A 109,782-nucleotide genomic window follows, 5' to 3' on the forward strand; every position below is an offset into this window, starting at 1 on the left:
ACTGATCGTCGCCGAGGATGCCGGCTCGCGTCTGGAAAAGCTGGTGCCGGACATCAAAAAGACGGCGGAGCTGGTCTCCGAGATTTCAGCGGCCTGCCGCGAACAGTCGATCGGCATCGAGCAGATCAATCAGGCGATCGGGCAGCTGGATCAGGTGACGCAGGCCAATGCCGGCGCGGCCAACGAGATGACCGCGACCGCCGAGCAACTGGCGTCCGAAGCGGGCCGCCTCGAAGAGCGCGCGGGCTACTTCCGCATGACGGATGCCGAGCGCGACGCGCTGATCCAGGCCGAAGCGCTGGAGATCGAAGCGACCAACCGCGAGACCGAAGCGCGCAAGACCGCGCGCAAGCCGGCATCCCCGGTCAAAACGGTGACCAAGGCGACGGCCGCGCCTGCCGCAAAGCCCGCCGCATCGGCCTCCGCCGCCGCGCCCAAGTCTGCGCGCCCCGCCAAGGCACCGGTGAAACTGGCATCCGTCGATGACGATCTGTTCGAAAGCGGCCCGGCCTCCAATCCCGTCCATTCGCTTCAAGCGCAGGCGGCGGGCTTTGCGGCGGCCAAGCCGGCGAGCAGCAGCGGCTTCTCGCTGGATCTCGACGGCGGAGACGGGTTCGAGCGCATGAGTCGCTGAGGCGCGCAAATCCCTATCAGGACAGGCCGGGCGCGCAGCAGTCCGGCCTGTGTCGTTTCAGATGGATCTGTCTGCGTTGAGGGTCTCTCTGGAGACTCGTTGGCTGGAGAGGGGTTTGGGGCGGGCCGGCGGCTTTTCGCCGTCGATTCGTTGCCAATCCTAGGCCTTGCCGCTGGCACCCACTGCATCGGAAGCCTCGCGACATCGGAAAGGCACTTGTTGGCTCTACCCGTCGTGTTGCCAGCAGACCTATACGCGCGGTGAATGATCGCAGGCCAGACGCGCCAGCGCTCATCAAGCGTCCTGGCGCGTGGGGAAGGCGCCGAGCAAACCGGGGAAGCGGAGCCTGAAGGCCAATTCCCGCGCCCGCCGCGCGACAGCAACCCGGCCACGCTCGACACACGGAGCGGCTTCGCTTGCTTGACTTCGATTCTGTCTGGAAGGCCGGTGAAATGGTGGAGCTGAGCGGGATCGAACCGCTGACCTCGTCATTGCGAACGACGCGCTCTCCCAACTGAGCTACAGCCCCGTCCACCGGTGAGAGCGGATTTAGATCGGGGAGGGGGCAACTGTCAAGCGGCCACATCTGATTCGGCCCACGGCCTTCAAATTGGCGGCATGGCGATGCGCTGCGTTAGGAAAATCCCCATCTCCCTGACCGATTGTGCGATAGCACATAAGGTTCATCAGCCAGAGGCTCCCCATGCTTGCCGTCGTTCAGGTCGTTCTTTTGATCCTCAACATCCTCTGGTGGATCATTATCGTCTCGGCCATCCTGTCTTGGCTGCTGGCCTTCAACATTCTCGACTATCGCAACAATTTCGTGCGCACGGTCACCGATACGCTCAATCGCATGACGGAGCCGCTCTATCGGCCGATCCGCAATATGCTCCCCAATCTCGGCGGACTCGACCTGTCGCCGCTCGTGGTGCTGATTGCGATCTTCTTCCTGCAGCAGCTGATCTATCTCTACATCGTGCCGGCGATCTACCGCGCGGGCATCTGATGCTTCTGTCCGTGCGCCTGACGCCGCGCGCGTCGAGCGATCGGATCGACCGGATCGAGGCGTCGCCCGAAGGGTGGCGCATCGAGGCGCGGGTCCGGGCCGTGCCGGAAAAGGGGCTCGCCAACGAGGCCCTGATCCGTGTGATCGCGGACGGTCTCGGTGTTCCGAGATCCAGCCTCTCGATCGCCTCGGGCTCCAAGGGGCGGGAAAAGCGGTTGCGCTTCGAGGGCGACGAGGCGAGGCTGAACGAGGCGCTGCGCGCCCATCCGCTCACCCACTCCTCCCCGAGCGCCTGAGGTCCGCCGTTCGGGCGTACGAGACCGGCTTCGGTGCTTCCACAATGTCGGAACGTAAAAGGCGCGAGGCTCGATCGGAGCCCCGCGCCTTTTCAATTTGTCAGGCTCAATGGGAGCAGGCGATCAGGCGTTTTCCTGGCCGACCGGCGTCTTGTTCTTTTCCTTTTCGGACGCTTCGTCATAGCGCGTCACAGCTTCGGAAATCAGCTTGCGCGCTTCGGCCGCATCGCCCCAGCCGCCGATCTTCACCCACTTGCCGGGCTCCAGATCCTTGTAGTGCTCGAAGAAGTGCTCGATCTGCTTGAGCGTGATTTCCGGCAGGTCGGTATATTCCTCGACCTTCACGTAGCGCTGCGTCAGGGCCGGTGAGGGAACGGCGATGACCTTCTCGTCCAGACCCTTGTTGTCCTCCATCTTGAGGACGCCGATCGGGCGGCAGTTGATCACGCAGCTCGGGAAGAGCGGGCGCGTCGAGCAAACGAGAACGTCGATCGGATCGCCATCGTCCGACAGCGTGTGGGGAACGAAGCCGTAGTTCCCGGGATAGGTCATCGGCGTGTACAGGAAGCGATCGACGAAGAGAGCGCCGGACTCCTTGTCCATCTCGTACTTGATCGGATGGCCGCCGACCGGCACCTCGATGATGACGTTGATGTCCTCGGGTGGGTTCGTGCCCCGGGCGATGGCGTCGATGCGCATGGGAAAACTCCTCGAAAGCGTCGCGCGTGTCTAACCGCTCGCCGGCCCCGAGGCAATTGGAGGCCCTGATTTCCTTGCTGGAAGGTTAAGATCGGCGCGGGCCAGTCTCAAACGAAGGCGACGCCGACCTCGCCCTCTCGAACCCCGATCGGAAACCCGCCTCAGGCGAAGGTAAAGGCCAGTTTGCGCAGGGTCACGTCCTCGAAGGTTTCAGTGCCCGAGGCGACGTCGAGACCCCCTTCCGCCTCGTAGAAGCGAACCGCGCCGTCATTGTCCTCGAGCGCCCAGACGGCCGTCCCGGTCAGGCCGCGCGAGCGGAGCAACATGCGCGCGGCCGAGAAGAGCCGCCGCCCGTATCCGATGCCCTGGAACTCGGGCCGGAGATAAAGCTCGTAGACTTCGCCCTCCACGCCCAGCGCGCGCGTGCGGTTTCGCCCGAGCGTCGCATAGCCGCCCATTTCGCCCCCATATTGCAAGACGAGAATGGTCGCCTGGTTGTGGATCGCGCTCTCCCACCAAGCCGGATTGCGGCGCTCGATCATGCGCGACAAAGCCTTGTGGGGGATCAGCCCGGCATAGGTGCCGCGCCAAGACGCTTCGTGTGTACGGGAAAGACCCGCCGCGTCGCGGGCCTCGGCCAATCGGATCTCTGCGGCGATCGTCTTCATCTGGCATTAACCATGATGGGCGATTTCCGATCCTGCGCGGGATAAAAAATCACGCGGCGATTCGGCAAGAGCATGGTTCATCGGGAAGGGTCGTACCCCCTCGACGCCGGCTCGGCAACGGCTTGACGCGCGCGAAAATGCCTCGTCTGCTTCGCGCTTCGCCAGACCCTCAGCCGCGCCCGAGCACGCCGCCCGCCAGCGCCTTCTGAATGCCGGCAATGTTGGCCCCGCGCGACAGGTTCTGCGTGAAGGGCTGGGTCTGGCCCGACACCCAGATGCGCAATTCGGCATCCGTGTCGAACGAGCCGGCGGTTTCCACTGAGAACATGGTGACGGCGCGATAGGGGATCGAATGATACTGACGCTTGCGCCCGGTCATGCCCTGCTTGTCGATCAGGATGACGCGCCGGTCGGTGAAGACGAGCTGGTCCCGCATCAGCTGAAAGGCGATCTCGATCCCTTCGTTGGGCAGGAGAACCGGCTCCAGTTCCCTCGACAGGCTGCCGACATCGAGATCGCTGGCAAGGCCGAGAAGCCCGTTGAGAAAGCCCATGGTTCTGGTCTCCGTTGGAAATTCCATCCGCTCCGCCGGGCGGTCGCGAAGGAGATGGGAGCACCGGACTTCAAGCGCGAGCCGATCCGCGACATTCCCCGGTCACGAAACCGTGCGGGTGGCGAGGTCGGCGCGCCCGGCGATCAAGCGCTGCTGGCGCCCTTGTCCTCCCGCTCCGGCCAGCCGGCGACGACGACCTTGCCGAGCATCGTGCCGGTTTCGCTGAGCGCGTGGCCCTCGCGGATCGTCGCGGCCGAGATCGGGGAAAGCGTGCGCGTGCGGGTCGAGCGAAGCCGCCCGGCATCCACCAATCGCGAAATCTCCGACAGGAGCCGATGCTGCTCGATCATGTCGGCGGTCTGGAAGAGAGGCCGCGTGAACATGTACTCGAAATGCAGCGAAACGGATTTGAAGCGGATCGGCGCGAGGTCCAGCGCGGCGCTGTCGATCACGCAGAGTTCGCCGAACGGGCGGATCAGCGCTCCGATGTCATTCATATGTGCAGGGGTCTGGGTCAGGGCGAAAACATAGTCCACCGGCCCGAGGCCGAGTTCGGCGATCTGCGGGGCCATGGGCCGCGAATGATCGATCACATGGTGGCAGCCATGCTCCAGGGCGAAGGCGCGGGTCTCCTCGCGCGAGGCCGTGCCGATCACGGTGAGCGCCGTCAACTGGCGCGCCAGCTGCGTGGCGATGGAGCCGACCCCGCCGGCGGCTCCGATCACCAGAAGCGTGCCGCGTTCGGTCTCGTCGGGTTGAATGCGGAACCGGTCGAACAGGGTTTCCCAAGCCGTGATGGCGGTCAGCGGCAGCGCCGCGGCGTCCGCGAAATCCAGGCGATCCGGCTTGCGCGCCACGATGCGCTCGTCCACCAGCTGGAACTCGGCATTGGAGCCCTGCCGATCCACCGCGCCGGCATAGAAGACAGCGTCGCCCGGCCGAAACAGGGTCGCGTCGTCACCCGCCGCTTCCACCACGCCGCTGGCGTCGAAGCCCAGAACGCGCGGGAAGCGACCGGGATCGTCCAGCGGTCCGCGCTGCTTTGTGTCCACCGGATTGATCGAGACCGCTTCCACGCGCACCAGAAGATCGCGGCCCGTGGGAAGCGGGCGCGGCAGATCGAGATCGCTCAGATGCTCGACGGCCTTGTCGGGAGGCGAGGTTTCATATCCGACTGCCCGCATGGTGTCCTGTCCTTCAGCCTCGACGCGTCCTGTCTCTCGTTCCACTTCGAGCTATCGCGGGGCGAGGTGGGATCAAGCGGGATGGCGTCAAAAACCGTTGGGCGGCGTCAGCCGGAGGGCGGGGCATCCTGTGTCATGTTCGTTGCGATCTGCCGGCCCGTTTCCAGAAGCACGACCTGAAGCAGGCGCGAGACGATATCGAGGCCCAGGCCTTCCGCCAGATCATGGGCTCGAATCAGCGTATCCACGAGTTCGTCTTCCGGGGCTTCGGAGACGGCCAGCGAGGGACGCGCGGAGAGGATGAGGCCGACGTAGGACCGGCAGCTCCCATCCGCCTCGCGTACCGGCAGGCCGAAGCTTCGCACCCAGATCACGCTCTGGGCCGGACCGAGCACGCGATAAATCTCGAAAAACGGATCCTGCCGTCGGCGAACGGCCGCCACGCGCGCCGTCAGGGACACCCGGTCCTGGTGATGAAGCTGTTCGAGAAAGCGCTCGGATGAAACGCCCAGTCGGCCCCAGGCGGCGGGGAGGTCGAACAACCGGCAAACGCGCTCATCGGCAAAGAACAGACCGGCGTCGAAATCCCAGCGCCATGTACCCGTTATGCCGGTCGGAAGAGAGATCGACGGTAGGACTGAGGAATGAGGCATGATGTTCCAAGTCCCGCAGACACGACAAGTCCTACTTGAAACGCATTCCGCGCGGGGTGAAGCCAACTGCACGAAAAAGTTCGATAGGCGAATAATTTTCCCGCCGGAAAGTAAAGCGCGTTAGGGTTTATAAACATTCAGCCAACAAAAAAGGGACGCGGCCGAACGCCGCGTCCCCTCGAGTTTTACAGATCGACCAGAAGCCTCAGGCGACCTTACGGCTCTTTTCGAAACGCTTGCGCTCGTTCGGGTCGAGATAGAGCTTGCGCAGGCGGATGTTCTTGGGCGTCACCTCGACCAGCTCGTCGTCCTGAATCCAGGAGAGAGCGCGGTCCAGCGTCATGCGGATCGGCGTGGTGAGGCGCACGGCCTCGTCCTTGCCGGCGGCGCGGATATTGGTGAGCTGCTTGCCCTTGAGGACGTTCACTTCCAGATCGTTGTCGCGCGAGTGAATGCCGATGATCATGCCGGCATAAACCTTGACGCCGGGATCGATCACCATCGGACCGCGATCTTCGAGGTTGAACATGGCGTAAGCCACGGCCTCGCCCGCCGCGTTGGCGATGAGGACGCCGTTGTTGCGGCCCGGCAGCTCGCCCTTGTAGGGGGCGTAGGAGTGGAACAGGCGGTTCATGATCGCCGTGCCGCGCGTGTCGGTCAGGAGTTCCGACTGGTAGCCGATCAGGCCGCGCGTCGGCGCGAGGAAGACCAGACGCTGGCGACCGCCGCCCGAAGGACGCAGCTCCTTCATCTCGCCCTTGCGCTCGCTCATCTTCTGAACGACGACGCCCGAATGCTCCTCGTCGACGTCGATAACGACCTCTTCGATCGGCTCCAGCGTCTCGCCCGTCGCTTCGTCCTTCTGCATGACGACGCGGGGACGCGACACGCCGAGCTCGAAGCCCTCGCGGCGCATGGTCTCGATCAGAACGGCAAGCTGAAGTTCGCCGCGACCCGAGACGAAGAACGAGTCCTTGTCCTCGGATTCTTCGATCTTGAGCGCGACATTGCCCTCGGCTTCCTTGAAGAGACGGTCGCGGATCACGCGGCTCGTCACCTTGTCGCCTTCGGTGCCCGCAAGCGGGCTATCGTTGACGATGAAGCTCATGGTCACGGTCGGCGGGTCGATCGGCTGCGCGACGAGCGGCTCGTTCACCTGCGGATCGCAGAACGTGTCGGCGACCGTGCCCTTCTGGAGGCCGGCGATGGCGACGATGTCGCCCGCCTCGGCGTAGTCGATCGGCGTGCGCTCCAGACCCCGGAAGGCGAGGATCTTGGAAATGCGGCCCGATTCCAGCAGCTGGCCTTCGCCGTTCAGAACCTTGACGGCCTGGTTCGGCTTGATCGAGCCGGACTGGATGCGGCCCGTGATGAGGCGGCCCAGGAAGGGGTTGGCTTCCAGGATCGTGCCGATCATCTTGAACGGCTCGTCCTTGCTGGCCGTGTCCGGCTCGGGAACGTGCTTCAGGATGAGGTCGAACAGCGGCTCCAGGCCCTTGTCCTGCGGACCATCGGGCGCATCGGCCATCCAGCCGCCGCGGCCCGAGCCGTAGACGACGGGGAAGTCGAGCTGATCTTCGGTCGCGTCGAGATTGACGAAGAGATCGAAGATTTCGTTCAGAACCTCTTCGTGGCGCTCGTCCGGGCGGTCGATCTTGTTGATGGCGACGATCGGCTTGAGGCCGACCTTGAGCGCCTTGCCGAGCACGAACTTGGTCTGCGGCATCGGGCCTTCGGAGGCATCCACCAGGATGACCGCGCCGTCCACCATGTTCAGGATACGCTCGACCTCGCCGCCGAAATCGGCGTGTCCCGGCGTGTCCACGATGTTGATGCGGACATCCTTCCACACCACCGAGGTCGCCTTGGCGAGAATGGTGATGCCACGCTCTTTTTCGAGGTCGTTGGAATCCATCGCCCGCTCTTCGGTGCGCTGGTTCTCGCGGAACGCGCCGGACTGGGCAAGGAGCTTGTCGACCAGTGTCGTCTTGCCATGGTCGACGTGCGCGATGATCGCGATGTTGCGAAGCTTCATGAAGGCTCACCGAAAGGAGTTGGAACGCGGCAAAGGGCGCGTCTCAAGGAAACGGCCCACCATTTCGCGGTCATTGGGTCGCTTCATAACGGATTTTTCGCAAAAGCGAAAGGGAGGGTCGGCAAAGACCCTCCCTTGCAGATTCGCCGGGGCTCCCGATCATGCCCCTCAGGCGGCGAAGCCGCGCTTGCGCATCATGGCGTCCGGGTCCGGCGCGCGCCCCCGGAACCGTTCGTAAAGAAGGGCCGGGTCGTCGCTATTGCCAGCCGAGTAGATGAAGTCGCGAAGCTTGCGGGCCGTTTCGGGGTCGAATGCATCGCCGGTTTTCTCGAAGGCCTCGAAGGCGTCCGCATCTAGGACTTCCGACCACATGTAGGAGTAATAGCCCGACGAATAGCCATCGCCCGAGAAGACATGAGCAAAATGCGGCGAGCGATGGCGCATCACCATTTCCGCCGGCATCCCGAGCCCCTCCAGAATCTCGCGCTCGCGCGCCATCGGGTCGGCGGGGGCCGTTCCCTCCTGGTGGAACAGGAGATCCACGAGAGCGGAGGACGTGTATTCCACCGTGTTGAACCCGGCATCATAGGTGCGCGCGGCCTTGAGCTTGTCGGCCTCCGTTTGCGGGAGCGGCTCGCCCGTCACCGCATGGCGCGCATGACGCTCCAGAATCTCGGGCACATCCAGCCAGTGCTCGAAAAGCTGCGAGGGCAGTTCCACGAAATCGCGCGAGACGGCGGTGCCGGCGAGCGAGGGATAGGTCACATCCGACAGGAGCCCGTGCAGGGCGTGGCCGAACTCGTGGAACAGCGTGCGCGCGTCGTCCACCGAGAGCAGCGCCGGCTCGCCCTTGGCCGGCTTGGCGAAGTTGCAGATATTGTAGATCACCGGCGTCTGGCCGCCGTCGATCCCGTGCTGCGAGCGCAGAGCGCTCATCCAGGCGCCGGAGCGTTTGGAGGCGCGGGCGAAATAATCGCCGATGAAGAGGCCGCGCGCCGTCCCGTCCCGATCGAGAACGCGCCAGCCGCGCGCGTCCGGGTGCCAGGCCTTGAGACCGGGCAGGGGCTCGAAGCGCAGGCCGAACAGGCGGTTCGCCACGTCGAAGGCCGCCTCGATCATCCGGTCCAGCGTGAAATACGTCTTGAGGGCGCTTTCATCGATGGCGAATTCGGCGTGCCGACGTTTCTCCGACCAGTAGCGCCAGTCCGCCGCCGTGAAGGGCGCGTTCGCGCCGCTGTCGGCCGCCAAGGCGCGCAGCGTCTCGGCATCGCGTAGCGCGGCGTCCCGCGCCTTCTCCCAGACGCGCGTCAGCAGCGCTTCCACGTTGGCCGGGGTCTTGGCCATCGTGTCGTCGAGCTTGTAATGCGCGAAACTCTCGAATCCGAGGAGCTTGGCCTTTTCGGCGCGCAGGCTCAGCATCTCGGTGATGAGCGGGCGGTTGTCATGCGCCGCGTCCATCTCGCCGCGCCGCGTCCAGGCCGCGAAGAGTTCGGTGCGCAGCGCAGGATTCGGGCAGAAGATCAGGAAGGGGACAATCACGGAGCGTGACAGGGTGACGACGTGGCCCGTCAAGCCGCGCTCCTCGGCGGCATCCCGCATCGAGGAGAGGAGAAATCCGGGCAGGCCGACCAGGTCCGCCTCCTCCACGGGACGCGCGAAGGCGCGCTCGTCATGCAGCACGTTCTGCGAGAACTGGGTTCCCAGTTCCGCCAACCGGGCGTTGATGTCGGACAGGCGCTCGCGCGCCTCGCCCTGAAGCTTGGCGCCCGAGCGCACGAAGCTGGAATGCGTGCGCTCCAGAAGCCTTAGAGCCTCGGGCGAAAGGCCGAAATCGGCGCGCCGCGCGAAGACATGATCGATCCGTGCGAACAAGGCGGCGTTCAGCGTGATGCGAGAGGAATGGCGCGAAAGCTGAGGCGAAACAGTGCGTTCCACTGTCTGCAGATCGTCATTTGTATGAGCGCCGGCCAGAGCGTAGAACAGCGACGCGATGCGGCTGAGTGCGCGTCCCGACCGCTCCATAGCCAGAATCGTATTGTCGAAATCAGGCTCTGCCGGGTCCGCGGCAATGGCATCGATTTCCTCGGCGTGCAGCCCGATCCCCCGATCGAATCCTTGGGTGAAGTCCTGGGGCAACAGCGCGTCGAAATGCGGAAGGGTTTCCGGTGATTCGAAGGCCACACGAACGTCGAATTCGGCAATCTTTTGTTCGAGGGGAGCAGGTTCGATCATTTGCAGGCTTTTCATTAGGTTGGAACACGGTTAGGTCGATAAGTGCTTTCCCTTAGAAAGGACTTCTGGTTAGGACATTAGGCAAGTCTTCGGAAGATTACAAAAAATTTAGTAATTTGGGTCTATTATAAGTGACCCTGAGGAGCGTGGTCGCGACGTGTCTGAGCTTACAACAGGGAATATGTTCGGGTTCTTGCTGACAGATACATCTAGATTGTTTCGTCAGTATTTCGAACGAATGGTCAGCGACAGTGGATTCGGTCTGACGCCGGGCGAGATCCGCGCTTTGACGCATGTGTTGCGCTTTCGCGGCTCCCGTCAGGCGCTTCTGGCCGAGCGAATGGGCGTCGAGCCGATGACGCTTTCGGCCTATCTCGATCGTCTCGAAGCGCGCGGTCTCATCAAGCGCATGATGGATTCCAGCGACCGGCGCGCCAAGCTGATCGAGCCGACCGACGCAGCCTTCGTCATGATGAGCGAGCTGGAGCCGCTGTTCGGGCGTATCCTGCATCAGCTGATGCAGGGCATGAGCGAAGACGAGACCCTGGCCGTGACCAAGGGCCTGGAAAAGCTGCGCGCCAATCTCGTGTCCGACCCACAACTCGTCTGCGCCTCCGCGTCCGCCATCGGCAACACGCCGCTCGCGGTGCTCTGACCCTACCGTATACCCGGCGGTTCCGGCCGCTGGCGTCTCTCAGGCGGCAAGGATGCCGCCCTCTCCTTGTAGCGGCAACAATGCCGCTTATTCGGCCGCCATGGCCGACGCGCCCAGAGACAACATCGCTTCGGCCGCGATGGCGAAGGAGCGCACTCTGGCCCGGTGGTCGTGGATCTGCCCGGTCAGGATGAGTTCGTCCGGCTTGTAGCGCTCGATCAATGTGGCGAGCCCCGTCTGAACCGTCTCGCGCGAACCCGACACCGACACACGCAACGCCTCATCCACACCCGGCCGGAAGGCGGGGTCGATCACCGCGTCGATATCGTCCACGGGGCGGGGAAGCGGGCCGGGATGGCCCGAGCGCAGATTGGCGAAGGCCTGCTGCATGGAACTCTTGAGGCGCAGCGCCTCCCGGTCCGTTTCGGCCGCGAAGACATTGGCCGCCAGCATGAAATAGGGCTTGTCCAGCGTCGGCGAAGGCCGGAACGTCTGGCGATAGACCTCGATCGCATCCTCCAGCGCGCCCGGCGCGAAATGGGAGGCGAAGGCATAGGGCAGGCCGAGATGGGCGGCGAGTTGTGCGCCGTAGAGGCTGGAGCCGAGAATCCAGACGGGCACATGGGTGCCGACGCCCGGCACCGCGCGCAGTCGCTGGTGCGGCGCGGCCTCGTCGAAATAGCTCATCAATTCCACCACATCCTGCGGAAAATTGTCGGAGCTTTCCAGGTTTCGGCGTAGCGCACGGGCCGTCAGCATATCCGTGCCCGGCGCACGGCCGAGACCCAGATCGATGCGGCCGGGATGGAGCGTGGCCAGCGTCCCGAACTGTTCGGCGATCACCAGCGGCGCATGGTTCGGCAGCATGATGCCGCCCGCACCAACGCGGATGCGGCTGGTGCCGGCCGCGACATGGCCGATCACCACCGCCGTCGCCGCGCTGGCAATGCCCGTCATGTTGTGGTGTTCGGCCAGCCAGAAACGGTTGTAGCCGAGCCGCTCGGTCTCGCGTGCGAGGTCCAAGGTGTTGCTCAGCGCATCGGCGGCTGTGCTGCCGTCCGGAATTGGCGAAAGGTCGAGAACGGAATAGGGAATCATCGTTCGGTCACCATATGGTTTTCTCCCAAGTGGGGAGGATGGTGGACGATGTGAAGACCGGGGAGCGAAAGCGGGCGGCCGCGAAGGCCGATGCGGCGCTGGCTGCGCCGGGCGCTTGCGCCTCCAGCAGAGCGGCATCGAACGCGTTCGATGCCATGCAAAAGGCCGACGGATCGCTCCGCCGGCCTCGTCTCTCAGGGGATGGGATCAGAGACCGTTGCGCTTGGCGAGCGTGCGCAGGCGGAGCGCATTCAGCTTGATGAAGCCGGCCGCGTCCTTCTGGTCGTAGGCGCCCTGGTCGTCCTCGAAGGTGACGAGCTTGTCGGAGTAGAGCGACTTGGGGCTTGTGCGGCCGGTGACCATGACATTGCCCTTGTAGAGCTTCAGCGTCACCTCGCCCTCGACATGCTCCTGGCTCTTGTCGATCAAGGCCTGGAGCATCTCGCGCTCGGGGCTGAACCAGAAGCCGTAATAGATCAGCTCGGCATAGCGCGGCATCAGATCGTCTTTCAGATGCGCCGCGCCGCGATCCAGCGTGATGCTCTCGATGGCGCGGTGCGCGGCCAGCAGGATCGTGCCGCCGGGGGTCTCGTAGACGCCGCGCGACTTCATGCCGACGAAGCGGTTCTCGACCAGATCGAGACGGCCGATGCCGTTGTCGCGGCCCAAATCGTTGAGCTTGGCGAGCAGCGTGGCAGGTGACAGGCGCTCGCCATTGATCGACACGGCGTCGCCGCGCTCGAAGCCGACCGTGATGATGGTCGCCTTGTCGGGCGCGGCCTCGGGCGAGATCGTGCGCATATGGACATATTCCGGCGCCTCGACGCTCGGGTCTTCCAGCACCTTCCCCTCTGAGGAGGAATGGAGGAGGTTCGCGTCCACCGAGAAGGGGGCCTCGCCCTTCTTGTCCTTGGCGACCGGAATCTGGTGCTGCTCGGCGAACTCCAGAAGGTCGGTGCGCGACTTGAAGCTCCAGTCGCGCCAGGGGGCGATGATCTTGATGTCGGGGTTCAGCGCATAGGCCGAAAGCTCGAAGCGGACCTGATCGTTGCCCTTGCCGGTCGCCCCATGGGCGATGGCGTCCGCGCCGGTGCGCTTGGCGATCTCGATCAGGTGCTTGGAGATGAGCGGGCGGGCGATCGAGGTGCCGAGCAGATAGACGCCCTCATAGACGGCGTTGGCACGGAACATCGGGAACACGAAGTCGCGCACGAATTCCTCGCGCACGTCTTCGATGAAGATCTCCTTGATGCCGAGCATCTCGGCCTTGCGGCGCGCGGGCTCCAGCTCTTCGCCCTGGCCGAGATCGGCGGTGAAGGTGACGACCTCGGCGCCCAGCTCCGTCTGGAGCCATTTCAGGATGATCGAGGTGTCGAGGCCGCCGGAATAGGCGAGAACCACCTTCTTGACGTCGCGCGGAAGAGCCATGTTTCGGAAAGTCCCCGGAAAGATGAAACTGCCCTGGGGCTTATCTCAGGCGGCGGCGCGAAGAAAGAGCCAGCGCGTCCGCACCCATGCCATTCGGCCGGTCGAGGCGACATGCCGGGCCGCGCCGAGCAGCGGCTCGCGCCATTGCCCGTCCACACCGGCGTCGATCCGCGCGCCATAGGCATGGGTGATCGAGCGCAGCGCCAAAATCGTGGTGGCGACGATCAGCCAGGAGATCACGACGTCGGACAGGAAATGGCTGCCGAAGGCAATGCGATTGAGCGAAAAGACGAGGCCGGGCAGCGCGAGGGCGAGAGCGACCGGCGCCCGCCAGCCGCGCGGCGCGAGATAGGCCAGCGCCAGCATGGCCATGGCCGAGGCCGCCTCGCCGGACGAAAAGGAGCAATTGCTGTGGCAGGCGTTCGAGATCTGCCAGGGCAAAGTAAAGGTCTTGTTGCCGCCGAAGAGAAGAATATGCTCCGGCCGCGCGCGGCCCATCGTGTTCTTCAGAATATGGACGATGCCAAGGCAAGCAACGAGATAGACGCCGAGCACATGAAGCAAGGCGTGGGGCGGGGGAAGGCGAGAGCGAGCACCCCAGACGCCGCGCCCGAGAAGCGCCACCAGAAGGGCGACCGCGATCCAGATCGGCAAGGCGCGGTTGAGATCGCGAATGGCGAGCAGCGTCTCGTTGCGCGCCAGCGGAAAGCCTTCGCCCGGAACGGCGAAAAGGCCGGATACGGCGAGGTCCAGCCCCGGAAAGAGGGCGAAGGTGAGGCTGGCGAGGGCCAGAAGCACGAGGAGCGTGGCGACCGGCGCGCCTTGCGCGAGCGCCAGAGCGGCGCGGAGAGGGTGTCGCCGCGCGGGCGTACGGATGCGGGGTCTGCACCGATCGAAAGCCGACCCATCCGCCCAGATCATCCGCCCGCTCCCGTTGTCGATTTCCTATGAGGCGCGGGAGAATCCGCGCGAAGCAGGGTCCCAATACCAGAGGCGGCTTAAGGCTTTTTATTAAATCGATGTCATGTTTATGAAGAATACTTAGAGATACTGAATATCATCTAGGAGGAAAAGTAGAATCGGTCCGAAGGGGGCGTCGCTGCTCTGCCCCACGCAACCGCCGGAGTGGAAGGCGGTGCCGTGTCGAGGGGCCGCAAAACAGAGGTCGTCACCATCCTTCCGGCGCCTTGGGTTCGGTCAGGGCGCTGCTCGGCCTTCAGCCTGCAGGCGCTTGCCCCCGCCAGCGGAGCGCATGGTCGCAGGCTGTCCCCTGACGGGAATCTCGAGCGAAGGGCAGGCGAGGAAACGGTCCCTCACGTTGGCGTGGAACCGAACCTGTGCCGCGCCTCCGCTGATAGGGAGGGCGGTGTCAACCAACCCGAGACCGCACAGGCCGATATGATGGAGGTCGTCCGCTGCCCTCGAGCCGTTGGGCAGAGTTCATCCTGATGATGCCGCGCCGTGCCCCGTCGCCAAGCTTCAGCCAGCCGCCGCCACACGGAATTGCCGCCCGCAAGATTCCGGTTGCCAGCCGGTCGGTTTCGCGCGAATCCAAAGGGCCTCGCGCTCGAAAGACACGCTCTTGACCTTTCTGCCCGAATCCTCCGCCCTGCTCGCCTTCACGCTGGCCGCGATCGTTCTCACGGTCACGCCCGGCCCGGACATGACCCTGTTCCTCGGGCGCACCCTCGCGCAGGGGCGGCGGGCCGGAATCGCCGCCATGCTAGGGGCCTGCTCGGGCGTTCTCGTCCATACGACGGCGGCCGCGATCGGCCTGTCGGCGCTGGTGGCGGCCTCGCCGGAAGCCTTTCTGGCGCTGAAGGTCGCGGGCGCGGCTTATCTCGCCTGGCTCGCCTTCGGGGCGATCCGCAACGGTTCGTCCTTCTCGCTGGACAAGGAAGCCGTGCCGCCGCAATCCTTCTTCCGCAACTGGCTCACGGGCGTCGGGATCAATCTTCTGAACCCGAAGATCATCCTGTTCTTCGTCACCTTCCTGCCGCCCTTCGTGGCGGCGGGCGATCCCTATGCCGGGCAGAAGCTCTTCTTCCTAGGCGTGTATTTCATCGTGATCGCCGTGCCCATGTCGACCGGCATGATCTTCGCGGCCGATAGCATCGCCGCCACGCTCAAGCAGAAGCCGAGCGTCATGCGCGCGATCGACTGGGTGTTCGCCTCGGTCTTCTCCGCCTTCGCGGTCCACATCCTCCTGGCGCGCGCCTGAGGGGCGCCGGGCGAACAGCGTTCGTCATGAGCTGGTTCGGTTGGGCGCTGGCCTCCGCCGCCTTCGCGGCGCTGACGGCGATCTTCGGCAAGATCGGCGTGTCCGGCATCCAGTCCGACTACGCCACCTTCCTGCGTACGCTGGTGATCCTCATGCTGATCGCGGGCATCGTGAGCGCCGGTGGCCATTGGCGCAGCCCGGCCGAACTGCCCGGCCGCTCGCTCGCCTTTCTCGCTCTGTCCGGCCTCGCGACGGGCGCATCCTGGCTCTGCTATTACCGCGCGCTCCAGATGGGCCAAGCGGCTCAGGTCGCGCCGATCGACAAGCTGTCCGTCGTGCTCGTGGCCGTTTTCGGCGTCCTGTTCCTGTCGGAGCGCTTGAGCCTCACCGGCTGGGCCGGTGTCGCACTAATTGCGCTCGGCGCGGTTCTGGTGGCCTGGCGCTAGCGGACCTCACGCATAGGCATAAGGCCCGCCGCGCGCGAGGGCTGCTCCGTAGGCCGGGCGGGCGTGGATGCGCTCCAGAAAGGCGGGCAGGTTCCGCCGGCCTTCGAAGCCGACGCGCGAGCCCGCCGCCTCTAGCGGAAAGCTCATCATGATGTCGGCGAGCGTCAGGTCCCGCCCGGCGAACCAGCCCGTGTCCGCCAGCGCCGCATTCCAATAATCGAAGAGATCGGCGAGGCGTGGCGCGAGCAAATGCCGGTCCACCCCGCGCATCAGCGCCTTGGCGACCGGGCGCACGACGAACGGGGCTTGGGCTGGGATGCGGGCGAAGACGAGCTTCATGAAAAGCGGCGGCATGGCCGAGCCCTCGGCATGATGCAGGAAATGCTGCATCCGCCACCATTCGGGCGAGCCGCGATCGGGCTGGAGACGGCCCGCGCCATAGGTCTCGGTAAGATAGGTGACGATCGCACCCGTTTCGGCGAGCGTCAGGCCGCCATCGGTGAGAACGGGCGACTTGCCGAGCGGGTGGACCTGTTTCAGTTCCCGCGGCGCGGCGAGCGAGGGAAGGCGCTTGTAGGACTTCACCTCGTAGCGCAGGCCCAACTCCTCCAGCAGCCAGAGGATGCGCTGCGAGCGGGAGTTTTCGAGATGGTGGATCGTGATCATCTGCGCCTCGGCTTCCCTGCCGTCCGATGCGCCTGAACCTGCGCCGCGCGCTCGCGCCGCGGGTAGCGCATGGGCGACCCCTGTGAAGCCGTAGAGCTAGGGCGGTGCTAGCAAAAGAGGATGGAGGGGCAAGAGCTAGGACGGCTTGCGCGTCGGCCCGTTCTGGCCGAACGTCGCGTCATGAATGACGCTCCCACTTTTCACCTTCGTCTCGCGACGGATGCCGATCGCGAGGCGGTCAACGCCGTCTGGCACGCCAGCGCCAGCCTTCCCTCGGTCGGCCTTCCGGCCATGCCGAGTCGGGCGGCTCTGCGAGCGCGGCTGGATGTCGAATGGGTGTCGGGCTGGCGCGTGACACTGGCGGAACGGAGGGATGAGATTCTTGGCTTTGCCGCGCTGAAACCCGCCGAGGCGATGCTGGATCAGCTCTTCGTGCATCCGGAGGCGCTGGGGCAGGGCGTCGGGGCGGCACTTCTGGACCATGCCAAGGCGGCGATGCCGGAGGGTTTCACGCTCTACACGATCTCGGCCAACACGCGGGCGCGCGCCTTCTACGAGGCGTCGGGCCTGACGCTCCTGCGCCATGCCCCGCATCCGCAGCGCTTCTATTCCATCACCTATTACGGCTGGGGAAACGCGATCTGATCTCGCGGCAGGCACCTCGCTCTTGCGGGAGCGAAGAGGTGGCGTTCCTCTTAGTCCAGCCCGGCCGCCTGACGCAGGGCGGCGTTGATGCGGTCCTGCCAGCCGGGGCCGTCTTCCTGAAACTTCTCCAGAACGTCGGCGTCGAGGCGCAGTGTCACGCTTTCCTTCACACCCGGCACGCGCGGTGCTTCCGCCACGCGGGCGACGGGCTTGGTGGTCGCGGATTTGAACGCCGCCTCGGCGGCATCGCGCGGGTTGATCGGGCGTCGGGCCATCGGGTCAGTCCTTCGAAGGGGCGGCGGGGGGAAGGCGGGCAACGGCTGGGCGGCGGCGGCCCGCGCCGTGGCCGGCCACGATCCAGTAGGTGAGGGCGAAGGCAAGCCCGGCGACGATCGTCGCGGTCTGCACTCGCATGTCGGTGGCGGCCGTGCCGGCATGGGCGGCGATGGCCCCGCCGACGAGACCCGCGATGAGATGGATCAGAATGGAGCGCAGGCGCAGCGCCTCGCTCAACACCAGAAAGACCAGAAAGGGCACCAGCGCCGTCCATCCGACCTGCGCGGCCTGCAAGGTGAACAGGAACACGAGATCGGCGATTTGCGCGGGGTTGCTCAGCGCGGCACCGGGCAGTTCCACGAAGGGCAGGATCAGCGCCGCCGCCCCCGCGCAGCAGGCGAGAACGAAGCCCATCGGGATCAGGAACAGAATGCGCAGGACGGCGCTCACACCGCGACAGCCGCCTCCAGCGCCAGACGGTCGCCGCGCTTCATGCGCTCGGACTCGGACTTCAGCTGCCCGCAGGCGGCGAAGATATCCCGACCGCGCGGCGTGCGGATCGGCGAAGCGTAGCCGGCCTGATTGACGAGTTCGGCGAAGCGCTCGATCTGCTCCCAGTCCGAGCATTCATAGGGCGAGCCCGGCCAGGGATTGAACGGGATCAGGTTGATCTTGGCCGGAATGCCCTTCAGCAGGCGCACAAGCTCGCGCGCGTCGGCCAGGCTGTCGTTGACGCCCTTCAGCATCACATATTCGAAGGTGATGCGCCGCGCGTTGGAGAGGCCCGGATAGGCGCGGCAAGCGTCCATCAGTTCCTTGATCGGATATTTCTTGTTGATGGGCACGAGCACGTCGCGCAACTCGTCCGTCACCGCATGGAGCGAGATGGCGAGCATGACGCCCATCTCCTCACCCGTCTTCGGGATCATCGGCACGACGCCGGAGGTGGAGAGCGTGATGCGGCGCTTGGAGAGCGCCAGCCCGTCCCCGTCCGAGACGACCGACAGAGCCGACTTGACGTTGTCGTAGTTATAGAGCGGCTCGCCCATGCCCATCATCACGACGTTCGACACGAGCCGGCCGTCGGACGGCACGATCGCGCCCTGCGGGGTGGACGCATCGGGAAAGTCGCCCAGGCGCTCGCGCGCCGTCAGAACCTGCCCGACGATCTCGGACGGCTCCAGATTGCGCACGAGGCGCTGCGTGCCCGTGTGGCAGAAGGTGCAGGTCAGCGTGCAGCCGACCTGGGACGAGACGCAGAGCGTGCCGCGCCCTTCCTCGGGGATATAGACGGTCTCGATCTCGACCGGCCGGCCGGCCCCGCGCGAGGGGAAGCGGAACAGCCACTTGCGCGTGCCATCGACCGAAATCTGCTCTTCCACGATCTCGGGCCGGCGGATCTCGAACTGCTCATCCAGCGCCGCGCGCAGATCCTTGGAGACATTGGCCATCTGGCCGAAGTCCGAGACGCCGCGCACATAGAGCCAGTGCCAAAGCTGCTGGACGCGCATCTTCGCCTGCTTGGCGGGAATGCCAGCCTCGATCAGCGCCGCGCCCATGTCCTCGCGCGACAGGCCAAGCAGCGAACGCTTGGCCGCGGAGGGCTCGGCCGGCGCGGCCGGGCGGGGGCGATGGGTGGCGTCGGTAAGGTCGATCGTCGCGCTCATGGGGCAAATCCCGTCGCGCGGCATCGTGCGGGGCCACGCTGGTCTCAAAAAGGTCGGTCAGGCTCGGATCGAGATCAAATGAGCCCAATTGGCCGAAATCGCAAGTCCCCCCGAGCTTCAAGCTTGATTTCGAACGCGAAAAGGCCGGCTCGGAACTGTCCGAGGCCGGCTTGGGAGATGCCTGGGTCAGGCTGCGAAAAATTCGCAGCCTGTGCTTACTTGCACTTGGTGATGGAGTTCAGCGCCGCCGTCACGCCGGCGAGCGAATAGGTGTAGTTGGTCTTGGTGCCGCGCTGGGACACCGCGTCCACCTTCAGCGACTTGCCGTTCTTGAGGGCCGCCACGAGCTTGGGTTCTTCGGCGGCGTTCTCCATCCAGGCGCTTTCGCCGCGCACGAACATGTTGAACTTCTTGCCGTCCACATCCACCACGACCTTGGAGCCTTCGCGCAGCGGATAGCCCATCACGACCTGCGGCTCGTAGGAGGTCTTGGCGCCCGGCTTCTGCGAGACGAGGAAGAAGATGTCGCCATGATCGACGCTGGCGGGCTGCATCGTCTTGGGCGTCGAGAGGACGTAGCAGACCTTGCCGCCGCTCGCATCGTAGGAATAGCTGCCCCAGTCGTTGAACTGGCTCATGCGCGTCGGCGTCTGCGCAGCCTGTGCCGCACCCGAGAGCAGGAGCAGAGCCGCTGCAGCCGTCAGTAGATGTTTCATGGAGATCCTCTCCTGTCGCAAACCCGATCGCCGCGCGCTTCGATCCGTTCGAATCCGCACGAATTCATCGTGCGTATGGTGAACGAAACCCCTTTCCACAGGGTAAACGATCTGGAAACCGGAGGGCGGGAATGGTCGCAAACCCGTGTCCGGCCCCGATCGCCCAGCCGGTTCGGCCGGTCCTTCGAAGGCGGTGAAGCCTCGTGGAAGCGGGTAAATGGGGCATCAGTGTGTTGAGACCGGGGAGAAAACCGGCCCGCCGCGCTAGGGAGCGCCGAGCCGACAGGTTCACACCTGTTTCGCTTGCCCCTCGCCCGGCGCTTCGTCCGGCGTCAGCACCTCACGCGCCTTATCGTAATGCTCGGGGCGGATGTTGTTGCGCACGGCCGTGAAGGCGGCGAGCAGAATGGCCATGTCGTCGGTATAGCCAAGGCCGACGATGAAATCGGGAATCGCGTCGAAGGGCAGCACGAAATAGGCGAGCGCGGCCAGAAGGATGCCGCGCGAGGCCGCCGGCGTCTTGGAATCCAGCGCGCAGTAGTAGGACGCGACGACATCCTCGGCAAAGGGGATATGGCGCATGGCGCGCTTCATGGTCTTGAAGAAGCCACGCCGCACGCTGGCCTCCTGCTGGCGCTGCTCGGCCTCGGAGCCCGGCGGCAGGATTTCGCCGACCAGCCCCTCCGGCAGGGGCGCGAGCGTGCCGGCCGGTGCCGTGCCTGCGGGGATCTCGGACATCTCGTCGCCTTTGTCGCTCATACCGCGCTTTCTCCTGAAGACCCGACCGATATGGGGCGGGCTTTCGCGTTTCGAAAGCGGGCCCGAGCGGCCCGCCCCCGAAAGACGCGATCAGCGGAAGGCGGGTTCCAGAAACGCGCCGCCGAGCGACGCTTCGCGCGCGGTCGAGCCGCCTTTCAGCGGGAAGGCTTCTTCCAGGACATAAGGCCCGCCGCCCACCGAATCGCGCGAGGACAGGAGAACGAAGCGCCCGACCGTGAAGGGCGCGGTGCGAAAATCGCCCCGACCGGCGAGATAGCGGGCGACATCCTCGTCCTTGGCGTTGCGCAGTCGGGCGAGCGTCACATGCGGCGTGAAGCGGCGCGGATCGGGGGCGAGCCCGACGCGCCGGGCCAGCTTGTCCATCTCGTCATGCAGATGGTCGAGCGCGCGCGAGGGCTCGACGCCCGCATAGACCGAATGCGGCTTTTTGGAGCCGAAGGCTCCCATGCCGCGCAGAGCGAGAGGAAAGGACGCCCGATGCACCCGGTCCAGCCCGGCGACCAACTCGTCGGCCGTGCGCGCATCGACATCGCCGAAGAAGCGCAGGGTGATGTGGTAGTTCTCGGCGTCGATCCAGCGCGCGGCCGGCAGGCCGCCGCGCAGGAAAGACAGGCTCAGCGCGGCGTCGCGCGGGATCTCGAGGGCGGTGAAAAGTCGCGGCATGCGTGAGATCCTTCCCGCTGTGAGGGGCCATCTCATGCCGGGCGTCCCTTCGGGCGTCCCCGCGAGCCGATGGCCGTCTATGCCATTTCATCTCCATGATGTTCATCACGCGCGCCTGACTTCAAGGTGACGCATGGGAGCCATGCATGTTGCCGGATTGCTGTTGCTGCGTTGCACTCTTAACCAATGGGTAACCCGAGCCCGGTCTCGGCTCCTGTCACGCAGTCTCTCGCCATGTCCTTGATCCAGCCTCCCCACCGCTCCGGTCCGTCCGACGCGGCGGTGCATATCCGGCGTCTGCGCCGGTCCGACCGGGCGGAATTCCTGGCCCATCTTCTGCGCCTCGACGGTGAATCGCGGCGTATGCGCTTCGGATCGGCGGCCAATGACGGGTTTCTGACGCGCTACGCCCAATCGACGTTGGGGCCGGGCGGCATGGCCAAGGGCCTGTTCATCGACCGCATGCTGCGCGGCGTGGCGGAGCTGCGCGAGATCGACTCGCCCATGCCCGAGGCCGCGTTTAGCCTAGAGCCTCTCTGGCAGGGGCAGGGCTATGGAACGCGCCTGTTCTCCAGCCTGGTGGACGGCGCGCGCAATGCGGCGCTGCCGCATTTCAAAATTCAGTGCCTGCGCGATAATGTCGCCATGCAAAGGATCGCGCGCCGGCACGAGGCCGAGTTGCAGTTTGCCGAGGGCGAGGTGGTTGCCGAACTGCGCCATCCCGGCGGCGACTTCGCCTCGCTCCTGCGGGAAGCGAGCGAGGAGCATTTCGCCCGCAGCCTCGCGGCCGCCGACCGCGCGCTGTATCGCATCGCCGCCGAGGCCGGCGTCGATCTGCGCCTGCGCCGGGCCTGACGCGAGCGGTCTAACCTTTCGCCAAGACCTGTTGGACGAGCGGCAGCATCCGCTCCACCACCACGGCCACCCCGTCCTTGTTGGGGTGCATATAGTCGGCTTGGTTCAGCGCCGCGACGGACGCCACCCCGTCCAGAAAGAACGGGTAATAGGCGACGCCATAGGTCTGGGCGAGTTCGGCATAGATCGGGTTGAAGCGCCGGGCGTAGTCCTCGCCCATGTTCGGCGGGCTGATCATGCCGGCCAGGATGACCTTCGTGTTTGGGCGCGCGGTCAGGCGTTTCAGGATTTCGTCGAGATTGCGCTTGGTGACATCGGGCGAGATGCCGCGCAGCGCGTCGTTGGCACCGAGTTCCACGATCACGAGATCGGCACTTGTCGGCACCGACCAGTCGAGCCGGGCAAGACCCCCGGTGGTCGTGTCGCCGGACACGCCGGCATTCACCACCTTCACGTTCAGCCCCGCCTTGGCGAGCGCGGCCTGAAGCTGTTCGGGAAAGGATTCGCCGGGTCCGACGCCGTAGCCGGCCGACAGGCTGTCGCCAAAGGCGATGATCTCGGCGGGTTCGGTCGGCGCGGCCGATTGCGCCCGCGCGGGGGCGAGCGCGCCCCAACTGGCGAGGCCGATCGTCACGAAGGCGAGAAGCTGTTGGAACCGACCCATGTGCCATCCATATCTCAAGGACTGCGAAATTCTGGCGACCGCGTTCGACCGGACCCACGTCCGGCCCCGTCCCATCGCCATATAGGAAGGCAAGGCGCGTGGCAGAACCGGCGATCCGATTACGAAAGGTTCATCTGACGCTCGGCCAGGGCCGGGGCGCGGTGCATGTTCTCAAGGGAATCGACCTCGACGTGGTGCGCGGCGAAAGCGTCGGCATCGTCGGCCCGTCCGGTTCGGGCAAATCGACGCTGCTGATGGTGCTGGCCGGTCTGGAGCGGGCCGACACGGGCGAGGTGGAGATCGCGGGCCAGCCGCTTCAGGGCCTCAGCGAGGACAAGCTCGCCGCGTTCCGGGGTCGCCATATCGGCATCGTCTTCCAGTCCTTCCACCTGATTCCCAACATGACGGCGCTCGAAAACGTCGCCGTGCCGCTGGAACTCGCGGGCCATCGGAACGCCTTCGAGCGGGCGGAGGCCGAGTTGCGCTCCGTCGGCCTCGGCGCGCGCGTGTCGCATTATCCCGGCGAATTGTCGGGCGGCGAGCAGCAGCGCGTGGCGCTGGCTCGCGCGCTGGCGCCCGAACCCGCGCTCCTGATCGCGGACGAGCCGACCGGCAATCTCGACGCCGACACGGGCGCGCAGATCGCCGATCTTCTCTTTGCCGAGCAGAAGCGGCGCGCCATGACCATGGTGCTCGTCACGCATGACAAGACGCTCGCCGCACGCTGCGGGCGCGAGGTCGCCGTGCGTTCGGGCGAAATCGAGCGCGACGGTTTCGCGCCCGCTCGCGCCTCGGCGATGCCGGAACCGATGGTGGCGGAGGCCGCGCGGTGAGCCGCGCCGCCAGCGTTCCGGCCGCCGGCGCTGCCATCTCGCCGCCCGCTCGCCCCTCCGGCACGTTGAAGCTCGCCTGGCGTTTCGCGCTGCGCGAGATGCGCGGCGGCGTGCGCGGCTTCGTGATCTTCCTTCTCTGCCTGACGCTCGGCGTCGCCTCCATCGCCGCCGTCAACTCCGTGTCGGAGATGATGACATCTGGCATCGAGCGGGAAGGGCGCACGATTCTGGGCGGCGACATGCGCTTCGGCCTCAACGGGCGCGAGGCGAGCGAGGCCGAGAAGAGCTTCCTCGCCCGCTTCGGCACGCTGGCCGAGACCGCCAATCTGCGCTCCATGGCCCGCCTGCCCGATGGAACCAACCAGACGCTCTCCGAGGTCAAGGCGGTGGACGGGCAGTACCCGCTCTATGGGGCGGTCGAAACCGACCCGGCCGCGCCGCTCGGCGACCTCCTGGCAGAGCGGAACGGCCGCTTCGGGGCCGTCGCCGCGCCGGAATTCTTCGACCGTCTCGGCATCGAGCCCGGTGCGACCGTGCTTCTCGGCGGCATCGAGGTGGAACTGCGCGGCCGGCTCACCCGCGAGCCCGATGTCCTGTCGGACGGTTTTATCTTCGCGCCGCGCCTTCTCATCTCGGGCGAGGCGCTGCGCGCGAGCGGGCTGATCCAGCCGGGCTCGCTCGTGGAATATGATTACAAGCTGCGCTTCGCCGACCCCGCGCTCGACCCCGCCGGCATCGAGGCGCAGGCCAAGGCCGAGTTTCCGCAGGCCGGCTGGAGCATTCGCGATGCGCGCGAGGCCGCGCCCTCGCTTCAGCGCAGCATCGACCGCTTTTCGCAGTTCCTGACCCTGGTCGGCCTCACCGCCCTGATCGTCGGGGGCGTGGGCATCGCCAATGCCGTGTCGGCCTATCTCGACGGCAAGCGCACGGTGATCGCCACGTTCAAGAGTCTCGGCGCGGGCGGCGGCTTCGTGGTCTGGATCTATATCATCCAGATCGGGCTTCTGGCGAGTCTCGGCATCGCGGCTGGCTTGGTGCTTGGCGCGCTCGCGCCCTTTGCGGCGGCCGGCTTTCTGGAAGCCTATATCCCGGTTTCGACGCATCCGTCGGTTTATCCCGGCGCGCTCCTGCTCGCGACCGCCTTCGGCTATCTCACGGCCTTCGCCTTCGCCATCCTGCCGCTCGGGCGCACGCGCGACATTGCGGCCACCGCCCTGTTTCGCTCCAACGAGGGGCCGGGCGCGCTGCGCACGCGGCTGAGCTATGCGCTGACAGCCGGCGCTCTGGCGCTCGGCATTGCGGGTCTCGCCTTCGTGATGGCGGGCGACAAGCGCATCGCTTCGGTGTTTCTGGTCGCGACCGCCGTCGCCTTCGTCGTCCTGAGACTGGTCTCGGTCGCTATTCGCACGCTCGCCGCGCGCCTGCCGCGCGTGCGCTCCACGCCGCTGCGTTTGGCCATCGGCAACATTCACCGGCCGGGCGCGCTGACCCATTCGGTGGTCCTGTCGCTCGGACTCGGCCTGACGCTGCTGGTCACGCTGGCGACGATCGACAATGCGCTCCGGCGCGAGATCGGAACCAGCATCGCGGCGCGCGCGCCGAACTTCTTCTTCGTGGACATCCAGTCCGCCGAGATCGACCCGTTCCGTGGGCGCATCGCGGAGCTTGCGCCCGGCTCCTCGCTGGATGCCGTGCCCATGCTGCGCGGGCGCATCGTGAAGCTGAACGGCACCGATGTCTCGCAGCTTCAGGTGCCGCCCGAAGGGGCCTGGGTGCTGCGCGGCGACCGGGGCGTGACCTATGCCGCCGCGCCGCCCGAAAACACCACGGTCACGCAAGGGCAGTGGTGGGCAGCGGACTATGCCGGCGAGCCGCTCGTGTCCTTCTCGGCCAAGGAGGGCGGCGAACTCGGGCTGAAGCTCGGCGACACAATCTCCGTCAACGTGCTCGGCCGCGAGATCACGGCGCGCATCGCCAATTTCCGGGCGGTGGAATGGGAGTCCATGTCGATCAACTTCGTCATGGTCTTCTCGCCCAACACGTTTGCAGGCGCGCCCCATGCCTGGCTCGCCACGCTTCAGATGCCGAACGCGACGAGCGAGGGCGAGCGCGCCGTCTTGCGCGGCATTTCCAACAGCTTCCCGGCCGTAACCACGGTTCGGGTCAAGGACGCGCTGGATGCCGTGAACGCGCTCGTCGCTCAGCTCGCGCTCGCCATTCGCGCGGCGGCTGCCGTGGCGCTGGTCTCCTCCGTCCTCGTTCTCTCGGGAGCGTTGGCCGCCGGCAACCGTACGCGCGTTCATGATGCCGTGGTGCTCAAAACCTTGGGCGCGACCCGCGGGACGCTGATCCGGGCTTATGTCACGGAATATATGACGCTCGGCGCGGCGACGGCTCTCTTCGCCATCGGCGCGGGCGCGCTGGCGGCCTGGTACGTGCTCGCCCGCGTCATGCGCCTGCCCTTCGCTTTTGATGGCGGCGTGGCGCTCGGTGTCCTCGCGGTCGCCCTCGTGCTGACGGTCGGTTTCGGCCTTGCCGGCACATGGCGGGTGCTTGGCCAGAAGGCCGCGCCCGTCCTGCGCGAACTCTGACCCGGCCCCCAATTTGGCCTGATGGAGGAAATTTAATGGCCGCAGCGTCCCGAAACGGCACGCTGCGGCCCTTTCCGCCCTTGTTCGTTCCGGCTCCTCTTCGCATATTCAGGGCAAGAGGGCTTGGCTGGACGTCCCGCCAGCTAGGCCCGGCCGGCAACGGCCGAGAGGGCGGGATGCAAGAAAGGAAACTGTCCATGGCTGACAAGTGGAACAGCGGCACACGCAGCGTCCCCCTGTCGCGGGGCCGCGCGGACGTCGCCATCGATCAGGGCCTGCGGAGCTACATGCTCCGGGTCTACAACCTCATGGCCATCGGCCTCGCCATCACCGGCGTCGCCGCCTACGGCCTCTTCTCCATGGCGACGACCAGCGATCCCTCGCTGGCCGTTGGAACGTATAATGGCATCCTGCTGACGCAGTTGGGCGCTACCATATTCACCACGCCGCTGCGCTGGGTGCTGATATTCGCGCCGCTCGCGCTCGTGATGTTCCTCTCCTTCCGAGTCAACCGGATGAGCACGCAGGCCGCGCAGGCGACCTTCTGGGCGTATGCCGCGCTGGTCGGATTCATGTTCTCCACGTTCTTCCTCGTCTACACGCAGGAATCGATCGTGCAGGTCTTCTTCGTGACGGCGGCTTCCTTCGGCGCCCTGTCGCTCTTCGGCTACACGACGAAGCGTGACCTGTCGGCCATGGGCTCGTTCCTGATCATGGGCCTCTTCGGCCTGATCATCGCCTCGCTCGTGAACATCTTCCTGGCGTCCTCGGCGCTCAGCTTCGCCATCTCGGCCATCGGCGTCCTGCTCTTCGCGGGCCTCACCGCCTGGGACACGCAGCGCATCAAGGAACTTTACTGGGAAGGCGACGACACGCTGGTCGCCGGTCGCAAGGCCATCATGGGCGCGTTGACCCTTTATCTCGACTTCATCAACCTGTTCATGTTCCTCCTTCGCTTCCTCGGCACCAGCCGCAACTAAAGCCAAGGGGAGCCGGACGGTTCTGAGACAGGGGCGGCCTTCGGGTCGCCCTTTTTCGTATGCGCCGTGCGGATCGGGATGGGGCATTTGACGGATTGAGACGGACGCCGCGCCCGCTTATGGTCCGCCCGGTTCACTCCGTAAGGCATCCCATTCATGAGCGCGTTCACCCTCCGCGAGGCCACTCTCGCCGACATTCCCGCCCTGTGCCGCATCTATGAACACGCGGTTCTCCATGGCACGGCGACCTACGAGCTGACCCCGCCCGACGAGACCGAGATGACGGCGCGCTTTCTCAATCTGACGCGGCAGGACTATCCCTATCTCGTCGCCTGCAATGGGGAGGGGCGCGTCGTCGCCTATGCCTATGCCGGCCCGTTCCGGGCCCGCCCGGCCTATCGCTGGTCGGTGGAGGATTCGATCTATCTGGAGCCGGAGGCGCAGGGCCAAGGCATCGGCACGGCGCTGCTCGGCCGCCTTCTGGAGCTGTGCGAGGAGAAAGGGTTCCGGCAGATGATCGCGGTGATCGGCGGGGCCGACAATCACGGCTCCGTCAAGCTGCATCAGAAGCTCGGCTTCAAGCCGATCGGCCTGTTCGAAGGCTCGGGCTTCAAGTTCGGACGCTGGATCGACACGGTGCTGATGCAATACTCCCTGAACGGCGGCAAGGAGACGCTGCCGGATGAAAGCCGCTATCCCGGCACGCTGGTCTGAGCTCATTCGTTAGGTGGGGCTAATAGCTCCATGAGATGCACGGTCGCCGCCTCGGGCGGCCGTTCGTGGGTATGTAGGACTAATCTGAGTGCCGGAATGTCCCGCTCAGGTGTCGGCCAGCTTCAGCGACTTGTCGAACACGCGCAGCACCTGCGGCAGATCCTGCCCGCGCTTCATCACCAGCCCGCCGGCGGCGTGGACGCTATAGGCCCCCTGGCGGCGCGCCAGTCGTGGCTCCTTCTCGATGCGAAACAGCGGCATTTCGGAACTGCGCCGGAAGATGGAGAACACGGCCCGGTCCTTGAGCGTGTCGATGGCGTAATCGCGCCATTCGCCCGCCGCCACCATGCGCCCGTAGATTCGAAGGATTTCGCCGAGTTCGTGCCGGTCGAAACTGACGACGGGCAGGGCGTTGGCAGCGCGCACCTCCGAGAGGTGGATCAGCGAGGCGGAGCGTTCGGTCGTGGGTTCGGTCAATCGCAATCCCTCCGGGGAACGCCGCAGGGCGCGGCGAGCCCTTCATCATCCTGTCATGGAAATGGGGCCGCGCGAAGGGCGTTGCAACCGGACAGGCCGGTGGCTCAAGCCTCGGGGCAGCGTATCGGCTGAGCCGCTGCGCTCGGGAGTGGGTCGGGATACAGGGTCGGGCCAATCGTCCGAGGCTGCTGCGCCTTCTTTGTCAGCCGCTGTCGCCGTCCCCCTGGGGCGTCCCGCGACAGCGGAACATCCCACGCCCACCTGTCGCGGCTCGATCGCTCGGCAGACGCTCAGAAGGGCAGGGCCGCCGCTGCCAGAATCGGCCCCGGCCGGTCGTCCCGGTCCATCGCCTGGAGCAGCGCGACGCAGCCGCCCGGCTGCGTGTCAGGGTCGGCGATGAGGCCGAGCGGCATATCCACCGCGAGCCGGCCGTCGGCTCCGAGCAGGCCGACCGCGCGCCAGTCGCGCACCGCATGCGTGTTCAGGAGTTGGCGTCCCTCGTTCTCACCGCGCGCGACCTCGGTGCGCGTGGTCTTGGCATAGGTCGCCAGAATCAGCGCCGGGGGCCTCGCGCCCTCCGGCAGCGCGCCGGCCTCGACGCGTAGGTGCAGGGTCTCGCCCCGAAGGCGCATCTCGATGCGGGGCGAGCCGTCCGCGCCGGCCAGCGGAGCCTTGGCCGTCGCAGCCTCGATCGCCGCCGCATCGAAGCCGGCCATCACCGCCTTGCCGTTGACGATGGCCTGGGGCGTCGTCAGCCCGCCGAGCCGCAGCGCCTTGGAATAGCTCTTCTGTCGCTCGGCATTGCGGCGCGAGCCGAGCGGGTCTTCCCAGCCGATATAGTCCCAGTAGTCCACGTGATAGGCGAGGGCGACGACATCGGGCCGCGCGGCGAGTTCCGCCAGAACCGCGTCGGCCTTCACGCATTCGCTGCATCCCTGGCTCGTGAAAAGCTCCACGATGCCGCGCACATTCTGGCTCGACGCTTCGTCGCCGCTCTCGTCGGCATGGGCGAGGCCGAGCGGCAGGACAGCGGCAAGGAGCAGGACGAACAGGGTCGGCGGGCTCATGGATCGGCATCTCCTTGGCTCCGGGATGGCCCGAAGAGAGATGGGACCATGGCGGGATAACCCCACGGAAGGCGAGCCTTGCGCCGTTCAATTGAGGGTGAGCCGGGCGCGAGGCGAGGCACATGAAAACGCCGCCGCCCTTGCGAGGAGGGCGGCGGCGCGAAAGACAAGCGAAACAGCCCGAGGGTTGGCTCGCGAGATCGTGTGAACGGCTCGAGCCTTCAGGGCGAACTGGCGTTGGCCCTCGAGACTCATGCCTAGCCCTCGAGAGAGGGCGCCGCCGAAGCGCGGAGGCTTCGGCGAAGCAGCTGGGACGCTTCGGCGGGGATGGTTCCTGGAGCGCTTCCGTCGAACAAAGGTTCGCCAGAAAGGCTCCAGGTTTTTGTTTCCGCATTGTCCGGGCGCGAAAGCCGACTCGGCTTTCGCTGGAAATGCTTTAGGCCGCCAGCTGGCGCAGCACGTAGTGCAGGATGCCGCCGTTCTTGAAGTATTCCAGCTCGTCCAGCGTATCGATGCGGCAGAGCAGGGGAACCTTGACCACTTCGCCATTGGCGCGGGTGATCGTGGCTTCCATGGTCTGGCGCGGCTTGACCTCGGTCAGGCCTTCGATCGTCACCGTTTCCTCGCCCGTGAGGCCGAGCGACTGCCAGCTCGTGCCTTCCTGGAAGACGAAGGGCACGACGCCCATGCCCACCAGGTTGGAGCGGTGGATGCGCTCGAAGCTCTGCGCGATCACGGCGCGAACGCCTAAGAGCACGGTGCCCTTGGCCGCCCAGTCGCGCGAGGAGCCGGTGCCGTATTCCTTGCCGGCGAAGATCACCAGCGGAACCTCTTCCTGCTGATACTTCATCGCCGCGTCGTAGATCGCCAGCTGCTCACCAGAGGGGAAGTGCTTGGTGATGCCGCCTTCCACGCCCGGAACCATCTGGTTCTTGATGCGGATATTGGCGAAGGTGCCGCGCATCATGACTTCGTGGTTGCCGCGACGCGCGCCGTAGGAGTTGAAGTCCACCGGGCGCACCTGATGCGAGACGAGATACTCGCCCGCCGGGCCGTTCTTCTTGATCGAACCGGCCGGGGAGATGTGGTCGGTCGTGATCGAGTCGAGGAAGAGCGACAGGATGCGCGCGCCCTTGATGTCGGTGACGGGCTTGGGCGTCATCGACATGCCCTCGAAATAGGGCGGGTTCTGCACATAGGTCGAACGGTCGTCCCACTCGTAGGTGAGGCCGCCCGAGACGTCGATCTTCTGCCAGTTCGGGTCGCCCTTGAAGACGTCCGAATAGCGGCTCTCGAACAGGTCGCGCGTGACCGTCTTGCGGACGATCTCGGAGACTTCCTGCGTGGTCGGCCAGATGTCCTTGAGGAAGACGTCCTTGCCGTTCTGGTCCTGGCCGAGCGGGTCCTTGGTGATGTCCACGAACATCGAACCGGCAATGGCGTAGGCGACGACGAGCGGGGGCGAGGCGAGATAGTTCGCGCGCACGTCCGGGTTCACGCGGCCTTCGAAGTTGCGGTTGCCCGAGAGCACCGAGCAGGCGACGAGGTCGTTCTTGTTGATGGCTTCCGAGATCGCTTCGGGAAGCGGGCCGGAATTGCCGATGCAGGTCGTGCAGCCATAGCCGACGAGGTTGAAGCCCATCGCGTCGAGATCGGTCTGGAGACCGGCCTTTTCGAGATATTCGGTGACCACCTGAGAGCCGGGGGCCAGCGAGGTCTTCACCCAGGGCTTCACCTTGAGGCCGAGCGCGTGCGCCTTGCGGGCGACGAGGCCGGCGGCGACCAGCACGTTCGGGTTGGACGTGTTGGTGCAGGAGGTGATGGCCGCGATCACGACGTCGCCGTCGGCGATGCCATGGTCCGCGCCCTCGACGGCGTGGCGAGCGGTCTCGGGCGTCTGGCCGGGGGCCGTCGCGCCTTCGTCCATGAAGCGCGAGTCACCGGTGGAGGCCGGCAGCTCGTTCTTCTTGCGGCCGCCCTGAAGTTCGGCGAGCGCGGTGCGGAACTTCGGCGCGGCCTCGGTGAGCGCGACGCGGTCCTGCGGGCGCTTGGGGCCGGCGAGCGAGGGAACGACGGTGGAAAGGTCGAGCGCCAGCGTGTCGGTGAAGACGGGCTCTTCCGACGAGGCGTCGAAATACATGCCCTGCGCCTTGGCATAGGCTTCCACCAGCGCGATGCGGTGCTTGTCGCGGCCGGTCGCTTCCAGATAGGCGATCGTGTCCTTGTCGACCGGGAAGAAGCCACAGGTCGCGCCGTATTCCGGGGCCATGTTGGCGATGGTCGCCTGGTCTTCCAGCGTGAGGTTGGCAAGGCCGGGTCCGTAGAATTCCACGAACTTGCCGACGACGCCCTTCTTGCGCAGCATCTCGGTGACGGTGAGCACGAGATCGGTCGCGGTCGTGCCCTCGGGCAGCTTGCCGTCGATGCGGAAGCCGATGACCTCGGGGATCAGCATGGAGATCGGCTGGCCGAGCATGGCCGCTTCCGCCTCGATGCCGCCGACGCCCCAGCCCAGAACCGCAAGGCCGTTGACCATCGTGGTGTGCGAGTCGGTGCCGACCAGCGTGTCGGGATAGGCGATCGTCTCGCCGTTCTCGTCCTTGGTCCAGACGGTCTGGGCCAGATATTCGAGGTTCACCTGATGGCAGATGCCGGTGCCGGGAGGCACGACGCGGAAATTCTGGAAGGCGCCCGAGCCCCAACGCAGGAAGGTGTAGCGCTCACCATTGCGGTCGTACTCGACCTCGACGTTCTTCTCGAACGAATCGGGCTGGCCGAAATAGTCCACCATCACCGAGTGGTCGATCACGAGATCGACGGGGACGAGCGGATTGATCTTCTGGGGGTCGGCGCCGAGATTGGCGGTCGCGTCGCGCATGGCGGCGAGATCGACGACGGCCGGAACGCCCGTGAAGTCCTGCATCAGGACGCGGGCCGGGCGATAGGCGATCTCATGGCCGGCCGAGCCCTTGTCGTTCAGCCAGTTGACCACGGCGCGGATGTCGTCGGCCAGAACCGTGCGGCCGTCTTCGTTGCGCAGGAGGTTCTCGAGAATGACCTTCATCGAGTAGGGCAGGCGCGACGCGCCCGACAGGCCGTTCTTTTCGGCCTCTTTCAGGTCGAAATAGACGTAAGGCTTCCCGTCGACCGTCAGGGTCTTGCGGCTTTTGAAGCTATCGGGGTGGGACATAGGGTTCTCGTTCCTTCTCGAACCAAAAAATGTCCGAAAGGCGAACGACCGCGGCACGCGGCGAAGCGCGCCTTGGAAAATGCGGGTGCGACCATTTCCGCCCGTCCGCCTCAGTCCTCGCCGGGGAGGCGGGGCACGTGAGATCGGCGCTATGTGATCCACGCCGGTCGCTGGAGTGGGTGAGCGCCTTATAGGCAAGTTTGTAATCGCTATAAAGGGCCTTCTCGCATTCGCGCGCACCCATTCGGGGGAGCGCTCCTGCCTCACGCCATCTTCATTCGCCTTGCCTGGACAGCCTGACGGAGCCTCAATGGGGCGGTGTACCGGGCCTCTCTCACCGCGCCGTCTCGCCGATGCTCGTCCCATGCCGGTGGCATGGGTGACATTCGGCGCGTCGCTGCGGTGAAAGATTCGCCAGTGTTCCACCCTGAGGTTCTGTCAGACCTTCGGGACGTCGCTCGCTCCGCCTTGCCGCTTGCCTTTCGGGTCCCGCCTCTCCACAACGAAGCCTTGGGATTGGAGCCCTTATAGCGTTCCAAAGTTGAGGAGTGGTTCCGGCGTGGCGGGCAGGCTCGTGATCAGAGGGCTGGCTTGCGGCCGGGGCGGGCGGCTGATCGTGCCGCCGCTCGATCTGACTCTATCGACCGGCGAGGCGGTGCTGGTGACGGGCGAAAACGGCGCGGGCAAGTCGACCCTGCTGCGCACGCTGGCCGGCCTTCTGCCGCCGCTCGCCGGAGGCGTTCGCGTCGAGGACTTGCCCGCTGCCGACGGCGAGCCGGCCCGAAGCCTTGCCGACATCGCCCATTATATCGGTCATCGCAACGCGCTGAAGGGCGGGCGCCACGTCGGGGCGGAACTCGCCTTCTGGGCGCGCTTTCTGGGGCGCGCGCGGGGCGTCTCGCCCGAAGCCGCGCTGGCCGAACTCGGTCTGCCGGAGGGCGTGGCCCGGCTGCGCTGCTCCGATCTTTCGGCGGGGCAGGCGCGGCGCGCGGCGCTCGCCCGGCTTCTGGTCGCCCATCGCCCGCTCTGGCTTCTGGACGAGCCGACCAATGCGCTGGACGCGGCGACGCAGGCGCGCTTTGCCGCGCTTTGCCGGCACCATCTCTCAAGCGGGGGCATGATTCTCGCCGCCACGCACCAGCCTGTCGATCTCGGGTCGTCGGCCCGCACGCTTGTTCTGGAGCCGCAGCCGGCGGGCCTCGCGCTCTCCGATTCGGGTGAGGACGAGGGCTGGGAGGCGATCGGCTGATGCTGGCTTTGTTTCGGCGCGATCTCGCGCTGCTCCTGTCCGGCTCGGGCGGCGGCGCGCCGGGCGTCGTGTTCTTTCTGGCTGTCGTCGCCGTCATCCCCTTCGGCGTCGGCCCCGACCTTCAGCTTCTCTCGCGCATCGGCCCGGCCTTTCTCTGGATCGGCGCGCTGCTCTCCACGCTCCTGTCGCTCGACCGGCTGTTTCAGGCCGATCGGGACGACGGCACGCTCGACCTGCTCCTCACCGGCCCCTTGCCGCTGCCGCTCGTGGTGCTCGCCAAATGTGCCGCGCTTTGGGTCGCAAGCTGCCTGCCGCTGGTGGTCGCCGCGCCGCTGCTGGGCCTCCTCTTGGCGCTGGAGCCGCTGGCGCTGGGCGCGAGCGCGCTGACGCTGCTGGTCGGCACGCCGGCGCTCGTGCTGATCGGCGCGGTCGGCGCGGCGGTAGCCGCTAGCCTGCCGCGCGGGGGCGTTCTCGTCTCGGTGCTGACCTTGCCGCTCGCGATCCCGATTCTCATCTTCGGCGTCGCTGCCACCAGCGGCGCCGTGAACGATCTCGCCCCTTTTCGCGCGCCCTTCCTGATTCTTCTGGCGCTGACGCTGCTGTACGGCGTGCTCGGCCCCTTCGCCGCCGCGCTCGCGCTTCGCCAATCCAGCGACTGAGACGTCCCATGCCCCGCTTCGACCCCGCGCTTTATTCCTTTTACGCCGAGACGCCTGACGCCGAGACCTATCGCCGCCTGCGCGCCGTCTCGGGCCTAAGCCCCAAAAGCGAGGAGGCCGCGCGGCGCGGCTTGCCGAACACGCTCCATGCCGTCATCGCGCGCTTCGAGGGGCGGACCATCGCCATGGGCCGCGTCGTGGGCGATGGCGGGGCCTTCTTTCAGATCGTGGACATGGCGGTGGAGCCCGCCCATCAGGGGCAGGGGATCGGCAAGGCGATCTTCGCCGCGCTGGTGGATTGGCTGCGCGAGACCGCACCCGACAGCGCCTATGTCAGTCTCGTCGCGGATGGCGAGGCCCGGCATCTCTATGCGCAGTTCGGGTTCGAGCCCGTCATGCCCGCTTCGATTGGCATGGCGATGCGGATTCAAAAAGTCTGAACCAGACGCCCACGCTGGCGTGGATGCTCGTCTGCGAACCTTTGCGGTGAATTCGCAGACCTATTGTCCGTCGCCCAGCCAATTCCGCTTCGGCTGGAAATGCTCTAGAACGGCGGCATGAGCGATCTCGCCGCCCGTCCCTCGCGCTTTGCGCTTCTGGCCAACCCGACGCGGTTTCTGGACCTGTCGGGCCGTCTCCAGCCCTGGCTCTATGCGCTGGCGCTGGCGCTTCTGGCTGTTGGCCTCGGCCTCGGCCTCGCTGCCCCGGAGGATTACCAGCAGGGCGCGACGGTTCGCATCCTCTTCATCCATGTGCCCTTCGCCTGGATCGCGATGATGGGCTGGACGGTCATGTCGGCCTCCGCGCTTGGCCTTCTCGTTTGGCGCCATCCGATCGCGGAAGTCTCGATCCGCGCTGCCGCGCCCATCGGCGCGGTCTTCACCTTTCTGTGTCTCTTCACGGGCTCGGTCTGGGGTCGGCCCATGTGGGGCACGTGGTGGGTCTGGGACGCGCGGCTCACCTCGGTCTTCGTGCTCTTCCTCATGTATCTCGGCCTGATCGCGCTGACGCGCGCCTTCGAGGAGCCGCAGCGGGCCGGGCGCATGGCCTCGGTCTTCGTACTGGTCGGCTTTCTCCTGATCCCGGTGATCAAGTTCTCGGTGGACTGGTGGTCGACGCTGCACCAGCCGGCCAGTGTGCTGCGCCTGGGCGGCTCGACGCTGGACGATGCCTATCTCTATCCGCTCTTGATCTCGGCCGCCGGCTTCACCACGCTCTTCTTCGCGCTGCATCTCACCGCCATGCGCACGGAAATTCGCCGTCGTCGCCTGCGCAACATGGAGCGACGTCGGATGGGTCTGGCGGAGGGCTGACATCATGCAATCCAGCTATTTCGGCTTCATCGCCGCCGCCTATGGCATGGCGGCTTTCGCGCTCGGTGTGCTGGCGCTCTGGACCTTTCTCGACGCGCGTTCCGTGTCGCGCCGCCTGAAGGCGCTGGAGGGCGAGCGCGGCGCGCGTCGGCCATTACGATGAGCGAAATGTCCGCCACCCCGCCGCGCCGCCGCCGGCCGCTTCTGGTCGCCCTGCCGCTTCTCGTCTTCGGCGGGCTCGCCGCGCTGTTTCTGACGCAGCTCGTGTCGGGTCACGATCCGAGCCAGCTTCCCTCCGCCCTGATCGGGCAGAAGGCACCCGCCACCAGCCTGCCGCCGCTCGCGGGCCTGCAAGGGGCGGATGGCGCGCCAGTGTCTGGTCTCACCGTTTCGCCGGATGGCGACGGCGCGCCGCGCCTCGTCAATGTCTTCGCCTCCTGGTGCGGCCCCTGCCGGCAGGAGCATCCGCTGCTCATGGCGCTGGCGAACGACCCGGCCGTGCGCGCGGCCGGCCTGCGGATCGAGGGGCTGAACTACAAGGACAAGCCGGATCAGGCGCTCGGCTTCCTCACCTCGCTCGGCAATCCTTATGCACGCGTCGGCGCGGACGAGCGCGGCACGGCGGCGATCGACTGGGGCGTTTACGGCGTGCCCGAGACATTCCTTGTGGCGGGCGACGGACGCATTCTCTGGAAGCAGACCGGCCCGCTCGACGTCAAAGCCATCCGTGAGGGGCTGTTACCCGCGCTCGCGAAGCCAGGCTCACCCGCGCCCTGAACGGGCACTAAAGGCAGAAGCCGAACAGCATCAGCCCCGCCAGGCGCGGCCCCTCGCTGAGCCAAAGCAGAGCGCCGACGCCGGACAGGAGCGCCAGTCCGGCGGGAAACAGAAGCTCGGCCCGCGCCTTCATGCCGGCGCGCCCGCCGGGGTGAGCTTCGCGTCGCGAATCGGCAGATTGGCCGCGCCCGCCAGTAGCGCCAGCGCGATCGAGATCGTCCAGGCCGCGTCGTAGCTTCCCGTCCAGGCGAAGACGAGGCCCGCGCCCCAGGCCCCGAAGAACGCGCCGATCTGGTGGCTCATGAAGACGATGCCGAACAGTGTCGAAAGGTAGCGCACGCCGAAGATCTGGCCGACGAGCCCGCTCGTCAGCGGCACGGTGCCGAGCCAGAGAAAGCCCATGGCGCAGGCGAAGATCGTGACCGAAAGCGGCGTGAAGGGCACCGCGAGAAACAGCGCGATCACCAAGGCGCGGCCGAAATAGAGCGCCGCCAGCACATATTTCTTGCGCAGCCGGTCGGCCGAGAGGCCGAAGACATAGGAGCCGAGAATATTGAACAGGCCGATCAGCGCCAACGCCCGCGCGCCGACCGAGGGGTCGATCGCCTGATCGGCCAGAAAAGCCGGCAGATGCGTCGCGACGAAGGCGACGTGAAAGCCGCAGACGAAGAAGCCGACATTCAGGAGCCAATAGCCGGGATGGCGCGCGGCAAGCCGCAGGGCCGCGCCGAGGCTTTCGCTCTGGGCCGCGCCCGCGCTGGGAGCCGCCTGAGGCCGCCCGGCAATGCCGATCGCCAGAAACACCATGAGCGAGGCGAGGGCCGCGCCGAACAGAAGCGCGCCGCGCCAGCCGAGAGCCTCGACGGCCATCTGCGTGACCGGCACCAGAAGGAACTGCCCGACCGAGCCGCCCGCCGTCACGATGCCGAAGGCCATGCCGCGCCGCTCGGCCGGCACGAAGCGCCCGACCGCGCCGAGCACGACGACGAAGGTGACGCCCGTCATGGCAAAGCCGACGAGAACGCCGAGCGACAGGTCGAGCGCCAGGGCGCTCGCCGCCGTGGAAGCCAGAACGAGACCCAGCGCATAGAGAAGCCCGCCGACGGCCGCGACCCGCCCCGCGCCATGGCGATCGGCCAGCACGCCGACAAAGGGCTGGGCGAGACCCAGAACGAGATTCTGCAGCGCGATGGCGAGGCCGAACGCCTCGCGCCCGACGCCGATCTCCAGCTCGACGGGCCGGAGCAGAAGGCCGAAGCCCTGCCGCAGACCCATGGCGATGGTGACGATCGTCGCCCCGCAGAGAAGCGCGATCCAGGGATTGCGAAGGGAGGCGGGGGATGGGGTCATCTGCGGCTCGCGAACAGGTGTCTGACAGGCGTAGCGCAAATGCCGTGCGCTGCCGAGCCCTGATTCGTCAGTCGAGCTTTCGAATTCGGTGCGGCTGGTTATCTGTCTGATCGGTACGCGCCCCGAACGGCCCCGCTCAGGCGATCAGGGGTGCAGCCTTGGCGCCGAGCACATCGCAGATCGCCTGCGGGGCGAGATGGATCTGCAAGCCGCGCTGGCCGCCATTGACGAAGACCTGTGCGTGCCGCAGCGCCTGCTCTTCAATCACCACCGGCACCCGCTTCTTCTGGCCGAAGGGGCTGATGCCGCCGACCACATAGCCCGTTGTCCGCTCGGCCTCGGCAGGCGGCATCATCTGCGCCGACTTGCCGCCCACGGCGCTGGCGAGGCGCTTCATCGAAACCTCCCGGTCGGAGGGCACGACCACGCAGACCGGCTTGCCGTCCACCAGCGTCATCAGGGTTTTCAGGACGAGATCGGGCGAAACGCCGATCGCTTCGGCGGCCTGCAACCCGATATGCTGGGCGTGCGGGTCGTAGGCGTATTCTTGCGTGGTGAAGGCGACGCCCGCTTGCGTCAGGGCCAGCGTGGCGCGTGTCGACTTGGACAAAGCTCGGCCTCATTCGTGGAGATGGTTCGGCGTGTCGCCCGTTCGGCCTATGCCTTCCGGGCGGAAAACGAAACGGGGTTCGCCATGAAAATCTGGGGTCGCAACAATTCCACCAATGTCCGCAAGGTTCTCTGGTGCGCGGCGGAACTCGGGCTCGCTTACGAGCACATTCCAGCGGGCGGCGCGTTCGGGCAGGTCCAGTCTCCGGCCTATCTCGCCTTGAACCCCAACGGCCTCGTGCCCTGCTTGGAGGATGAGGGGCTGGTTCTCTGGGAATCCAACGCGATCGTGCGCTATCTCGCCCGCCAATACGGGGCCGCGCCCTTCGCGCCCGGCGACCCGCGCGCCTTTGCCGTCGCCGACAAATGGATGGACTGGACCTCGCTCTCCTTCTCCGGCCCCTTCCGCGATCTTTTCTGGAATCTCGTGCGCGTCGCGCCCGATCAGCGGGATGACGCCGCGATGGAGCGAGGGGCGCATCAGTGCGCCGAGCTGATGCGCCGAGCCGACGCGGCCCTGCAAGACTCGCCCTACCTGTCCGGCCGCGATTTCGGCATCGGCGACATCCCGCTCGGCTGCATCGCCTATGCCTGGTTTTCGCTCCCGATCGAGCGTCCAAGCCTTCCAGCGCTCGAAGCCTGGTACGAGCGGATTGCAGCTCGGCCGGCTTTTCGGACGGGCGTCATGACCGGGATTTCCTGAGAGCGAACCGCTTCGGTCGAGAGATTTTCCGCTCCTTCGCCCAGCCGGGGCTTGCGGCAAAGGGGCAAGCCGTCGCAAGAGGCTGGCATCCATAAGGCGGGCGAACGATCTTGCGAATCGAGACTATCCGCCATTTTTCCTCGCGCTTCCAAGCGCCGACCTATGAACCGGAGCCTTGCGCCATGTCTCACGCCCTGACCCGCCGCCGCTTTGCCGCTCTCGCCGGCGCAGGGCTGGCTCTTGGGCTCACCGGCCTGACCTCCAAGCCCGCCCGCGCCGAAGCGGATTTGGACGCGCTCTGGGCCGAGATCGAAAACCGCTTCTCGGCCCGGCTCGGCGCCTTCGTCTGGGACATGGAAACGGATCGGCGCTGGGCGCGGCGCGCGGACGAGCGCTTTCCGCTGTGCTCGACCTTCAAGCTCGTGGCCGCCGCCGGCCTCCTCGCCCGTGTCGATGCCGGAGAGGAAAACCTCTCGCGACGTGTGGTGATCGCAAAATCCGATCTCGTGACCTATTCGCCCGAGACCGAAAAGCATGTCGGCGGCGAAGGCATGACGCTCAGCTCCATCGCCGAGGCCGCGCTGACGCAGAGCGACAACACCGCCGGCAATGTGCTGATTGATCTCCTCGGCGGGCCGGAGGGCGTGACCCGGACGGCACGCGGCTTCGGCGACGAGACCTTCCGGCTCGACCGGCGCGAGACCGCGCTGAACGAGGCGAAGCCCGGCGATCCCAGGGACACGACCAGCCCGGCGGCCATGACGAAGATGCTCCACGCGCTTCTCTTCGGCGAGGTGCAGAAACCGGACTCGCGCCGCCAGCTAGCGGACTGGATGGTCGCGAACCGGACAGGCGATGCCAAGCTGCGCGCCGGCCTGCGGAAAGACTGGCGCGTCGGAGACAAGACGGGCGGCGGCGATTTCGGCACGATGAACGATGTCGCCGTGATCTGGCCGCCGGCGGGAAAGCCGATCCTGATCAGCCTGTATCTGACGGAAACGAAGGCCAGTTTCGACGAGCGCAACGCGGCCTTCGCCGAGGTCGGCCGCGCGCTCGCCATGCTTCGCTGAAGACGATGGGCGGCTTCGGGGCAGCCCCAAGGCCGCCCCATAGGCCGGCCTTAGAGCCGGGGACAGAACCCTGCGGCGGAAAGCCGGCGAGGGACTTGCGTTCCCGGCGAGGCGCCGAGCGCAGACGATGCAGCGCATCGGTGAGCATCGGCAACGATGATCGGGGGCGCAAGGACCCGGCGGATCGACCCGCAGGGTTTTGGCCCCGGCTCTTAGCCGTTGAAGACCACGGCGATCTTGTTGCCGCAGGGATCGCGCAGATAGGCGGCGTACCAGTCCGGCCCATATTGCGGGCGCAGGCCCGGCGCGCCTTCGTCCGTGCCGCCCTGCGCCATTCCAGCGGCGTAGAAGGCGTCCACTTCGGCTTGCGAGGCGGCGGGAAAGCCGACCATCGCGCCGTTTCCGGCGCTGGCCGGCGCGCCGTCGAAAGGTTTCACGACCCAGACCGAGAAGCCTTCGCCCGTGCCGCCTTGAGAGTAGCCGCGCCCGCCCGCGAAGCTCGCATGGCTGCTCCAGCCGATCGCCGCCAGAACCGCATCGTAAAAGGCAAAGGACGGCACGACCGGCGACGCGCCGATCGTGACATAGGGATGCATCGCCATGGTTGGGGCTCCGTTGGATCAGAGCCGAAGCGTAAAAGGGCGAACTGGTGCCGAGCCTGACCTAAGGGAAGCCCATGGCCAAATGCGCGGTGGCCTCCATCTTGCCTCGCATGAGTGATCTTACCCCTGCCTTCTCCCTTCGCATTCCCGAGGACGATGCTCTTGCGCGGCGGGTCTGCGATCACTGCGGCTTCGTCGCCTATGAAAACCCGAAGATCGTCGTCGGCTCGGTCGTGCGGTTCGAAGAGCGCATCCTCCTGTGCCGCCGCGGCATAGAACCGGGGCGAGGGCGCTGGACGATTCCGGCCGGCTATCTCGAACTGAACGAGACGCCCGATGCCGGCGCGGCGCGCGAGGCTTTCGAGGAGGCCGGGGCGCGGATCGACATTTCGCGGCTTCTGGCGGTCTATTCCGTGCCCCGCATCAGCCAGGTGCAACTGATCTACCGCGCACGCCTCCTCGACCCTGCCATCCTGGCCGGCCCGGAAAGTCTGGAGGTCAAGCTGGTGCAGCCGGACGACATCCCCTGGGACGACCTTGCCTTTCCCACCGTCCATTGGGCGCTGCGCCATGATGCGGAGGCGGAAGCGGGCGCGCCGCCGGTGCCTTTCGGCAATCCGGCCGGCGAAGCCGGAGACCGCCTGCCGGATGGAACGCCGGTGGGCGAGGACGCGCTGTAGCGGGGGGCAAACTTTCGGGCCGATCCGCCCGGTTTTTCAATGGAGGCGGCGCCGAGTCGCCGGAGACGGCTCGGCGCTGTTTCACGTGAAACGTTAAGGAAGACCGAATCCGATCAGTCCCGCGCCTCGTCCGTCGTGCGACGAATTTCCAAGACGAGTTCGGGCGGCAGCTGAAGACGGGCGGCGAGAAGGTCGAGATAGGCGCGCTCGGCTGGCTGGTCCGGGTCGATGGCGAGGAGCGAAGCCGTGTAGAGTTCGACCGCCACCTCCTGCGTCGTCGCATGGCGCACCAGCTCGTCCACCGAGAGCGGACGGCGGATTTCGTCCATCAGCAGGCCCTTTTCCTCGGCGTCGAGATCGAGATCCTCGATCCGCCCGAAGATGCGGCGCTCCTCGTTGGCGTCGAGCGTGCCGTCCGCTTTGGCCGCTGCGATCATCGCCGACAGGAGAAGCTTGGCGCGATGCTCGGCATCCGAGCCGGCGGGGTGGAAGTTCGGGTCGCTCACCTCGGGAATGTCGCTGGCGGCAATGGGACGGATCGGGCCGGGCTGCGAGGGCGCGAGACTTGGCTGGTTCTGTGCCTGCCAATTGGTCCAGGCCTTGTAGCCGAGACCGGCGATCAGGGCGAGGCCGCCGAGCTTCACGGCCTGTCCGCCGAAGCCCTTTATGCCTTTTCCGCCGCCCCGGCGCAGAAGCTGCGAGACGAGACCGCCCGCCAGTGCGCCGCCGATGGCCTTGCCGGCGAGCGAGCCGCCGCCCGAGCGCCCGCCCGACAGGACGCTGGCGGCGAGATCGCCGATGCCGCCGCCCGAGCGCGCGCCGGTGCCGCCGAGCGCGCCGCCGAGCAACTTGCCGAGCCCGTCCTGAAGCGTTTCGCCCGTGGAGGCGCGGCCAATGCCCGATGGGAAAGGACTGCGATGTCCAGCGCCGCGTCCCGTGCCAAGGAACTGGTCGAGAAGTTTCTGCGCGTCGATCATTCCAAGGGCCTCCGGATCAGGGATCAGAAGGCCCATTTGGGGAGCGCGAGGCGCGCGGCCAAGCGGCCGGCCCTCGCGATGCGATCACGGTTTCTTGTCGAAGAGCGGCTCCAGCGCATGGCGCTTGAGCAGCGGAAACTGCATCAGCATGAAGATCATGGTGATGGGCATGGTGCCCCAAACCTTGAACGCCACCCAAAAATCGGTCGAGAAGCAGCGCCAGACGACCTCGTTGAGGATGGCGAGGAAGACGAAGAACAGGCCCCAGCGCAGCGTCAGCTTGCGCCAGCCCTCATCGTCGAGCTTGAAGGCCTGATCGAAGACATAGCCGAGCAGCGGCTTGCCGAAAGCGAGGCCCCCGAGCAGCACGGCGGCGAACAGCGCGTTGACGATGGTCGGCTTCATCTTGATGAAGACGTCGTCCTGCAGCCAGAGCGTCAGCGAGCCGAAGATCAGCACCACCGCGCCGGACACGATCGGCATGATCGGCAGGGTTCTCACCAGCACCCAGGAGGCAATGAGCGCCGCAACGGTCGCGGCCATGAACAGGGCGGTGGCCACGAAGAGCGGCCCGCCGAGTTCGCCCAAGGCCGGAAAGGCGCGGACGATCGCCTCGCCCCGATTGTTGGCGAAGAAGAAGACGACGAGCGGCCCGAGTTCGAGCGCGAACTTGACGAGCGGGTTCATCTCGCGCCGGCCCGGCGTGTTCGGGGCCTTTTCGATGATCGGATCGGAGGACATGGACGGGTTTCCCTTTCGGGGATGGTGTCGGGCGGCGAGGCGGCGAAATTCAGGCGGTGAAGTCTTCAGACGGTTTCAGCGCGGACGAGTTTCAAACCGTGCCGGCGCGGCCTGCGATGGCATCGGCGAAGTCGCGGGCCTTGAAGGGCTCGAGATCGTCCACGCCTTCGCCAACGCCCACGAAGAAGACCGGCAGCTTATGCTTGGCGGCGATGGCGACCAGAATGCCGCCGCGCGCCGTGCCGTCGAGCTTGGTCATGACGAGGCCGTTGACGCCCGCCACATTGCGGAAAATCTCGACCTGATTGAGCGCGTTCTGGCCGGTGGTCGCGTCCAGCGTCTGGAGCACGGTGTGGGGCGAGTCGGGGTCGCGCTTCTGGAGGACGCGCACGATCTTGGCGAGCTCGTCCATCAGCTCGGCGCGGTTCTGGAGGCGGCCCGCCGTATCGATGATCAGAACGTCCGACCCGTTGGCGACCGCCTCGTCATAGGCCTCGAAGGCGAGGCCCGCCGCATCGGCGCCGATCTGCCGGGCGACGACGGTGGACCCCGTGCGCTCGCCCCAGATCTTCAACTGCTCGACGGCGGCCGCGCGGAACGTGTCGCCCGCGCCGAGCGTCACCTTCAAGCCGCCGCGTGTCAGCTTGGCGGCGAGCTTGCCGATGGTCGTGGTCTTGCCCGTGCCGTTGACGCCGACCACGAGAATAACGTGCGGCTTCACTTCGAGGTCGAGTTCGAGGGGCTTGGCAACAGGCGCCAGCGCGCGCTCCACCTCGTCGGCCAGGATCTGGCGCACGGCCTCGCCCGAGATTTCCTTGCCGAAGCGACCATCGGATAGGCGATCCGTAATGCGCATCGCCGTCTCGACGCCGAGATCGGCCTGGATCAGCACGTCCTCGAATTCCTGAAGCGTTTCTTCGTCCAGCTTGCGCTTGGTAAAGAGCGCGGTGATCTGGCCGGACAGTTGGTTGGAGGAGCGGGCGAGTCCCTCGCGCAGACGCTGGAAAAAGGGCTTTCGCACCTCCGGCGCGGTCTGTTCGGCCCGTTCGCGCTCGCGCAGCGCCCAGCCTTCGCCATCGGTCGGCTGGCGCAGAGGGGAAAGCGGTGGCGAGACGAGGCCGGGCAGGGCGCCCGCCGCCGCCGGCAGGGCGACATCGGCGCGGTCCGGCGCGTCGGAGCCGAGCGCGGAGGAAGTCGCCGTCTCGCTGGGCTCCTCGGGCGGCAGCGGCGCGTCGAGCCAGGCGAACTCGTCGCGCTCGCTCGTGTCTTCGGCGGCTATGGCCGAGATGGGCGCGGCCTCTGGGATCGGCGCGGCCGGATCGACGGGCAGGCGCGCCTCGGCAAGGCTGCCGCCATCGCCCGCGACGATCGCGGCTTCCGCCGGGGCGAGGGGCGTGTCGGAGACGGGCGCATCGTCCGCTTCGTCCTCCGCCGGCTCGGGCGCGTCCAGCCAGGAGAAGTCGGCCTCCGGCTCGGCCTCGGGCGGGCGGGCCTCGTCCAGGAAGGCGAGGTCGTCGCTCTTGTCCTCAGCGCGGGGCTCAGGTTCGACAGGGGCGGCAAAGGTGGTTTCCACCGGCGTCGGCGTGGGAGCCAATGCGACGGGCGCGTCGGTCGGCGGTGTGGCGGGTGCGACGGAATCCTGCGTCAGGGGCGCGCGCGATTCGGGCGCGCGCTCTTGTTCGACGGGCCAGACAGTTTGAGCGGGCTCGACGTGCACGGCTTCTGCGGAGGAAGCGTCCACCGGCGCGGGGCTCGGAGCCCGCGAGACGGGCTCGTCGACGGGCGCAAAGGGGCGCTCGAAACTCTCATCCGCCTGCGGGCCGCGCGTCTCGGGCGCGATCCCCGCGTCAGGGGCGAGGAGAACCGGCGCGGGTTGCGCCGGCTCCGGCTCAATTACGGAGTTTTTTTTTCAGCCGCGACGCCATCCGCGTCTTCGCCGCTCTTCAGGGGGATGATGCCGCCTTCGTCCGGCGTCTGGACGGAGGCTCCGGCCTCGGTGTCGGTGTCGGTCGATGCGGCGGCGGGCTGGTGAATCTCGGGCGCGCTGGAATCGGGCCGAGCGGCCGTCGTGTCCTGCGTGCGCGCAAGGCCGCCTTCGTGCTGCGTGCGGTCTTCTTCCTTCGCTCCGAAGGAAAAGAGGCGGCGGAAAAAGCCCTTGTTCTCGGCCATGGCGGTCTGATCCGATCGAATGTCAGGCCGCCGCGCGGGCAGCCGAGGAGGGGACGGCGAGCAGGCGCTCGCCTGTCTCGCCCGTAATGGTAGCGTCCACGATCTCGCCGGGGAGGCCGCTGTGCAGTTCGGTCACGGTAAAGTCTTCCGTGCGGCCCAGCCCCTCGCGCTCGATCAGCACCTTGGCCGTGCGCCCGACGGAGCGCTGGAGGTGCTGGCGATAGGCCGCGTCACCGGCCGCGCGAAGCCGTGCGGCCCGCTCCTTGCCCACCGCTTTGGGAAGCTGTGGCATGCGCGCGGCAGGCGTTCCCTCGCGCGGTGAAAACGGGAAGACGTGAAGATGCGTGAGGCCGCAATCGTCCACGAGACGGAGCGTGTTCTCGAACATCTCGTCCGTCTCGGTCGGGAAACCGGCGATCAGATCGGCCCCGAACACGATGTCGGGGCGAGCCTGGCGCAACTCGGCGCAGAAGCGGATCGAATCCTCGCGCGCATGGCGGCGCTTCATGCGCTTCAGGATCATGTTGTCGCCGGCCTGGAGCGACAGGTGGAGATGGGGCATGACGCGCGGCTCGGAGCCGATGGCCTCCACCAGCGCCTCGTCCGCTTCCACCGAATCGATCGAGGACAGGCGTAGGCGCTGGAGATCGGGCACATGGCGCAGGAGGCTTTGCACCAGCGCGCCGAGGCGGGGGCTGCCCGGCAGGTCCGCGCCCCAACTCGTCATGTCGACGCCCGACAGCACCACTTCGCCATAGCCGTTGCCGACGAGGCGCTTCACCTGTTCCACCGCCGCGCCCATGGGAACGGAGCGCGAATTGCCCCGTCCATAGGGGATGATGCAGAAGGTGCAGCGATGGTCGCAGCCGTTCTGCACCTGCACGATGGCGCGCGCGCGGCCCTCGATGGCGTCCACCATATGGCCCGCCGTCTCGCGCACGCTCATGATGTCGTTGACGCGGATTTTCTCGGACGCCGCGACGCCGAAATCGGGCAGGGCGCGATAGCTCTCGGCCCGAAGCTTTTCCTCGTTGCCGATCACGGCGTCCACTTCCGCCATAGCGGCGAATGTGTCGCCTTGCGTCTGCGCGGCGCAGCCGGTGACGACGATGCGAGCATTGGGATTGTCGCGCCGGGCGCGGCGCACGCTCTGGCGCGCCTGCCGCACGGCCTCGGCCGTGACGGCGCAGGTGTTGATGATGATGGCGGTCTGGCCGTCCGCGCCGAGCCCGGCCGCGCCGGCCTCGCGCTTCATGACTTCCGCCTCGAACGTGTTGAGGCGGCAGCCGAAGGAAATGACCTCGATCCCGCCGCTCATGACGCAATCTCCCGCGCGGCTTCGTCGCGCGAAAAGGCGCCCGTCTCGGGGTCCAGCGTGCCGGACCATTCCCACTCGGCCGGGCCGGTCATCAGCACGTGGTCATCGTCCCGCCATTCGATCAGAAGCTCTCCGCCGGCGGGGACGGTGATGGTGACGCTGCGCCCTGTGCGCCCGGTGCGCGCGGCGCAGACGGCGGCGGCGCAGGCGGCCGAACCGCAGGCCTTGGTGAGGCCGACGCCGCGCTCCCAAGTGCGCAGGTCCAGGCTCGCCTTCGACGTTACGCGGGCGAGCGAGATATTGGCGCGCTCGGGAAACAGCGGATGATGTTCGAGGATCGGCCCGAAGCGATCGAGCTGATAGGACCAGACATCCTCGGACACCCAGAAGATCGCGTGGGGATTGCCCATGGAGGCGACCGAGGGCGAATGGAGAATCGGGGCGTCGATCGGGCCGATCTGGAGTTCGATGGCGCGTGTGTCGGCGAATTCTTCCGAGAGGGGAATGGCCTGCCAGTCGAAGCGCGGCTTGCCCATGTCCACCGTGAGCATCCCGTCCTCGCGCTCACGCGCTTCCAGAAGCCCCGCGTGCGTTTCGAACACGAAGTCGCGCTCGCCCGTTTCGGCGCTGAGCGCCTGCACCACGCAGCGCGTGCCGTTGCCGCAGGCGCCCGATTCCGAACCATCGGAATTGATGATGCGGATATAGGCCGATGTTCCGGGCGTGACGGGATCGTGGATCGCCATGATCTGGTCGAAATGCGTCTCGTCCCGCGCCGCCAGGGCGCGGGCGGCGTCCGGCGTGATCCGCTTTGTCTGGCCACGCAGATCCGCCACGAGAATCTCGTTGCCGAGCCCGTTCATGCGGGCAAAGGGAATCGCGTGGGCCATGGCGTTTGAAACCGAAACGGGGGCGGAATTCCCGCCTATATGGCAAGAACGCCCCCGCAATGCTACCCGCCCCGCCGTTTCGGGGCGTTCGGCGCTTACATCTCCTCGTGCAGCGCATAGACGCGCAGGCGGTGGCCGTCCGGGTCGAGCGCGACGAAGGAGCGGCCGAACTCGAGATCGACGGGGGCCAGCGCGATCCGCGCGCCCTTGGCCTGCCATTCGGCATGGGCGGCATCCACCGCCGCATCGTCCGCCAGCTTGAAGCCGATCTCGCAGCCGCCGGGCGCCACATTGGGAGCGGGTTGGACGCCTTCACGCTTCCAGAGCCCGATCATCATCCCCTCGCTGAGTGGCAGAAGGGCGAAGCCGGGGCTTTGCTCCACCGGCGCGCGGCCGAGGATCGACTGGTAGAAAGCGGCGCTCCGGGTGGGGTCGGTGACATAGAGAAGGATATTGGATGCGGTGAGCATGGGCTCGTCCTCGTTGGGGTGACGAGGCGAGCTTTAGGGGGCGTGAGTGTCAGCTTCTGTCAGCAGTCTTCAGCCGGCATTGCGGTGAAAGTAATAGGCCGCGAGCGCAAGGCCGACCGCGATCACGACGCCGCGCACCACGCCCTGCGGCAGACGCCGCGCCGCCCAGACACCGCTCCAGCCGCCCAGCGCCACGCCCGGCGCCATGAGCGCGGCGTGAAGCCATGCCACGACGCCGCCCGACACGAAGACGGCGATGGCGACGATCGCGATCACGGTCGCCAGCATGTTCTTCAAAGCGTTTAGCCGGTGGTAGTCGCCGCTTTCCGTCAGGCCGAGCGTCGCCAGCATCATGATGCCCATGCCCGCGCCGAAGAAGCCGCCATAGATCGCGGTGAAGAACTGGAGAAAGGGGCTGGCGAGGCTGCGCCCTCGGCTGGCCTCGTCCTGATGGGCGCGCTTGGGGGTCAGCCAGGGGCCGGCGGCAAACAGCGCGGTGGCGGCGACGAGCAGCCAGGGCACCATGCTCTGGAACTGCGGATTGTCGAGCGAGAGAAGAATCAGTGCCCCGCCGAGCGAGCCGAGCACCGAGACCAGCGCGAGCACCAGCGCGCCGCGCCACATGCGCTTGATGTCGCTCCAATAGGCGAGCGTCGAGGTGACATAGCCCGGAAACTGGACGATCGAGGAGGTCGCGTTGGCCGAGATGGGCGAGATGCCACCGAGCGTCATGGCGCCGAAGGTCAGGAACGTGCCGCCCCCCGCCACCGCGTTGATCGCGCCCGCGAAGAAGCCGGACAGAAAGAGAAGCACGGCTTCGAGAAGGGACATGGCAACCGGATCGAACAGGCGGGACGTGGCGCGAACTTAGGCAAGGCGATGTGGCGCGGAAAGAGGCGAAGAAACGCAAAGCGAGACCAGGCGCGCCGCGCGACAAAATGGTGACGCCCGTCTCGACAAGCGAGAGCATCGCGTGTATAGGCCGCCTCGTTTTCCTCAGAAAAACTTGACCGTTCCGACGGCCATGACCGGGCAACCGGCATGTAACGAAGATGAGGCTATCGCCATGAATATCATCGCTGAACTGGACGCCCAAGAGGCCGCCCGCATCGCCGCCATCCGCACGCTTCCGGCCTTCTCGCCGGGCGACACGCTGCGCGTCAACGTGCGCGTCACGGAAGGCACCCGTACCCGCGTGCAGGCCTATGAAGGCGTGTGCATCGCGCGTTCGGGCGCAGGCTTCCAGGAGAGCTTCACCGTCCGCAAGATCTCCTATGGCGAAGGCGTCGAGCGCGTGTTCCCGGTCTACTCCCCGCAGCTGGAGTCGGTCGAAGTCGTGCGCCGTGGCCGCGTTCGTCGCGCCAAGCTCTACTACCTGCGTGATCGTCGCGGTAAGTCGGCCCGTATCGTCGAGGCTACCAACGTTCGCGCTCGCAAGCTGAACGACGACGCCCGCGCGGTGGCCGCCGAAGAGCGCGCCGCGAAGGAAGCCGCGAAGACGGCCGCCAAGAACGCTGCCGAGTAATCGGGTCCGCTCCCGAATCGAGTTTTGAGAAAGGGCGGCCGTCGAGCCGCCCTTTCGCGTTTCGAGCCTATCTTGCCGCTTCGAACCTCGGAGGCTGTTATGGACGAGCATTTCGCGGCCAATCTGGCCAATTGGAACGAGCGCGCGCGGCTCCACGCCAGCGACACGACCGGCTCCTACCGGATCGCGCAGGTTCTCTCCGGCGGCTCCTCGCTTCACGCGATCGAAGCCGGCGAGATCGGCGATCTGGCTGGGCTCGATGTCGTGCATCTGCAATGCCATATCGGGCTCGACACCCTGTCGCTGAAGCATCTGGGCGCTCGCTCCGTCACCGGGCTCGACTTCTCGCCCGACGCGCTGGCCGCCGCGCGGGACTTCGCGGCGCGCGCGGGAACGGACGCCCGCTTCGTCGAAGCCTCCCTCTATGACGCGCCAGAAGCGCTCGGCGCGCAGTATGATCTGGCCTTCGTCACCTGGGGCGCGATCAACTGGCTGCCGGACATCGCGGCCTGGGCCAAGGTCGTGGCGGATGTCCTGCGCCCCGGCGGGCGGCTTTATCTCCTGGAAGGGCACCCCGTTCTCAACCAGTGCGAATGGCGCAACGGGCAACCGGTCCTCACCTACGACCACCGCACGCCCACCGCCCAGCCGCTCGTTTTCGACGAGACGCAGACCTATACGGGCGATGCCCGGCCACTGACGCAGACGCGCAATTACGAGTGGATTCATGCGCTGAGCGACATCGTGAACGCGCTGATCGGCGCGGGCTTGCGGCTCGACTTCCTGCGCGAGCACGATCAGATCGCCTGGCGCGCCTTTCCCGACATGATCGAGACCGGCGTCGATCTGTTCTCCCTGCCCCCTGGCGTGCCGCGCCTTCCCATGAGCTTTTCGATCGGAGCGACCAAGCCGCTCTGATCTTCCCCCAAGCGCCGGCTGACCTCCATCGGGCCGGCGCACTCACCGCAGACCGACGAGGATGCGCGTCTCATGAGTTTCACCAGCCGCCTTCGGGCCATTCCGGTCGATCGCTTCCTTCTGATGCTGATCGCGACCGTCGGTATCGCCGCCATCTTGCCGGCGCGAGGCGAGGTGGCGGAAGCCTTCGACTGGATCACCTACGGCGCCATCGCGCTTCTGTTCTTTCTGTATGGCGCGCGCCTGTCGCCGCAGGCCGTCTGGGCGGGCCTCCTGCATTGGCGTCTGCAAGGCCTCGTGTTTCTTTCGACCTTCGCACTGTTTCCCCTCGTCGGGCTGCTCGTCGCGCCGCTGGCGGACCGCGTCATCCCGGGCGAACTGGCGCTCGGTCTTCTCTACCTCACACTTCTGCCCTCCACGGTGCAGTCCTCCATCGCCTTTACCTCGATCGCAGGCGGCAACGTGCCGGCGGCGCTGACCAGCGCTTCGGTCTCCAACATGCTGGGCGTCATCGTCACGCCCGTTCTCGTGCTTCTGCTGGCGAGCGGCAGCGGCGACGGGGCCTTTTCCTTCGACGCCATCGAAAAGATCGCGCTTCAGATCCTCGCGCCCTTCGTCGCCGGCCAGATCGTCCGGCCGCTGATCGGCGGCTGGCTGGCGCGTCACAAGCCGGTGACGGTCGTGGTGGATCGCGGCTCGATTCTTCTCGTCGTCTATGCCGCCTTCTCGGAGGGCGTCGTGGCCGGTGTCTGGTCGAGCCTCGACTGGCAGGATCTCGCGATCGTCGTGCTGTTCGATATCGCGATCCTTGCCGTCTCGCTGTCGGTCACGACGCTCGCGGCCCGCAAGCTCGGCTTCAATCGCGAAGACGAGATCGCCATCGTCTTCTGCGGCTCCAAGAAGAGCATGGCGACGGGCATTCCGATGGCCGGCATTCTGTTTGCCGGCCATGCCATGGCGCTCGTCGTCCTGCCGCTGATGCTGTTCCACCAGATCCAGCTCTTCGCCTGCGCCGCGCTGGCGCAGCGCTACGCGCGCCAAACCAAGGCCGTGCCGACGCCCAGCGTCACGGAGGCTGCCGCCGAGGAGCGAGACAGCGTGGACAAAGCGGCCGCCACGACCAATCCTTGAGAGACGGCTTTCTCTCTCAAAGCCCTGCCGCGAACGCTTCGTTCTTGGCAGGGCCGCCTCTGCCATGACACTTTCCCCGAGCCCGACCATCGCGGAACCTCAGCCCATGATCCACCGCCGCCTTTTCCTCGCCGCCGCTGCTCTCGCCCTCGCGCTGCCGGGCACGGCCTACGCGCAAGGGGCCGCGCTGCCGGACCTCAAGGGCCGCGAGATCGTGGTGGTGACGGAGAATGCCTATCCGCCGCTGCAATATCTCGACCCCGCCAGCGGGCAGGCGGTGGGCTGGGAATATGACGCGATGAACGAGATCGCGCGCCGCCTCAACGCCAAGGTGCGCTACGAGAACGCCTCCTGGGACGCGATGATCACGGCCGTCTCCGCCGGCCAGTACGATATCGGCATGACCGGCATCACCATTCGCGAGGATCGCAAGGAGAAGGTCGACTTCTCCGATCCCTACATGCTCTCGCAAATGGTCATGATCGTGCGCGCCGACGAAAACCGATTCTCGGACGCGGCCTCCTTCAAGGCGATGGACAAAGGGCTGGTGGGTGCGCAGGCCGGCACGACACCGTTCTACACCGCCGTTTACGAGGTACTGGACGGCAACGAACAGAACCCGCGCGTCAAGCTGTTCGAGACCTTCGGCGCGCAGATCCAGGCGCTGCGCGCGGGGGATGTCGATCTCGTGCTCAGCGATCTCGCCGGCGGTCAGGCCTCCGTCGCCGCATCCAACGGCGCGCTCAAGATCGTCGGGGAGCCGCTGGGCAAAGACGAATTCGGCTTCATCTTCCCCAAGGGCTCCGATCTCGTCGCGCCCGTCAACGCCGCCATTGCCGCGCTCAAAAGCGATGGCACGCTCGATGCCCTCACGCAAAAATGGTTCGTGGACGCCAAGCTCGGTCAGCCGTGAGCCGCTTCCCCTTGGGGTTCAGGCTTCGTGCCCGGCTCGCCGAGCCGGATTTTCCCTGGTGGCTCGTCGCCCTGGCCGTGCTCGCTCTCGCCGCAGCCCTCGTCATCGCGGCCGAGGCCGGGCTGCGGCAGACCCTCGCGATTCTCGCCACGGGTCTCCTGACCACCGTCGAAGTCACCGCGCTGGCCTTTGCCGGTGCGCTCGGGCTCGGCTTTCTCGTGGCGCTCGCCGGGCGCTCGCGCCGCCGCGTTCCTCGCAATCTCGCGCGCCTCTATGTCGAGATCGTGCGCGGCGTACCCGTGCTCGTACTCCTGTTCTGGATCGCCTTTGCCGGCGTTCCCGGCACGGTCGCCGCCTGGAACTGGCTGGCAACCCCGCTGCGCGAGGCCGGCCTTCTCTCCGAACTCCTCGTGCGCGACGTCTCGCTGCTGATGCGCGGCGTTCTCGCCCTCGTCATCGCCTATTCCGCCTTTATCGCCGAAATCATCCGCGCCGGTCTCGAATCCGTGCCCAAGGGCCAGACCGAAGCCGCCGAAGCCTTGGGTCTCTCGCCCTTCCAGCGCCTGCGCCTCGTCGTCCTGCCGCAGGCGATCCGCACCGTTCTGCCCCCGCTCGGCAACGATCTCGTCGCCATGGTCAAGGACTCCTCGCTCGTCTCCGTGCTCGGCGTCGCCGACATCACCCAGATGGGCAAGGTCTATGCCTCCGGCTCCTTTCGCTTCTTCGAGACCTATTCCGTCGTCGCCTATCTCTATCTCCTCATGACCGTCTCCCTCTCGCTCGCCGCCCGCGCGTTGGAGCGCCGCTTGCGGCGGTGAGGCAAGGGCAGGGGCGCTGCCCCCGCACCCCCGGCAGGGGAAATGATTTCCCCTGCACCCCTCATTCTCTTGGCGCATGTGTCCGAAACCCGGCGGAGCCGATGGCCCTGCCGGGTTTCGGAAAGACGTTCCAAAAGAAAGGAAGGGTTCGGGAAGTCCTTCCCGAGCGGGGATCGGGGCGGCAGCCCCGCCTTTCCCTCACCCGCGCAACAGGGCATTGCGCAGCCGGGCGGGTGGGCGTATTTTGGAACGATGCGAAAGAGCGCGAAGTCCGAGGGCCGTTTGCCGACCACGCTAGGGTTTTCCCCGGTGGAGGATCGCGCACGGATGCCCGGCCGCTTTTTCTACCGGCAGATTTCGGCCGTACTGCTGACGCGCTGACGCCGCGCGGCCTCGGGGCCGCCGCCTTCTTCCTGTTCGATACTGTCAGGCGCGGTGGCCCTTGGGCCGACCGGCCGTTTTGAAGACGATAAGCCCATGAGCCAGACTGTGAAACCTCGCACGCTCTACGACAAGATCTGGGACGATCACCTGATCTCGACCGACGAGAACGGCGGCAGCCTTCTCTATATCGACCGTCATCTCGTGCATGAGGTGACGAGCCCGCAGGCCTTCGAGGGGCTGCGCGCGGCGGGGCGCAAGGTGCGCCATCCCTCCCGCACGCTGGCGGTGGTGGATCACAACGTGCCGACCTATGACCGGCGCGGCGGCATCCACAACGAGGAAAGCCGCATCCAGGTCGAGACGCTGGCCAAGAACGCGGCCGAGTTCGGCGTCGAGTATTTCAACGAGGTCGACAACCGCCAGGGCATCGTCCACATCATCGGGCCGGAGCAGGGCTTCACGCTGCCGGGCATGACGATCGTCTGCGGCGACTCGCACACTTCGACGCATGGCGCGTTCGGCGCGTTGGCGCATGGGATCGGCACGTCGGAGGTCGAGCACGTGCTCGCCACGCAGACGCTGATCCAGCAGAAGGCCAAGAACATGCTCGTCCAGGTGGACGGGGCGCTGCCCGAGAGCGTGACGGCCAAGGACATCATCCTCGCCATCATCGGTCAGATCGGCACGGCGGGCGGCACGGGCTATGTCATCGAGTTCGCCGGCGAGGCGATCCGCGCGCTTTCGATGGAAGGGCGGATGACGATCTGCAACATGACGATCGAAGGCGGCGCGCGCGCCGGCCTGATCGCGCCCGATCAGACGACCTTCGACTATATCGAGGGCCGCCCGCGCGCGCCGAAGGGGGCGGCGTTCGAGCAGGCCCTGTCCTACTGGAAGACGCTGCACACGGACGAGGGCGCGCATTTCGACAAGGTGGTGCGCCTCGACGCGGCGAACCTGCCACCCATCGTTTCCTGGGGCTCCTCGCCGGAGGATGTCGTGTCGATCGACGGGGTGGTGCCGAACCCGGACGAGATCGCCGACGAGGCCAAGCGCGACACCAAGCGCCGCGCGCTCGACTATATGGGCCTCCAGGCCGGCACGAAGATGACGGACATCACGATCGACCGCGTCTTCATCGGTTCCTGCACCAATGGGCGCATCGAGGATCTGCGCGCGGTGGCCAAGGTCGTGGAAGGGCGCAAGGTGGCCGACAGCGTGTCGGCCATGATCGTGCCGGGTTCCGGCCTCGTGAAGCTTCAGGCGGAGGCCGAGGGTCTGGACAGGATCTTCCGCGAGGCCGGGTTCGACTGGCGCGAGCCGGGCTGCTCCATGTGCCTCGGCATGAACGAGGACCGGTTGAAGCCGAACGAGCGCTGCGCCTCGACCTCGAACCGCAATTTCGAGGGCCGTCAGGGCTTCAAGGGCCGCACCCATCTCGTCTCGCCCGCCATGGCGGCGGCGGCGGCGGTGGCGGGCCGCTTCGTCGATATCCGCGAGTGGAAGTGATCTGACGCGTGAGCCCTTCCGGTGCGCCGGATGGGCTCACGCAGGGTCTTGAGAGCGTTGGACCGGCGAAGCGCAGTCGCTTCGCCGGTTGTCAGGCGGCCCGCCGGACCGGCCCTGCCGCCACTGCGAGCGTTGGAGCGATCTTGTCGGCCTCGACGCGGTTTCTCCCATGCGACTTGGCGATGTAGAGCAACTTGTCGGCGCGGCTCACCGCGTCCCAAAGGGACTCGTCCCGCTCGAGCGCGACGACGCCGAAGCTGGCGGTGATTTGCCGATCCTGAAGGTCGAACGGCCATTGGACCTGGCAGAGCGTCTTTCGAATCCGGTTGGCGAGGTCGCGCGCTTCGCCCAGGCTCATGTTCCTTTGGAACAACGCGAATTCTTCGCCGCCGAAGCGACACACGCAACCCTGCGGCTTCGCCATTTCGCCCATGAGCGCAGCAAAGCCGCAGATAACGGCATCGCCCGCCTCATGGCCGTAGCGGTCGTTGATCTGCTTGAAGAAGTCGAGATCGGCGACGATCAGGGCCGACGTCGCGTCCGAAGAGGCGCCGCGCCGCGATTCCGTTACCCGCCGTTCGAAGCCGCGCCGGTTCAGGGCCAAGGTCAACGCGTCGAGATCGGACGAGCGGCGGTGGTGCTCGATCAGATCGAGCCCGATGGCCAACAGCACCGCAAAGGCCATGGCGACGCCCGAGATCGCGCCGCTCAACTGGAACACGAAGGCCCATTGGGAGTCGCGCCAGTTGAGGCTGGTCAGGGGAACATCCTGAGGCAGGGCCATCAGAAGGACGTTCTGGAGCCCGAGGCTCGCGGCCACCATGACGCAAAGCCAAAAGAGCACGCGGTCGATACGGCGTTCCTCGCGCGGACCCATGCAGGTCGCGGCCAAAAGCATGAGCAGAGCGCAACCGGTCTGCACCACGAGAATATCGAGCGTCACGCTACCGATCGGGCCCATCGCCAAACCGGACAGGATGCCTGTCACGACGATGATACCGGCAATGGCACCCAGCCGCGGCCGGCGTCCCATGCGGGCAGCGAGTGCGAGATTGGCGCCGCCCAGAGCCAGGAGAAATACCATCGACTCGAACACCGGCTTCAGGAAGGCGTGTTCCGCCGCAGGAAGGATGGTCGAGGCGAAGCCGATGGCGACGAGGGAGAAGCAAAGGCTCCACCCGTGCAGGCTGCGGTCGAAGCGTCCCAGCACGGCGAATCCAATTCCGAATGCCAGAAAGACAGCGGGAACCGCCCAAGCCAAGATGCTCGCCTGCATGGAACCTCGATATTTCGTCATGATCAATGCGGGGTCGGATGATCAACGGTTCAGAAAGGATGTTTGCTGATCTCGTCCGGCCCCTGCACCTTTGACCGATGTAAGTTATGGCGGTCTTAACAGGCCTCTGATGGCACGATGCATCCGTATCGGCGCGCTGTCTTCCTGGGCGTGTCAGCCGTGCCCCGGGCCGGCGGACTCTACGAAAGCGCCTTGACCGGAGCCGCGTTCCGCCGCACATCGGGAGCATGAGCGCGAGCGAGCCCCTTCCTGATATCGAGATCGGCCTTCTCCGGCTGAAGGACGCGCGCGATCTGGCACCCCTGCTTTCGGCTTATAACCAGGCGATGTTCCGGGGCGCACCCGGCGCGCCCGATACATTCTATGCCGAGCAATTGCTGCAGGATCGCACCGGCGAGATCCTGGGCGCGCGGGTGGATGGCGCGCTGGTCGGCTTTCTTGTCTTCTACGATCTGCCCGATCCCTGGACCGGAATGCGCGCCGGCATGGCCGATCATGTGTTCGTGGATCAGGCGCATCGGCGCAAGGGTATCGCCAAGGCCATGGTCGATCTTCTGGCCGAGGAGGCCGACGGGCGGGGCTGGTCCCGGCTCGTGCTCCACGCGCCGCGCCATGGCGGCTCGGGTCGCCATCTCTACGAGAAGGTGGCCGAGCCGGCCGACTGGTCGAGCTACGTCATCCGCTTTCTGGATCGCTAGCGCGCAGCGGCCGCGCGTCGCAGACGCGGCGATATAATCGGTTTGGATCGTGCGCGGGCCTGAAACCTCGATTCTGCGGCTTGATTTCGCGCTGCGAAGGGGCTTTTAGAAATTCTCCAGATGCTGGGGACGGTCTTTGGCCGGCCGCGGCCGAACCGATTCACGACCGCAACCCATCAGCGACTGCTTCAGGAGCCGTTCTTGTCCAAGATCCAATCCCAACGGCCATTGTCGCCGCACCTGTCGGTGTATCGTTTCCGCCCGACCATGGCGATGTCGATCCTCCACCGCATCACCGGCGGCGCGCTCTATTTCGGCACCGTGCTCGTGGTCTGGTGGCTGATGGCGGCGGCGAGCGGTGAAGCCTCGTTCCACCATGCCTCGGGCTTCTTCGGCTCGATCTTCGGTCGCATCATCCTGTTCGGCTATACCTGGGCGCTGCTGCACCATGCCGCCGGCGGCATCCGCCACCTGATCTGGGACACCGGCACCGGCCTCGGCCGCGAGGAGTCCACCCGTTTCGCCATCGCCACGCTGGTCGCCTCGCTCGTCGGGACGGTTCTTCTGTGGCTCGTCGTCGCCATCTTCTAAGGATCAGCGCCATGGATATGAGAACGCCCCTGAAGCGCGTGCGCGGCTCCGGCGCGACCGGCGAAGGCACCGGCCATTTCTGGCTTCAACGCCTCACCGCCGTCGCCAACCTCTTTCTGATCGCCTTCTTCATCGTGCTCCTGATCTCGCTGCACGACGAGGGCTACGACACGGTGCGCGCGGCGCTCGCCAACCCGATCGTCGGCCTCGTGATGGCGCTTGTGGTCGTGGTGCCCTGCATCCATATGCGCCTTGGCATGCAGACGATCATCGAGGATTATTTCCACGGCGCGCTGAAGCTGCCGCTGATCATCCTCAACACCTTCTTCGCGTTCCTGGTCGGCGCCGCCGCCGTGTTCGCGATCATCAAGATGAGCTTCGGAGCCTGATATGGCCACAGCACAGCCGCATCGCACCGCCGCGCCGGGCCAGAACGGCAAGGCCTATGAGTTCGTCGATCACGTCTTCGACGTCGTGGTCGTGGGCGCCGGCGGCGCGGGCCTTCGCGCCACGCTCGGCGCCGCCCAGGCCGGCCTGAAGACCGCCTGCATCACCAAGGTCTTCCCGACCCGCTCGCACACGGTCGCAGCCCAAGGTGGTGTCGCCGCCTCGCTCGGCAATATGGGCGAGGACAACTGGCGCTGGCACATGTACGACACCGTCAAGGGGTCGGACTGGCTGGGCGATCAGGATGCCATCGAATATCTGGTGCGCAACGCGCCCGCCGCCGTCTACGAGCTGGAGCATTTCGGCGTGCCCTTCTCGCGCACGCAGGACGGCAAGATTTATCAGCGCCCCTTCGGCGGCATGACCACCGATTTCGGCAACGGCCCGCCGGCTCAGCGCACCTGCGCCGCCGCCGACCGCACCGGCCACGCCATCCTGCACACGCTCTATGGCCAGTCGCTGCGCTACTCGTCGGAATTCTTCATCGAGTATTTCGCGATCGACCTGATCATGGACGAGGACGGCGCCTGCCGCGGCGTCGTCGCGCTCAACATGGATGACGGCTCGATCCATCGCTTCACCGCCAAGAAGACGATTCTGGCGACCGGTGGTTATGGCCGCGCCTATTTCTCGGCGACCTCGGCCCATACCTGCACGGGCGACGGCAACGCCATGGTGCTGCGCGCCGGCCTGCCGCTGCAGGACATGGAGTTCGTGCAGTTCCACCCAACCGGCATCTACGGCGCGGGCTGCCTCATCACGGAAGGGGCGCGCGGCGAGGGCGGCTATCTGACGAACTCGGAAGGCGAGCGCTTCATGGAGCGCTATGCCCCCTCGGCCAAGGATCTGGCGTCACGTGACGTCGTGTCCCGTTCGATGACGATGGAAATCCGCGAAGGGCGCGGCGTCGGCAAGAACAAGGACCACATCTTCCTGCATCTCGACCATCTCGACCCGAAGATCCTGCACGAGCGCCTGCCGGGCATTTCGGAGTCGGCGCGCATCTTCGCGGGCGTGGACGTGACCAAGGAGCCGATCCCGGTTCTGCCGACCGTCCATTACAACATGGGCGGCATCCCGACGAACTATCACGGCGAAGTGCTGACCAAGAAGGACGGCAATGCCGATACCGTCGTGCCCGGCCTGATGGCCGTCGGCGAGGCGGCCTGCGTGTCGGTGCACGGCGCCAATCGCCTGGGCTCCAACTCGCTGATCGACCTCGTCGTGTTCGGCCGCGCCGCCGCGCTGCGCTGCGCCGAGACGGTGACGCCAGGCGAGGGCCATGCGCCGCTGCCCAAGGATGCCGGCGAGAACTCCCTCGCGCGCCTCGACCGCTTCCGCTACGCCCAGGGTTCGACCTCGACGGCCGAGCTTCGCGACAACATGCAGCGCACGATGCAGTCCAACTGCGCCGTGTTCCGCACGGGCGAGGTTCTGGAAGAGGGCCACGAGAAGATCCATCAGGTCTGGCAGTCGTCCGATGACGTGCGCGTCACCGACCGTTCGCTGATCTGGAACACGGACCTGATCGAGACGCTGGAATACGACAACCTGATCTCGCAGGCGGTCGTGACAATGGACTCGGCTCTCGCCCGCCAGGAATCGCGCGGCGCCCACGCCCGCGAGGACTTCCCCGATCGCGACGACGCCAACTGGATGAAGCACACGCTCTCCTTCTGCGATACGCAGAACAAGACGGTGCGCCTCGACGATCGTCCGGTGCACACCTACACCATGTCCAACCAGATCGAGTATATCGCGCCCAAGAAGCGCGTTTACTGATCGGCGGATCATCACCGCATCATCAAAGGCCGCCTTTCGGGGCGGCCTTTTTGCTAAGCCGGGCGGCACGCCACCTTTCCGATGCGGGGTGACTTCGCTATTTCGGCTGGAATGAGTGTCAGGGCGCTGCGCGCGATCGGTGAACATCTGCTGCGGCGAAGCCGGATCGTACGCTTTGCGGTGAAGCAGCGCCTGCGGCTGACCGACCAGCCGACACTCGTGGTCTATCCCGGTCATTTCACCGGCGGGCGTCTGACGCTGCTTGGGCGTGTCTTGGAAGACGAGGGCGTCTTCGGCGCGGCGCATTCGAACTCGACCTTCCGCAATCTCTATCTCACCTTCAAGCGCTACGAGACCGACGAGATTGGCGGCGCGCGCCTCCAGTGGGAGGGGCTCGGCCAATCGGGCGAAGTGGTGAGCCAGCGCGACGGTTATTTCCGCATTGAGGCGGAAGGGCTCACCATGCCCGAGGGCGACGCGCCCTGGGCGCGGATCCGCGTGACGCTGCAAAAAGCGCGCGGCTATGATTTCGCGCCGATGAGCGTGGAAGCGCGGGCGCGGGTTGTCTCGCCCAAGGCGCGCTTTGCCATCATCTCCGATATCGACGACACGATCATCCATACCGGTGCCTTCAAGATGCTGCGGCATTGGCGCATCGTCACGGCCAATTCGCCGGAAGCGCGTCTGCCCTTTCCCGGCGTGTCGCGCTTCTACCGCGCGCTTTGCGAGGGCGCGGCGGGAGCGGAGACCAATCCGGTCTTCTATGTTTCGTCCAGCCCCTGGAACCTCGCCGACATTTTCGAGCGCTTCATGGCGCTGCGCAGCATTCCGGTCGGGCCCATGCTCCTGCGCTCGCTTTCGTCCGACGCGCTCGGCTGGCTCCTGCGCCGCCACCATGGCCATAAGGACCGGATGATCGACGCGGTGATGGCGGCCAACCCGACGCTGCCCTTCATCCTGATCGGCGACAGCGGGCAGAAGGACGCCTCGGTCTATGCCAGCGCGGTGGAGCGCCATCCCGGCCGGGTTCTGGCGGTTCATATTCACGATGTCCTGCCCGCTGGCTCACCCATGGAAACCGTAAAGGCGGCGCTGCGGCGTATCGAGGCGGCGGGCGTTCCGACGACGCTGGGGCGCACGCTGGCCGACGCCGCGCGGCAGGCGGAAGGAGCGGGGCTGATCGCGCCCGGAACCGAGAACGCGGTTCTCGCCGAGATCGCGGCCGAGGAGGGCAAGCCCAGCCGTTTCGGCCGTTTTCCTCTGATCGTGCAGCCCTGATGGCAGGCTTTGGCCAGCCTCGAAAAGATTCCGAAAGCTGCGCGCGGCTACAATCGTTTAAAGCGGCGCTGCGTGCATCGGCCTTGTTGCACCGCCGCGCTATTCGTGTTTAGCCCCATTCTAAAGAACTGACGTCGCAGCGGAACACGCCCCATGGTGGAACTCAGCCTTCCCAAGAACTCCGTCGTCGGCAAGGGCAAGACCTGGCCGAAGCCGGCTGGCGCCTCGAATGTGCGCGAGTTCGGCATCTATCGCTGGTCGCCCGATGACGGCCAGAACCCGCGCGTCGACACGTTCTATGTCGATACCGACGATTGCGGCCCGATGGTTCTCGACGCGCTGCTCTGGATCAAGAACAATGTCGACTCGACCCTGACGCTGCGCCGCTCCTGCCGCGAAGGCATCTGCGGCTCCTGCGCCATGAATATCGACGGCTCCAACACGCTCGCCTGCACCAAGGGCATGGACGAAGTGTCGGGCGCGGTGAAGGTCTATCCGCTGCCGCACATGCCGGTCATCAAGGATCTGGTGCCCGATCTCACCGTGCCTTACGCGCAGCTCCGCTCGATCGAGCCCTGGCTCAAGACCGAGACGCCCGAGCCCGAGAAGGAATGGCGCCAGAGCCATGAGGACCGTGAGAAGCTCGACGGGCTCTACGAGTGCATTCTCTGCTTCTGCTGCCAGACCTCGTGCCCGAGCTACTGGTGGAACGGCGAGCGCTATCTCGGCCCCGCCGTGCTGCTCCAGGCCTATCGCTGGCTGATCGATAGTCGCGACGAGGCAACGGGCGACCGGCTGGACGAACTCGAAGACCCGTTCAAGCTCTATCGCTGCCACACGATCATGAATTGCACGCAGGCCTGCCCCAAGGGCCTGAACCCGGCCAAGGCCATTGCCGAAATCAAGAAGATGATGGTCGAGCGCCGCGTCTGACGCGTCTCGCGCGATCCATTTTCGCACCCGCCTTGCATCCGCCGTCTTGCACGCGCCGTATCTGGAGCGAACGAGACGGCGGAGCTTTTTCATGATGCGTTCGAACTTCGTGCGGCCGGGCGTGGTCGCCCTCGCCCTTCTGGCGAGCCTTGCGCCCGTGGCCGCGCAGGCCGAAGAGGCGATCTTTGCCGGCGGCTGCTTCTGGTCGATGGAAACCGATCTCGACCGGGTGGAGGGAGTCACCTCCACGACCTCGGGCTATATCGGCGGCACGCTGCCCAACCCGACCTATCAGGACGTCATCACCGAGCGCACCGGCCATTACGAGGCGGTAAAGGTGACCTACGACCCGGCCAAAATTTCCTATGAGAAGCTTCTTTCGGCCTATTTCCATTCGATCGACCCGACGGATGCGGGCGGCCAGTTCTGCGACCGTGGCCCGTCCTATCGCACCGCGATCTTCCCGCTCGATGACGCCCAGCGAAAGGCGGCCGAGGCGAGCGAGAGGCAGGTGGCGGCCGATCTGAAGCAGGACATCGCCACGAAGATTCTGCCGACGGCGACCTTCTATCCGGCCGAAGAGTACCATCAGGACTTCGCTCGCAAGAATCCCGGCCATTACAACGCCTATCGCATGGGCTGCGGGCGGGACCGGGCGGTGCGCGCCGTCTGGGGCGACAAGGCGCAGATGGGCCTGAAGCCGGCGCACGGTTGAGGCTGCGACATCTCGCGCGCGAAAAATCTATGCTGAGGTGGAACCGAAACGACGCTGCGCTCTTTTCCTGCACAAGACGCCGGCGCCATGACGCGCGCCGGCTTGCGTGTGAATGATCGCAGGAGCGTTCGATGTCCAAGGCGGGCAAGACCCCCATCCATCCCACCAAGAACTCGATGAACGAGAACCTGCGGGCCTCGATGATCGAGCTTCTGCAGAAGCACCTGGCCTCCTCGATCGACCTCAGCTACCAGGCCAAGCAGGCCCACTGGAACGTCAAGGGCTCCAACTTCATCGGCGTCCACCTCATGTTCGACCGCCTTCATGAAGAAGCGGAAGGCTATGTGGACACGATCGCCGAGCGTCTGACGGCGCTGGGTGGGCAGGCGCGCGGCACGGTTCATGCCTCGGCCGAAGCGACGCTGCTCGATCCTTATCCGCTCGACCTCGTCGACTCGATGGACCATCTCAAGCGTCTGGCCGACTCCTATGCTAAATGGGGCGGCGCGCTGCGCGAGGCCGTGGAAGAGGCCGACGAGGCAGGCGACGACCTCACCGCCGACCTTTTCACCGAAGTCGGCCGCGCGATCGACAAGTCGCTGTATTTCCTCGAAAGCCATTTCCAGCGCGCCTGAGAGAGCTTTCCTCTGGCCCATCGAGAAGGCGTCCGCGAGGGCGCCTTTTTCGCGTTTCGAGCATGGGTCGAGGCCATCGCGTCCTTGCTCGGGCGAACACGCCGCCGCACAATAGGCTCCCGACAGGAGGCCGTTTGAGAGATGAGACATCCCGACCTTCCGCTCGAAGGCGGCTGCCGCTGCGGCCGCATTCGTTTGCGCCTCTCCGGCCCGCCGCTCGCCACCTTCGTCTGCCATTGCACGGGCTGCCAGCGGATGAGTTCCAGCGCCTATTCGCTGAGCGCCATGGTGCCGTCTGACGGATTCGAGATCCTCTCGGGTGAGCCGGTGCGCGGTGCCTGAAACAGGGTGGCATCCATCATGTCTTCTGCCCGGACTGCATGAGCTGGCTTTTCACGCGCTGGGAGGGGATGGACGGGCTCGTGAACATCCGCCCGACCATGCTCGACGAGACCACGTGGTTCGCGCCCTTCATCGAGACCTATACGAGCGAGAAACTGCCCTTCGCTGAGACCGGCGCGCATCGGAGTTTTCCGAAATTCCCCGACGAGGCGGAGTTTCCGATGCTGCTTCAGGCCTACGCCGAGGCCGTCTCGCACGGATGAAGGCTGGGGGCGGCCTTGCTCCGGCCGCGAAGCGTCGCCATCTGAGCCCCATGCCCCTGGTGCAGCGCTTGCCTCCCTGACACCAGCCTGCCATTCCGGGGCCATCCGCCGTTCCGCAGCTGAGCCGATCCGCCTTGTCCCTTCTCGGAGACCTTTTCCCGGCCCGAACCGTTCCGGTGCTGGTGCCCATGCCCGCCGAGCGGCCCTATAGCTATGTCGTGCCGGATGGGATGATGGTGCAGCCGGGCTCCATCGTGCAGGTGCCGCTGGGGCCGCGTCAGGTGGCTGGCGTCGTCTGGGACGGCGAAACGGACGCGGTGGACCCCAAGAAGCTGAAGGCGATCACCCACGCTTTCGACTGCCCGCCGTTGCCCGACGCCATGCGCCGCTTCATCGACTGGGTGGCCGAGTACACGCTCTCCCCGCCCGGCCTCGTCGCGCGCATGGTGTTGCGCGTGCCCGTCGCCTTCGACCCCGAACCCTTCGTGGACGGGCTGCGGCTCACCGACCAGCGCCCCGAACGCCTGACGCCCGCGCGTCAGAAGCTTCTGGAAACCGCAACGGCCGGGCTCGAATGGACGCGGCCGGGTCTCCTCCACGCAAGCGGCGTGTCCGCCTCCGTCCTGGACGGTCTGGTGAAGGCCGGCTCGTTCGAGACGGTGAAACTGCCGCCGCACCCGATCGTCTTCCCGCCTGACACGAGCTATGGTCGCGCGGACTTGAGCGACACGCAGCGCGAGGCGGCCGACCGGCTGTGCGAAGCGGTGGGGGAGGGGGGCTTTTCCGTCTCGCTCCTGGAGGGCGTCACCGGATCGGGCAAGACCGAAGTCTATTTCGAAGCGGTCGCCAAGGCGCTGGAGGCGGGGCGGCAGGTCCTGATCCTGCTGCCCGAGATCGCGCTGACGCAGAGCTTCATCGACCGGTTTCACGCGCGCTTCGGCACCGAGCCGGCGCAGTGGCATTCCGACGTGCCGCCGCGCAACCGCGAGCGTGTTTGGCGGCAGGTGGCGGAGGGGCGCGTGCGGGTCGTGGCCGGCGCGCGCTCGGCCCTGTTCCTTCCGTTCAAGGATCTCGGCCTCATCATCGTCGACGAGGAGCACGACCCCGCCTACAAGCAGGAGGATCGCACCTTCTACCATGCGCGCGACATGGCCGTGGTGCGCGGCCATATCGGCGAATGCGCGGTTATTCTGGCGTCGGCGACGCCCTCGCTCGAAACGCGCGTCAACGCCCGCGCCGGGCGCTATCGCCACGTGCCGCTGACCGGGCGCTTTCAGGCCGCCGCGCTGCCGAGCCTGCAACTGGTGGACCTGCGCCGCCACCCGCCCGCCAAGGGGCGCTTCATATCGCCCGTTCTTCATACGGCGATCGAGGAGACCATCGCGCGCGGCGAGCAGGCGCTGCTCTTCCTCAACCGACGCGGCTATGCGCCGCTGACGCTCTGCCGCGCTTGCGGCCATCGCTTCCAGTGCCGGCAATGCTCCTCCTGGCTGGTGGACCACCGCCTGCGCGGCGTGCTCCAGTGCCACCATTGCGGCCATTCCGAACGCCGGCCCGAGGCCTGCCCGAGCTGCGGCACGCTCGATCATCTCGTCGCCTGCGGGCCGGGGGTGGAGCGTGTGGCCGAGGAAATGCTCCACGCCTTTCCGGAAGCGCGCACCATCCTTCTCTCCTCCGACCTGCCCGGCGGCGCGCGGCGGCTGCGGCGCGAGCTGGACGCCGTGGCCGAGGGCGAGGCCGATATCGTGATCGGCACGCAGCTCGTGGCCAAAGGCCACCACTTCCCGCTGATGACGCTGGTCGGCGCGGTGGATGCCGATCTCGGCCTCAACAATGGCGACCCGCGCGCGGCCGAGCGCACGTTCCAGCTTCTGCACCAGGTGACGGGCCGCGCCGGGCGCTCCGGCCTGCCGAGCCGGGGTCTGATCCAGACCTTCGCGCCCGAACATGCCGTGATGCAGGCGATCGCGGCCGGTGATCCGGAGCGCTTCTACGAGCGCGAGACGGCCGAGCGCGAGCGCGCCGGTCTGCCCCCGTTCGGACGATTGGCGGCGATCATCGTCTCAGCCGATTCGCGGCGCGAGGCGGAAGAATATGGTCGCCTCCTGCGCAAGGCCGCGCCGGAGGACGGCGATCTCGAAGTGCTCGGCCCCGCCGAAGCGCCGCTCGGCCTCGTGCGCGGGCGCCATCGCTTTCGGCTCCTGATTCAAGGAGGGCGGCGCGCGCCGATCCAGAGCTTCGTCCGAGCCATGGTGGCGAGCGCTCCGCGCCCGCGCGGCTCGGTGCAGATCCAGATCGACATCGATCCGCAAAGCTTCCTATGAGAGCGCAGAGAGTTCGACGCGAAAAGGGAGGCGGATGATGCGGGCACGGATGGGGCATGTGCGGCGCGCGGGCTGGGCGATCGCGTTGGGCTGGGCCTGTCTCGGCCCCGTGCAGGCCGCCGGGCTCGATACCCCGCCTTCCGATACGATCCTCTGGCCTCAGCCGCCCGCGCGCTGCCTCTTCTTCACGCCGGACGAGCAGACCGCCTTCCGGGCGGACGATCCCGCCACCTGGCGCTTTCGTCTCATGACCATGGCAGCGGCAAAGCGCGGCGAATCAGCCGAGCCGCCCGAGCGCGGCTATGTCATGAAGGACGGCTTGCTTCGCGAGCTGGAAAAGCTGCGCAGCGGGCCGGATGGCGAGGGCGCGAGCGTCACGGTCTGGCGTTCGGCCGGCGAGCCTCGCCTCAACATCACCATGACCCTGCGCCCCGCCGGCTCCGAGAAGGGCCGCAACCGTTTCACCGGCACGCTGGCGACCACGCGCGGCGAGGGGCGCGAGACGATCGACATCATCGGCTCCTGCGCCCAGTAACAGCGGCAGACGCGAGGCAGGGGAAAGCCATAGGGCACCTTGACCTTTCGTACCGTCTCGCCTCCTTGCGTCTGAAGACGCTCCTCCCCTTGATCACCTTTTCGCGAGCCTTTGCCCATGTCCCTCGAGCTTCCGACCAATTTGCCGGACCTTCTGCCCTTCATCGCGGCCTGCGTTTCCGTGCTTTACGGCCTCTTCGCCATGTTCGCGCCCCGCCTCTTTCTGCGTGCGCATGGGCTGGAAACCAGCGAGGCGAGGCGCACGGGGCTGGCCGAGGTGCGGGGCACGATTGCCGGCTTTCCGCTGGGCCTGGGCGTGGCGCTCCTGACGCTCGGCTCCTACCAGACGTTGATCCAGATGGCTCTGGGCGCGGCCTGGCTCTTCGTCGCCTTCGGGCGGCTGGTGTCGATTCTCTCCGATCAGGGCGCGACGCTCCTGAACTGGACGCTGTTCCTGTCCAACCTCGCGCTGGCCTTCCTGTGTCTGGCACCCGCGCTCGGCCTCGTCTCGGCCTGAGCACCCGGAGGCAAGCCGCTTAACAACATCGGAAAATGGGCGCGAAAGCTCCATTGTCGTCCCCGGATCGCTGTGTTAGACGACCTTCATTCCGGCGCGGCGGGGTCTTTGTTCCCATCCGTCGCCATTTTTTTGACCCGTTTCCAGGTGTCGCGCTCGGCTCTTCCCGCGAGGCGCCTCGAACCAGACGTGAAGAGAAGCGCTCGTCCGTGGCCACATCATCCTCCCCGGTTTCCGGGGTCGCAGAACGCTACGCCCAGTCCCTCTTCGAGCTCGCGCGCGACGAGGGTTCGCTCGAGACGACCGAACAGGAACTGGTTCAGTTCCAGTCTTTGATCGATGAGAGTGCGGACTTCCGCCGTTTGGTCGAAAGCCCGGCTTTCACCTCGGATGAGCAGCTGCGCGCGATCGGCGCGATCGTCGCCGCTGTCGGACCCAGCGTACTGGTTGGAAATTTCCTGAAGGTTGTGGCGAGCAATCGTCGCCTCTTCGCTCTCCCGTCCATCGTCCGGGGCTTCCGGCAGATGGCCGCCGCCCATCGCGGCGAGGTCGAGGCCGAAGTGGTCAGCGCCCACGCCCTGAACGACGAGCAGCGCCGCGAACTGGCGAGCGCGCTCGGTGCCTATACCCAAAAGACGGTGACGATGCGCGAAAGCGTCGATCCCGCGTTGCTTGGCGGCCTTGTGGTCCGCATCGGTTCGCGTCAGATCGACACCTCGCTTCGCACCAAACTCTCATCCCTTAAGCTTGCGCTGAAAGAGGTCGGCTGATGGACATCCGGGCCGCGGAAATTTCCGCAATCCTCAAGAACCAGATCAAGAACTTCGGCAGCGAGGCGGAAGTCTCCGAGGTCGGTACGGTTCTGTCCGTCGGTGACGGTATCGCTCGTGTCTACGGCCTCGACAAGTGCCAGGCCGGCGAGATGGTCGAGTTCCCCGGCGGCGTGCGTGGCATGGCGCTGAACCTCGAGTCCGACAATGTCGGCGTCGTGATCTTCGGCTCCGACCGCGACATCAAGGAAGGCGACACCGTTCGCCGCACCGGCGCGATCGTGGACGTTCCCGTCGGTAAGGGCCTGCTCGGCCGCGTCGTGGATGGTCTCGGCAATCCGATCGACGGCAAGGGTCCGATCGATGGTTTCGAGCGTCGTCGCGTCGACGTGAAGGCCCCTGGCATCATCCCGCGCAAGTCGGTGCACGAGCCCATGTCGACCGGCCTCAAGGCCATCGACGCTCTGATCCCGATCGGCCGTGGCCAGCGCGAGCTCGTCATCGGCGATCGTCAGACCGGCAAGACCGCCATTCTCCTCGACACGTTCCTGAATCAGAAGCCGGCGCATGACGCGGGCAACGAGAAGGACCGCCTCTACTGCATCTACGTTGCGATCGGCCAGAAGCGCTCGACCGTGGCGCAGTTCGTCCGCACGCTCGAAGAGCGCGGCGCCATGCAGTATTCGATCGTCGTCGCTGCGACCGCTTCGGACCCGGCTCCGATGCAGTACATCGCGCCCTTCGCGGGCTGCGCCATGGGCGAGTATTTCCGCGACAACGGCATGCATGCCGTGATCGCCTATGACGATCTGTCCAAGCAGGCCGTGTCCTACCGTCAGATGTCGCTGCTTCTGCGCCGTCCGCCGGGCCGCGAAGCCTATCCGGGCGACGTCTTCTACCTGCACTCGCGCCTCCTGGAGCGTGCGGCCAAGCTGAACGACGACATGGGCGCAGGCTCGCTGACCGCTCTCCCGGTCATCGAAACGCAGGCCAACGACGTGTCGGCCTATATTCCGACCAACGTGATCTCGATCACCGACGGCCAGATCTTCCTTGAGACCAACCTGTTCTACCAGGGCATCCGCCCCGCGGTGAACGTCGGTCTGTCCGTGTCGCGCGTCGGCTCTGCCGCGCAGATCAAGGCGATGAAGCAGGTGGCCGGCTCGATCAAGGGCGAACTCGCCCAGTATCGCGAAATGGCGGCCTTCGCGCAGTTCGGCTCCGATCTCGATGCCGCGACGCAGCGCCTTCTGAACCGTGGCGCGCGCCTGACCGAACTCCTGAAGCAGCCGCAATTCTCGCCGCTGAAGACGGAAGAGCAGGTCGCGGTGATCTTTGCCGGCACGCAGGGCTTCCTCGACAAGCTCAAGGTGACGGATGTCGGTCGCTTCGAAGAGGGCCTCCTCTCGATGCTGCGCACCGAGCACAAGTCGATCCTCGACACGATCGCGACCGAGAAGCAGCTGTCCGACGACACGCGCGGCAAGCTCAAGGCCGCTCTGGAACAGTACGCGAAGTCCTTCGCCTGAGGCGAGGGATTCTCGCCTGAGATCGGCCAAAGCCGGATAGGAGACGCACCAGACCCATGGCTTCGCTCAAGGATCTGAGAAACCGCATCGCCTCGGTGAAGGCGACGCAGAAGATCACCAAGGCCATGCAGATGGTCGCGGCGGCCAAGCTCCGCCGCGCCCAGGATGCGGCCGAGGCGGCGCGTCCCTATTCCGAGCGGATCGCGTCGGTGATGCGCAACATCGCGGGCGCGATGGAAGGCGGCGAGAACGTCTCGCCGCTGATGGCCGGCACCGGCAAGGACGACACGCATCTGCTGGTCGTCTTCACGAGCGATCGCGGCCTGTGCGGCGGCTTCAACGCCCAGATCGTGCGTCTGGTGCGCGAGCATGTTCGCCGTCTCGAGGCGGCCGGCAAGGTGGTGAAGATCATCTCCGTCGGCAAGAAGGGCACGGACATCATGCGCCGTGACTTCGGCTCGAAGATCGTGGCGCGTCTCGACCATAGCGGCCATCGCACGGCGAATTTCGCCGAGGCCGAGGCCGTGGCCGACATGGTCTCGGACATGTTCGCCAAGGGCGAGTTCGACGTCGCGACGATCTTCTTCTCGGCCTTCGAGAACGTCATCACGCAGCGCCCGACCGCCCAGCGCATCATTCCCGCCGATGTCGAGACGGCCGAGGATGCGGCCCCGGCTGCCAAGGGCGGCGCGCTCTATGAGTACGAGCCGGAGCCCGAGGCGATCCTCGCCGATCTCATTCCGCGCAACATCAAGGTTCAGATCTTCCGCGCTCTTCTGGAGAACGCGGCATCCGAACAGGGTGCGCGTATGAGCGCGATGGACAACGCCACGCGCAATGCCGGCGACATGATCAACAAGCTCTCGATCTCGTACAACCGTCAGCGCCAGGCGCAGATCACGACGGAACTCATCGAGATCATCGCGGGCGCCGAGGCGCTTTAATCGATTTCGGTCGGTTCCGCTGGCGGAGCCGACCAATCTCATCAGACGACGGACGCGGGAGGCGAAGACGCCGGACGCGCCGACACCCAAATTCGAGAGGAGGCCGTGATGGCTGACACATTGGATCGGAACGGCTCGATGGGCCGGGTTGCCCAGGTCATCGGCGCCGTCGTCGACGTCGAGTTCGACGGCAATCTGCCGGAAATCCTGAACGCGCTCGAGACGGACAATAACGGCAACCGCCTCGTCCTCGAAGTCGCGCAGCATCTGGGCGAGAACACCGTCCGCACCATCGCCATGGACCTGACCGAAGGTCTGGTGCGCGGCCAGCCTGTAACCGACACCGGCGGCCCGATCCAGGTTCCGGTCGGCGACGGCACGCTCGGCCGCATCATGAACGTCATCGGAGAGCCGATCGACGAAGTCGGCCCGATCGAATACACGCAGAAGCGCGGCATCCACCAGCCGGCTCCTCCCTATGTCGAGCAGAATCCCGAGTCGCAGATCCTCGTGACGGGCATCAAGGTCATCGACCTGCTCGCCCCCTACGCGCGCGGTGGTAAGATCGGCCTGTTCGGCGGCGCCGGCGTCGGCAAGACGGTTCTCATTCAGGAACTGATCAACAACGTCGCGAAGGCGCATGGCGGTTACTCCGTGTTCGCCGGCGTCGGCGAGCGCACCCGCGAGGGCAACGATCTCTATCACGAGATGATCGAGTCCGGCGTGAACAAGGACCCGCATGAGAACGGCGGCTCTACCGCCGGCTCCAAGGCGGCCCTCGTTTACGGCCAGATGAACGAGCCTCCTGGCGCGCGCGCCCGCGTCGCACTGACCGGCCTCACCATCGCGGAAAACTTCCGCGACCAGGGCCAGGACGTGCTCTTCTTCGTCGACAACATTTTCCGCTTCACCCAGGCGGGTTCGGAAGTGTCGGCGCTTCTCGGCCGTATTCCTTCGGCGGTGGGCTATCAGCCGACCCTGGCGACCGACATGGGCGCCATGCAGGAGCGCATCACCACGACCACCAAGGGTTCGATCACCTCGGTGCAGGCCATCTACGTGCCGGCCGACGACTTGACCGACCCGGCACCGGCCACCTCCTTCGCCCACTTGGACGCGACGACGGTTCTCAACCGCGCCATCTCCGAAAAGGGCATCTACCCGGCGGTGGACCCGCTGGACTCCACGTCGCGTATGCTTTCGCCGATGATCATCGGTGAGGTCCATTACGACACGGCTCGTAAGGTCCAGCAGATCCTGCAGAAGTACAAGTCATTGCAGGACATCATCGCCATTCTCGGCATGGACGAACTGTCCGAAGAGGACAAGCTGACGGTGGCGCGCGCCCGCAAGATCGAGCGCTTCCTGTCGCAGCCCTTCTTCGTCGCTGAAGTCTTCACCGGCTCGCCGGGCCAGCTGGTTCCGCTGGAAGACACGATCCGCTCGTTCAAGGGCCTCGTGGAAGGCGAATACGACCACCTTCCGGAAGCCGCCTTCTACATGGTCGGCTCCATCGATCAGGCGATCGAGAAGGCCCAGAAGCTCGCCGCCCAGGCCTGAGCCCAGATCGGCTCTGGCTGCATGTGATGCCAAGGCGCGGCGGATTTGGGTCCGCCGCTTCCAATCGAAGCAGAGCCGTTTCAACGGCATGGCTTTGAGCTTCGCGTCCATGTGGTGGCGCGAACCACTTATCGGATAGACGGCGCCTTCGTTCGGGTCGGCGCCACCCAGTTGCCCCCTCTGCGGGAGCGTGGAAGGCAGGACCATCGTGGCTAGCGGTTTCAAATTCGAACTGGTGTCCCCCGAGCGTCTGCTCCTGTCGGAGCAGGTCACGTCGGTTCGCGCGCCCGGCGTTGAAGGCTATTTCACCATCATGGCCGGCCACGCGCCGCTGATGACGACGCTGAAGCCCGGCATGGTGGACGCGCAGCTGGCCTCGGGCGGCACCAAGCGCATCTACGTGCAGGGTGGCTTCGCCGACATCGGCCCGGACAGCTTCACGCTTCTGGCCGAGCACGCGACCCCCGCCGAGGAGATGAAGTCGGGCGAGTTCGATCGTCAGATCAGCGAACTCGAGACCACTCTGTCGACCGTTGCCGACAATGACGATGCCCGCGCCCGCACGGAGCAGCGTTTGGCTGACCTGCGCAACGCGCGCGTCGAGCTCTGAGAAGCTCACTGTCGGACTCCTGAAAAAGCCCAGCCTTTCGGCTGGGCTTTTGTCGTTCAGGACCCCTAAATAACCTTCGACGTGTCTGGTGTCGGTCTGTGCTGGAAGCCTCGTCTCGAGCGTAGGCAAGCGGGCGTCAAACGCGGGAATCGCCAGCGCTCGCGTCGACTGTCGCGCGGAACGGCGCTGGCGCGTTGCCAACGCCGTATCTGGATCTCAGATAATGTCCTCGCCGCCGAAGGCGCTCGGATAGCGCAGGATGCCGCTCCAGCCATCGAGGGCCTGAGGCACGAGTTCGAGAGCTTGGAAGTGCGGTCCAGCCCAAGGCACGGCCGCGCCCCGCGCCAGCCGCGCTTCGAAGCCAAGGCGGCCATAGAAGGCCGGGTCGCCGAGCACGAAGACGGAGCGCCAGCCCGCTTCGCGAGCGCGGCTAAGTCCGTAGCGAATCAGATGGCTGCCAATGCCCGAACCCTGCTGATCGGGCACCACCGCCACGGGGCCGAGGGCCAGTGCGCGATCCGCGCCGCGCAGCGCCGAAAACAGCGCATGGGCGACGAGATAATCTCCCTTGGCGGCGACGACGGAGAGAATCTCGTGCCCGTCATTGATGATGGCCTGAGGCAGACGCGCTTCCTCGTCGCGTCCGAAGGCGCTGGCATGGATCGTTTCGATCGCGGCCAATTCCCCGTCCTGCATGTCGCGGTAAACGACGGGGCCTTGCGAGGAGAAAGCCATCACTCGGCGCTTTCGAGGTGTCGGAACTCGGCGATCATGGCCTCATAGACCCCGCGCTTGAACGGCACGACGAGGTCCAGCGCCTCGTCCATCGTCTTCCAACCCCACTCATCGAACTCGGCGGTGTGACCACCGGGGGGCGGGTTGATCTGCACTTCGCTGTCCTCGCCGAGAAAGCGGAAGGCGAACCACATCTGCTTCTGGCCCCGGAACTTACCCTTCAGCGCGATGCCGACGAGTTCTTGTGGCAATTCGTAGGTCAACCAGTCCGAAGTCTGCGCCAGGAGCGACACGGAGCGGATGCCGGTTTCCTCGAACAGTTCGCGCTCGGCGGCGAGGCGCGGGTTCTCGTCCTCATCGATTCCGCCCTGCGGCATCTGCCACAGCTTCGACGCCCCGTCCATCTCGCCTTGGGGTTCCGCGATGCGCCGGCCCAGGAAGATTTTGTTCTCCCGGTTCAGCACCATGACGCCCACACAGGGGCGGTAGGGAAGAGTTTCGGGATCGACGGTCACGCAGCACCTCTCGAATCAGACGGGTGCGCCAAGCTACCGCAATGCGGTAGGAATCGGGAGATGGTTAATGGTTTCCAAAGGCGGGCCGGCTTGTTTCCCACCGGCCATCCGGCCATCGGCGAGGCGCCAGCGGCCGTCAGCCTCGCGCCTCGGGGTCATAGGCGAGCGCTGAGATCGGCACGATCTCGATCCCGCGCGCCTCGGCCTCCTTGGCCCAACGCGCGATGGAGGCGATCGTCGTGTCGAACGCGCTGGCCACGCCGATCGCCGTGCCCTTGGCGCGAGCGATTCGCTCCAGCGTGTCGAGCTGGCGCGCGATAGCATCGGACGTGCGGTCCTCGTCCAGCACCAGATCGGACGAGGCGAAGGGCGTGCTGCCAGCGACCGCAACATCGCGGCTGACCGATCGCGGCGACGTGCCGTCATCGAGATAGAGAAGCCCGCGCCGCGACAGCTCGCCGAGGAAGGGCTCCAGCGCACGCGGGTCGGAATTGAAGCGCGCGCCCATGAAGTTCATGACGCCCACGTAATTGGTGAGGCGACCCATGGCCCAGTGAAGCGCGTCGAAATTGCCGCTCTCGGCGCTCGCCACCGTCTGCGTGTGATCGCCCGGCGAGACCTGCGGATAGCCGAAGGGCTCCATCGGCGCTTGCAGAAGAAGCTCGTGCCCGTTGCGGCGTGCCGCCTGCATCCAGCGATCGAGGCTGTTGCCCGCCGCCGCGAAGGCGAGGGTGACGCCGGGTGGCAGGTTCTGGACCGCCTTCTGCGTACCCGTCTGGCTGATGCCGAGGCCGCCCACGACGATGGCTACCCGCGTGCCGCCTGCTCGTGCGGGTGCGCCGGCATAGACATCGAGTGGGCGGCGCCCGTCACCGGCCCGCACGGGCAGGCGACCGAAGGCGCTGCCTTCGAGCAGGGCGTCTTCGGGCAGATGGGCGAAGGACGGCGACTGGCGCAGCGATCCCGGTTCGAGAACGCGCACCGAGCCGGTCTGCACACTATCCAGCCCCTCGCTCTGGCGGATGACGCCGTCGCCGTCGGCGATCGTCACGCCGCCGCCTTCACTGGGACGAACGATCGTCGGACCTTTGGGGGCAGCGGGCGCTTCCACTTTCGCGACGATCGCCAGAGGGGCGGGCGCGGGGGGCGGAGCGAAATCGGGTTGGAGAAGCACGCTGGCGAGGGAGCCGCCGAGAAGCGCCGCGCCGGACAGGCCCAAAAGCACGCGCGAACGGATACGCCGCGCCAACGACGCATCCTTGGTCACCGTCCGGTCCAGCCCCAAAGGGCGATACAGCTCTTCGCGCATAAGCTCTTCTAGGATCTCAGGCTGGATTGGAGCTTTCAGGCGCTCGGGTATCGTGGCAGGCCGCGTGCGTTACCAAGATCGATACCAACGAAAAAGGCCCCGGCGCGGACGCTGAGGCCTTTCGATCGCTGTTGGAGCTTGGCTCAGTTCGCGACGGCGGCCGCGTTCTGCTTCGGCACGGCGGCCGAGTCCTGCTTGGGCGGGAAGGCCGGGTCCGTCTTGGAGCCGCGCAGGAGTTCCAGCGCGGTCTGAAGCTGGATGTCGTCCTTGGCGTCCGGCGGCACGTAATCGAGCGAGCCGGAGCCTTCCTTGTCCTCTTCCTTGCCCTGGATATGGCCGCGCAGCGACGACTCGCCCATCTTCAGGTCTTCGTCCGCGCCAAGGCCCATCTGCGCCTTGATTTCCTCGGGCAAGGGCTGTTCCACCACGATGTCCGGGCGGATGCCGCGACCCTGAATGGAGGAGCCCGACGGCGTGTAGTAGAGCGCGGTCGTCAGACGCAGCGCGCCGTTGGCACCCAGCGGAATGATGGTCTGGACCGAGCCCTTGCCGAAGGACCGCGTGCCGAGCACCGTGGCGCGGCGCTGATCCTGCAAGGCGCCGGCGACGATTTCCGAGGCCGAGGCCGAGCCGCCGTTGACGAGCACGATCAGCGGCTTGCCGTCGATATCGTCGCCCGGACGGGCGTTGTAGCGGCGCGTTTCCTCGGCGTTGCGGCCGCGCGTCGAGACGATCTCGCCGCTGTTGAGGAAGGCGTCGGACACGCTGACGGCTTCGTCCAGAAGACCGCCGGGATTGCGCCGGAGGTCGAGCACATAGCCCTTGAGCTTGTCGGCCGGGATCTTGGCCTTGATGTCCTTGATCGATTCTTCGAGGCCGGTCGTGGTCTGCTCGTTGAAGCGCAGGAGCTTGATATAACCGACATCGTTCTCGACCGTGTGGCGCACGGAGGGAACCTTGATCTCGGCGCGCTCCAGCGTCAGGCGCACGGGCTGGGCCGCGCCTTCGCGAACGATGGTGAGCTCGACCTTGGTGCCGATCTCGCCCTTCATCTTCTCGACGGCCTGCGCGAGGTTGAGGCCGCGCACCTGCTCGCCGTTGATCTCGGCGATCAGATCGCCGGCCAGGACGCCCGCCTTGTCGGCCGGTGTGCCTTCGAAGGGCGAGATGACCTTCACCAGCTCGTTCTCCATCGTGACCTCGATGCCGAGGCCGCCGAACTCGCCGCGCGTTTCCGTGCGCATGTCCGCCGCTTCCTTGGCGTTCATGTAGCTGGAATGGGGGTCGAGCGAGGTGAGCATCCCGTTGATGGCGGTCTCGATCAGCTTCTGATCGTCCGGCACATCGACATATTGCGCGCGCACGCGCTCGAACACGTCACCGAAGATCGCCAGCTGGCGATAGGTGTCCGAACCCGCCGCATTGGCGACGCCGCTATGCGGGCCGACGAACGCGGTCATGGCGGTGGCACCCAGAAGCGCTCCCGCGAAGAGAATGGAGAGCTTACGTATCATTCCTCGTCCTTCCAGATGATCCATCCGTCCACCAGGGATTCGGATCGACCGGTTTCCCGTCCTTGCGAAATTCCACGTAGAGCGAGGGTTCGGCACTCGACATGTCCGTTTTCGCGGCGCTCGCCACCCGCATCGCGCCCATGGTAGCCAGCGGCTCGCCCGCAAGCACGGACTGCCCGACCGCCACGTCGATACGGCCCATGCCGGCCAGAACGATATGATAGCCGTCGCCCGCGTCGAGGATCAAGAGCTGGCCATAGGAACGGAATGGAGCCGAGTAAAGAACCGTGGCATCGGCAGGAGCGGTCACCACGTCGCCGACACGCGCCGCGAAAGTGTCGCCCAAAGCCAGACGCCCGGTTCCATCATCCTGCCCGAACCGACCCGTTTCCCGGCCCGCGACCGGTTTGACGAGGCGCGATTTCATTGTCGAAAATGCGGCAGTGGGCGCAAGCCGCGTCATTTTGCGCCTGAGCTCGGCGATGTCGTAGGCTTTGCGGGCCGGGGCGGTGGGGCTCGCGTCTTCGCTGGGGGGCGGCTGCCCGGAAGCCTTGGCCTTATCCTCGGCTTGGCGGCGCGCTTCGTCCGCCGCGCGGCGCGCGAGTTCGGCGGCCAGCCGCTCGCGCTCTTCCACCTCTTTGGCGCGCTGCGTTTCCTGCTCCAGCGAGGCGACGAGTTCCTGCAGGCTGGTGGCCTGCGCGCCGAGTTCGGCGGCGCGACGCGTTTCCTCGCCGATCCGGCCTCGGCCTTCGGCTTCGAGCTTCTGCTTCTCGTCCATCAGGCGAGACAGGCGCTCTTCCTCTTCGCGGCTCTTGGCGAGCGCATCGGCAAAGCGTGTCTTTTCGTCGGAGAGCTGCGCGCGAACGGCCACCAGCCGCTCCAGATCCGTCTTCAGCGCCTCGGTCTGCGCGCGGATCTCGGGCACGACGGCCCCCAGGAGAATGGCGCTGCGCACCGAGCCCAAGGCATCGTCGGGCCGCACGAGAAGGGCGGGCGGCGGCTTGCGGCCCATGCGCTGGAGCGCGGCCAGAACCTCGGCGAGAACGCCGCGCCGCTCGCGCAGCGACAGCTTGATGCGGCCTTCCTCCTGGCCCAGACCCGCGATGCGGTCCTCGCTCTTGGTCAACTCGCCCGACAGGCGCTTTTGCTCGGCGGCCGACTCGATCAGGGCGGACCGAATGCGTTCGCGATCGGCCTTGATGGCGGCGACCTCGCGGTCGATCCGCTGGGCAGCTTCCTTGGACAGCGAGATTTCCGCGCTGATGCGCTTGAGATCGGCTTCGGTGCGCGCCCGCTCGGCGGCGAGCGCCTCGGCGCGCGAGCGGTTCGGGCTGGCTTCCGTGGTGGCCGCGATCTCGCCGTCGGCGGCGCGCGACAGGACGATCGAGCCGACGGGGGCTGGGTCGAGGTCTCGGTCGTCCCGCGACAGGGCGGGCTGGGCCGACGCGAGCGACAGGAGCGCGACCAGAGCCAAGCCGGAGGCCTGCTCGCGGACGAAGCGATGCGCGCTTCCTCTCGGTCTCATCTGTTCGCGCTTCGAATGTTCGCGCTTCGAAAGTTCGCGCTTCAAACGCAATCCGCCTTTGGCATCCCCATGCGAGTGTTGAACGCTAGACGGGGAAGCTTAACATTCCATCAACCATGCGGGCGCGCCAGCATCCCTTTGCGATCCAGCCGAGAATGACGATCGCTTACGAGCGATGATAGGGGTGGCCCGCCAGGATGGTCGCCGCGCGGTAAAGTTGCTCGGCCAGGAGAATGCGCACGATCTGATGCGGGAAGGTCAGGCGACCGAAGGCGAGCACCCGCAGGGCGCTCTTGCGCATCTCGTCCGACAGCCCGTCCGGCCCGCCGATCACCAGCGCCAGGTCGCGCAGGCCTTCGTCGCGGATCGTGGCGAGATCGGCCGCGAAGTCTTCCGACGAGGGTGTCTTTCCGGTTTCGTCGAGAACGATGAAGCGGCAACCCTCGGGCAGCGCGGCTTGCAGGCGCGACGCTTCGTCGCGCTTCCGCTCCATGACGGTTGAGAAGCGGGATTCGGGCAGCTCCACGACGCCCGCGAAGTCGAGCCCCAGCGGCGGCCCGGCCTTGCGCAGGCGGTCGAGATAGCGTGCCGCTAGTTCCTGCTCTGGTCCGGCCTTCATCTTGCCGATGGCGGCCAGCGTCAGGCGCATGGATCAGGCTTCACGGCCGGGCGGCAAGGCCACCCGGCAACGCATGGGAAGCGGCGTCGGCTCAATGCAGCTTCGACTCGCTGCCTTCGGCCACGCTCCACATCTTCTCGATATTGTAGAAGCTGCGCACTTCGGGGCGGAAGATATGGACGATGATGTCGCCCGTATCGATCAGAACCCAATCGCCGTTCTCGATGCCTTCGACCTTGGCCTGGCCGAAGCCGCCTTCCTTCAGATCGCGTAGGAGATGGTCTGCGACGGCGGAAACGTGGCGGTGCGAGCGGCCGGAGGCGATGACCATATGGTCGGCCAGCGCGGAGCGGCCCGCAAGGTTGATCGCAACCACGTCTTCGGCCTTGGAATCGTCAAGGCTCGCGGTCACGACGTCGAGGACGGACCGGGCCGTGGACGTGTCGGCGGCGGTGACGTCGGAAGGAGCGGCAAGACCGTCCTTCAGTTCAGCGGCAGAAGTCAGCGAATTTCTCCTTTGAGGGTCGCGATCGGGGGTGAAACCCCACGGATCGCATTAAAAATGGCAAGGAATGCTGTCTCTTTCAAGACGAAGCACTTGCGCGCAGAAGCGTGGACGAAAGCCGGGAGCGGGGTCCGTGCAGGAACACCCAGGCCGGCGGCGGTTTGAAGGCGAGGCGCTGGGCTTCCCCTTCGGGCAGTCGATAACGCGATAGCGCCCGCCCCGCGCGGGACGAAAGCGGGGCCAGCGTCGAGCCCGGCCGATCCACCACCGCGATCGGCATGGCGCTCGCGATGGCGCGCCAGTCCTGCCAGCGGTGGAAGCCGGCCAGACTGTCCGCTCCCATGACCCAGACGAAGCGCGCCCCCGTGCAGCGACGCTTCACGAGACGAACCGTATCGGCGCTGTAGCGGATCTGGTGCGCCGCCTCGAAGGCGGTGACCACGATGCGCGGATCTTCCGCCAAGGCGCGGGACTGTTCGATACGCTCCGGCAGAGGGCGCAGGTTGCGATGGTCCTTCAGCGGATTGCCGGGCGAGACCATCCACCAGATGCGGTCGAGTTCGAGCCGTCGCAGCGCTGTTTCGGCGACAAGGAGATGGCCCTCATGCGCCGGGTTGAACGAACCGCCGAAGAGCCCGATGCGAAGGCCCGGCACGACGGGGGGGATGGACAGCTCGGCCTTGGTCAGCCCCTCCGTTCCGAACCGTTGCGAACTCACGGACGAAGCTGGCCCGAGCCGGAAACGCGATAGTTGAAGGTCGTCAGCTGCTCGACGCCGACCGGGCCGCGCGCGTGCATCTTGCCGGTCGCGATGCCGATTTCGCCGCCGAAGCCGAACTCGCCGCCATCGGCGAACTGGGTCGAGGCATTGTGCAGAAGAATGGCCGAATCCACCGAGCGGAAGAACCGCTCCACGGCCTCGGCATCCTCGCTCACGATCGCTTCCGTGTGGTGCGAGGAATAGCGCGCGATATGCTCGATCGCCCCGTCCACGCCGTCGACCAGCGCGACGGAGATGATCGCGTCGAGATATTCGGTGCGGAAATCTTCATCGCTCGCCGGCAGCGCGTTCGGGTCGAGCCGGCGCACTTCCTGCGTGCCCCGCACTTCGCAGCCGGCCTCGCGCAGCGCGTCGAGGATCGGCACGAGATGGGTTGTCGCGACCGCCTCGTCCACCAGCAGCGTCTCGGCCGCGCCGCAGATGCCGGTGCGCCGCATCTTGGCGTTGACGGCGATGCCCTTCGCCATGGCAAGGTCCGCCGCGCGGTCGATATAGAGATGGCAGAGCCCTTCGAGATGGGCGAAGACCGGCACGCGCGCTTCCGATTGCACGCGCTCCACGAGGGAGCGCCCGCCGCGCGGCACGATCACGTCGATCGCCCCGTTCAGACCCTTCAGCATTTCGCCCACCGCCGCGCGGTCCGTGACCGGCACGAGCTGGATCGCGTCCGCCGGCAGACCCGCCTGTTCGAGCCCGGCCTGAAGCGCGCGGTGGATCGCCCCGGAGGACGCCGCCGAATCCGAGCCGCCGCGCAGGATCACGGCATTGCCGGCCTTGAGGCAGAGCGCGCCGGCATCCGCCGTCACATTGGGCCGGCTTTCATAGATGACGCCGATCGTGCCTATGGGCGTGCGCACGCGCCGGATCACCAGCCCGTTCGGCCGGGTCCATTCGGACACAGTGGAGCCGACCGGATCGGAGAGGGCGGCGATCTCGCGAAGGCTGCCGGCGATGGCGCGGATGCGCCCCTCGTCCAGCCGCAGCCGATCGCGGAACGAGGCGGCCATGCCGGCCTCCTCCGCCTTGGCAAGGTCAGTCGCGTTGGCCTCGATGATTTCGGCGCTCGCGCGCTCCACGGCCTCGGCCATGGCGAGGAGGGCGGCGCTCTTCTGCTCGGACGGGGCCAGCGCCAGAACGCGCACGGCGCTGCGCGCCCGCGCGCCCATGTCCTGCATCAGCGCGGCGACATCGGTCTCAGAACCGGGGACAGAACCCTTCGGGTCGATCGACCGGGTCTCGTTCCCGCCGGACATCGTTGCCGGTGCTCGTCCATGCGCTGCATGGCCTGCGCCCGGCGTCTCGCCGGCAGAAACAATCCCTCGGTCGCCCTTCGCCGAATGGTTCTGTCCCCGGTTCTTATCCAGCATGGTCGCTTCCCTCCACGGTTTCGTCCTGGCCCGTGCGGCCCATCACGAGGTCGTCGCGGTGGATCATCGCCGTGCGGGAAATCTCGCCCAGCCGCTCTTCGACCTCGGACGAGCGCAGGCCGGCGATCAGCCGCGCATCGCCCGAATCATAGGCGACGAGCCCGCGCGCGACTTCCGCGCCGGCTTCGTCGAGCACCAGGATCGTATCGCCGCGCCGGAACTCGCCGTCCACCCGCTTGACGCCCGCCGGCAGCAGGCTCTTGCCGGCCTGGAGCGCGCGCACCGCGCCCGCATCCACCGTCAGGCGACCCGTCGCGTTCAGATGGCCGGCGATCCAGCGCTTGCGCGAGCGCACGGGGTCGGTGCCGGCGCGAAACAGCGTCTGGCGCTCGCCCCGGCGGATCGCGTCGAGCGGGTTCTCGCGATTGCCGAGCGTAATGATCATGGCCGTGCCGGCATGGGTCGCGATCTTGCCGGCGTCGATCTTGGTCTTCATGCCGCCGCGCGAGAAAATGGAGGCGGCACCCCCCGCCATCGCCTCGATCTGCGGCGTGATGCTCTCCACCACGGAAATGTGCCGGGCGTTCGGATCCTGCGCCGGGGGGGCGGTGTAGAGCCCGTCGATGTCGGACAGAAGAATCAGAAGGTCGGCCGACATCATGGTCGCCACGCGCGCGGCGAGGCGGTCATTGTCGCCATAGCGAATTTCGGCGGTGGCCACCGTGTCGTTCTCGTTGATCACGGGAACCGCGCCGAACTGAAGCAGCGTGCCGATCGTGGCGCGCGCGTTCAAGTAGGGCCGGCGCTCCTCGGTGTCGCGCAGCGTCAACAGAATCTGGCCGGCTTCCAGCGCATGGCGGCCGAGCGCTTCGCTATAGGCGCGCGCCAGGGCGATCTGCCCGACGGCGGCGGCCGCCTGCGCTTCTTCGAGCTTCAAGGCGCCGGGCGGCAGCTTCATGATGGCGCGGCCAAGCGCGATCGCGCCCGACGATACCAGCAGCACCTCGCGCCCTTCGCGGGCAAGCGCCGCCACGTCGTCGGTCAGCGAGCGCAGCCAGTCGAGCTTCAGCCCCCGCTCGCGATCCACCAGAAGGGCCGAGCCGATCTTGACGACGATGCGGCCGTAACCTTGCAGCGCGTCGCTCATCCCCGCCAGTCCTCGTCGGACAGGGTGGCGCCGAAGCGGCGGCGGTCGTCCTTGGCCTGATCCTCCGCCGCCTCGCCGTCGAAATCGGCGATCTCGCGTCGCAGGCGACGCAGCGCCTCGGGCATTCCGTGGCGTGTCACGGCCGAAAGCACGATGGGCTTGACGCCGGCCACGGCTTCCAGCTGCTCCAGCTTGTCGCGGCGCGTTTCGTCGTCCACCGTGTCCACTTGGCTCAGCGCGACGATCTCCGGCTTTTCGATCAGCCCGGGGTCGTAAAGCTCCAGCTCGCGGCGAACGGTCTCGTAGGCCTTGGCGACGTCTTCTTCGACGGCCGACACCAGATGGAGAAGGACGCGGGTGCGCTCGACATGGCCCAGGAACCGGTCGCCGATGCCCACGCCCTCATGCGCGCCCTCGATCAGGCCGGGAATGTCGGCGATCACGAATTCATGCCCATCGACCGTCGCGACACCCAGATTGGGATAGAGCGTCGTGAACGGATAATCGGCGATCTTCGGCCGCGCGGCGGTGCAACTGGCGAGGAAGGTGGACTTGCCGGCATTGGGCAGGCCGACCAAGCCGGCATCGGCGATCAGCTTGAGCTGGAACCAGAGCGTGAGTTCCTCGCCCTCTAGCCCCGGATTGGCGCGGTAGGGCGCCTGATTGACCGAGGACTTGAACTGCCAGTTGCCGAAGCCGCCATTGCCGCCGGCAGCGATGCGCACCTTCTGGCCGATCTCGGTGAGGTCGGCGAGCAGCGACTCCTCGTCCTCGGCATAGACCTGCGTGCCCACGGGCACCTTCAGCGTCACGTCGTCGCCCTTGGCGCCCGTGCGGTTGCGGCCCATGCCGTGCATTCCGGTCTTGGCCCGGAAATGCTGCTGGTAGCGATAGTCGATCAGCGTGTTGAGGCCCGAAACGGCCTCGATGAAGACATCGCCGCCGCGCCCGCCATCGCCGCCATCCGGCCCGCCGAACTCGATGAACTTCTCGCGGCGGAAGGACACGGCGCCGGCACCGCCGTCGCCCGAGCGCACATAGACTTTGACTCGGTCCAGAAATTTCATCGCTTCGTCTTTCGGGTCCTGCTGCCGGCCATCGGCCGGATCGAATAGGGTCGAACGGGGTCGTCCGCTCGATGGGTCTCGTTGGCCCGCCGTCAGCGGGAGTGATCCTATGGACGCCGCTCTCTGGCAAGATGGCGCGCGAGATCGCCTTGCGTCTTGGCGAAGGTGACGTCGGAATGCGCCAGCGGCAAGCCGAGAAGACGCACCGTCACGTCATTGCTCAGCGTTCCGTCGCCGTTCGGTCGGATCTCGTGCCGAAACCGCAGTTTCAGCGAACCGCCGCCCGGCGCGAAGCCTGTGTAGCGAAGCACGATATGGGCATCATCGCGCTCGCCCTCCACCGGCACGGGCGCATGGAGCGCGCCGTCCGAGCCTTCCGTTTCGACCGTGCCCCGGATCAGAGGCCCGTCGAACCGCAGCACCCAGCGTTGCAGCCGCTCGCCATCGGGAAAGCGAAACCGCTCGTCGAGACGAAGCGTCTGGCCCGACGTCCGCCCGGTAAAGCGCGCCGTGAAGGCTTCGCGCGAAACGAGGAGCGTGCGCACCTCGCCGGCGCTGACGCTTTGCCCTGCAAAGAAGCTCGCCAGATCGAACAGACTGTCCGCGCGGGCTGGCCCTACGAAACCCATGGCCGCAATAAGGGCCAGCGTTGGCAGGCTTCTTGCCAAGGTCAGCACCAGCCGCGCCCGCCCCAGGCCTTCAGGGATTCCCATGTCCGCCGGTCCATCGCATAGGTTTCGCTGGCGACGCGCCCCGCCACCAGCGAGGTGGACAAGCCCGTGCCGCGATAGCCGAAGCCGCATTTCTGGATCACCCGGCGCGAGGCCCCATTGATCACGCGGCAGCGCACTTCCACCGTCGTCAGCTCCAAAGCGCGAAAGGCATAATCGATCATGGCCTGTGCGGCCTCGGTCGCGTAGCCCTTGCCCCAGAAGGAACGGCCGATCCAATAGCCGAGTTCGGCCGTGTTCTCGCGCTCCGTCGCCTGCAGGCTGCAGAGTCCCAGAAACTCGCCCTCGTCTCGCGTGGTGATCGCAAAGATCAGCTCGCCGTCCACCGAAGCCAGGAAGCTCTCGGCATGGCCGAGGCTGTAGGGATGGGGAATGCGAGAGGTCATCTCCGCAATCTGCCGGTCGTTGGCATGACGCGCGATGGCGGGCGCGTCGGCCATGCGCGCCAGGCGCAGGACGAGCCGCAGCGTCTCGAGTCGACTTTCGTCTTCCTCGGGTGGAATCTCCGATGACATCATGGGACCGGCCCTTCGGGTGGAAACGGAAAACGGGGAGATGGCACCCCATCTCCCCGTTTCGCATCCTGTCCCGTCGGAGCGGGTCAGAGGCCGGGTCGTTGGGACGCCGGCGCTCTGAAGCAACCGGTCACTCGGCGGCTTCTGCTTTCGGCATGACGGACACGTAGGTTCGGCCCTGGGCCTTCGCCTGGAAAACGACGGTGCCATTGCTGGTGGCGAAGAGCGTGTGGTCGCGGCCGATGCCGACATTGGTGCCCGGATGCCAGCGCGTGCCGCGCTGACGCACGAGAATGTTGCCCGAAACGACGTTCTCGCCGCCGAACTTCTTCACGCCAAGGCGCTTGGACTCGGAATCGCGACCGTTGCGGGAAGAACCGCCAGCCTTTTTGTGTGCCATGGGAAGTCTCCTGAATTCGTCTGCCGCGACGGGGGACCGCTGGAAGCGATCACGCAACGCGCCGCGTTGGGTTCACATCTTGTCGTTCGGAGCCGTCGGCGCAAGCCCTCAAAGGGCCGCAGCGGCAGCGCCGGGGATCGAGCCTCGACTTACGAGGCCGCGCCGGTGAGGATCTCGGAGATGCGCACCAGGGTCAGATCCTGACGGTGGCCGCGCGTGCGCTTGGAGTTCTGGCGACGGCGCTTCTTAAAGGAGATGACCTTCGGGCCGCGCGTCTGCTCGACGATCTGGGCGGTCACGCTGGCGCCGGCCACGAAGGGCGCGCCGATCGTGGTGTCGATCATCAGAACTTCGGTGAAGGAGATGGTGTCGCCGGCATTGCCCGGCAGACGCTCGATCTCGAATTCGTCGTTGGCGGCAACGCGGTACTGCTTGCCACCGGTCTTGATCACTGCAAACATGGTCAACCTTTCGGTCCGGCTCTCGGCGCTTCGAAGCGCCCGACCGTCTTCTTTTGGTTCTTGGGATGCCCCCGGGCGCGATAGGGGCGCACCTTGAGACGCGTGTGCCTTAACCGTCCTGCGGCTCTGCGTCAAGGTTACGCATCGCTTCGAGGCGCGGTCTGTCTGTCGCAGCGTGCGGCGGCGGCGAGAATCATCGGGTAGGACCGATTGCGTCGCAAAAACGCGAACACCCTTGCAAGAGAGCTCTTGGTGCCCGCTTCGAAGATGCCGCGCCACCTGAGAACCACATCCAAGTGGGTTCGCATGGCGTTTTGCGCCATCTCCCATGTGCTCAAGATGCGGCCGAACGGGGGACTTCCCTCAAAAAAGTGGCGCTTTCGCCCCAGCTCCCGCGACTCTTCAACAATTCAAGGCGACGGTTCGCACTATTGATTGGGGGATGCCTTGACTTTGCGGCAGGGAAGTACAAAAAATCCCACCTAACAGAGAGTTAATGTTTCTCGATGAATTGTCCGCTTCGCGAAGGGGAACGCGGATATAAGGCTGAGAAGGTTGGGGCGGAGGCGAAGGATTGGTTCTTTTCCATCAGGAGAAGAAAGGTCTCGCCTTCCGTTACGGTAGGTCAGTTGGTCCGGCACACGTTCGTTCATGTGCGGGACGGTCGATAGATCACGTAAGTTGAGCTGACCGCCTCGTCGGCTCGGAACGCATTGCGCTGCCGCAAACGTAAGGTTTGTGCGCCAATACATCTATAAGATAGATATATAAGGACATCCATGGCGACCGTGAATACGATCACCGGCACTGCGGCCGGCGAAATCCTCAATGGAACCGCAGTGGCGGACCTGATCCAGGGCCTCGACGGCGACGACACCATTTCCGGTTTCGGCGGCGAGAATCTGCTGTACGGCGGAGCCGGTGCCGACTCCATCACCGGTGGCAACGACAATGACCTGCTCAACGGGGGCATCGGCATCGATCTGCTCTTCGGCGGCGGCGGCAACGATACGATCTACGGCGGCGCGGGCGACGACAAGATCTACGGCGGCGCGGGCGACGACATGCTCTATGGCGGCGCGGACAACGATCTGATCTACGGCGATGCCGGCAATGACATGCTGAACGGCGGCGAAGGCCAGGACACGCTCTACGGCGGCGACGGCAACGACACCGTGTTCGGTGGTCTCGGCAATGACGAGCTGCATGGCGGCCTGGGCGACGACAAGATCTATGGCGATGCCGGCAACGACACGCTTTATGGCGACGCGGGCAACGACGTGCTCGTGGGCGGCGACGGCGACGACAACCTTCAGGGCGGCCTCGGCAACGACATGCTGCAAGGCGATGCCGGCAATGACGTGCTCTTCGGCGGCTCGGGCAACGACACGGTGATCGGCGGGATCGGCAACGACACGCTGAACGGCGGTGCCGGCGACGACCTGCTTTCGGGCGGCGACGGCAACGACCAGCTCTACGGCAACGGCGACAACGACATCCTCTCGGGCGGCGCCGGAAACGACACGCTCGACGGCGGCGACGGCAACGACACGCTGTATGGCGATGCGGGCAATGACCGTTTGGTCGGCGGCGCCGGCAACGACGTGCTTCATGGCGGCATCGGCGATGACTTCCTCCAGGGCGATGCGGGCAACGACGTGCTGATCGGCGATGCCGGCAACGACACGATGCTGGGCGGCGCGGGCGACGACAAGCTGCAGGGCGGCGACGGCGACGACGTTCTCAATGGTGGCGAAGGCAACGACCAGCTCTTCGGCGACGCCGGTAACGATACGGTCAGCGGCGGCATCGGCGACGACCGGATCGAGGGCTATACGGGCGACGACAAGCTCTATGGCGATGCCGGCAACGACACGATCAGCGGCGGTCAGGGCAATGACAGCCTCTTCGGCGGTGATGGCAACGACCTCCTGAAGGGTGGCGCGGGCGACGATCTTCTGGTCGGCGGCGCGGGCAGCGACACGTTCGAATTCTCGGCCGGCTTCGGCAATGACCGCATCTCGGACTTCAACGCGAGCGAAGACACGATTGTCTTCCGCGCGGGCACCTTCGCGGACGCGGCCGATGTTCTGGCCAATGCCGAGCAGGTCGGCACTTCGGTGGTGATCACGCTCGACGCCAACGACACCCTGACGCTCACCGGCGTCAGCCTGTCCGATCTGTCGGCGTCGGACTTCACCTTCGTCGCCTGATACGAGACACGTGGGAAAACACCGAAAAGGCCGGGTGCGCGAGCGCCCGGCCTTTTCGTTTGAGCGCCCGGACGGGGCGGGGACCGAGCGCCCCGCGTCGCCTTCGCGGGCCGAGGCGCTGAAAGGGGGACGCGATCTCTGTGCCGGGCGCGCCATGAAAAACGCCGCCTCCCTTGCGGGACGGCGGCGTTCTGAAGCCCAGTCGCGAAAGACCGGCGGTCAGCTGTCCATCTTCAGGGCGGCGATGAAGGCCTCCTGCGGAATGTCCACCTTGCCGAACTGGCGCATCCGCTTCTTGCCCTCTTTCTGCTTGTCGAGGAGCTTGCGCTTGCGCGACGCGTCGCCGCCATAGCACTTGGCCGTCACGTCCTTGCGGAGCGCCGAGATGGTTTCGCGCGCGATCACCTTGCCGCCGATCGCCGCCTGAATCGGAATCTTGAACAGGTGGTTCGGGATCAGCTCCTTCAGCTTCTCGCACATGGCGCGGCCGCGCTTCTCGGCCTGCGTCCGGTGCACCAGCATCGAGAGCGCGTCCACCGGCTCGGCATTGACGAGCACCGAGAGCTTCACGAGATCGCCCTCGCGATAGTCGGCGAGCTGGTAATCGAAGGAGGCATAGCCCTTGGAAATCGACTTCAGGCGGTCGTAGAAGTCGAAGACGACCTCGTTCAGCGGCAGCTCGTAGGTCACCATGGCGCGCTTGCCGACATAGGACAGATCGACCTGAATGCCGCGCCGCTCCTGGCACAGCGTCAGGATATTGCCGAGATAGTCGTCCGGCGTCAGGATCGTCGCCTTGATCCAGGGCTCGAAGATCGATTCGATCTGCATCGTATCAGGCATGTCGGCCGGGTTATGCAGCGGGATCGTCGTGCCGTTGGTGAGCTTCAGGTCGTAAACGACCGAGGGCGCCGTCGCGATGAGGTCGAGGTCGAACTCACGGCTCAGACGCTCCTGAATGATCTCCAGGTGCAGCAGGCCGAGGAAGCCGCAGCGGAAGCCGAAACCGAGCGCGGCCGAGCTTTCCATCTCGAACGAGAAGCTCGCGTCGTTGAGGCGCAGCTTGCCCATGGCGGCGCGCAGGTCGTCGAAGGCGGCGGCGTCGGTCGGGAACAGGCCGCAGAAGACCACGGGCTGGGCGGGCTGGAAGCCCGGCAGCATCTCGGCCGTCTGGCGCTTGTCCTCGGTGATCGTATCGCCGACGCGCGTATCGGCGACTTCCTTGATGGAGGCGGTGATGAAGCCGAGCTCGCCGGGGCCGAGCGAGTCCATGTTGACCATCTTGGGCGTGAAGACGCCGACCCGGTCCACCGGGTACTTGGCGTCCGTGCCCATCATGCGGATGACCTGGCCCTTCTTCAGCTCGCCGTCGATGATGCGCACGAGGACGACGACGCCGAGATACGCGTCGTACCAGGAGTCCACCAGCATCGCTTTCAGCGGCGCGGATCGGTCGCCGGTCTTGGGGGCGGGCAGGCGCGTGACGATGGCTTCGAGCACGTCCTCGATGCCGATACCGGATTTCGCCGAGATCAGGACGGCCTCGGAGGAGTCGATGCCGATGACCTCCTCGATCTGCTCCTTCACCTTGTCGGGCTCGGCCGCCGGCAGGTCGATCTTGTTGAGGACCGGCACGATCTCGAGATTGTTGTCGAGCGCCAGATAGACATTGGCGAGCGTCTGCGCCTCGACGCCTTGCGCGGCGTCCACCACCAGCAGCGCGCCCTCGCAGGCGGAGAGTGAGCGCGAGACCTCGTAGGCGAAGTCGACGTGTCCCGGCGTGTCGATGAGGTTCAGGACATAGGTATGCCCATCCTTGGCGGGATAGGTGAGGCGCACGGTCTGCGCCTTGATGGTGATCCCGCGTTCCTTCTCGATGTCCATATTATCGAGAACCTGCTCCTTGCCGGCCATCTCGCGCGCGTCGAGACCGCCCGTCAGCTGGATCAGCCGATCGGCAAGGGTGGATTTGCCATGGTCGATATGGGCGACGATGGAGAAGTTGCGGATGCGGGAAAGAGGCGTCTGGCTCATGACGCCCGCATATATTGAATTTAAGCCGAAACCGGAAATGAAATCGCGTGGGCCGACATCACACGGTTTCGGCCGGCCTGTTTGACCCTGTAAAGCGCGCGGTCGGCGGCCTCCATGCTGTCGCAGAAGCTGGTGCCGGGGGAGACGTCCGCCAGGCCGATCGAGACGGTGGCCGGGATGAGGCCGCCGCGCCAGGGCGTCGGCGTTTCGGCAAAGAGCCGGCGCAGGTCTTCGGCGCGCTGGTCCGGGCTGCGGCCGCCTCGCTCACCCGCCAGCACCAGCACGAATTCCTCGCCGCCCGTGCGGGCCAAGAGGTCGCCCGGACCCAACTGGCGCCGGGCGAGCGCTGCGAAACGCTGCAGCACCTCGTCGCCGGCGGCATGGCCGAAGCGATCGTTGATCAGCTTGAAATGGTCGAGATCCACGGCCAACACCGTGCGCCCGGCAAGGCGGCCGCCGCGCGCGAGCTGATATTCGAGTCCGGTGCGGTTCAGAGCGCCGGTCAAACCGTCCTGGAGCGCCTGCGCCTCCAGTGCCCGGCGCGAGCGCTTCAACGTCACCGAAAAGAGCGAGACGACGAGAATGCTGCAGATCACCTGATCGGACAGAAGCAGGAACGTGGCGTTGTCGAAACGACCGGCCACCGAGTCGATGGCGGAGATCGCATAGACCGGGACATAGGCGAAGAGCGCAAGCCCGCAGGTGCGGCGAGGCAGGGAGCGGCGATCTTCACCGCGTCGCAGCGTATAGAGCGAGGCCCCGCCGGCCATCAGCGTCAAAGCCAGAAACCCGAAGGCCGCGGCCAGATTGGCCGGCAGCGTCTCGATCACCAGAAGATGGGCCGGGAAGCTCATCAGAGGCAGCCACAAAAGGGGCGGCTTGAACGGTCGGCGGCCATCGAAGCTGCGCATCCCCATCCAAAGACATTGAATGGCCACGACAACGCCCAGGATCAGCAGGCTGACGACGCCTGGATAAGCGCGCGGTGCATAGGCGAACCCGGCGACGCAGATCGCGTTCACGAGAAGGCTGGCGGCCCAGAACAGGAAATGCCGTTCGCTTCGTTGAACGCTCCATGCGCCCAGGAACATGAGCCCATAGGTGGCGCTCAAAAGGGCATTGCAGACATGGAGCGTCGTGCTGTCGAGGGACACGGGGAGATACCGCCTGGGTTGAAAAACGATCTGCGGCACGCAATGGCTGCAACTGCAGATATTAAGCCCAGTACGGATTAATGGCCGGTCAACGATTCCTGAGGTGCCTATCTCAGCGGAAGAAGATGGGGCGCAGCCGAACGCCTGCGACATTGCCGGCAAAGGCGGCGACCAGCCAGAGCCAACCATGGAGACTTCCAGACGAAATTCCGGAAAAATAGGCTCCGATATTGCAGCCATAGGCAATGCGCGCACCATAGCCGAGCAAAAGGCCGCCGATCACCGCCGCGACCAAAGATCGCAAGGGAATTCGCAGGCTCGGTGCGAATCGCCCGGCCAGTCCTGCCGCCAGCATCGCCCCGGCGATGATGCCGAAATTCATCACCGAGGTGACGTCGGTGAACACGCTGCTCGAGAGCGCCTGCGCATTGGCCGGCGTCTGCCAATAGCTCCAGGAGGCCGGATCGAAGCCGAGAGCGGCGGCACCCTTGGCGCCCCAGAGCGCGAAGGCGGAGGTGATACCCCAGGGGCGGCCGGCGAGCGCGAGGGTGACGAAGTTCAGGAGGGCCAGAGCGATGGCGCCCGCCACCACCGGCCAGGGGCCGCGCGCGAAACGGGCGAACCCTTGCGTGGGCGAGGGAGCCTCGCGCTCCAGCGCGCCATGGCGGCGTCGCTCGACCCAAACGGTGATCGCGGCAATGGCGGCGAACAGTGCCAGCGACAGGGCGATGCCGCCGGCCGCACCGAAGCTTGGCACCAGCGAAACGGGCGGGAGCGCGGGCAGCGCCAGCCACCAGTCGAAATGGACGGTGCCGAGCACCGAGCCGATGACGAAGAACAGAAGCGTCACCAACATGCGCGCATTGCCGCCGCCCGCCGTGAAGAGCGTGCCGGAGGCGCAGCCGCCCCCCATCTGCATCCCGATGCCGAAGATGAAGGCGCCAAACACAACGCCGGTGGAGAGTGGCGCGAGCGAGCCCTTCACCGGCGTGCCGAACAGCGCGCCGGAGGCGAGAACCGGAAAGAACAGGAGAACGGCGAGCGCCAGCATCACCATCTGCGCGCGCAGGCCCCTGCCGCGTCCTTCCGCGATGAAGACGCGCCAGGCCGAGGTGAAGCCGAAGGAGGCATGGTAGAGAACGAGGCCGAGAGCGCCGCCCAGAAGAAACAGCGCGCCCTGTCTCGGACTGACGGCAGCCCCGATCGCCCCCGTGCCGAGAAGAAGCGCAAGAGCCGCCAGAAGTGCCGAAGGTTGGATTTTCTGTGCGGGCAGGGCGGGAGCGGAGAGTGCGCGGCTCATGCCGGGCCTCCTTTGGGATAGGGGATGGATCGTTATTCGTAAGCTAAGCTTCCGGTTTCGACCCGGCAAAGAACGCCGTTCCAACATTCGATTGCAAATGGGTCGCGGTGATCGTCCATCAGAGTGACGGCGAAATCCTGTTCCGCACGATGCGGGCGGGTGCATTCGCCCGCATCGATGCCGCGGGGTATAGCTCAGAGCGGCACGCTGGGGGGCGGTGCTTGGCACGAGCGCTTCGACACGAGGATCATGGCGGGCCGGGCGGTGAAGGCTGGAGGTCGGGCCACCATCCTGGAGCCAATCCCTGAAGGCCGCGCGCCGATGCCCTCAATCCCTGCGGATGGCGAGGCGGTGGATTTCATCTGCGGAGAGTTCCCGCGTTTGGCCCTTGGCGAGGTCGCCGAGTTCGAGACTGCCGATCGCCACGCGCACGAGGCGCAGTGTTTCCAGCCCGAAGGCGTCGAGAAGCCGGCGAATATGGCGGTTGCGCCCTTCGCCGAGCACGATCTCCAGCCAGGCCGTCTTGTCGCCCTGCCGCAGAAGGCGAACCGAAAGCGTGCCGAGCCATTCGCCGCGATCTTCCACGCCGCCCGCGATGCGCGTGAGAAGCGCCTCATCGGGCAGGCCGTCCACCTGCACGTGATAGGTCTTGGGCGCGTGCTGGCCCGGGTCGAGAAGCGCCTGCGCGAAGGCCGTGTCGTTGGTGAAGAGAAGCAGCCCCTCGCTCGCCTTGTCGAGCCGGCCCACCGGCGAGACGTGGGGCAGGTCCAGCCCTTCAAGGCAGCGAAACACCGTATCGCGGCCTTCCGGGTCGTCCCGCGTCGTCACGAGCCCGCGCGGCTTGTTGAGCATCAGCACGACGCGTCGCTCCGCCAGAACGGGGTGCCCGTCCACGGTCAGCCTCATCGTCGCGGCGTCGGTGCGGTGTTCGGGGTCGCGGATGACGCGCCCGTCCACGCTGACGCGCCCCTCGCGCACCAGCGCCTCGCCCTGGCTGCGCGAGCAATAGCCGAGCTTGGATAGAACCCGCGCCAGCCCATGCCCGACCTTCGCCGCCGGTTTAGGCGGACGAGAGGGGCTGGGCGAAGCGGCCTGGGGCGAGCGAGGGCGCTTCATGAAAGGCTGCGAATCAGCGACATGAGGCTTCGTAGCGCGGCGAGGCCCACCGTACCAGTTCTTGCCACCTGTCCCTTTCTACACCTCCGCGCGGCGGCGTTCGGCTTCGGGCGGTTCGGGAGGCGCGGCACCGTTCGGCTCGTCGGCGCTCAGTGCCAGAAGCGACTGGATGCGCTTGGCGAAGGCCTTGGGGCTTTCCGCCAGAAGACGCTCGCAGCGGCGGATGGCGCTGGCGCGCAGCTCGCTCTGGTGCCGGTCGAGAAGCGCCAGAACCACGTCGAGATCGGCCCGCGCACCGAAGCTTTGGGGCTCGGCGGCCATTTCCGCGCGGAGCACCGCATAGTCGTGATCGCGACCGAGCTCCTCGGCGGCCTGCTCGGCCTCCTCGCGCAACGGTGCCAGAGCCTCGGGCCAAGCCGGCTCCAGAAGCTTGAAATGCATGGAGAGATATTTGACCCGCTTGCGCAGATCGTGAAACGCCTCCGACTCGCCGGTCGAGAGCGCCGTGTCCAGATCGCCGACGGCGCGCGCGTAATTGGCCCGAAGCCCCCGGCGCAGAATGGCGTCTTGCCGCTTGGCCGGCAACCGGAACGCCTCGGCCGCGCCCTTGGCCTCTTCCAGTGCCGAGAGCGTCTGCGAGAGATGATCGGTCCCGTCGCCCAAAGCCTCCTGCGCGGCTTCGCGCTTCAGCTCCAGCGCAGTGCGCACCACGGCGAAGGACTGCGTTTCCACCTCGTCGCGGAAGCGCTCCTGCAAGCCGTCCAGCGCCTCGATCAGCGCCGTGCGGTCGCGCACGCCCGAGAGATGGCGTGCGGCGTCGCGGTAGCGGACATTCTCGTTTCGCGCGAAAGCCGGCGCGCCCGTGCGCACCAACCGGAGCAGGCCGCGCAGCTTCTTGAGGCGCTTGCGCGCCTCGTGAATGCCCTCGTGCCGATCGCCTTCCCGGTCGGTCAGGTCGCGGATCGCCTTCTCGATCTGCTCGCCCGCGATGCGGCGCAGATTGGCGTCGAGAAGGTGGCGGGGATTGAAGCGATAGGCCATCGGGGTCTGCTCTTGCCCTTTTGTCGGTTGAGGTGGCGTCGGGGGAAGCGCGCGAGGGTGAAACAGGTTGCAAGGCGGGCCGCGTCAGCGGGGCGGCGGCCGCCCGGCCATGGCGAGCGCGGCGTTGGTGTAGCGGCCGTCCTCCGTCACCTCCTCGCCCAGCCAGTCCGGCAGATCGACAGCGTGGTCCTCCGCCGGCAGTTCGATCTCGGCCAGGACGAGCGGGGCGAGATCCCCAGAGAAACAGTCCACTTCCACCACCAGCGCGCCCAGCGGCACGCGAAAGCGGCGCTTGGCAATGAGCGAGCCGACGCGCACGGCCTCAAGCTCCCGCGCATCGGCCAGCGGGATCTCGTATTCATATTCGCCGCGCGTCATGCCCACGCCGCTCTTGATCGTCAGAAGCGCCTTTGCCTCGCCCTTGATGCGCGCGCGAACCGTCAGCCCCTCGCGAATCGCCAGATAGAACTGGCGGATGTCGGTTCCCTCATCGGCCGCAGTGCGCCATCCGTCGCCGCTCAGGAGAAACTTGCGTTCGATCTCGGTTCCCATGGTGGGAGGATGGCGTATCCGCTGGGGAAGGGAAGAGGCTCGTGAGCGATTTCGTGCCTCTTTGACGCAGGCTCCGGCCTGTTATGAAGGGCGGGAACAGGGGAGGTTGTGATGCCAGAAGGCATGTTCGACGGGACGCGAGGCGGAGCCAAGGGCTTCTTGACAGACATGTTCGGCGCGGCGGTGCGGAGCGCCGATCCGCGCAGTGTTCTCGAAGGTTTCCTACCTGAGAAGCCGAAGGGGCGCTGCGTCGTGGTGGGCGCGGGCAAGGCGGCGGCCCTGATGGCGGCGGCTTTGGAGGACGCCTGGCCCGATGTCGCGCTCGAAGGCACGGTCGTCACGCGCTACGGCCACAGCGTGCCGACCCAGCGGATCGAGGTTCTGGAAGCGGCCCATCCCGTGCCGGATGCGGCGAGCGAACACGCCGCGCGGCGCATCCTCGCGCGCCTCCACGGGTTGACGCCGGACGATCTCGTCCTGGCACTGATCTCGGGCGGGGGCTCGGCGCTGCTCGCCCTGCCGGCGGACGGGCTGACGCTCGCGGATAAGATGATCGTGAACCGCCTGCTTCTGGCCTCGGGCGCGGGCATCAACGACATGAACCGTGTGCGCCGTCGCCTGTCGGCGATCAAGGGCGGGCGGCTGGCGCTGGCGGCGCGGCCCGCGCGCCTCGTGACGCTCGCGATCTCCGACGTGCCGGGCGACGATCCGCGCGCCATCGCCTCGGGGCCGACCGTGTTCGACCCGGAAGCGGCCGACGATCTCGGCGACCTCGCGCGGCGTCTGGGGCCGGACCTGCCCGAGGCCGCGCGCCGGCTTCTGACGAGCCCGCAGCCGGCATCGGAACCCTTCGAAGCCGACTATCGCCTGATCGCGACCCCGCAGATGGCACTGGAAGCGGCCGCCTCGCACGCGCGCAAAGCCGGCGTCACGCCGCTTCTTCTGGGCGATGCGCTGGAGGGCGAAGCGCGCGAGGCCGGCATCCTCATGGCGGGCATCGCGCGCTCCGTCCGCCGCCACGGGCACCCCGCGCCCGCCCCGCTTCTTCTTCTATCGGGTGGTGAAACGACGGTGACGATCGGTGCCGGCAAACCCGGCCGGGGCGGGCGCAACACGGAGTTTCTCCTGTCGCTCGCCGTGGCGCTGAAGGGCGAAGCCGGCGTCTACGCGCTGGCCGGGGACACGGACGGGATCGACGGCACGGAGGACGCGGCGGGGGCCTTCGTGGCGCCCGACACGCTGGCGCGGGCTCACGGCATGGGGCTCGACCCGGCCGCGTTTCTTGCCGGCCATGACAGCTACACGCTGTTCGACCGGCTGGGCGATCTCCTGCGCACCGGCCCGACGCTCACCAATGTCAACGACATCCGAGCGATCCTGATCGCGTAAGGCCGGCGCCCCACGGACGGCGGCATGGTCAGCCGGCTGTGCTTAGGGCGCTACCGTCATTTCCGGGAACGGCCCGGCGGCGCGGCGATTGCTGGTGCGATCGTAACAGACGGGCCGGCACGGCTGCGCGGCCCGTTTCGACCGGAAAAGGACGTGACCACCATGGCCAAGCCCAAGACCCTCGAAGACGCTTTCTACGAGACCCTGAAGGACGTGTACTACGCCGAGAAGCAGTCGGTGCGCGCGCTCAAGAAGTCCGCCAAGTCGGCGCAGGCCGAGGAGCTGCGCGAGGCCTTCGAGGCCCATGCGGAGGAAAGCCAGGGGCAGGTGGAGCGCTTGCAGCAGGTCTTCGAGATGATCGGTCGCAGCGCGCGCGCCAAGACCTGCGAGGCCATGCAGGGCCTGACCTCCGAGATGGAGGAGGATCTGGAGGATTTCGGCCAGACCGACGCCGCCGATCAGGTGCTGATCGGCTGTGCGCAGGCGATCGAGCATTACGAGATCGCGCGGTACGGCCTGCTCAAGACCTGGGCGACCAAGCTCGGCTATGACGACGCGGCCAAGCTCCTGGACGAGACGCTCCAGGAGGAAAAGGCGACCGACGAGAAGCTGACGGCCATCGCCGACCAACTCGACTACACCCGCCCGGAAGCCGCCTGATCCATCACGCTGCTTCCGAATGACAACCCGTCCGTTCTGCGAGAACGGGCGGGTTTTTTTGTCGAGCTAACAATAGTTTGGCAACGTTTCGCGTCTCTTGAAAAGTATTGTTCTGAACCGGAACGGCGCGCTCCAGAATTTCTTCCTCTCTTGGAGATTTGATCCCAATCGAAGAGGACGAGAGCATGTTCTATACCGACGGAAAACTTCAGTTTCCGGTTCGAGTCGAACGGCCCAATCCGGTATTCGCCAAGGCTCTGCAACAGGCGATCGGCGGCGTCGAAGGCGAGATTCGCGTCGCCATGCAATATATGTTTCAGGCCCTCGGCGCGCGTGGGCCGGCCAAATATCGCGACATGCTGCTGAACACCGCGACCGAAGAACTCGGCCATATCGAAATGCTGGCGACGGCCGTCGCGCTCAATCTCGAAAAGGCCCCGCTGTCGATGCAGGAGGACATCTCGGCCGATACGGCGGCCGGTGCCGTCCTGAACGGCATGGACATGCGCCATGTCCTCTCGGCTGGTCTCGCGGCCATGCCGGTGGACGCCAACGGCGTGCCTTTCGACATGTCGCATATCTACGCTTCGGGCAATCTGGCGGCGGACATGTATTCCAATGTCTGCGCGGAATCGACGGGCCGAGCGCTCGCGGTGCGGCTCTACAACATGACCGACGATCCCGGCATGAAGGAGATGCTGGCCTTCATGATCGCGCGCGACACGATGCACCAGCAGCAATGGCTGGCCGCGCTGGAAGACATGGGCGGTGACGAAATGAACCTGCCGATCCCCAATTCCTTCCCGCAGGAGAAGGAAAACCAGACATACTCCTATGCCTATTTCGGCCACATGGTGGACGGCTCCATCCCGGAAGGCCGCTGGACGGCCGGCCCGTCGATGGACGGCAAGGGCGAGTTCACCGCCATGCGCTCCGAGCCGATGGGCGGCAAGCCGTCGCTCGCCCCTGCGCGGCCCGATGGCGGCGCGCAGGTGGCTCAGACCTCGAAATCGGGCACGACGGGCGTGCTTGGCAGCATCGAAGGCGCGATCGAGCGCAACATCTGATCTGGAGGGAACGATAGCGCCCGGCGGATCGGGACCGCCGGCCAAAGGACGGGGCGGGTCGAGGGATCAAACCTTCGGCTCGCCCTTTTCGCGTTGGGGGAAGGCTGCAAGAACGGTCAGCACCACGTCCGCGCCGAAGGCCGGATCGCGCTCGGGCAGATGGATGCGGCGCACGGAAATGCCGGCGATCGGCACGAAGGAGGGCTCGGGCAGACGCTCCAGCGCCTCGCGACTGGAAAGGTCCACCACGAGCGCCACGCGCGCTTCGCCCGCGAAGGGCTGCTGGAGGATGCCGACGCCCCGGATTTCGATGAGCCCGGCGATGGCCGGCGGGGCGTGGCCGAACACATCCTCCCCGCGCGCTTCGACGAAGACCTGATCGTCCGCCACGAGCCTTGCATGATGGCCGGCCGCCTCGGCCCGGCGCAGGAGCGAGATGGCGAGCGAGGATTTGCCGCCACCCGATGCGCCCCGGATCAGGATGCCGGCGCCGTCGATCACCACCAGCGTGGCGTGGAGATGGGCCGGCATCAGTCTTCGGCCGGAAGCGACACGGTGAAGCGAGCGCCCGCGAGCGTGCCGTCCGGCCGCGTCAGGTTCTCGGCCGAAATCTCGCCGCCATGCGCTTCGACGATCTGGCGCGAGATGGACAGGCCGAGGCCCGAATTCTGGCCGAAGGATTCGGCGCCCGGTCGGTCCGTGTAGAAGCGCTCGAAGATGCGGTCGATCTTCTCGGCCTGGATGCCCGGCCCATTGTCCTCGACCGTGGTGATGATGCGCCGGTTCTGGCGGCGCAGCCGAATGGTGATCTCGCCGCCCGTTTCCGGCACGAAGGAGCGGGCATTGTCGATCAGATTGGTGAAGACCTGGCTGAGGCGCAGATCGTGCCCGGCGGTCTTGTAGCTCTTGCCCGGCGGCAGGGCCGCCACGTGATACTCGATCCGCGTGTCGCGCCCGGCCTTCAGATGCGCGCGCGCCCCGTCCACCACCGAGCCGATCAGGGGCGAGAGATCGACGCGCCCCGCGACTTCGCGCGCGAGTTCCGCGTCGAGCCGCGAGGCGTCGGCGATATCGGTGATCAGCCGGTCGAGGCGCTTCACATCGTGCTGGATCACGGCAAGCAGGCGCTCACGCGAATTCTCGTTGCGCGCCAGCGGCAGCGTCTCGACGGCCGAGCGCAGCGAGGTCAGCGGGTTCTTCAACTCGTGGCTGACATCGGCCGCGAAGCTCTCGATCGCGTCCATGCGGGCATAGAGCGCGTTGGTCATGTCGCGGATGGCGGAGGCGAGATGGCCGACCTCGTCGGCGCGGTCGCCGAAATCGGGAATCTCCTCGCGCGCGTTGACGCCCCGGCGCACGCGGATCGCGGCGGCCGACAAGCGGCGCAGCGGCGTCGCGATGGTGGAGGCGAGAAGGATCGACAGGACCACGGTGACGAGGGCTGCGACCGCGAAGGTGCGCACGATCGCCATGCGCTCGGCCTGCACGATCTTGTCGATGTCGCCGCCCTGCGTGGACAGGAGCAGAACGCCGAGCACGGCGCGGAACCGCTGGATCGGCACGGCGACGGAGACGATCAACTCGCCATTCTCGGTGGAGCGCACGACCGTCGAGGGACCGCCCGTCAGGGCGCTCATGACCTCGGGATAGGTCGCGCCGGAGCCGCCCGGCGTTTCCTTGTAGATCGGCAGGTCGCCATGGCCGAACAGGCGGGCGGTGCGCGAGCCCAGCCATTCGAAAAAGTCCTCGTCCTCCTTCTCGACCGGCGGCAGGCTGTAGCGCAGGATCTGGCCGCGCGAGTAGAGATGGCGCGAGTCGAGAATGAGATTGGCGTCCCGGTCGTAGAGCCGGGCGCGGGTGCGCGTCGGCGAGATCAGGCGGCGCAGAAGCGGGGCCACGCGCTCCGGGTTGATCGGAAAATCAAGAGATTCCGACAGGTCGGGGTTGGGCTGAAGCGTCGAGCCCGCCTGCATTTCCAGAAGCCGCTCCGGGTCGAGCGTGATGGAATTGGTATCCACCGTGGCCGAGGAGGCGATGGCCCCGGCGATGATTTCGCCCTGCGTCAGCAGGCTTTCCACGCGCGCGTCGATCAGCCCGGCGCGGAATTGGTTGAGATAGAGAATGCCCGAAACGAGGACGATCAGCGCGACCAGATTGAGAAAGACGATGCGCCGCGTCAGCGACGAGAAGATGGAATGGCCAAGCAGCCAGCGCAGCCGGATCAGGCTGCGGCGCACGAAGGGCACGCGCCGCCAGCGCGGGCGCGACGAGGCGACCCGCCGCGCGGGCGGGCTCTCGTCCTGGGTGTCTGTCGTGCTGTCGGCCAAGAAGGCTCCCGCTACACTGTCGCTCAGGCTTCGCGGAAGCGATAGCCGACGCCGTAGAGCGTTTCGATCATGTCGAAATCGTCGTCGATGGCTTTGAACTTCTTGCGCAGACGCTTGATGTGGCTGTCGATCGTACGATCGTCGACATAGACCTGCTCGTCATAGGCCGCGTCCATCAGCGCGTCGCGGCTTTTCACGACGCCCGGCCGCTGGGCCAGCGAATGCAGGATCAGGAATTCGGTGACGGTCAGCGTCACCGGCTGGCCCATCCAGGTGCAGGTGTGGCGCTCCTGATCCATCACGAGCTGGCCGCGCTCCAGCGAGGATTCGGGCGAGGGGCCGGTCTTGCCCGCGGCGCCGGGGGCGGCCGCGTCGCGCGGCTGGCCACGCCGCAGAATGGCGCGCACCCGCTCCACCAGAAGGCGCTGCGAGAAGGGCTTTCGAATATAATCGTCGGCACCCATCTTGAGGCCGAACAACTCGTCGATCTCCTCGTCCTTCGAGGTGAGGAAGATCACCGGCAGATCCGACTTCTGGCGCAGGCGGCGCAGAAGCTCCATGCCGTCCATGCGCGGCATCTTGATGTCGAAGATCGCCAGATGCGGGGGATGCGCGGAGAGGCCCTCCAGCGCCGACGCGCCGTCGGTGTAGGTCTCGACCCGGTAGCCCTCGTTCTCGAGCGCGATCGAGACCGACGTCAGGATGTTCCGGTCGTCATCCACCAGCGCAATCGTCGGCATGAAATCTCAACTCCATGATCTGCGTTCGACGGGAGGCGCACCACCCGAGTTCTTCGGTCGTGCCCTGTCGCTTCGCCGCTTTTCGGGGAGGGTGCAAGCCTCCCGTCGTCAGCGCGAAGGGCCGGGCGATTCGGTTTTCCTCATGCCCATGCCTGTCAAATGTGGCGTTCGTGACACTTTTTCAAACCATCGACAGCGCGAAGAGGATTTCGCGTCCCTCCGACCGCTCTGCCAAAGGCTGCGAGATGTAACTTTTCGGAAGATTTTTTACTTTGAAGTTGTATCTTTGAGGAATGTAAAATACTGTTTTTTTGCGACAAATCCTTAGCGTTTGAGGATCTATCTTTATGATCTGAGATAAACCATACCTCGAATGGAAGTTTTTCATGCTGAATTGGATGCGGTCGCAACTGAAAGATGTTCAGGCTGAATTGGCCGATCTCCGCCAGCGCGTGAACATTCTGGACCATCATATCGGGGTCGGACTATGGGATGCCGTGATTGCGGACAACGACGCGACCTCGCCCAATAGCCGCTGGACCTGGTCGCCCGAGTTCTCCCGGTTGCTCGGCTTCCGCGACCCGAAGGATTTTCCCGATCTCATGACGAGCTGGTCGGACCGTCTTCACCCCGAAGACCGCGACCGCGTCTTTGCCGTGTTCGGCGGGTTCGTGTCCGACAAGAGCGGCAATACCCCCTATAATGTCGATTACCGTCTGCGCATGGCCGATGGCGTCACCTATCGCTGGTTCAACGCCACGGGCGGCTGCACGCGCGATGCGGCAGGCGATCCGGTTCGCATCGGCGGTTCGCTGAGCGACATTCATGCGCGCAAGACCATGGAACAGGAGCAGGCGACGCTGCGCGAAGCCCAGATGGGCGCGACATCCGCAGCCTCGTCCGCCATGGAAGAGATGGCATCCAACATCGCGCAGAACGCCTCCAACGCCGCACAGACCGAGCGCATCGCCAACGAGGCGCGTGACAATGCCGAGCGCAGCGGGCAGGCCGTGGCCAAGTCCGTGGATGCGATGCGCCAGATCGCCGAACGCACCAAGATCGTCCAGGAAATCGCCCGTCAGACCGATCTTCTGGCACTGAACGCGGCCATCGAAGCGGCTCGTGCCGGACAGCACGGCAAGGGCTTCGCGGTCGTGGCGTCCGAGGTGCGCAAGCTGGCCGAACGCTCGCAGCATGCGGCCGCCGAAATCGGCGCGCTGTCCGTCTCGACGCTCAAAACCTCCGAAGAGGCGGGGAATATGCTGGTCGATCTCGTGCCCGGCATTCGGCGCACATCGGAACTGGTGCGCGAAATTTCGGCCGCCTGCAGCGAGCAGAACGCCGGCGCGCAGCAGATCAACGAGGCTCTGCTTCGCCTGAACTCGCGCTTCGACCTGACCGACGGGATGTCTGAGGAACGCTGGACGAGTGGCCCGGCCTTGCGTCGGGTCGCCTGACGCCATCCTCAACCTTGAAGCTTCGGGTCGGCCGCTTGGGCCGGCCCGAAATGTTGATGACTGTCTGGAGACGGTGGCGCCCTGGTAGTGCCCCGTCTTCGCGAGGGGCGTTCGCGCTTAGAGCTGAACCTTCACGTTCTCGGTCGTATCGGGCTGCGGCTTGTCGCCGATATAGGCCTTGGCGAATTCCCAAGCCTGCGTCAGCTTGTTGGATGTCACGTCCCAGATTTCGGCCTGCGAGGGCGTGACGACAAGCACGGCGACATTGGGGCCATCTTTGCCCTGCGGCATCCAGGCTTCGGCCTCGTCGTCCCAGATTTCGTCGATCAGCGCCCGGTCCTGGCTGACCCGCGCGGTGCCGGACACGGCCACATATTCATTCTTCTGCGTGAAGCTGCAGGCGACCTGCGGCTCGGCCTCGACCTCGTCCACCTTGTGGGAGGTCGCGTCGGTCAAGAACAGGATCTCGCCGCGCTCGCGCGAGAGATAGGGCGCCATGGGGCGGGAGCGCAGGCGCTGGCCATCGCGCGTCGTGACCATGCAGGTCGAGAAGTCTTCGGCCATGTCCCAGAACTTGTCGGTCGCTTCAGCAGCCATGTGGTTTCCCTTGCGTCTGGTGCGGACAGGACAAGTCCGCTTCGAGAGGCCAGAACGCATGGCCAGCCGAAAGGTGCCACGCAGAATCGGTCCGAGTGAGTAAGACGACGATTCTTGAAACGGGATGCAAAAAAAATCCTGCGGCACTTAATGCGATTAAAACCGCGATTGAACCGATTTAGACTGTCATGTAAAAAATCTAAACCGATTAAACGACTGAAATCATTTCAGTTTTAGTGTTTCGATCTGTTGATGAAGCTTGGTCGTTGAGTTATCTCGTTTCCGTGAGGCGGCGTTGCTTGTGCGCAGCGTGATCAGGAGACGGACCCATGGAAGAAACCGGAATCCGCAATTCCCGCATTGGAATCGAATCGACCGGACTGTCGGGCCTTTCTTCCCTCCGCTGGAATGCCGGCGAGGCGGAACTGGTCGAGACCGCGCTCCAGCGTGGCGAAGGTCGTCTGACCGCGCATGGCGCGCTGGTCGTCACCACGGGTCAGCACACCGGCCGCAGCCCGAAGGACAAGTTCGTCGTGCGCGACGAGACCACCGATCCGCGCGTCTGGTGGGACAACAACAAGCCGATGGACCCGGCCGCCTTCGAGCGCCTCTATGAGGATTTCAAAGCTCATGCGGCGGGGCGCGACCTCTTCGTGCAGGATCTCGTCGGCGGCGCCGACGAGGCGAACGCGATCCGCACCCGCGTCGTCACCGAATTCGCCTGGCACTCGCTCTTCATCCGTAATCTTCTGATCCGTCCGACCGCCGAAGAGCTGGAAAGCTTCGTGCCGGAGCTGACGATCATCGACCTGCCGTCCTTCAAGGCGGACCCGGAGCGCCATGGCTGCCGCACCGAGACGGTGATCGCCTGCGATTTCACGCGTAATATCATTCTCATCGGCGGCACGACCTATGCCGGCGAAATGAAGAAGTCGGTCTTCACCGTCCTGAACTACCGCCTGCCGGAAACGGGCGTTATGCCCATGCACTGCTCGGCCAATATCGGCGCGAACGGCGACACGGCGGTTTTCTTCGGCCTGTCGGGCACCGGCAAGACGACGCTCTCGGCCGACCCGCGCCGCACGCTGATCGGCGATGACGAGCATGGCTGGGGCGAGGACGGCGTCTTCAATTTCGAAGGCGGCTGCTACGCCAAGACGATCCGCCTCTCGGCCGAGGCCGAGCCGGAAATCTTCGCCACGACCCGCATGTTCGGGACGGTGCTCGAAAACGTCATTCTGGACGAGAACCGCGTTCCCAATTTCGACGATGGTTCGCTGACCGAGAACACCCGCGCCGCCTACCCGCTGCATTTCATTCCCAATGCCAGCGACACGGGCAGGGGCGCGCACCCCAAGAACATCATCATGCTGACGGCCGATGCCTTCGGCGTGATGCCGCCCATCGCCAAGCTTTCGCCCGCCGAGGCCATGTACCACTTCCTGTCCGGCTACACCGCCAAGGTCGCCGGCACGGAAAAAGGCGTGACCGAGCCGGAGGCGACCTTCTCGACCTGCTTCGGCGCGCCCTTCATGCCGCGTCACCCGGCCGAATACGGCAATCTCCTGCGCGATCTCATCGCGCGGCATGAGGTCGATTGCTGGCTGGTCTCGACCGGCTGGACGGGCGGCGCCTACGGCACGGGCCGTCGGATGCCGATCAAGGTGACGCGCACGCTCTTGAACGCGGCGCTGGACGGCTCGTTAAAGAATGCCGAGTTCCGCACCGACCCGCATTTCGGCTTCCAGGTGCCGGTCGCGGTGCCGGGCGTCGAAACCGCCATTCTCGACCCGCGCTCGACCTGGGCGGATGGGGTCGCCTACGACGCGCAGGCCCGCAAGCTCGCCGACATGTTCCGCCGCAACTTCGAGAAGTTCGAAGCGCATGTGGACGGCTCGGTGCTCGGCGCCGCCCCGGCCTCGCTGCCGCTCGCGGCCGAGTAGGTTTCGCTCCATCGCCGGCCGCCGATTTCGGCCGGCGGCCTGTGAACCATCTATAAGGGCTTCTCTGGGAGGAGGAGCGAGGGCTTGCGACCGAAAGGGCGCAGGCCCTCGTCGTTTGAGGGGGGTGCCGCTCGCGGCTTGACAGGGCGGCGGGCTTTGCCTGAACGAAGGGCTCGCGCGAAGCCTCACTGGATTCCTCTCGGCTTGGCGCGTTCAAGACCTTGCGGCCGATCGCGGCCCAGCGCGAGGCGGCGAAAAGGGCGCGTCATGGAACAGGAGATTCGCGGGCTTCGGGTGAGCCATCGCACGATCATTCCCGAAGACGAGATCGAGGAGGTGTTCATCCGCGCGGCCGGGCCGGGCGGGCAGAATGTCAATAAGGTCTCGACCGCCGTTCAGCTTCGCTTCTTCGCCAGCGCCTCCACCGTTCTGGGCGAGGACGTGAAGGAACGTCTTCTGAAGCTTGCCGGCCAGCGCGCCACGAAGGCGGGCGAAATCCTTATCGAAGCCTCGCGCCATCGCACGCAGGAGCGCAACCGCGAGGATGCGCGCGAGCGTCTGGTCGCGCTGATCCGCGAGGCCCTGGTGCCACCCGCGCCGCCGCGCAAGAAGACGCGTCCCTCGCGCGGGGCCGTGGAGCGCCGGCTGCAGGCCAAGAAGGGCCGCTCGGACACCAAGCGAATGCGCGGCCGCGTTTCGGATTGAAGGTGGTGGTCACGCTTTCGTGATCGTAAGCCAATGAAACCGATTGTTAGCAGTCTTCGTACCTTGAGCAGCCTCCCGATCGGGATGGTTCACAAGAGGAAACCCGACATGCTTCAGTCCCTCATCCGCTCGGCCGCTCTGGGTCTCGTGCTCGCCGGCAGCGTCGCAGGTGCCAGCCATGCCCAGTCGGGCGCGTCGGTGGAGGTCGGCGGTGCGCCGATGTACGCCAACAAGACCATTGCCGAGAACGCGCCCAACGCCTCGAACCTGACCACGCTTGTCGCCGCCGTGAAGGCCGCCGGTCTCGTCGAGACCCTGAACGGCGCCGGCCCCTTCACCGTCTTCGCGCCCACCAACGCGGCTTTCGAGAAGCTTCCGGCTGGCACGGTCGAAACGCTGGTGAAGCCCGAGAACAAGGCTCAGCTGACCAAGATCCTGACCTATCACGTGGTCCCGGCCAAGGCGACGTCCGAGGCGGCCATGAAGATGATCAAGGACGATGGCGGCAAGCACATGGTGAAGACCGTCGAGGGCGAGGAACTGACCCTCGCCATGAAGGGCGACAAGCTCACCGTGACCGATGCCAAGGGCAATGTCGCGACCGTGACGCAGGCCGACGTCATGCAGAAGAACGGCGTCGTGCATGTCATCGACACCGTGCTGATGCCCTGATCGATCTGCCACGGCCGATCCGCGCTCGAAACGAGCCCTGCCGCAGCCTCTAGCCTGGCTGCGGTGAAGCGAGGCGGCCGAGGGGCCGCGATTGCTGGGGCCGGCCGTGTCGCTCTGCTTGAACCTGCTCAACCGGCGTCCCATTCTCCAGACGGGAATGGGGCGCCGATCCGTTTCCCACCCTTGGAGGTTTGTCATGAATCGCCGTCGTTTTCTCTTGTCCGGATCGCTGGCCGCGCTCGCGCTCGGCGCGGGAAACGCGCTCTGGCGCGACGAGGCGGAGGCCGAGACCTTTTCCGTGACCTATAGCGAGCGCGAATGGCGCGCGCGTTTGAGCCCCGACGCCTTTGCCGTGCTCCGGCAGGAGGCGACCGAGCGCCCCTTCACGAGCCCGCTCCTGAACGTTCACGAGAGCGGCCTCTTCAACTGCGCGGGCTGCGACAACGCGCTTTATTCCACCGACACGAAGTTCGATTCGGGCACGGGCTGGCCGAGCTTCTGGGACGCGGTGGACGGCAGCATCGGCACCAGGACGGACTATGTGCTGGTCTATCCCCGCACCGAGGTTCACTGCGCGCAATGCGGCGGTCATCTCGGCCACATCTTCGACGACGGCCCGCCGCCGACCGGCAAGCGCCATTGCATCAACGGCGTGGCGCTTCAGTTCGAAGCCGGCAAGTCCCAGTCCTGACCAAGCGTCTTCGGCATTAGCGCTCCGTCAAGCTTTCGGGTTCTTCATAGGGGTTGGATCGGTGGCGCATTGAAGCGGGCCGGTCCAGCAACCATATTCGAAACGGATCGGCCGCGATCGCCGCTTGAATGGGGTTGCAGCCGATAAGTCGCTTGAAACAAGGGCTTGCCGAGAGATGAACAGGTTCACGCCGTTTTCCAGTCCGTTGCTGCTCGGCTTCGATGGAGTGGAACGTACGCTCGAACGTCTGGGGAAGGGGAGCGATGGCTACCCGCCCTTCAACATCGAGCGGATTCGGACGGAGGCTGCGGACGGGAATGCAGGCGGAGACGCCATTCGCATCACCCTGGCCGTGGCGGGCTTTCAGCCCGAAGACCTGGAGATCACGACAGAAGAGAACCAGTTGACCATCCGGGGCGCACAGAGCGACCGGACGGACCGTGAATTCCTGCACCGGGGCATTGCGTCGCGCCAGTTTCAGAAGAGCTTTCTCTTCGCCGATGGCATGCGCATCCTGGGCGCGCAGCTGAAGAACGGTCTTCTGATGGTCGATCTGGTCAAGCCTGAACCAGAGCGAGTGGTGAGGAAGATCGCGATCGCCGTGGATGAATGAAACCCGCCGACCCGATCGCCCGTTTGTTTTCGAAGGAGATGATCATGACCATCACGTACCATTCGAGCAGGGTGTCCCAGTCCGATCTCGCCGCGCTCGGCGAAGGCCATCTGGCCTATCTCCGTCGCATGTCGTCCGACGATATTCGCGCCCGCTTCCCGTCCGCCCAGGCCATTCGGCCCGGCCTCAAGCTCTGGGCGCTGTTTTCCGCCGACGGCACGCCTCTGGCCGTGTCGGATGATCGGGGCTCCATCCTGGCGAGCGCCACGGAAAACGAGCTGATGACGGTGAGCCTGCATTGAAGAGGCACTGACCGCTTCAGAGGCAAGGGCAGCCTCGTGAAAACGCAGCCGGCCGAGGATGATCCTCCGGGCCGGCTTTTTCGTGGGCGAACGCGTTCAGGACTGGAATTCGACCTGTGTCATCAGATGATGCAGCGTTGCCGCGTCGCGGCCGGCGCGCAGCTCGCTGACGGCGCGCGGATTGCGCAGGAGGCGCGCGATCTTCGACAGGGCCTTCAAATGGTCCGAGCCCGCCGTTTCGGGCGCAATCAGAAGGAACACGAGATCCACCGGCTGATCGTCGACCGCTTCGAAATCGACGGGCTTGTTGAGCCGCCCGAAGACGCCGTGAATGCGCGGAAGGTCGTTGAGCTTGCCGTGGGGAATGGCGATGCCGTTGCCGATGCCCGTGGAGCCCAGACGCTCGCGCTGGAGCACGGTCTCGAAGATGGTACGGGCCGAAAGTCCGGTGAGTTCGGCCGCTTTTTCCGAAAGGTCCTGCAGAACCTGCTTTTTGGAATGAGAGCGAAGGGCAGGCAGAATGGCGTCCTCGGCGATCAAATCGGCTAGAACCACGTTTAATGCCTTCCACGTCGCCCGGCGCTCAAGCGCCGGAAGACCCGATCGGGCTGGAGACCCGGTCAGGTCGGAGAGATCGTCGCGAGAGGAGCCGCTGCCGGCCTCTCCCGCGCTCTGGAGTTGCGCTCCGTTATCAGGCTTGGGGTCGCACTGTCGAGGGGTCGATCCAGCCGACATTGCCGTCGGCGCGTCGGTAGACGATGTTCACGGTGTCGCTCGCGCCGTTGCGGAAGACCACGACGGGCCCGTCTCGCCGGTCGAGTTCCATCACGGCATTGGCGACGCTCATCGTGCCGAGCATCATGGAGGTCTCGGCGATCACGG

114 protein-coding genes, 1 tRNA gene and 2 pseudogenes (1 of these 117 only partly in view) are annotated in these 109,782 nt (G+C 66.1%); 55 read left to right on the top strand and 62 right to left on the bottom strand.

Annotated features, from left to right (window positions below; all coding sequences use genetic code 11):
* A pseudogene (locus tag AUL28_RS23490) lies at window positions 1-634 on the top strand (hypothetical protein); the annotation flags it as partial.
* A 453-nt stretch (window positions 635-1,087) separates the two neighbouring features.
* Here the strand turns inward: AUL28_RS23490 and AUL28_RS01385 are convergent.
* Window positions 1,088-1,163, bottom strand: a tRNA-Ala gene (locus AUL28_RS01385).
* Window positions 1,164-1,337: 174 nt separating this feature from the next.
* Between AUL28_RS01385 and AUL28_RS01390 the strand changes: the two genes are divergently transcribed.
* Together AUL28_RS01390 and AUL28_RS01395 are read left to right on the top strand one after the other, a co-directional pair.
* Window positions 1,338-1,640, top strand: coding sequence for a YggT family protein (locus tag AUL28_RS01390; RefSeq protein ID WP_058599418.1), 303 nt, complete (start codon window positions 1,338-1,340; stop codon window positions 1,638-1,640).
* Entirely contained in the window at window positions 1,640-1,936 is a 297-nt protein-coding gene (locus AUL28_RS01395) for a DUF167 family protein (protein WP_062230410.1), read from the top strand. The genes AUL28_RS01390 and AUL28_RS01395 overlap by 1 nt, the downstream gene beginning before the upstream one ends.
* A 123-nt stretch (window positions 1,937-2,059) precedes the next feature.
* On the opposite strand, the gene ppa is transcribed toward AUL28_RS01395, so the two are convergent.
* The 7 genes from ppa to AUL28_RS01430 all read right to left on the bottom strand — a co-directional run bounded on the left by ppa (window position 2,060) and on the right by AUL28_RS01430 (window position 9,960).
* Window positions 2,060-2,635 carry an inorganic diphosphatase gene (ppa, locus tag AUL28_RS01400; protein ID WP_058599419.1) on the bottom strand — a complete coding sequence of 192 codons (576 nt, stop codon included), beginning with the start codon at window positions 2,633-2,635 and terminating at the stop codon, window positions 2,060-2,062.
* Window positions 2,636-2,796: 161 nt separating this feature from the next.
* Window positions 2,797-3,303 carry a GNAT family N-acetyltransferase gene (locus AUL28_RS01405; protein WP_058599420.1) on the bottom strand — a complete coding sequence of 169 codons (507 nt, stop codon included), beginning with the start codon at window positions 3,301-3,303 and terminating at the stop codon, window positions 2,797-2,799.
* Between the two features lie 169 nt (window positions 3,304-3,472).
* Window positions 3,473-3,856 carry a PH domain-containing protein gene (locus AUL28_RS01410; RefSeq protein WP_062220023.1) on the bottom strand — a complete coding sequence of 128 codons (384 nt, stop codon included), beginning with the start codon at window positions 3,854-3,856 and terminating at the stop codon, window positions 3,473-3,475.
* A gap of 143 nt (window positions 3,857-3,999) precedes the next feature.
* Window positions 4,000-5,040 carry a zinc-binding alcohol dehydrogenase family protein gene (locus AUL28_RS01415; protein ID WP_062230411.1) on the bottom strand — a complete coding sequence of 347 codons (1,041 nt, stop codon included), beginning with the start codon at window positions 5,038-5,040 and terminating at the stop codon, window positions 4,000-4,002.
* Window positions 5,041-5,147: 107 nt separating this feature from the next.
* A complete protein-coding gene (locus AUL28_RS01420) occupies window positions 5,148-5,693 on the bottom strand; it encodes a PAS domain-containing protein (RefSeq protein WP_058636449.1) in 546 nt (181 codons plus the stop codon).
* 205 nt (window positions 5,694-5,898) lie between these two features.
* Window positions 5,899-7,728 carry a translational GTPase TypA gene (gene typA, locus AUL28_RS01425; protein WP_058599424.1) on the bottom strand — a complete coding sequence of 610 codons (1,830 nt, stop codon included), beginning with the start codon at window positions 7,726-7,728 and terminating at the stop codon, window positions 5,899-5,901.
* Between the two features lie 168 nt (window positions 7,729-7,896).
* Window positions 7,897-9,960: a M3 family metallopeptidase gene (locus AUL28_RS01430; RefSeq protein WP_062230535.1), complete on the bottom strand. Its 2,064-nt coding sequence runs from the start codon at window positions 9,958-9,960 to the stop codon at window positions 7,897-7,899.
* A 238-nt stretch (window positions 9,961-10,198) separates the two neighbouring features.
* On the opposite strand from AUL28_RS01430, the gene AUL28_RS01435 reads away from it, so the two are divergent.
* Window positions 10,199-10,615 carry a MarR family winged helix-turn-helix transcriptional regulator gene (locus tag AUL28_RS01435; protein ID WP_244493378.1) on the top strand — a complete coding sequence of 139 codons (417 nt, stop codon included), beginning with the start codon at window positions 10,199-10,201 and terminating at the stop codon, window positions 10,613-10,615.
* Between the two features lie 87 nt (window positions 10,616-10,702).
* On the opposite strand, the gene AUL28_RS01440 is transcribed toward AUL28_RS01435, so the two are convergent.
* The 3 genes from AUL28_RS01440 to AUL28_RS01450 all read right to left on the bottom strand — a co-directional run bounded on the left by AUL28_RS01440 (window position 10,703) and on the right by AUL28_RS01450 (window position 14,062).
* Window positions 10,703-11,713, bottom strand: coding sequence for an LLM class flavin-dependent oxidoreductase (locus tag AUL28_RS01440; RefSeq protein ID WP_062230414.1), 1,011 nt, complete (start codon window positions 11,711-11,713; stop codon window positions 10,703-10,705).
* A gap of 207 nt (window positions 11,714-11,920) precedes the next feature.
* Window positions 11,921-13,141 carry an argininosuccinate synthase gene (locus AUL28_RS01445; RefSeq protein WP_062220034.1) on the bottom strand — a complete coding sequence of 407 codons (1,221 nt, stop codon included), beginning with the start codon at window positions 13,139-13,141 and terminating at the stop codon, window positions 11,921-11,923.
* Between the two features lie 45 nt (window positions 13,142-13,186).
* Entirely contained in the window at window positions 13,187-14,062 is an 876-nt protein-coding gene (locus AUL28_RS01450; RefSeq protein ID WP_062230415.1) for a phosphatase PAP2 family protein, read from the bottom strand.
* A gap of 661 nt (window positions 14,063-14,723) precedes the next feature.
* Here AUL28_RS01450 and AUL28_RS01455 point away from each other — a divergent pair.
* Complete coding sequence (locus tag AUL28_RS01455; protein ID WP_062230416.1) at window positions 14,724-15,362, top strand: LysE family translocator; 639 nt, start codon at window positions 14,724-14,726, stop codon at window positions 15,360-15,362.
* Between the two features lie 26 nt (window positions 15,363-15,388).
* Window positions 15,389-15,808, top strand: a complete 420-nt coding sequence (locus tag AUL28_RS01460; RefSeq protein ID WP_062230417.1) for an EamA family transporter — start codon at window positions 15,389-15,391, stop codon at window positions 15,806-15,808.
* 6 nt (window positions 15,809-15,814) lie between these two features.
* Here the strand turns inward: AUL28_RS01460 and AUL28_RS01465 are convergent, their stop codons facing one another.
* Window positions 15,815-16,474, bottom strand: coding sequence for a glutathione S-transferase family protein (locus tag AUL28_RS01465; protein WP_062230418.1), 660 nt, complete (start codon window positions 16,472-16,474; stop codon window positions 15,815-15,817).
* 180 nt (window positions 16,475-16,654) lie between these two features.
* On the opposite strand from AUL28_RS01465, the gene AUL28_RS01470 reads away from it, so the two are divergent.
* Complete coding sequence (locus tag AUL28_RS01470; protein ID WP_062230419.1) at window positions 16,655-17,119, top strand: GNAT family N-acetyltransferase; 465 nt, start codon at window positions 16,655-16,657, stop codon at window positions 17,117-17,119.
* Window positions 17,120-17,169: 50 nt separating this feature from the next.
* On the opposite strand, the gene AUL28_RS01475 is transcribed toward AUL28_RS01470, so the two are convergent.
* The 6 genes from AUL28_RS01475 to thpR all read right to left on the bottom strand — a co-directional run bounded on the left by AUL28_RS01475 (window position 17,170) and on the right by thpR (window position 21,221).
* On the bottom strand, window positions 17,170-17,394 hold the full coding sequence (locus AUL28_RS01475) for a BrnA antitoxin family protein (RefSeq protein WP_062230420.1): 225 nt from the start codon (window positions 17,392-17,394) through the stop codon (window positions 17,170-17,172).
* Window positions 17,395-17,398: 4 nt separating this feature from the next.
* Window positions 17,399-17,845, bottom strand: a complete 447-nt coding sequence (locus tag AUL28_RS01480; protein WP_062230421.1) for a hypothetical protein — start codon at window positions 17,843-17,845, stop codon at window positions 17,399-17,401.
* Window positions 17,842-19,062, bottom strand: a complete 1,221-nt coding sequence (gene rlmN, locus AUL28_RS01485; RefSeq protein WP_062230422.1) for a 23S rRNA (adenine(2503)-C(2))-methyltransferase RlmN — start codon at window positions 19,060-19,062, stop codon at window positions 17,842-17,844. Before rlmN ends, AUL28_RS01480 begins: the two co-directional genes overlap by 4 nt.
* Window positions 19,063-19,277: 215 nt before the next feature.
* Entirely contained in the window at window positions 19,278-19,778 is a 501-nt protein-coding gene (locus AUL28_RS01490; RefSeq protein WP_374701398.1) for an invasion associated locus B family protein, read from the bottom strand.
* Between the two features lie 288 nt (window positions 19,779-20,066).
* The gene (locus tag AUL28_RS01495) at window positions 20,067-20,537 is read right to left on the bottom strand and encodes a YkvA family protein (RefSeq protein WP_082640165.1); all 471 of its coding nucleotides are present in this window, start codon (window positions 20,535-20,537) and stop codon (window positions 20,067-20,069) included.
* Between the two features lie 90 nt (window positions 20,538-20,627).
* A complete protein-coding gene (gene thpR, locus AUL28_RS01500) occupies window positions 20,628-21,221 on the bottom strand; it encodes an RNA 2',3'-cyclic phosphodiesterase (protein WP_062230423.1) in 594 nt (197 codons plus the stop codon).
* Between the two features lie 234 nt (window positions 21,222-21,455).
* Here thpR and AUL28_RS01505 point away from each other — a divergent pair, with 234 nt between their 5' ends.
* Window positions 21,456-22,076, top strand: coding sequence for a GNAT family N-acetyltransferase (locus AUL28_RS01505; protein ID WP_062230424.1), 621 nt, complete (start codon window positions 21,456-21,458; stop codon window positions 22,074-22,076).
* Between the two features lie 10 nt (window positions 22,077-22,086).
* On the opposite strand, the gene AUL28_RS01510 is transcribed toward AUL28_RS01505, so the two are convergent.
* Window positions 22,087-22,740 (bottom strand): arylesterase, encoded by a 654-nt coding sequence (locus tag AUL28_RS01510; protein ID WP_062230425.1) that lies wholly within the window; start codon window positions 22,738-22,740, stop codon window positions 22,087-22,089.
* 98 nt (window positions 22,741-22,838) lie between these two features.
* Here AUL28_RS01510 and AUL28_RS01515 point away from each other — a divergent pair, with 98 nt between their 5' ends.
* The 4 genes from AUL28_RS01515 to AUL28_RS01530 all read left to right on the top strand — a co-directional run bounded on the left by AUL28_RS01515 (window position 22,839) and on the right by AUL28_RS01530 (window position 27,858).
* Window positions 22,839-23,573, top strand: a complete 735-nt coding sequence (locus tag AUL28_RS01515) for an ABC transporter ATP-binding protein (protein ID WP_062230426.1) — start codon at window positions 22,839-22,841, stop codon at window positions 23,571-23,573.
* A 98-nt stretch (window positions 23,574-23,671) separates the two neighbouring features.
* Window positions 23,672-26,164 (top strand): ABC transporter permease, encoded by a 2,493-nt coding sequence (locus AUL28_RS01520; protein WP_192843381.1) that lies wholly within the window; start codon window positions 23,672-23,674, stop codon window positions 26,162-26,164.
* A 197-nt stretch (window positions 26,165-26,361) separates the two neighbouring features.
* Window positions 26,362-27,144, top strand: coding sequence for a Bax inhibitor-1/YccA family protein (locus AUL28_RS01525; protein WP_244493379.1), 783 nt, complete (start codon window positions 26,362-26,364; stop codon window positions 27,142-27,144).
* A gap of 156 nt (window positions 27,145-27,300) precedes the next feature.
* The gene (locus tag AUL28_RS01530) at window positions 27,301-27,858 is read left to right on the top strand and encodes a GNAT family N-acetyltransferase (protein ID WP_062230427.1); all 558 of its coding nucleotides are present in this window, start codon (window positions 27,301-27,303) and stop codon (window positions 27,856-27,858) included.
* A 105-nt stretch (window positions 27,859-27,963) separates the two neighbouring features.
* Here the strand turns inward: AUL28_RS01530 and AUL28_RS01535 are convergent, their stop codons facing one another.
* The 3 genes from AUL28_RS01535 to acnA form a co-directional block, all read right to left on the bottom strand.
* Window positions 27,964-28,302, bottom strand: coding sequence for a DUF2794 domain-containing protein (locus tag AUL28_RS01535; RefSeq protein WP_244493385.1), 339 nt, complete (start codon window positions 28,300-28,302; stop codon window positions 27,964-27,966).
* A 323-nt stretch (window positions 28,303-28,625) separates the two neighbouring features.
* Complete coding sequence (locus AUL28_RS01540; RefSeq protein ID WP_062230428.1) at window positions 28,626-29,402, bottom strand: DUF1223 domain-containing protein; 777 nt, start codon at window positions 29,400-29,402, stop codon at window positions 28,626-28,628.
* Between the two features lie 436 nt (window positions 29,403-29,838).
* The gene (gene acnA / locus AUL28_RS01545; RefSeq protein ID WP_062230429.1) at window positions 29,839-32,592 is read right to left on the bottom strand and encodes an aconitate hydratase AcnA; all 2,754 of its coding nucleotides are present in this window, start codon (window positions 32,590-32,592) and stop codon (window positions 29,839-29,841) included.
* A 559-nt stretch (window positions 32,593-33,151) separates the two neighbouring features.
* On the opposite strand from acnA, the gene ccmA reads away from it, so the two are divergent.
* The 6 genes from ccmA (at window position 33,152) to AUL28_RS01570 (ending at window position 36,590) form a co-directional block, all read left to right on the top strand.
* Entirely contained in the window at window positions 33,152-33,841 is a 690-nt protein-coding gene (ccmA, locus tag AUL28_RS01550) for a heme ABC exporter ATP-binding protein CcmA (protein ID WP_062230430.1), read from the top strand.
* Window positions 33,841-34,500 carry a heme exporter protein CcmB gene (gene ccmB, locus AUL28_RS01555; RefSeq protein WP_062230431.1) on the top strand — a complete coding sequence of 220 codons (660 nt, stop codon included), beginning with the start codon at window positions 33,841-33,843 and terminating at the stop codon, window positions 34,498-34,500. Before ccmA ends, ccmB begins: the two co-directional genes overlap by 1 nt.
* Before the next feature lie 8 nt (window positions 34,501-34,508).
* Entirely contained in the window at window positions 34,509-34,940 is a 432-nt protein-coding gene (locus AUL28_RS01560; protein ID WP_062230432.1) for a GNAT family N-acetyltransferase, read from the top strand.
* Window positions 34,941-35,057: 117 nt separating this feature from the next.
* Window positions 35,058-35,813, top strand: a complete 756-nt coding sequence (locus AUL28_RS01565; protein WP_058599446.1) for a heme ABC transporter permease — start codon at window positions 35,058-35,060, stop codon at window positions 35,811-35,813.
* A 4-nt stretch (window positions 35,814-35,817) separates the two neighbouring features.
* The gene (ccmD, locus tag AUL28_RS21925) at window positions 35,818-35,976 is read left to right on the top strand and encodes a heme exporter protein CcmD (protein ID WP_082640168.1); all 159 of its coding nucleotides are present in this window, start codon (window positions 35,818-35,820) and stop codon (window positions 35,974-35,976) included.
* Window positions 35,973-36,590 carry a DsbE family thiol:disulfide interchange protein gene (locus tag AUL28_RS01570; protein ID WP_062230433.1) on the top strand — a complete coding sequence of 206 codons (618 nt, stop codon included), beginning with the start codon at window positions 35,973-35,975 and terminating at the stop codon, window positions 36,588-36,590. The genes ccmD and AUL28_RS01570 overlap by 4 nt, the downstream gene beginning before the upstream one ends.
* Window positions 36,591-36,597: 7 nt before the next feature.
* Here the strand turns inward: AUL28_RS01570 and AUL28_RS23495 are convergent, their stop codons facing one another.
* The 3 genes from AUL28_RS23495 to ybaK form a co-directional block, all read right to left on the bottom strand.
* Window positions 36,598-36,723 carry a hypothetical protein gene (locus AUL28_RS23495; RefSeq protein ID WP_280137256.1) on the bottom strand — a complete coding sequence of 42 codons (126 nt, stop codon included), beginning with the start codon at window positions 36,721-36,723 and terminating at the stop codon, window positions 36,598-36,600.
* Window positions 36,720-37,940, bottom strand: a complete 1,221-nt coding sequence (locus tag AUL28_RS01575) for an MFS transporter (protein ID WP_062230434.1) — start codon at window positions 37,938-37,940, stop codon at window positions 36,720-36,722. The genes AUL28_RS23495 and AUL28_RS01575 overlap by 4 nt, the downstream gene beginning before the upstream one ends.
* Window positions 37,941-38,076: 136 nt before the next feature.
* Window positions 38,077-38,550 carry a Cys-tRNA(Pro) deacylase gene (gene ybaK / locus AUL28_RS01580; RefSeq protein ID WP_062230435.1) on the bottom strand — a complete coding sequence of 158 codons (474 nt, stop codon included), beginning with the start codon at window positions 38,548-38,550 and terminating at the stop codon, window positions 38,077-38,079.
* An 84-nt stretch (window positions 38,551-38,634) separates the two neighbouring features.
* On the opposite strand from ybaK, the gene AUL28_RS01585 reads away from it, so the two are divergent.
* Both AUL28_RS01585 and bla read left to right on the top strand, forming a co-directional pair.
* The gene (locus tag AUL28_RS01585) at window positions 38,635-39,252 is read left to right on the top strand and encodes a glutathione S-transferase family protein (RefSeq protein WP_062230540.1); all 618 of its coding nucleotides are present in this window, start codon (window positions 38,635-38,637) and stop codon (window positions 39,250-39,252) included.
* A 182-nt stretch (window positions 39,253-39,434) separates the two neighbouring features.
* Entirely contained in the window at window positions 39,435-40,322 is an 888-nt protein-coding gene (gene bla, locus AUL28_RS01590) for a class A beta-lactamase (RefSeq protein WP_062230541.1), read from the top strand.
* A 212-nt stretch (window positions 40,323-40,534) separates the two neighbouring features.
* Here the strand turns inward: bla and AUL28_RS01595 are convergent, their stop codons facing one another.
* Window positions 40,535-40,918, bottom strand: a complete 384-nt coding sequence (locus tag AUL28_RS01595) for a VOC family protein (protein ID WP_062230542.1) — start codon at window positions 40,916-40,918, stop codon at window positions 40,535-40,537.
* 80 nt (window positions 40,919-40,998) lie between these two features.
* Between AUL28_RS01595 and AUL28_RS01600 the strand changes: the two genes are divergently transcribed.
* Window positions 40,999-41,604, top strand: a complete 606-nt coding sequence (locus tag AUL28_RS01600) for an NUDIX hydrolase (protein ID WP_244493380.1) — start codon at window positions 40,999-41,001, stop codon at window positions 41,602-41,604.
* Window positions 41,605-41,717: 113 nt separating this feature from the next.
* Here the strand turns inward: AUL28_RS01600 and AUL28_RS01605 are convergent, their stop codons facing one another.
* The 8 genes from AUL28_RS01605 to AUL28_RS01640 form a co-directional block, all read right to left on the bottom strand.
* The gene (locus AUL28_RS01605) at window positions 41,718-42,581 is read right to left on the bottom strand and encodes a tellurite resistance TerB family protein (RefSeq protein WP_082640197.1); all 864 of its coding nucleotides are present in this window, start codon (window positions 42,579-42,581) and stop codon (window positions 41,718-41,720) included.
* Window positions 42,582-42,665: 84 nt separating this feature from the next.
* Entirely contained in the window at window positions 42,666-43,322 is a 657-nt protein-coding gene (locus AUL28_RS01610) for a septation protein A (RefSeq protein WP_062230437.1), read from the bottom strand.
* A gap of 91 nt (window positions 43,323-43,413) precedes the next feature.
* Window positions 43,414-44,823, bottom strand: a complete 1,410-nt coding sequence (gene ftsY / locus AUL28_RS01615; RefSeq protein ID WP_374701400.1) for a signal recognition particle-docking protein FtsY — start codon at window positions 44,821-44,823, stop codon at window positions 43,414-43,416.
* 392 nt (window positions 44,824-45,215) lie between these two features.
* A complete protein-coding gene (locus AUL28_RS01620) occupies window positions 45,216-45,491 on the bottom strand; it encodes a hypothetical protein (RefSeq protein WP_058599454.1) in 276 nt (91 codons plus the stop codon).
* Between the two features lie 22 nt (window positions 45,492-45,513).
* A complete protein-coding gene (mtaB, locus tag AUL28_RS01625; RefSeq protein WP_062230439.1) occupies window positions 45,514-46,809 on the bottom strand; it encodes a tRNA (N(6)-L-threonylcarbamoyladenosine(37)-C(2))-methylthiotransferase MtaB in 1,296 nt (431 codons plus the stop codon).
* Entirely contained in the window at window positions 46,806-47,699 is an 894-nt protein-coding gene (gene dapF, locus AUL28_RS01630; RefSeq protein WP_062230440.1) for a diaminopimelate epimerase, read from the bottom strand. Before dapF ends, mtaB begins: the two co-directional genes overlap by 4 nt.
* Window positions 47,700-47,794: 95 nt before the next feature.
* A complete protein-coding gene (locus AUL28_RS01635) occupies window positions 47,795-48,169 on the bottom strand; it encodes a VOC family protein (RefSeq protein ID WP_062230441.1) in 375 nt (124 codons plus the stop codon).
* Between the two features lie 69 nt (window positions 48,170-48,238).
* Window positions 48,239-49,000, bottom strand: a complete 762-nt coding sequence (locus tag AUL28_RS01640; protein WP_062230442.1) for a sulfite exporter TauE/SafE family protein — start codon at window positions 48,998-49,000, stop codon at window positions 48,239-48,241.
* A gap of 235 nt (window positions 49,001-49,235) precedes the next feature.
* Between AUL28_RS01640 and rplS the strand changes: the two genes are divergently transcribed.
* The 6 genes from rplS to leuC all read left to right on the top strand — a co-directional run bounded on the left by rplS (window position 49,236) and on the right by leuC (window position 55,367).
* Window positions 49,236-49,694 (top strand): 50S ribosomal protein L19, encoded by a 459-nt coding sequence (rplS, locus tag AUL28_RS01645; RefSeq protein WP_058599459.1) that lies wholly within the window; start codon window positions 49,236-49,238, stop codon window positions 49,692-49,694.
* Window positions 49,695-49,793: 99 nt separating this feature from the next.
* Entirely contained in the window at window positions 49,794-50,612 is an 819-nt protein-coding gene (locus AUL28_RS01650) for a class I SAM-dependent methyltransferase (protein ID WP_062230443.1), read from the top strand.
* 72 nt (window positions 50,613-50,684) lie between these two features.
* Window positions 50,685-51,743, top strand: coding sequence for a bile acid:sodium symporter family protein (locus tag AUL28_RS01655; protein WP_062230444.1), 1,059 nt, complete (start codon window positions 50,685-50,687; stop codon window positions 51,741-51,743).
* A 106-nt stretch (window positions 51,744-51,849) separates the two neighbouring features.
* Complete coding sequence (locus AUL28_RS01660; protein ID WP_062230445.1) at window positions 51,850-52,656, top strand: transporter substrate-binding domain-containing protein; 807 nt, start codon at window positions 51,850-51,852, stop codon at window positions 52,654-52,656.
* Window positions 52,653-53,474: an amino acid ABC transporter permease gene (locus tag AUL28_RS01665; RefSeq protein ID WP_062230446.1), complete on the top strand. Its 822-nt coding sequence runs from the start codon at window positions 52,653-52,655 to the stop codon at window positions 53,472-53,474. Before AUL28_RS01660 ends, AUL28_RS01665 begins: the two co-directional genes overlap by 4 nt.
* Before the next feature lie 477 nt (window positions 53,475-53,951).
* Window positions 53,952-55,367, top strand: coding sequence for a 3-isopropylmalate dehydratase large subunit (gene leuC, locus AUL28_RS01670; protein ID WP_062230447.1), 1,416 nt, complete (start codon window positions 53,952-53,954; stop codon window positions 55,365-55,367).
* A gap of 91 nt (window positions 55,368-55,458) precedes the next feature.
* On the opposite strand, the gene AUL28_RS01675 is transcribed toward leuC, so the two are convergent.
* Window positions 55,459-56,577, bottom strand: a complete 1,119-nt coding sequence (locus AUL28_RS01675; protein ID WP_192843376.1) for a GGDEF domain-containing protein — start codon at window positions 56,575-56,577, stop codon at window positions 55,459-55,461.
* Between the two features lie 314 nt (window positions 56,578-56,891).
* On the opposite strand from AUL28_RS01675, the gene AUL28_RS01680 reads away from it, so the two are divergent.
* The 17 genes and pseudogenes from AUL28_RS01680 to AUL28_RS01760 all read left to right on the top strand — a co-directional run bounded on the left by AUL28_RS01680 (window position 56,892) and on the right by AUL28_RS01760 (window position 73,136).
* Window positions 56,892-57,362 (top strand): GNAT family N-acetyltransferase, encoded by a 471-nt coding sequence (locus AUL28_RS01680; protein ID WP_058599466.1) that lies wholly within the window; start codon window positions 56,892-56,894, stop codon window positions 57,360-57,362.
* A 201-nt stretch (window positions 57,363-57,563) separates the two neighbouring features.
* Entirely contained in the window at window positions 57,564-57,953 is a 390-nt protein-coding gene (sdhC, locus tag AUL28_RS01685; RefSeq protein WP_058636691.1) for a succinate dehydrogenase, cytochrome b556 subunit, read from the top strand.
* An 11-nt stretch (window positions 57,954-57,964) separates the two neighbouring features.
* Window positions 57,965-58,342 (top strand): succinate dehydrogenase, hydrophobic membrane anchor protein, encoded by a 378-nt coding sequence (gene sdhD / locus AUL28_RS01690; protein WP_058599467.1) that lies wholly within the window; start codon window positions 57,965-57,967, stop codon window positions 58,340-58,342.
* Window position 58,343: 1 nt separating this feature from the next.
* Window positions 58,344-60,182, top strand: coding sequence for a succinate dehydrogenase flavoprotein subunit (gene sdhA, locus AUL28_RS01695; RefSeq protein WP_058636681.1), 1,839 nt, complete (start codon window positions 58,344-58,346; stop codon window positions 60,180-60,182).
* A gap of 111 nt (window positions 60,183-60,293) precedes the next feature.
* Window positions 60,294-61,460, top strand: coding sequence for an App1 family protein (locus AUL28_RS01700; protein ID WP_062230449.1), 1,167 nt, complete (start codon window positions 60,294-60,296; stop codon window positions 61,458-61,460).
* A 153-nt stretch (window positions 61,461-61,613) separates the two neighbouring features.
* Entirely contained in the window at window positions 61,614-62,393 is a 780-nt protein-coding gene (locus AUL28_RS01705; RefSeq protein WP_058599470.1) for a succinate dehydrogenase iron-sulfur subunit, read from the top strand.
* 91 nt (window positions 62,394-62,484) lie between these two features.
* Window positions 62,485-63,108, top strand: coding sequence for a peptide-methionine (S)-S-oxide reductase MsrA (gene msrA, locus AUL28_RS01710; RefSeq protein ID WP_062220100.1), 624 nt, complete (start codon window positions 62,485-62,487; stop codon window positions 63,106-63,108).
* 131 nt (window positions 63,109-63,239) lie between these two features.
* Window positions 63,240-63,743, top strand: a complete 504-nt coding sequence (gene dps, locus AUL28_RS01715; RefSeq protein WP_058599471.1) for a DNA starvation/stationary phase protection protein Dps — start codon at window positions 63,240-63,242, stop codon at window positions 63,741-63,743.
* 141 nt (window positions 63,744-63,884) lie between these two features.
* Window positions 63,885-64,348, top strand: a pseudogene (locus tag AUL28_RS01720) (GFA family protein).
* 134 nt (window positions 64,349-64,482) lie between these two features.
* Entirely contained in the window at window positions 64,483-66,672 is a 2,190-nt protein-coding gene (locus AUL28_RS01725; protein ID WP_306302746.1) for a primosomal protein N', read from the top strand.
* A gap of 37 nt (window positions 66,673-66,709) precedes the next feature.
* A complete protein-coding gene (locus AUL28_RS01730) occupies window positions 66,710-67,207 on the top strand; it encodes a hypothetical protein (RefSeq protein WP_156419853.1) in 498 nt (165 codons plus the stop codon).
* Window positions 67,208-67,324: 117 nt separating this feature from the next.
* Window positions 67,325-67,723 carry an AGROH133_08824 family phage infection protein gene (locus AUL28_RS01735; RefSeq protein WP_062230452.1) on the top strand — a complete coding sequence of 133 codons (399 nt, stop codon included), beginning with the start codon at window positions 67,325-67,327 and terminating at the stop codon, window positions 67,721-67,723.
* 209 nt (window positions 67,724-67,932) lie between these two features.
* Entirely contained in the window at window positions 67,933-68,493 is a 561-nt protein-coding gene (locus tag AUL28_RS01740; protein ID WP_062230453.1) for a F0F1 ATP synthase subunit delta, read from the top strand.
* Window positions 68,493-70,022 carry a F0F1 ATP synthase subunit alpha gene (gene atpA / locus AUL28_RS01745; protein ID WP_058599476.1) on the top strand — a complete coding sequence of 510 codons (1,530 nt, stop codon included), beginning with the start codon at window positions 68,493-68,495 and terminating at the stop codon, window positions 70,020-70,022. The genes AUL28_RS01740 and atpA overlap by 1 nt, the downstream gene beginning before the upstream one ends.
* 56 nt (window positions 70,023-70,078) lie before the next feature.
* Window positions 70,079-70,966 carry a F0F1 ATP synthase subunit gamma gene (locus AUL28_RS01750; protein WP_058599477.1) on the top strand — a complete coding sequence of 296 codons (888 nt, stop codon included), beginning with the start codon at window positions 70,079-70,081 and terminating at the stop codon, window positions 70,964-70,966.
* A gap of 108 nt (window positions 70,967-71,074) precedes the next feature.
* Window positions 71,075-72,526 carry a F0F1 ATP synthase subunit beta gene (gene atpD, locus AUL28_RS01755; protein WP_058636687.1) on the top strand — a complete coding sequence of 484 codons (1,452 nt, stop codon included), beginning with the start codon at window positions 71,075-71,077 and terminating at the stop codon, window positions 72,524-72,526.
* Window positions 72,527-72,734: 208 nt separating this feature from the next.
* Entirely contained in the window at window positions 72,735-73,136 is a 402-nt protein-coding gene (locus AUL28_RS01760; protein ID WP_062230454.1) for a F0F1 ATP synthase subunit epsilon, read from the top strand.
* Between the two features lie 216 nt (window positions 73,137-73,352).
* On the opposite strand, the gene AUL28_RS01765 is transcribed toward AUL28_RS01760, so the two are convergent.
* The 15 genes from AUL28_RS01765 to rplU form a co-directional block, all read right to left on the bottom strand.
* The gene (locus AUL28_RS01765) at window positions 73,353-73,871 is read right to left on the bottom strand and encodes a GNAT family N-acetyltransferase (protein ID WP_058636690.1); all 519 of its coding nucleotides are present in this window, start codon (window positions 73,869-73,871) and stop codon (window positions 73,353-73,355) included.
* Window positions 73,871-74,386 carry an RNA pyrophosphohydrolase gene (locus AUL28_RS01770; RefSeq protein ID WP_082640172.1) on the bottom strand — a complete coding sequence of 172 codons (516 nt, stop codon included), beginning with the start codon at window positions 74,384-74,386 and terminating at the stop codon, window positions 73,871-73,873. The genes AUL28_RS01765 and AUL28_RS01770 overlap by 1 nt, the downstream gene beginning before the upstream one ends.
* Before the next feature lie 136 nt (window positions 74,387-74,522).
* Window positions 74,523-75,695, bottom strand: coding sequence for a divergent polysaccharide deacetylase family protein (locus tag AUL28_RS01775; protein WP_062230456.1), 1,173 nt, complete (start codon window positions 75,693-75,695; stop codon window positions 74,523-74,525).
* Between the two features lie 143 nt (window positions 75,696-75,838).
* The gene (locus AUL28_RS01780; protein WP_058599481.1) at window positions 75,839-77,209 is read right to left on the bottom strand and encodes a S41 family peptidase; all 1,371 of its coding nucleotides are present in this window, start codon (window positions 77,207-77,209) and stop codon (window positions 75,839-75,841) included.
* Window positions 77,199-78,734, bottom strand: coding sequence for a murein hydrolase activator EnvC family protein (locus AUL28_RS01785; protein ID WP_156419854.1), 1,536 nt, complete (start codon window positions 78,732-78,734; stop codon window positions 77,199-77,201). The genes AUL28_RS01780 and AUL28_RS01785 overlap by 11 nt, the downstream gene beginning before the upstream one ends.
* Window positions 78,735-78,900: 166 nt before the next feature.
* Window positions 78,901-79,383, bottom strand: coding sequence for a 23S rRNA (pseudouridine(1915)-N(3))-methyltransferase RlmH (gene rlmH, locus AUL28_RS01790; protein ID WP_062220114.1), 483 nt, complete (start codon window positions 79,381-79,383; stop codon window positions 78,901-78,903).
* Between the two features lie 61 nt (window positions 79,384-79,444).
* Window positions 79,445-79,840: a ribosome silencing factor gene (gene rsfS / locus AUL28_RS01795; protein ID WP_374700757.1), complete on the bottom strand. Its 396-nt coding sequence runs from the start codon at window positions 79,838-79,840 to the stop codon at window positions 79,445-79,447.
* Window positions 79,841-79,937: 97 nt separating this feature from the next.
* Window positions 79,938-80,546 carry a nicotinate-nucleotide adenylyltransferase gene (locus AUL28_RS01800; RefSeq protein ID WP_374701401.1) on the bottom strand — a complete coding sequence of 203 codons (609 nt, stop codon included), beginning with the start codon at window positions 80,544-80,546 and terminating at the stop codon, window positions 79,938-79,940.
* A 26-nt stretch (window positions 80,547-80,572) separates the two neighbouring features.
* Window positions 80,573-81,814 (bottom strand): glutamate-5-semialdehyde dehydrogenase, encoded by a 1,242-nt coding sequence (locus AUL28_RS01805; RefSeq protein WP_062230544.1) that lies wholly within the window; start codon window positions 81,812-81,814, stop codon window positions 80,573-80,575.
* A 181-nt stretch (window positions 81,815-81,995) separates the two neighbouring features.
* Window positions 81,996-83,153 (bottom strand): glutamate 5-kinase, encoded by a 1,158-nt coding sequence (gene proB / locus AUL28_RS01810; protein WP_062220116.1) that lies wholly within the window; start codon window positions 83,151-83,153, stop codon window positions 81,996-81,998.
* Window positions 83,150-84,220, bottom strand: a complete 1,071-nt coding sequence (gene obgE / locus AUL28_RS01815) for a GTPase ObgE (RefSeq protein WP_058599486.1) — start codon at window positions 84,218-84,220, stop codon at window positions 83,150-83,152. The genes proB and obgE overlap by 4 nt, the downstream gene beginning before the upstream one ends.
* 107 nt (window positions 84,221-84,327) lie before the next feature.
* A complete protein-coding gene (locus AUL28_RS01820; RefSeq protein WP_156419855.1) occupies window positions 84,328-84,933 on the bottom strand; it encodes a DUF3833 family protein in 606 nt (201 codons plus the stop codon).
* Window positions 84,891-85,469, bottom strand: a complete 579-nt coding sequence (locus tag AUL28_RS01825) for a GNAT family N-acetyltransferase (protein WP_058599488.1) — start codon at window positions 85,467-85,469, stop codon at window positions 84,891-84,893. Before AUL28_RS01825 ends, AUL28_RS01820 begins: the two co-directional genes overlap by 43 nt.
* A 127-nt stretch (window positions 85,470-85,596) precedes the next feature.
* Window positions 85,597-85,866: a 50S ribosomal protein L27 gene (gene rpmA, locus AUL28_RS01830; RefSeq protein ID WP_058599489.1), complete on the bottom strand. Its 270-nt coding sequence runs from the start codon at window positions 85,864-85,866 to the stop codon at window positions 85,597-85,599.
* A gap of 149 nt (window positions 85,867-86,015) precedes the next feature.
* Window positions 86,016-86,327 (bottom strand): 50S ribosomal protein L21, encoded by a 312-nt coding sequence (rplU, locus tag AUL28_RS01835; protein WP_082640175.1) that lies wholly within the window; start codon window positions 86,325-86,327, stop codon window positions 86,016-86,018.
* Between the two features lie 779 nt (window positions 86,328-87,106).
* Here rplU and AUL28_RS01840 point away from each other — a divergent pair.
* Entirely contained in the window at window positions 87,107-88,540 is a 1,434-nt protein-coding gene (locus AUL28_RS01840) for a calcium-binding protein (RefSeq protein WP_058599490.1), read from the top strand.
* A gap of 219 nt (window positions 88,541-88,759) precedes the next feature.
* Here AUL28_RS01840 and lepA read toward each other — a convergent pair whose 3' ends face one another.
* From lepA to AUL28_RS01870, 6 genes are all read right to left on the bottom strand, one after another.
* Entirely contained in the window at window positions 88,760-90,574 is a 1,815-nt protein-coding gene (gene lepA, locus AUL28_RS01845; protein WP_062220124.1) for a translation elongation factor 4, read from the bottom strand.
* Between the two features lie 20 nt (window positions 90,575-90,594).
* Complete coding sequence (locus tag AUL28_RS01850; protein WP_062230459.1) at window positions 90,595-91,728, bottom strand: GGDEF domain-containing protein; 1,134 nt, start codon at window positions 91,726-91,728, stop codon at window positions 90,595-90,597.
* 112 nt (window positions 91,729-91,840) lie between these two features.
* Window positions 91,841-93,028: a YeeE/YedE family protein gene (locus tag AUL28_RS01855; protein WP_062230460.1), complete on the bottom strand. Its 1,188-nt coding sequence runs from the start codon at window positions 93,026-93,028 to the stop codon at window positions 91,841-91,843.
* Window positions 93,029-93,355: 327 nt separating this feature from the next.
* The gene (locus AUL28_RS01860) at window positions 93,356-94,144 is read right to left on the bottom strand and encodes a pseudouridine synthase (protein ID WP_062230461.1); all 789 of its coding nucleotides are present in this window, start codon (window positions 94,142-94,144) and stop codon (window positions 93,356-93,358) included.
* 78 nt (window positions 94,145-94,222) lie between these two features.
* Entirely contained in the window at window positions 94,223-95,185 is a 963-nt protein-coding gene (locus tag AUL28_RS01865; RefSeq protein ID WP_062230462.1) for a CHAD domain-containing protein, read from the bottom strand.
* Between the two features lie 84 nt (window positions 95,186-95,269).
* Window positions 95,270-95,737, bottom strand: a complete 468-nt coding sequence (locus AUL28_RS01870; RefSeq protein WP_062230463.1) for a CYTH domain-containing protein — start codon at window positions 95,735-95,737, stop codon at window positions 95,270-95,272.
* Window positions 95,738-95,848: 111 nt separating this feature from the next.
* On the opposite strand from AUL28_RS01870, the gene AUL28_RS01875 reads away from it, so the two are divergent.
* The 3 genes from AUL28_RS01875 (at window position 95,849) to AUL28_RS01885 (ending at window position 98,853) form a co-directional block, all read left to right on the top strand.
* Window positions 95,849-97,126, top strand: a complete 1,278-nt coding sequence (locus tag AUL28_RS01875; RefSeq protein WP_244493381.1) for a glycerate kinase type-2 family protein — start codon at window positions 95,849-95,851, stop codon at window positions 97,124-97,126.
* A 162-nt stretch (window positions 97,127-97,288) separates the two neighbouring features.
* Window positions 97,289-97,786 carry a YciE/YciF ferroxidase family protein gene (locus tag AUL28_RS01880; protein ID WP_062230464.1) on the top strand — a complete coding sequence of 166 codons (498 nt, stop codon included), beginning with the start codon at window positions 97,289-97,291 and terminating at the stop codon, window positions 97,784-97,786.
* A 185-nt stretch (window positions 97,787-97,971) separates the two neighbouring features.
* The gene (locus AUL28_RS01885; RefSeq protein ID WP_062230465.1) at window positions 97,972-98,853 is read left to right on the top strand and encodes a manganese catalase family protein; all 882 of its coding nucleotides are present in this window, start codon (window positions 97,972-97,974) and stop codon (window positions 98,851-98,853) included.
* A 66-nt stretch (window positions 98,854-98,919) separates the two neighbouring features.
* Here AUL28_RS01885 and AUL28_RS01890 read toward each other — a convergent pair whose 3' ends face one another.
* The 3 genes from AUL28_RS01890 to AUL28_RS01900 are packed head-to-tail and all read right to left on the bottom strand — an operon-like array spanning window position 98,920 to window position 101,920.
* Window positions 98,920-99,384, bottom strand: a complete 465-nt coding sequence (locus AUL28_RS01890; protein WP_062230466.1) for an HPr kinase/phosphorylase — start codon at window positions 99,382-99,384, stop codon at window positions 98,920-98,922.
* The gene (locus AUL28_RS01895; RefSeq protein WP_058599502.1) at window positions 99,384-101,180 is read right to left on the bottom strand and encodes a sensor histidine kinase; all 1,797 of its coding nucleotides are present in this window, start codon (window positions 101,178-101,180) and stop codon (window positions 99,384-99,386) included. The genes AUL28_RS01890 and AUL28_RS01895 overlap by 1 nt, the downstream gene beginning before the upstream one ends.
* A gap of 23 nt (window positions 101,181-101,203) precedes the next feature.
* Entirely contained in the window at window positions 101,204-101,920 is a 717-nt protein-coding gene (locus AUL28_RS01900; RefSeq protein WP_058599503.1) for a response regulator transcription factor, read from the bottom strand.
* A gap of 386 nt (window positions 101,921-102,306) precedes the next feature.
* On the opposite strand from AUL28_RS01900, the gene AUL28_RS23645 reads away from it, so the two are divergent.
* A complete protein-coding gene (locus AUL28_RS23645) occupies window positions 102,307-103,377 on the top strand; it encodes a methyl-accepting chemotaxis protein (protein ID WP_062230467.1) in 1,071 nt (356 codons plus the stop codon).
* Between the two features lie 117 nt (window positions 103,378-103,494).
* Here the strand turns inward: AUL28_RS23645 and AUL28_RS01910 are convergent, their stop codons facing one another.
* Window positions 103,495-103,974, bottom strand: coding sequence for a pyridoxamine 5'-phosphate oxidase family protein (locus AUL28_RS01910; protein WP_058599505.1), 480 nt, complete (start codon window positions 103,972-103,974; stop codon window positions 103,495-103,497).
* Between the two features lie 329 nt (window positions 103,975-104,303).
* Here AUL28_RS01910 and AUL28_RS01915 point away from each other — a divergent pair, with 329 nt between their 5' ends.
* The 6 genes from AUL28_RS01915 to AUL28_RS01940 all read left to right on the top strand — a co-directional run bounded on the left by AUL28_RS01915 (window position 104,304) and on the right by AUL28_RS01940 (window position 108,900).
* A complete protein-coding gene (locus AUL28_RS01915) occupies window positions 104,304-105,917 on the top strand; it encodes a phosphoenolpyruvate carboxykinase (RefSeq protein WP_058635797.1) in 1,614 nt (537 codons plus the stop codon).
* Window positions 105,918-106,184: 267 nt separating this feature from the next.
* Window positions 106,185-106,622 carry an alternative ribosome rescue aminoacyl-tRNA hydrolase ArfB gene (gene arfB, locus AUL28_RS01920; protein ID WP_058599507.1) on the top strand — a complete coding sequence of 146 codons (438 nt, stop codon included), beginning with the start codon at window positions 106,185-106,187 and terminating at the stop codon, window positions 106,620-106,622.
* A gap of 108 nt (window positions 106,623-106,730) precedes the next feature.
* Window positions 106,731-107,294 (top strand): fasciclin domain-containing protein, encoded by a 564-nt coding sequence (locus AUL28_RS01925; protein ID WP_062230468.1) that lies wholly within the window; start codon window positions 106,731-106,733, stop codon window positions 107,292-107,294.
* A gap of 196 nt (window positions 107,295-107,490) precedes the next feature.
* Complete coding sequence (gene msrB, locus AUL28_RS01930; protein ID WP_058599509.1) at window positions 107,491-107,985, top strand: peptide-methionine (R)-S-oxide reductase MsrB; 495 nt, start codon at window positions 107,491-107,493, stop codon at window positions 107,983-107,985.
* 175 nt (window positions 107,986-108,160) lie between these two features.
* Window positions 108,161-108,598 carry an Hsp20 family protein gene (locus AUL28_RS01935; RefSeq protein WP_058599510.1) on the top strand — a complete coding sequence of 146 codons (438 nt, stop codon included), beginning with the start codon at window positions 108,161-108,163 and terminating at the stop codon, window positions 108,596-108,598.
* 44 nt (window positions 108,599-108,642) lie between these two features.
* Entirely contained in the window at window positions 108,643-108,900 is a 258-nt protein-coding gene (locus AUL28_RS01940; RefSeq protein WP_244493382.1) for a DUF1150 family protein, read from the top strand.
* A 96-nt stretch (window positions 108,901-108,996) separates the two neighbouring features.
* Here the strand turns inward: AUL28_RS01940 and ptsN are convergent, their stop codons facing one another.
* Both ptsN and hpf read right to left on the bottom strand, forming a co-directional pair.
* Window positions 108,997-109,455 (bottom strand): PTS IIA-like nitrogen regulatory protein PtsN, encoded by a 459-nt coding sequence (gene ptsN / locus AUL28_RS01945; RefSeq protein WP_058635799.1) that lies wholly within the window; start codon window positions 109,453-109,455, stop codon window positions 108,997-108,999.
* Between the two features lie 136 nt (window positions 109,456-109,591).
* A protein-coding gene (gene hpf, locus AUL28_RS01950) for a ribosome hibernation-promoting factor, HPF/YfiA family (protein WP_058599512.1) crosses the window boundary here: on the bottom strand, window positions 109,592-109,782 show its final stretch. The gene runs 385 nt beyond the window's last position; the window shows 191 of its 576 coding nt (coding positions 386-576); its start codon lies beyond the right edge, outside the window; its stop codon occupies window positions 109,592-109,594.

This window comes from Aureimonas sp. N4, assembly GCF_001463925.1.
Classification (GTDB): domain Bacteria; phylum Pseudomonadota; class Alphaproteobacteria; order Rhizobiales; family Rhizobiaceae; genus Aureimonas; species Aureimonas ureilytica_A.

Bases quoted from the DNA above. Each gene is read 5' to 3' on its own strand.
- AUL28_RS01390 (WP_058599418.1), top strand. From the start codon at position 1,338: ATGCTTGCCGTCGTTCAGGTCGTTCTTTTGATCCTCAACATCCTCTGG.
- AUL28_RS01395 (WP_062230410.1), top strand. From the start codon at position 1,640: ATGCTTCTGTCCGTGCGCCTGACGCCGCGCGCGTCGAGCGATCGGATC.
- ppa (WP_058599419.1), bottom strand. From the start codon at position 2,635: ATGCGCATCGACGCCATCGCCCGGGGCACGAACCCACCCGAGGACATC.
- AUL28_RS01405 (WP_058599420.1), bottom strand. From the start codon at position 3,303: ATGAAGACGATCGCCGCAGAGATCCGATTGGCCGAGGCCCGCGACGCG.
- AUL28_RS01410 (WP_062220023.1), bottom strand. From the start codon at position 3,856: ATGGGCTTTCTCAACGGGCTTCTCGGCCTTGCCAGCGATCTCGATGTC.
- AUL28_RS01415 (WP_062230411.1), bottom strand. From the start codon at position 5,040: ATGCGGGCAGTCGGATATGAAACCTCGCCTCCCGACAAGGCCGTCGAG.
- AUL28_RS01420 (WP_058636449.1), bottom strand. From the start codon at position 5,693: ATGCCTCATTCCTCAGTCCTACCGTCGATCTCTCTTCCGACCGGCATA.
- typA (WP_058599424.1), bottom strand. From the start codon at position 7,728: ATGAAGCTTCGCAACATCGCGATCATCGCGCACGTCGACCATGGCAAG.
- AUL28_RS01430 (WP_062230535.1), bottom strand. From the start codon at position 9,960: ATGATCGAACCTGCTCCCCTCGAACAAAAGATTGCCGAATTCGACGTT.
- AUL28_RS01435 (WP_244493378.1), top strand. From the start codon at position 10,199: ATGGTCAGCGACAGTGGATTCGGTCTGACGCCGGGCGAGATCCGCGCT.
- AUL28_RS01440 (WP_062230414.1), bottom strand. From the start codon at position 11,713: ATGATTCCCTATTCCGTTCTCGACCTTTCGCCAATTCCGGACGGCAGC.
- AUL28_RS01445 (WP_062220034.1), bottom strand. From the start codon at position 13,141: ATGGCTCTTCCGCGCGACGTCAAGAAGGTGGTTCTCGCCTATTCCGGC.
- AUL28_RS01450 (WP_062230415.1), bottom strand. From the start codon at position 14,062: ATGATCTGGGCGGATGGGTCGGCTTTCGATCGGTGCAGACCCCGCATC.
- AUL28_RS01460 (WP_062230417.1), top strand. From the start codon at position 15,389: ATGAGCTGGTTCGGTTGGGCGCTGGCCTCCGCCGCCTTCGCGGCGCTG.
- AUL28_RS01465 (WP_062230418.1), bottom strand. From the start codon at position 16,474: ATGATCACGATCCACCATCTCGAAAACTCCCGCTCGCAGCGCATCCTC.
- AUL28_RS01470 (WP_062230419.1), top strand. From the start codon at position 16,655: ATGAATGACGCTCCCACTTTTCACCTTCGTCTCGCGACGGATGCCGAT.
- AUL28_RS01475 (WP_062230420.1), bottom strand. From the start codon at position 17,394: ATGGCCCGACGCCCGATCAACCCGCGCGATGCCGCCGAGGCGGCGTTC.
- rlmN (WP_062230422.1), bottom strand. From the start codon at position 19,062: ATGAGCGCGACGATCGACCTTACCGACGCCACCCATCGCCCCCGCCCG.
- AUL28_RS01490 (WP_374701398.1), bottom strand. From the start codon at position 19,778: ATGAAACATCTACTGACGGCTGCAGCGGCTCTGCTCCTGCTCTCGGGT.
- AUL28_RS01495 (WP_082640165.1), bottom strand. From the start codon at position 20,537: ATGAGCGACAAAGGCGACGAGATGTCCGAGATCCCCGCAGGCACGGCA.
- thpR (WP_062230423.1), bottom strand. From the start codon at position 21,221: ATGCCGCGACTTTTCACCGCCCTCGAGATCCCGCGCGACGCCGCGCTG.
- AUL28_RS01505 (WP_062230424.1), top strand. From the start codon at position 21,456: ATGTCCTTGATCCAGCCTCCCCACCGCTCCGGTCCGTCCGACGCGGCG.
- AUL28_RS01510 (WP_062230425.1), bottom strand. From the start codon at position 22,740: ATGGGTCGGTTCCAACAGCTTCTCGCCTTCGTGACGATCGGCCTCGCC.
- AUL28_RS01520 (WP_192843381.1), top strand. From the start codon at position 23,672: ATGCGCGGCGGCGTGCGCGGCTTCGTGATCTTCCTTCTCTGCCTGACG.
- AUL28_RS01525 (WP_244493379.1), top strand. From the start codon at position 26,362: ATGGCTGACAAGTGGAACAGCGGCACACGCAGCGTCCCCCTGTCGCGG.
- AUL28_RS01530 (WP_062230427.1), top strand. From the start codon at position 27,301: ATGAGCGCGTTCACCCTCCGCGAGGCCACTCTCGCCGACATTCCCGCC.
- AUL28_RS01540 (WP_062230428.1), bottom strand. From the start codon at position 29,402: ATGAGCCCGCCGACCCTGTTCGTCCTGCTCCTTGCCGCTGTCCTGCCG.
- acnA (WP_062230429.1), bottom strand. From the start codon at position 32,592: ATGTCCCACCCCGATAGCTTCAAAAGCCGCAAGACCCTGACGGTCGAC.
- ccmB (WP_062230431.1), top strand. From the start codon at position 33,841: ATGCTGGCTTTGTTTCGGCGCGATCTCGCGCTGCTCCTGTCCGGCTCG.
- AUL28_RS01560 (WP_062230432.1), top strand. From the start codon at position 34,509: ATGCCCCGCTTCGACCCCGCGCTTTATTCCTTTTACGCCGAGACGCCT.
- AUL28_RS01565 (WP_058599446.1), top strand. From the start codon at position 35,058: ATGAGCGATCTCGCCGCCCGTCCCTCGCGCTTTGCGCTTCTGGCCAAC.
- ccmD (WP_082640168.1), top strand. From the start codon at position 35,818: ATGCAATCCAGCTATTTCGGCTTCATCGCCGCCGCCTATGGCATGGCG.
- AUL28_RS01570 (WP_062230433.1), top strand. From the start codon at position 35,973: ATGAGCGAAATGTCCGCCACCCCGCCGCGCCGCCGCCGGCCGCTTCTG.
- AUL28_RS23495 (WP_280137256.1), bottom strand. From the start codon at position 36,723: ATGAAGGCGCGGGCCGAGCTTCTGTTTCCCGCCGGACTGGCGCTCCTG.
- AUL28_RS01575 (WP_062230434.1), bottom strand. From the start codon at position 37,940: ATGACCCCATCCCCCGCCTCCCTTCGCAATCCCTGGATCGCGCTTCTC.
- AUL28_RS01585 (WP_062230540.1), top strand. From the start codon at position 38,635: ATGAAAATCTGGGGTCGCAACAATTCCACCAATGTCCGCAAGGTTCTC.
- bla (WP_062230541.1), top strand. From the start codon at position 39,435: ATGTCTCACGCCCTGACCCGCCGCCGCTTTGCCGCTCTCGCCGGCGCA.
- AUL28_RS01595 (WP_062230542.1), bottom strand. From the start codon at position 40,918: ATGCATCCCTATGTCACGATCGGCGCGTCGCCGGTCGTGCCGTCCTTT.
- AUL28_RS01600 (WP_244493380.1), top strand. From the start codon at position 40,999: ATGGCCAAATGCGCGGTGGCCTCCATCTTGCCTCGCATGAGTGATCTT.
- AUL28_RS01605 (WP_082640197.1), bottom strand. From the start codon at position 42,581: ATGATCGACGCGCAGAAACTTCTCGACCAGTTCCTTGGCACGGGACGC.
- AUL28_RS01610 (WP_062230437.1), bottom strand. From the start codon at position 43,322: ATGTCCTCCGATCCGATCATCGAAAAGGCCCCGAACACGCCGGGCCGG.
- AUL28_RS01620 (WP_058599454.1), bottom strand. From the start codon at position 45,491: ATGGCCGAGAACAAGGGCTTTTTCCGCCGCCTCTTTTCCTTCGGAGCG.
- mtaB (WP_062230439.1), bottom strand. From the start codon at position 46,809: ATGAGCGGCGGGATCGAGGTCATTTCCTTCGGCTGCCGCCTCAACACG.
- dapF (WP_062230440.1), bottom strand. From the start codon at position 47,699: ATGGCCCACGCGATTCCCTTTGCCCGCATGAACGGGCTCGGCAACGAG.
- AUL28_RS01635 (WP_062230441.1), bottom strand. From the start codon at position 48,169: ATGCTCACCGCATCCAATATCCTTCTCTATGTCACCGACCCCACCCGG.
- AUL28_RS01640 (WP_062230442.1), bottom strand. From the start codon at position 49,000: ATGTCCCTTCTCGAAGCCGTGCTTCTCTTTCTGTCCGGCTTCTTCGCG.
- rplS (WP_058599459.1), top strand. From the start codon at position 49,236: ATGAATATCATCGCTGAACTGGACGCCCAAGAGGCCGCCCGCATCGCC.
- AUL28_RS01650 (WP_062230443.1), top strand. From the start codon at position 49,794: ATGGACGAGCATTTCGCGGCCAATCTGGCCAATTGGAACGAGCGCGCG.
- AUL28_RS01655 (WP_062230444.1), top strand. From the start codon at position 50,685: ATGAGTTTCACCAGCCGCCTTCGGGCCATTCCGGTCGATCGCTTCCTT.
- AUL28_RS01660 (WP_062230445.1), top strand. From the start codon at position 51,850: ATGATCCACCGCCGCCTTTTCCTCGCCGCCGCTGCTCTCGCCCTCGCG.
- leuC (WP_062230447.1), top strand. From the start codon at position 53,952: ATGAGCCAGACTGTGAAACCTCGCACGCTCTACGACAAGATCTGGGAC.
- AUL28_RS01680 (WP_058599466.1), top strand. From the start codon at position 56,892: ATGAGCGCGAGCGAGCCCCTTCCTGATATCGAGATCGGCCTTCTCCGG.
- sdhD (WP_058599467.1), top strand. From the start codon at position 57,965: ATGGATATGAGAACGCCCCTGAAGCGCGTGCGCGGCTCCGGCGCGACC.
- sdhA (WP_058636681.1), top strand. From the start codon at position 58,344: ATGGCCACAGCACAGCCGCATCGCACCGCCGCGCCGGGCCAGAACGGC.
- AUL28_RS01700 (WP_062230449.1), top strand. From the start codon at position 60,294: ATGAGTGTCAGGGCGCTGCGCGCGATCGGTGAACATCTGCTGCGGCGA.
- AUL28_RS01705 (WP_058599470.1), top strand. From the start codon at position 61,614: ATGGTGGAACTCAGCCTTCCCAAGAACTCCGTCGTCGGCAAGGGCAAG.
- msrA (WP_062220100.1), top strand. From the start codon at position 62,485: ATGATGCGTTCGAACTTCGTGCGGCCGGGCGTGGTCGCCCTCGCCCTT.
- dps (WP_058599471.1), top strand. From the start codon at position 63,240: ATGTCCAAGGCGGGCAAGACCCCCATCCATCCCACCAAGAACTCGATG.
- AUL28_RS01730 (WP_156419853.1), top strand. From the start codon at position 66,710: ATGCGGGCACGGATGGGGCATGTGCGGCGCGCGGGCTGGGCGATCGCG.
- AUL28_RS01735 (WP_062230452.1), top strand. From the start codon at position 67,325: ATGTCCCTCGAGCTTCCGACCAATTTGCCGGACCTTCTGCCCTTCATC.
- atpA (WP_058599476.1), top strand. From the start codon at position 68,493: ATGGACATCCGGGCCGCGGAAATTTCCGCAATCCTCAAGAACCAGATC.
- AUL28_RS01750 (WP_058599477.1), top strand. From the start codon at position 70,079: ATGGCTTCGCTCAAGGATCTGAGAAACCGCATCGCCTCGGTGAAGGCG.
- atpD (WP_058636687.1), top strand. From the start codon at position 71,075: ATGGCTGACACATTGGATCGGAACGGCTCGATGGGCCGGGTTGCCCAG.
- AUL28_RS01765 (WP_058636690.1), bottom strand. From the start codon at position 73,871: ATGGCTTTCTCCTCGCAAGGCCCCGTCGTTTACCGCGACATGCAGGAC.
- AUL28_RS01775 (WP_062230456.1), bottom strand. From the start codon at position 75,695: ATGCGCGAAGAGCTGTATCGCCCTTTGGGGCTGGACCGGACGGTGACC.
- AUL28_RS01780 (WP_058599481.1), bottom strand. From the start codon at position 77,209: ATGATACGTAAGCTCTCCATTCTCTTCGCGGGAGCGCTTCTGGGTGCC.
- AUL28_RS01785 (WP_156419854.1), bottom strand. From the start codon at position 78,734: ATGAGACCGAGAGGAAGCGCGCATCGCTTCGTCCGCGAGCAGGCCTCC.
- rlmH (WP_062220114.1), bottom strand. From the start codon at position 79,383: ATGCGCCTGACGCTGGCCGCCATCGGCAAGATGAAGGCCGGACCAGAG.
- AUL28_RS01805 (WP_062230544.1), bottom strand. From the start codon at position 81,814: ATGCAGGACATGGGCGCGCGGGCGCGCAGCGCCGTGCGCGTTCTGGCG.
- proB (WP_062220116.1), bottom strand. From the start codon at position 83,153: ATGAGCGACGCGCTGCAAGGTTACGGCCGCATCGTCGTCAAGATCGGC.
- obgE (WP_058599486.1), bottom strand. From the start codon at position 84,220: ATGAAATTTCTGGACCGAGTCAAAGTCTATGTGCGCTCGGGCGACGGC.
- AUL28_RS01820 (WP_156419855.1), bottom strand. From the start codon at position 84,933: ATGGGAATCCCTGAAGGCCTGGGGCGGGCGCGGCTGGTGCTGACCTTG.
- AUL28_RS01825 (WP_058599488.1), bottom strand. From the start codon at position 85,469: ATGATGTCATCGGAGATTCCACCCGAGGAAGACGAAAGTCGACTCGAG.
- rpmA (WP_058599489.1), bottom strand. From the start codon at position 85,866: ATGGCACACAAAAAGGCTGGCGGTTCTTCCCGCAACGGTCGCGATTCC.
- rplU (WP_082640175.1), bottom strand. From the start codon at position 86,327: ATGTTTGCAGTGATCAAGACCGGTGGCAAGCAGTACCGCGTTGCCGCC.
- AUL28_RS01840 (WP_058599490.1), top strand. From the start codon at position 87,107: ATGGCGACCGTGAATACGATCACCGGCACTGCGGCCGGCGAAATCCTC.
- lepA (WP_062220124.1), bottom strand. From the start codon at position 90,574: ATGAGCCAGACGCCTCTTTCCCGCATCCGCAACTTCTCCATCGTCGCC.
- AUL28_RS01855 (WP_062230460.1), bottom strand. From the start codon at position 93,028: ATGAGCCGCGCACTCTCCGCTCCCGCCCTGCCCGCACAGAAAATCCAA.
- AUL28_RS01860 (WP_062230461.1), bottom strand. From the start codon at position 94,144: ATGAAGCGCCCTCGCTCGCCCCAGGCCGCTTCGCCCAGCCCCTCTCGT.
- AUL28_RS01865 (WP_062230462.1), bottom strand. From the start codon at position 95,185: ATGGCCTATCGCTTCAATCCCCGCCACCTTCTCGACGCCAATCTGCGC.
- AUL28_RS01870 (WP_062230463.1), bottom strand. From the start codon at position 95,737: ATGGGAACCGAGATCGAACGCAAGTTTCTCCTGAGCGGCGACGGATGG.
- AUL28_RS01875 (WP_244493381.1), top strand. From the start codon at position 95,849: ATGCCAGAAGGCATGTTCGACGGGACGCGAGGCGGAGCCAAGGGCTTC.
- AUL28_RS01880 (WP_062230464.1), top strand. From the start codon at position 97,289: ATGGCCAAGCCCAAGACCCTCGAAGACGCTTTCTACGAGACCCTGAAG.
- AUL28_RS01885 (WP_062230465.1), top strand. From the start codon at position 97,972: ATGTTCTATACCGACGGAAAACTTCAGTTTCCGGTTCGAGTCGAACGG.
- AUL28_RS01890 (WP_062230466.1), bottom strand. From the start codon at position 99,384: ATGCCGGCCCATCTCCACGCCACGCTGGTGGTGATCGACGGCGCCGGC.
- AUL28_RS01900 (WP_058599503.1), bottom strand. From the start codon at position 101,920: ATGCCGACGATTGCGCTGGTGGATGACGACCGGAACATCCTGACGTCG.
- AUL28_RS23645 (WP_062230467.1), top strand. From the start codon at position 102,307: ATGCTGAATTGGATGCGGTCGCAACTGAAAGATGTTCAGGCTGAATTG.
- AUL28_RS01910 (WP_058599505.1), bottom strand. From the start codon at position 103,974: ATGGCTGCTGAAGCGACCGACAAGTTCTGGGACATGGCCGAAGACTTC.
- AUL28_RS01915 (WP_058635797.1), top strand. From the start codon at position 104,304: ATGGAAGAAACCGGAATCCGCAATTCCCGCATTGGAATCGAATCGACC.
- arfB (WP_058599507.1), top strand. From the start codon at position 106,185: ATGGAACAGGAGATTCGCGGGCTTCGGGTGAGCCATCGCACGATCATT.
- AUL28_RS01925 (WP_062230468.1), top strand. From the start codon at position 106,731: ATGCTTCAGTCCCTCATCCGCTCGGCCGCTCTGGGTCTCGTGCTCGCC.
- msrB (WP_058599509.1), top strand. From the start codon at position 107,491: ATGAATCGCCGTCGTTTTCTCTTGTCCGGATCGCTGGCCGCGCTCGCG.
- AUL28_RS01935 (WP_058599510.1), top strand. From the start codon at position 108,161: ATGAACAGGTTCACGCCGTTTTCCAGTCCGTTGCTGCTCGGCTTCGAT.
- AUL28_RS01940 (WP_244493382.1), top strand. From the start codon at position 108,643: ATGACCATCACGTACCATTCGAGCAGGGTGTCCCAGTCCGATCTCGCC.